96 protein-coding genes, 6 pseudogenes and 2 riboswitches (2 of these 104 only partly in view) are annotated in these 115,343 nt (G+C 52.9%); of the genes and pseudogenes, 28 read left to right on the top strand and 74 right to left on the bottom strand.

The features are described 5' to 3' along the window. The 19 genes and pseudogenes from JI735_RS14140 to JI735_RS14050 all read right to left on the bottom strand — a co-directional run. Positions 1-1,189, bottom strand: the 5' portion of a protein-coding gene (locus JI735_RS14140) for a sugar phosphate nucleotidyltransferase (protein WP_039838888.1). The gene continues 185 nt to the left of window position 1, outside the view; the window shows 1,189 of its 1,374 coding nt (coding positions 1-1,189); the start codon lies at positions 1,187-1,189; the stop codon falls past the left edge of the window. A 415-nt stretch (positions 1,190-1,604) separates the two neighbouring features. Beyond that, positions 1,605-2,945 carry a UDP-glucose dehydrogenase family protein gene (locus tag JI735_RS14135; RefSeq protein WP_202677494.1) on the bottom strand — a complete coding sequence of 447 codons (1,341 nt, stop codon included), beginning with the start codon at positions 2,943-2,945 and terminating at the stop codon, positions 1,605-1,607. Between the two features lie 4 nt (positions 2,946-2,949). Further along, positions 2,950-4,050, bottom strand: a complete 1,101-nt coding sequence (locus JI735_RS14130; RefSeq protein WP_039838883.1) for a glycosyltransferase — start codon at positions 4,048-4,050, stop codon at positions 2,950-2,952. A 100-nt stretch (positions 4,051-4,150) separates the two neighbouring features. Further along, positions 4,151-5,293 carry a glycosyltransferase family 4 protein gene (locus tag JI735_RS14125; RefSeq protein ID WP_039838882.1) on the bottom strand — a complete coding sequence of 381 codons (1,143 nt, stop codon included), beginning with the start codon at positions 5,291-5,293 and terminating at the stop codon, positions 4,151-4,153. After that, the gene (locus JI735_RS35760) at positions 5,287-7,128 is read right to left on the bottom strand and encodes a glycosyltransferase (RefSeq protein WP_233476400.1); all 1,842 of its coding nucleotides are present in this window, start codon (positions 7,126-7,128) and stop codon (positions 5,287-5,289) included. The genes JI735_RS14125 and JI735_RS35760 overlap by 7 nt, the downstream gene beginning before the upstream one ends. Then, positions 7,047-7,319 (bottom strand): hypothetical protein, encoded by a 273-nt coding sequence (locus JI735_RS35755; protein ID WP_233476399.1) that lies wholly within the window; start codon positions 7,317-7,319, stop codon positions 7,047-7,049. The genes JI735_RS35760 and JI735_RS35755 overlap by 82 nt, the downstream gene beginning before the upstream one ends. Positions 7,320-7,555: 236 nt before the next feature. After that, positions 7,556-8,935, bottom strand: coding sequence for an oligosaccharide flippase family protein (locus JI735_RS14110; RefSeq protein WP_039838879.1), 1,380 nt, complete (start codon positions 8,933-8,935; stop codon positions 7,556-7,558). Continuing rightward, entirely contained in the window at positions 8,901-9,632 is a 732-nt protein-coding gene (locus JI735_RS35750) for an O-antigen ligase family protein (protein WP_233476398.1), read from the bottom strand. Before JI735_RS35750 ends, JI735_RS14110 begins: the two co-directional genes overlap by 35 nt. Next, positions 9,629-10,366 (bottom strand): hypothetical protein, encoded by a 738-nt coding sequence (locus JI735_RS35745; protein ID WP_233476397.1) that lies wholly within the window; start codon positions 10,364-10,366, stop codon positions 9,629-9,631. The genes JI735_RS35750 and JI735_RS35745 overlap by 4 nt, the downstream gene beginning before the upstream one ends. Beyond that, positions 10,363-11,136 (bottom strand): WecB/TagA/CpsF family glycosyltransferase, encoded by a 774-nt coding sequence (locus JI735_RS14100; protein ID WP_020426696.1) that lies wholly within the window; start codon positions 11,134-11,136, stop codon positions 10,363-10,365. The genes JI735_RS35745 and JI735_RS14100 overlap by 4 nt, the downstream gene beginning before the upstream one ends. Next, on the bottom strand, positions 11,133-12,476 hold the full coding sequence (locus JI735_RS14095) for an O-antigen ligase family protein (RefSeq protein ID WP_233181818.1): 1,344 nt from the start codon (positions 12,474-12,476) through the stop codon (positions 11,133-11,135). Before JI735_RS14095 ends, JI735_RS14100 begins: the two co-directional genes overlap by 4 nt. 11 nt (positions 12,477-12,487) lie before the next feature. After that, positions 12,488-13,429 carry a glycosyltransferase gene (locus JI735_RS14090; RefSeq protein WP_233476396.1) on the bottom strand — a complete coding sequence of 314 codons (942 nt, stop codon included), beginning with the start codon at positions 13,427-13,429 and terminating at the stop codon, positions 12,488-12,490. A 19-nt stretch (positions 13,430-13,448) separates the two neighbouring features. Then, positions 13,449-14,140, bottom strand: a pseudogene (locus JI735_RS35740) (sugar transferase). 91 nt (positions 14,141-14,231) lie between these two features. After that, complete coding sequence (galU, locus tag JI735_RS14075) at positions 14,232-15,119, bottom strand: UTP--glucose-1-phosphate uridylyltransferase GalU (protein ID WP_020426700.1); 888 nt, start codon at positions 15,117-15,119, stop codon at positions 14,232-14,234. Between the two features lie 75 nt (positions 15,120-15,194). After that, the gene (locus tag JI735_RS14070; RefSeq protein ID WP_039838876.1) at positions 15,195-15,836 is read right to left on the bottom strand and encodes a CpsD/CapB family tyrosine-protein kinase; all 642 of its coding nucleotides are present in this window, start codon (positions 15,834-15,836) and stop codon (positions 15,195-15,197) included. Further along, complete coding sequence (locus JI735_RS14065; protein ID WP_039838875.1) at positions 15,820-16,560, bottom strand: YveK family protein; 741 nt, start codon at positions 16,558-16,560, stop codon at positions 15,820-15,822. The genes JI735_RS14070 and JI735_RS14065 overlap by 17 nt, the downstream gene beginning before the upstream one ends. Before the next feature lie 384 nt (positions 16,561-16,944). Then, on the bottom strand, positions 16,945-17,580 hold the full coding sequence (locus JI735_RS14060; RefSeq protein WP_039838874.1) for a response regulator: 636 nt from the start codon (positions 17,578-17,580) through the stop codon (positions 16,945-16,947). Positions 17,581-17,603: 23 nt separating this feature from the next. Next, positions 17,604-19,073 (bottom strand): sensor histidine kinase, encoded by a 1,470-nt coding sequence (locus JI735_RS14055; RefSeq protein WP_233476395.1) that lies wholly within the window; start codon positions 19,071-19,073, stop codon positions 17,604-17,606. Between the two features lie 807 nt (positions 19,074-19,880). Beyond that, positions 19,881-20,735, bottom strand: coding sequence for a helix-turn-helix domain-containing protein (locus JI735_RS14050; protein ID WP_039838872.1), 855 nt, complete (start codon positions 20,733-20,735; stop codon positions 19,881-19,883). Between the two features lie 84 nt (positions 20,736-20,819). On the opposite strand from JI735_RS14050, the gene JI735_RS14045 reads away from it, so the two are divergent. Then, a complete protein-coding gene (locus tag JI735_RS14045) occupies positions 20,820-22,751 on the top strand; it encodes a beta-N-acetylhexosaminidase (protein WP_202677492.1) in 1,932 nt (643 codons plus the stop codon). On the opposite strand, the gene JI735_RS35735 is transcribed toward JI735_RS14045, so the two are convergent. The 4 genes from JI735_RS35735 to JI735_RS14030 all read right to left on the bottom strand — a co-directional run bounded on the left by JI735_RS35735 (position 22,746) and on the right by JI735_RS14030 (position 25,521). Beyond that, positions 22,746-22,910 carry a hypothetical protein gene (locus tag JI735_RS35735; RefSeq protein WP_233476394.1) on the bottom strand — a complete coding sequence of 55 codons (165 nt, stop codon included), beginning with the start codon at positions 22,908-22,910 and terminating at the stop codon, positions 22,746-22,748. The two genes, JI735_RS14045 and JI735_RS35735, sit on opposite strands and share 6 nt — an antisense overlap. A gap of 21 nt (positions 22,911-22,931) precedes the next feature. Next, positions 22,932-23,114: a hypothetical protein gene (locus tag JI735_RS35730; protein ID WP_233476393.1), complete on the bottom strand. Its 183-nt coding sequence runs from the start codon at positions 23,112-23,114 to the stop codon at positions 22,932-22,934. A gap of 947 nt (positions 23,115-24,061) precedes the next feature. After that, a complete protein-coding gene (locus JI735_RS14035) occupies positions 24,062-25,138 on the bottom strand; it encodes a Gfo/Idh/MocA family protein (protein WP_202677490.1) in 1,077 nt (358 codons plus the stop codon). A gap of 68 nt (positions 25,139-25,206) precedes the next feature. Next, on the bottom strand, positions 25,207-25,521 hold the full coding sequence (locus JI735_RS14030) for a hypothetical protein (protein ID WP_039838868.1): 315 nt from the start codon (positions 25,519-25,521) through the stop codon (positions 25,207-25,209). Positions 25,522-25,652: 131 nt separating this feature from the next. Here JI735_RS14030 and JI735_RS14025 point away from each other — a divergent pair, with 131 nt between their 5' ends. Both JI735_RS14025 and JI735_RS14020 read left to right on the top strand, forming a co-directional pair. Further along, positions 25,653-26,585 (top strand): hypothetical protein, encoded by a 933-nt coding sequence (locus JI735_RS14025; RefSeq protein WP_039838867.1) that lies wholly within the window; start codon positions 25,653-25,655, stop codon positions 26,583-26,585. 74 nt (positions 26,586-26,659) lie between these two features. Further along, positions 26,660-26,908: an NHLP leader peptide family RiPP precursor gene (locus JI735_RS14020; protein WP_407944482.1), complete on the top strand. Its 249-nt coding sequence runs from the start codon at positions 26,660-26,662 to the stop codon at positions 26,906-26,908. A gap of 95 nt (positions 26,909-27,003) precedes the next feature. On the opposite strand, the gene JI735_RS14015 is transcribed toward JI735_RS14020, so the two are convergent. Next, on the bottom strand, positions 27,004-28,737 hold the full coding sequence (locus JI735_RS14015; RefSeq protein ID WP_202677489.1) for a sensor histidine kinase: 1,734 nt from the start codon (positions 28,735-28,737) through the stop codon (positions 27,004-27,006). A gap of 214 nt (positions 28,738-28,951) precedes the next feature. After that, a complete protein-coding gene (locus tag JI735_RS14010; RefSeq protein WP_083886937.1) occupies positions 28,952-30,850 on the bottom strand; it encodes a sensor histidine kinase in 1,899 nt (632 codons plus the stop codon). A 263-nt stretch (positions 30,851-31,113) separates the two neighbouring features. Between JI735_RS14010 and JI735_RS14005 the strand changes: the two genes are divergently transcribed. The 3 genes and pseudogenes from JI735_RS14005 to JI735_RS13995 all read left to right on the top strand — a co-directional run bounded on the left by JI735_RS14005 (position 31,114) and on the right by JI735_RS13995 (position 33,241). Then, entirely contained in the window at positions 31,114-31,419 is a 306-nt protein-coding gene (locus tag JI735_RS14005; RefSeq protein WP_202677488.1) for a hypothetical protein, read from the top strand. A 28-nt stretch (positions 31,420-31,447) separates the two neighbouring features. Then, positions 31,448-31,717 carry a hypothetical protein gene (locus JI735_RS14000; protein WP_202677487.1) on the top strand — a complete coding sequence of 90 codons (270 nt, stop codon included), beginning with the start codon at positions 31,448-31,450 and terminating at the stop codon, positions 31,715-31,717. A gap of 54 nt (positions 31,718-31,771) precedes the next feature. Next, positions 31,772-31,834, top strand: a riboswitch (Fluoride riboswitch). A 110-nt stretch (positions 31,835-31,944) separates the two neighbouring features. Next, positions 31,945-33,241 (top strand): annotated as a pseudogene (locus JI735_RS13995) (voltage-gated chloride channel family protein). 30 nt (positions 33,242-33,271) lie between these two features. Here JI735_RS13995 and JI735_RS13990 read toward each other — a convergent pair. Further along, entirely contained in the window at positions 33,272-34,510 is a 1,239-nt protein-coding gene (locus JI735_RS13990; protein ID WP_202677486.1) for an MFS transporter, read from the bottom strand. Positions 34,511-34,722: 212 nt separating this feature from the next. Here JI735_RS13990 and JI735_RS13985 point away from each other — a divergent pair, with 212 nt between their 5' ends. Continuing rightward, complete coding sequence (locus tag JI735_RS13985) at positions 34,723-35,337, top strand: peptidylprolyl isomerase (protein WP_051052262.1); 615 nt, start codon at positions 34,723-34,725, stop codon at positions 35,335-35,337. 112 nt (positions 35,338-35,449) lie between these two features. Here JI735_RS13985 and JI735_RS13980 read toward each other — a convergent pair whose 3' ends face one another. From JI735_RS13980 to JI735_RS13955, 6 genes are all read right to left on the bottom strand, one after another. Then, entirely contained in the window at positions 35,450-36,544 is a 1,095-nt protein-coding gene (locus JI735_RS13980; protein ID WP_020429715.1) for a Leu/Phe/Val dehydrogenase, read from the bottom strand. 428 nt (positions 36,545-36,972) lie between these two features. Further along, positions 36,973-37,620, bottom strand: coding sequence for a nitroreductase family protein (locus JI735_RS13975; RefSeq protein ID WP_039838857.1), 648 nt, complete (start codon positions 37,618-37,620; stop codon positions 36,973-36,975). 90 nt (positions 37,621-37,710) lie between these two features. Next, positions 37,711-38,151, bottom strand: coding sequence for an RrF2 family transcriptional regulator (locus tag JI735_RS13970; RefSeq protein ID WP_039838856.1), 441 nt, complete (start codon positions 38,149-38,151; stop codon positions 37,711-37,713). Between the two features lie 90 nt (positions 38,152-38,241). Further along, positions 38,242-38,814 (bottom strand): hypothetical protein, encoded by a 573-nt coding sequence (locus JI735_RS13965; protein WP_039838855.1) that lies wholly within the window; start codon positions 38,812-38,814, stop codon positions 38,242-38,244. 186 nt (positions 38,815-39,000) lie between these two features. Then, entirely contained in the window at positions 39,001-39,933 is a 933-nt protein-coding gene (locus JI735_RS13960) for a manganese-dependent inorganic pyrophosphatase (RefSeq protein WP_020429722.1), read from the bottom strand. Between the two features lie 375 nt (positions 39,934-40,308). Next, positions 40,309-41,127 (bottom strand): AAC(3) family N-acetyltransferase, encoded by an 819-nt coding sequence (locus JI735_RS13955; RefSeq protein WP_039838854.1) that lies wholly within the window; start codon positions 41,125-41,127, stop codon positions 40,309-40,311. Positions 41,128-41,297: 170 nt separating this feature from the next. Between JI735_RS13955 and JI735_RS13950 the strand changes: the two genes are divergently transcribed. Beyond that, positions 41,298-42,281, top strand: a complete 984-nt coding sequence (locus JI735_RS13950) for a ring-cleaving dioxygenase (RefSeq protein ID WP_039838853.1) — start codon at positions 41,298-41,300, stop codon at positions 42,279-42,281. Between the two features lie 179 nt (positions 42,282-42,460). Here the strand turns inward: JI735_RS13950 and JI735_RS13945 are convergent, their stop codons facing one another. Both JI735_RS13945 and JI735_RS13940 read right to left on the bottom strand, forming a co-directional pair. Next, on the bottom strand, positions 42,461-43,129 hold the full coding sequence (locus JI735_RS13945; RefSeq protein ID WP_051052261.1) for a stalk domain-containing protein: 669 nt from the start codon (positions 43,127-43,129) through the stop codon (positions 42,461-42,463). 105 nt (positions 43,130-43,234) lie between these two features. Next, the gene (locus JI735_RS13940; RefSeq protein WP_039838852.1) at positions 43,235-43,918 is read right to left on the bottom strand and encodes a YjjG family noncanonical pyrimidine nucleotidase; all 684 of its coding nucleotides are present in this window, start codon (positions 43,916-43,918) and stop codon (positions 43,235-43,237) included. Between the two features lie 86 nt (positions 43,919-44,004). Between JI735_RS13940 and JI735_RS13935 the strand changes: the two genes are divergently transcribed. Continuing rightward, positions 44,005-44,979: an MraY family glycosyltransferase gene (locus JI735_RS13935; protein ID WP_202677485.1), complete on the top strand. Its 975-nt coding sequence runs from the start codon at positions 44,005-44,007 to the stop codon at positions 44,977-44,979. Positions 44,980-45,909: 930 nt separating this feature from the next. Here JI735_RS13935 and JI735_RS13930 read toward each other — a convergent pair. The 6 genes and pseudogenes from JI735_RS13930 to JI735_RS13910 all read right to left on the bottom strand — a co-directional run bounded on the left by JI735_RS13930 (position 45,910) and on the right by JI735_RS13910 (position 52,244). Further along, the gene (locus JI735_RS13930; RefSeq protein WP_202677484.1) at positions 45,910-46,428 is read right to left on the bottom strand and encodes a mismatch-specific DNA-glycosylase; all 519 of its coding nucleotides are present in this window, start codon (positions 46,426-46,428) and stop codon (positions 45,910-45,912) included. Between the two features lie 87 nt (positions 46,429-46,515). Continuing rightward, positions 46,516-47,073, bottom strand: a complete 558-nt coding sequence (locus tag JI735_RS13925; RefSeq protein ID WP_085979319.1) for an RNA 2'-phosphotransferase — start codon at positions 47,071-47,073, stop codon at positions 46,516-46,518. 262 nt (positions 47,074-47,335) lie between these two features. Next, positions 47,336-49,950: pseudogene (locus JI735_RS13920) on the bottom strand (polynucleotide kinase-phosphatase). Further along, entirely contained in the window at positions 49,947-50,411 is a 465-nt protein-coding gene (locus JI735_RS35720; protein ID WP_233476392.1) for a hypothetical protein, read from the bottom strand. Before JI735_RS35720 ends, JI735_RS13920 begins: the two are co-directional and overlap by 4 nt. Continuing rightward, positions 50,321-51,403 carry a hypothetical protein gene (locus JI735_RS13915; protein WP_233476391.1) on the bottom strand — a complete coding sequence of 361 codons (1,083 nt, stop codon included), beginning with the start codon at positions 51,401-51,403 and terminating at the stop codon, positions 50,321-50,323. Before JI735_RS13915 ends, JI735_RS35720 begins: the two co-directional genes overlap by 91 nt. Positions 51,404-51,449: 46 nt before the next feature. Next, positions 51,450-52,244, bottom strand: coding sequence for a nucleotidyltransferase domain-containing protein (locus tag JI735_RS13910; RefSeq protein WP_202677483.1), 795 nt, complete (start codon positions 52,242-52,244; stop codon positions 51,450-51,452). Between the two features lie 19 nt (positions 52,245-52,263). Here JI735_RS13910 and JI735_RS13905 point away from each other — a divergent pair, with 19 nt between their 5' ends. After that, on the top strand, positions 52,264-52,428 hold the full coding sequence (locus tag JI735_RS13905; RefSeq protein ID WP_202677482.1) for a hypothetical protein: 165 nt from the start codon (positions 52,264-52,266) through the stop codon (positions 52,426-52,428). Between the two features lie 278 nt (positions 52,429-52,706). On the opposite strand, the gene JI735_RS13900 is transcribed toward JI735_RS13905, so the two are convergent. The 4 genes from JI735_RS13900 to JI735_RS13885 all read right to left on the bottom strand — a co-directional run bounded on the left by JI735_RS13900 (position 52,707) and on the right by JI735_RS13885 (position 57,853). Further along, positions 52,707-54,752 (bottom strand): DUF6449 domain-containing protein, encoded by a 2,046-nt coding sequence (locus JI735_RS13900; protein ID WP_202677481.1) that lies wholly within the window; start codon positions 54,750-54,752, stop codon positions 52,707-52,709. Further along, on the bottom strand, positions 54,727-55,629 hold the full coding sequence (locus tag JI735_RS13895; RefSeq protein WP_039838842.1) for an ABC transporter ATP-binding protein: 903 nt from the start codon (positions 55,627-55,629) through the stop codon (positions 54,727-54,729). The genes JI735_RS13900 and JI735_RS13895 overlap by 26 nt, the downstream gene beginning before the upstream one ends. Before the next feature lie 2 nt (positions 55,630-55,631). After that, entirely contained in the window at positions 55,632-56,012 is a 381-nt protein-coding gene (locus JI735_RS13890) for a GntR family transcriptional regulator (protein ID WP_039838841.1), read from the bottom strand. 143 nt (positions 56,013-56,155) lie between these two features. After that, complete coding sequence (locus JI735_RS13885; RefSeq protein ID WP_202677480.1) at positions 56,156-57,853, bottom strand: MFS transporter; 1,698 nt, start codon at positions 57,851-57,853, stop codon at positions 56,156-56,158. A 170-nt stretch (positions 57,854-58,023) separates the two neighbouring features. Here JI735_RS13885 and JI735_RS13880 point away from each other — a divergent pair, with 170 nt between their 5' ends. After that, complete coding sequence (locus tag JI735_RS13880; protein ID WP_039838838.1) at positions 58,024-58,641, top strand: TetR/AcrR family transcriptional regulator; 618 nt, start codon at positions 58,024-58,026, stop codon at positions 58,639-58,641. A 294-nt stretch (positions 58,642-58,935) separates the two neighbouring features. Here JI735_RS13880 and JI735_RS13875 read toward each other — a convergent pair whose 3' ends face one another. After that, on the bottom strand, positions 58,936-60,072 hold the full coding sequence (locus tag JI735_RS13875; protein WP_051052260.1) for a polysaccharide deacetylase family protein: 1,137 nt from the start codon (positions 60,070-60,072) through the stop codon (positions 58,936-58,938). A 500-nt stretch (positions 60,073-60,572) separates the two neighbouring features. Between JI735_RS13875 and qoxA the strand changes: the two genes are divergently transcribed. Genes qoxA through qoxD form a run of 4 tightly spaced genes read left to right on the top strand, consistent with a single transcriptional unit; the run spans position 60,573 to position 64,466 of the window. Next, the gene (qoxA, locus tag JI735_RS13870; RefSeq protein ID WP_039838836.1) at positions 60,573-61,592 is read left to right on the top strand and encodes a cytochrome aa3 quinol oxidase subunit II; all 1,020 of its coding nucleotides are present in this window, start codon (positions 60,573-60,575) and stop codon (positions 61,590-61,592) included. A gap of 39 nt (positions 61,593-61,631) precedes the next feature. After that, positions 61,632-63,578: a cytochrome aa3 quinol oxidase subunit I gene (qoxB, locus tag JI735_RS13865; RefSeq protein WP_039838835.1), complete on the top strand. Its 1,947-nt coding sequence runs from the start codon at positions 61,632-61,634 to the stop codon at positions 63,576-63,578. After that, positions 63,575-64,171, top strand: coding sequence for a cytochrome aa3 quinol oxidase subunit III (qoxC, locus tag JI735_RS13860; protein ID WP_039838834.1), 597 nt, complete (start codon positions 63,575-63,577; stop codon positions 64,169-64,171). The genes qoxB and qoxC overlap by 4 nt, the downstream gene beginning before the upstream one ends. Position 64,172: 1 nt before the next feature. After that, positions 64,173-64,466 (top strand): cytochrome aa3 quinol oxidase subunit IV, encoded by a 294-nt coding sequence (gene qoxD / locus JI735_RS13855; RefSeq protein ID WP_025707339.1) that lies wholly within the window; start codon positions 64,173-64,175, stop codon positions 64,464-64,466. Positions 64,467-64,570: 104 nt separating this feature from the next. Here the strand turns inward: qoxD and JI735_RS13850 are convergent, their stop codons facing one another. The 16 genes and pseudogenes from JI735_RS13850 to JI735_RS13780 all read right to left on the bottom strand — a co-directional run bounded on the left by JI735_RS13850 (position 64,571) and on the right by JI735_RS13780 (position 92,304). After that, positions 64,571-66,082, bottom strand: coding sequence for a methyl-accepting chemotaxis protein (locus JI735_RS13850; RefSeq protein WP_039838833.1), 1,512 nt, complete (start codon positions 66,080-66,082; stop codon positions 64,571-64,573). A 172-nt stretch (positions 66,083-66,254) separates the two neighbouring features. After that, a pseudogene (locus JI735_RS13845) lies at positions 66,255-66,940 on the bottom strand (ECF transporter S component). Beyond that, positions 66,913-68,598, bottom strand: a complete 1,686-nt coding sequence (locus JI735_RS13840; protein WP_202677479.1) for an ABC transporter ATP-binding protein — start codon at positions 68,596-68,598, stop codon at positions 66,913-66,915. Before JI735_RS13840 ends, JI735_RS13845 begins: the two are co-directional and overlap by 28 nt. Next, entirely contained in the window at positions 68,514-69,272 is a 759-nt protein-coding gene (locus JI735_RS13835; RefSeq protein WP_202677478.1) for an energy-coupling factor transporter transmembrane component T, read from the bottom strand. Before JI735_RS13835 ends, JI735_RS13840 begins: the two co-directional genes overlap by 85 nt. Beyond that, on the bottom strand, positions 69,272-69,457 hold the full coding sequence (locus tag JI735_RS13830) for a hypothetical protein (protein WP_202677477.1): 186 nt from the start codon (positions 69,455-69,457) through the stop codon (positions 69,272-69,274). The genes JI735_RS13835 and JI735_RS13830 overlap by 1 nt, the downstream gene beginning before the upstream one ends. Further along, positions 69,454-70,392, bottom strand: coding sequence for a DUF4430 domain-containing protein (locus tag JI735_RS37315; RefSeq protein WP_202677476.1), 939 nt, complete (start codon positions 70,390-70,392; stop codon positions 69,454-69,456). The genes JI735_RS13830 and JI735_RS37315 overlap by 4 nt, the downstream gene beginning before the upstream one ends. A 773-nt stretch (positions 70,393-71,165) precedes the next feature. Continuing rightward, entirely contained in the window at positions 71,166-75,782 is a 4,617-nt protein-coding gene (locus JI735_RS13820) for an S-layer homology domain-containing protein (protein ID WP_202677475.1), read from the bottom strand. A gap of 18 nt (positions 75,783-75,800) precedes the next feature. Next, on the bottom strand, positions 75,801-75,935 hold the full coding sequence (locus JI735_RS36915; protein ID WP_267919233.1) for a hypothetical protein: 135 nt from the start codon (positions 75,933-75,935) through the stop codon (positions 75,801-75,803). 30 nt (positions 75,936-75,965) lie between these two features. Next, a riboswitch (cobalamin riboswitch) is annotated at positions 75,966-76,170 on the bottom strand. Between the two features lie 471 nt (positions 76,171-76,641). Continuing rightward, a complete protein-coding gene (locus JI735_RS13815; protein WP_157771321.1) occupies positions 76,642-76,920 on the bottom strand; it encodes a hypothetical protein in 279 nt (92 codons plus the stop codon). Between the two features lie 263 nt (positions 76,921-77,183). After that, on the bottom strand, positions 77,184-80,297 hold the full coding sequence (locus JI735_RS36910; RefSeq protein ID WP_202677474.1) for a GAP1-N2 domain-containing protein: 3,114 nt from the start codon (positions 80,295-80,297) through the stop codon (positions 77,184-77,186). Then, positions 80,294-81,436 carry a hypothetical protein gene (locus tag JI735_RS13805; RefSeq protein WP_233476389.1) on the bottom strand — a complete coding sequence of 381 codons (1,143 nt, stop codon included), beginning with the start codon at positions 81,434-81,436 and terminating at the stop codon, positions 80,294-80,296. Before JI735_RS13805 ends, JI735_RS36910 begins: the two co-directional genes overlap by 4 nt. A gap of 792 nt (positions 81,437-82,228) precedes the next feature. Further along, on the bottom strand, positions 82,229-82,864 hold the full coding sequence (locus tag JI735_RS13800) for a hypothetical protein (RefSeq protein WP_039834044.1): 636 nt from the start codon (positions 82,862-82,864) through the stop codon (positions 82,229-82,231). 143 nt (positions 82,865-83,007) lie between these two features. Next, positions 83,008-84,285 (bottom strand): vWA domain-containing protein, encoded by a 1,278-nt coding sequence (locus JI735_RS13795; RefSeq protein WP_039834045.1) that lies wholly within the window; start codon positions 84,283-84,285, stop codon positions 83,008-83,010. A gap of 355 nt (positions 84,286-84,640) precedes the next feature. Then, a complete protein-coding gene (locus JI735_RS13790; RefSeq protein ID WP_202677473.1) occupies positions 84,641-87,076 on the bottom strand; it encodes a transcription initiation factor TFIID in 2,436 nt (811 codons plus the stop codon). A 4-nt stretch (positions 87,077-87,080) separates the two neighbouring features. Beyond that, positions 87,081-90,468: pseudogene (locus tag JI735_RS13785) on the bottom strand (tubulin-like doman-containing protein). 12 nt (positions 90,469-90,480) lie between these two features. Beyond that, entirely contained in the window at positions 90,481-92,304 is a 1,824-nt protein-coding gene (locus JI735_RS13780; protein ID WP_083886523.1) for a vWA domain-containing protein, read from the bottom strand. Positions 92,305-92,600: 296 nt separating this feature from the next. Between JI735_RS13780 and JI735_RS13775 the strand changes: the two genes are divergently transcribed. The 4 genes from JI735_RS13775 to JI735_RS13760 are packed head-to-tail and all read left to right on the top strand — an operon-like array spanning position 92,601 to position 95,515. Beyond that, positions 92,601-92,753 (top strand): hypothetical protein, encoded by a 153-nt coding sequence (locus tag JI735_RS13775; RefSeq protein ID WP_020427107.1) that lies wholly within the window; start codon positions 92,601-92,603, stop codon positions 92,751-92,753. Then, positions 92,740-93,669: a hypothetical protein gene (locus JI735_RS13770; protein ID WP_039834048.1), complete on the top strand. Its 930-nt coding sequence runs from the start codon at positions 92,740-92,742 to the stop codon at positions 93,667-93,669. Before JI735_RS13775 ends, JI735_RS13770 begins: the two co-directional genes overlap by 14 nt. A gap of 56 nt (positions 93,670-93,725) precedes the next feature. Continuing rightward, positions 93,726-95,288 carry a hypothetical protein gene (locus tag JI735_RS13765; protein ID WP_202677472.1) on the top strand — a complete coding sequence of 521 codons (1,563 nt, stop codon included), beginning with the start codon at positions 93,726-93,728 and terminating at the stop codon, positions 95,286-95,288. A gap of 41 nt (positions 95,289-95,329) precedes the next feature. Continuing rightward, positions 95,330-95,515, top strand: coding sequence for a hypothetical protein (locus JI735_RS13760; protein ID WP_202677471.1), 186 nt, complete (start codon positions 95,330-95,332; stop codon positions 95,513-95,515). Positions 95,516-95,931: 416 nt separating this feature from the next. Here the strand turns inward: JI735_RS13760 and JI735_RS13755 are convergent, their stop codons facing one another. After that, positions 95,932-96,804 (bottom strand): carbohydrate ABC transporter permease, encoded by an 873-nt coding sequence (locus JI735_RS13755; protein ID WP_039834052.1) that lies wholly within the window; start codon positions 96,802-96,804, stop codon positions 95,932-95,934. A gap of 15 nt (positions 96,805-96,819) precedes the next feature. Next, positions 96,820-97,770, bottom strand: a complete 951-nt coding sequence (locus JI735_RS13750) for an ABC transporter permease (protein WP_020426977.1) — start codon at positions 97,768-97,770, stop codon at positions 96,820-96,822. Between the two features lie 144 nt (positions 97,771-97,914). Here JI735_RS13750 and JI735_RS35700 point away from each other — a divergent pair, with 144 nt between their 5' ends. The 6 genes from JI735_RS35700 to JI735_RS13735 all read left to right on the top strand — a co-directional run bounded on the left by JI735_RS35700 (position 97,915) and on the right by JI735_RS13735 (position 103,124). After that, positions 97,915-98,616 carry a hypothetical protein gene (locus JI735_RS35700; protein ID WP_233476388.1) on the top strand — a complete coding sequence of 234 codons (702 nt, stop codon included), beginning with the start codon at positions 97,915-97,917 and terminating at the stop codon, positions 98,614-98,616. Then, entirely contained in the window at positions 98,613-99,500 is an 888-nt protein-coding gene (locus JI735_RS35695) for a sensor histidine kinase (protein ID WP_233476387.1), read from the top strand. The genes JI735_RS35700 and JI735_RS35695 overlap by 4 nt, the downstream gene beginning before the upstream one ends. After that, positions 99,395-99,748 (top strand): sensor histidine kinase, encoded by a 354-nt coding sequence (locus tag JI735_RS35690; protein ID WP_325175623.1) that lies wholly within the window; start codon positions 99,395-99,397, stop codon positions 99,746-99,748. The genes JI735_RS35695 and JI735_RS35690 overlap by 106 nt, the downstream gene beginning before the upstream one ends. Beyond that, positions 99,729-100,439: a response regulator gene (locus JI735_RS35685; protein WP_233476385.1), complete on the top strand. Its 711-nt coding sequence runs from the start codon at positions 99,729-99,731 to the stop codon at positions 100,437-100,439. Before JI735_RS35690 ends, JI735_RS35685 begins: the two co-directional genes overlap by 20 nt. Further along, positions 100,379-101,338 (top strand): helix-turn-helix transcriptional regulator, encoded by a 960-nt coding sequence (locus tag JI735_RS35680; protein WP_233476384.1) that lies wholly within the window; start codon positions 100,379-100,381, stop codon positions 101,336-101,338. Before JI735_RS35685 ends, JI735_RS35680 begins: the two co-directional genes overlap by 61 nt. Positions 101,339-101,441: 103 nt before the next feature. Then, positions 101,442-103,124: a type 2 periplasmic-binding domain-containing protein gene (locus JI735_RS13735; protein WP_039834055.1), complete on the top strand. Its 1,683-nt coding sequence runs from the start codon at positions 101,442-101,444 to the stop codon at positions 103,122-103,124. A gap of 596 nt (positions 103,125-103,720) precedes the next feature. Here the strand turns inward: JI735_RS13735 and aroB are convergent. Continuing rightward, positions 103,721-104,863, bottom strand: a complete 1,143-nt coding sequence (aroB, locus tag JI735_RS13730; protein ID WP_039834056.1) for a 3-dehydroquinate synthase — start codon at positions 104,861-104,863, stop codon at positions 103,721-103,723. 286 nt (positions 104,864-105,149) lie between these two features. Here aroB and JI735_RS13725 point away from each other — a divergent pair, with 286 nt between their 5' ends. Beyond that, positions 105,150-106,046: a putative RNA methyltransferase gene (locus JI735_RS13725; RefSeq protein WP_039834057.1), complete on the top strand. Its 897-nt coding sequence runs from the start codon at positions 105,150-105,152 to the stop codon at positions 106,044-106,046. Positions 106,047-106,101: 55 nt separating this feature from the next. Here the strand turns inward: JI735_RS13725 and JI735_RS13720 are convergent, their stop codons facing one another. After that, on the bottom strand, positions 106,102-106,692 hold the full coding sequence (locus JI735_RS13720) for a TetR/AcrR family transcriptional regulator (RefSeq protein ID WP_039834058.1): 591 nt from the start codon (positions 106,690-106,692) through the stop codon (positions 106,102-106,104). Positions 106,693-106,894: 202 nt separating this feature from the next. Between JI735_RS13720 and JI735_RS13715 the strand changes: the two genes are divergently transcribed. Then, positions 106,895-108,073 (top strand): MFS transporter, encoded by a 1,179-nt coding sequence (locus JI735_RS13715; protein WP_039834059.1) that lies wholly within the window; start codon positions 106,895-106,897, stop codon positions 108,071-108,073. A gap of 87 nt (positions 108,074-108,160) precedes the next feature. Here the strand turns inward: JI735_RS13715 and JI735_RS13710 are convergent, their stop codons facing one another. Genes JI735_RS13710 through JI735_RS13695 form a run of 4 tightly spaced genes read right to left on the bottom strand, consistent with a single transcriptional unit; the run spans position 108,161 to position 110,388 of the window. Then, on the bottom strand, positions 108,161-108,655 hold the full coding sequence (locus JI735_RS13710; protein WP_039834060.1) for a GNAT family N-acetyltransferase: 495 nt from the start codon (positions 108,653-108,655) through the stop codon (positions 108,161-108,163). 34 nt (positions 108,656-108,689) lie between these two features. Then, positions 108,690-109,550 carry a GNAT family N-acetyltransferase gene (locus JI735_RS13705; protein ID WP_039834072.1) on the bottom strand — a complete coding sequence of 287 codons (861 nt, stop codon included), beginning with the start codon at positions 109,548-109,550 and terminating at the stop codon, positions 108,690-108,692. A 22-nt stretch (positions 109,551-109,572) separates the two neighbouring features. Next, entirely contained in the window at positions 109,573-109,848 is a 276-nt protein-coding gene (locus JI735_RS13700) for a WecB/TagA/CpsF family glycosyltransferase (RefSeq protein WP_039834061.1), read from the bottom strand. 36 nt (positions 109,849-109,884) lie between these two features. Beyond that, complete coding sequence (locus JI735_RS13695; RefSeq protein ID WP_202677470.1) at positions 109,885-110,388, bottom strand: NUDIX domain-containing protein; 504 nt, start codon at positions 110,386-110,388, stop codon at positions 109,885-109,887. 166 nt (positions 110,389-110,554) lie between these two features. Here JI735_RS13695 and thyX point away from each other — a divergent pair, with 166 nt between their 5' ends. Then, positions 110,555-111,271: an FAD-dependent thymidylate synthase gene (thyX, locus tag JI735_RS13690; RefSeq protein ID WP_039834063.1), complete on the top strand. Its 717-nt coding sequence runs from the start codon at positions 110,555-110,557 to the stop codon at positions 111,269-111,271. Positions 111,272-111,426: 155 nt separating this feature from the next. On the opposite strand, the gene JI735_RS13685 is transcribed toward thyX, so the two are convergent. The 5 genes and pseudogenes from JI735_RS13685 to JI735_RS13665 all read right to left on the bottom strand — a co-directional run. After that, positions 111,427-112,761, bottom strand: coding sequence for a GntP family permease (locus JI735_RS13685; protein WP_039834064.1), 1,335 nt, complete (start codon positions 112,759-112,761; stop codon positions 111,427-111,429). Between the two features lie 53 nt (positions 112,762-112,814). Then, on the bottom strand, positions 112,815-113,591 hold the full coding sequence (locus JI735_RS13680) for a 3-hydroxybutyrate dehydrogenase (RefSeq protein WP_039834065.1): 777 nt from the start codon (positions 113,589-113,591) through the stop codon (positions 112,815-112,817). A gap of 37 nt (positions 113,592-113,628) precedes the next feature. After that, positions 113,629-114,306 (bottom strand): annotated as a pseudogene (locus tag JI735_RS13675) (3-oxoacid CoA-transferase subunit B); the annotation flags it as partial. Further along, a complete protein-coding gene (locus JI735_RS13670; RefSeq protein ID WP_039834067.1) occupies positions 114,287-114,940 on the bottom strand; it encodes a CoA transferase subunit A in 654 nt (217 codons plus the stop codon). The gene JI735_RS13670 and the pseudogene JI735_RS13675, both read right to left, overlap by 20 nt. Positions 114,941-114,944: 4 nt before the next feature. Beyond that, a protein-coding gene (locus JI735_RS13665; protein WP_039834068.1) for an acetyl-CoA C-acetyltransferase crosses the window boundary here: on the bottom strand, positions 114,945-115,343 show its 3' end. It continues 786 nt past the right edge of the window; only the last 399 of its 1,185 coding nucleotides appear in the window; its start codon lies off the right edge, out of view; it ends in the stop codon at positions 114,945-114,947.

The raw sequence follows: 115,343 nt of genomic DNA, 5'->3' as shown, positions 1-115,343 counted from the left end.
CATTCAGCACAATGCTTGCCTCGCCGCTGACAATTGTCCAGATTTCACTGCGTTTGTGATGCAGCTGGTAGCTGATATTTTTGCCTTCGGAGATAAAAATCCGCTTGGTCAGCACTTCATTGCCCTCATCGTACTTCACATAATCAATGACCTTATAGTGGCCCCAGCGGCGCTCCTCGTACATCGGTCTTTGTTCAAAAGACTTCAGCACTTCCTTGATGCGTGGGCTTTCCGTTTTGTGGGTCACGAGAATGCCGTCCGGGCTGGCTGCGATAATCAGGTCCTTTGCTCCGATTACTGTGACCGGAATGTCCAGTTCATTGATCAGGCAGGTCCCTTCGGAATCGGCGGTCACGAAGCCTTTGCCCACGTGGTTGCTGCTCATTTCCTCGGTGAGGGTATTCCATGTGCCAAGATCCTTCCAGAACCCGGCGTAAGGCTGAACGACGATATTCTCCTCTTTTTCCACCACTTCGTAGTCAAAGCTGATGGACGACAGCAGTTTATACTGCTTCTGCAGTTCCTCATAGTTCAAAGGCAGACCTTTGCGCTGCAGAATATCCAGCAGATAGCCCAGGCGGAAAGCGAATACTCCGCAGTTCCACAGTGCCCCCCGGCTGATCAGCTCTTCGGCCTGTGCGCGGTCCGGCTTCTCCTGGAAATGGCTCACCTGCATATAGCCGCTTGCCGCTGCTTCATCGCTGGTAGGAATAATATAGCCGTATTTCTCGGAGGCAAGCTCAGGGACTACGCCCATCAGCGCCAGATTTGCGCCGCTTTCCTGCATCGTGGCCTCAAGCTGGACGACGGTTTCAAAAAATGATGCCTCCACATACGGATCGACGGGCAGAATAGCCACAGTCTCCCTTGGAGACACCCCTGCGATTGAATACAGGTAAGCTGCAGTCAGAGCAATGGCCGGGAAGGTATCGCGGCGTTCCGGCTCCACAATGATTGGCACCTCTGCGCCGAGCTGGCTCTGAATCATTTCGACCTGGCTGCGGCCGGTAGCCAAATACGAGGAATCCGCCATGCCTGTCTCCTGAAGTTGTCTCCATACCCGCTGCACCATGGATTCCGGTTCGCCCGCCGGGCTTTGCAGCACCTTCAGAAATTGCTTGGAACGGGAATCGTTGGACAAAGGCCAGAGCCGTTTACCAGAACCGCCAGATAGAAGTACCAGTTTCATAAGTGAACCCTCCTATTTATGTGTTGTCGCGTAAATATCGGATTGTTATTGTGAGCTGCTGCCGGGTGGCTTACGCATGAAAGGCAGGAATGTCACTGACGCATTATGTTGCGTGACAATACTTCAGGTCGGCTGTTACGGGAGTCTCTCCAAGGAATGTTTGGACTTCCGGCCGCTGTTGTCTGCAGATTTCTTGATATAAACCGCTGTTCGAGGTGGAAATCCGCAGACAAAGGCGGACGCATTCGCTCCTACAGTTCCAAAATTCCTCTCCGTTCCTCCCTTAACAGCTTCCCCGGCAGCATTTCCACTGGAAAACGAGCCAGTGGAATTAGTTCGCCCAAGCTGCTTCACCCGCAGGCGAAGCCCCCTGCTAAAGATCCGGCATGGCCGCTTGTTTGGCGGCAGATACAGCCTAGACCGCGCCGGCTACGCTGGGGGAGTAGCCGCTGAGGCCCCCCATTTGCGGGCGTCCGACCGAATGGTATTCAAAGCCGGTTCCCTCGATCTGCTCTTTGGAGAAGACGTTGCGTCCGTCGATCAGCACCTGGCGGCGCATCCCTTCCGCAAGCTTGTGCAGATCGATGTCCTTGAACACGCTCCAGTCGGTCAGCAGGCAGACCGCATCGCTGCCTTCCGCCGCTTCTTCCGGCAGGCCGCACCAGCGCAGCTGCGGATGATCGTATTGCTGTCTGAAGTTCTCCGCAGCAATCGGATCATACAGCTTCACTGTAGCGCCTTCGGCCACCAGGCTCTCCACAATTTCGCGGGCCGGGGCTTCGCGGACATCGTCGGTGTTCGGCTTAAAGGCCAATCCCCAGATGCCGATGACTGCACCGCGCAGGTTGCCAAGGGACTCATGCAGCTTCGAGATGATCATGAAGCGCTGGTCTTTGTTCACCTCAACCACCGATTTCAGCAGCTTGAACTCGTAGTCCACATTGCCTGCAATTTGAATCAGCGCATTGGTGTCTTTCGGGAAACAGGAGCCGCCATAACCGATACCGGCCTGCAGGAAGGTTGAGCCGATCCGCCGGTCCATACCCATACCTTCTGCCACCTCGGTTACATCAGCTCCCACTTTTTCACAAATGTTGGCAATCTCGTTAATGAAGGAGATCTTCGTCGCCAGAAAAGCATTCGATGCATATTTAATCATTTCCGCACTGCGGATATCGGTTACGAACACATTTTCCGTGAAGCCCTGGTGAAGCTGGCGCATCGCAGGCTCAAGCTCCGGGTTATCCAGTCCGATAACAATCCGGTCCGGATGGAGTGTATCCTGGATCGCCGAGCCTTCACGCAGGAATTCAGGAGCGGAGACGATATCGAAGGGATGAGTGGTGTGGGAGGCGATAATTTTGCGGATTTTTTCATTTGTGCCCACAGGAACGGTTGACTTGGTCATAATGATTTTGTAGCCTTCCATCGCCTGGGCGATTTCCGTAGCCGCCCCTTCAATATATCTCAGGTCTGCTTCACCGCCCGGAAGAGAAGGCGTCCCTACCGCGAGAATGACGATATCAGACCGGCGTACCGATTCATGAAGATCCGAGGAGAAGGATAACCTGCCCTCACGCAAATTCATTTCAATGAGTGCCTCAATACCCGGCTCATAGATGGGGGATTCCATCTGTCTGAGCTTTTTGATCTTTTCCTCATCCTTATCCACGCAAATTACATGATTTCCATTCAGTGTAAAACATACGCCAGAGACAAGACCGACATAGCCGGTACCGATTACTGCCAGTTTCATACAATCATCCTCCTTTTAGAAAATTGACGTAGGCCTGTTCCACATATTGCTTGAACTGAACCATAAACGCCTGTTCATCGAATTTACGCGCATGGTCCATGATCTGCCCAATGTCCCACGCATAGGACTCCACTTCATAAATGGCCTTAAGTAAATCATCAACTTCCTGACGCTGGAAGAACACGCCGTTGACATAAGGAACGATGGTATCCAGCGCCCCTCCGGCCTGATAGGCAATAACCGGTCTTCCTGCAGCATTGGCCTCAAGCGGGGTGATGCCGAAATCCTCTTCACCGGGAAAAATAAACGCCCGGCACTTCGACATCAGCCCCGTCACCTCGGCATCCTCCAGCCGGCCCAGAAACGATACATTATCTTTGGCCATGCCCTCCAGGCGCTTGCGGTCCGGGCCGTCGCCGACGATAAACAGCTTCAGCCCGTTGCGGTTGAAGGCTTCCACCGCCAGATCAATCCTTTTGTAAGAGACCAGCCGGGACACGATCAGATAGTAATCGCCTATGGAAGACGAACTGCTGAAGCGTGCGGTGTTGATCGGCGGAAAAATCACATCGGCATCCCGGTGATAGTAATTCTGAATCCGGGTCTTGACCACCGACGAGTTGGCAACGAATTGGTTAACATTTTTGGAAGTGCGCTGGTCCCAGTGCTTGAGCCGCTGCATGTAGACCTTAAGCAGTCTTTTGAACAATCCGGAATTCGATTGCCGCTCCATGTAGGTGTCATAATCCCAGGCGAACCGCATCGGAGTATGACAGTAGCACAGATGAAATGTAGACTCGGGCACCTGTATGCTTTTCATGAAAGCACTGCTGGAACTCAGGACGATATCATACCCGCGAAAGTCCAAATCACGGATGGCCATGGGATAAAGCGGCAGCACCCCTTTAAAGTTGGTCTTCACTCCCGGGATTTTTTGCAGCCAGGAGGCCCGGATATCCGCATCTTTGAGGTTGTCGGTCAACCGGCTTCCGTTAAATACCGTCGTGAAGATCGGAGCATCCGGATACATGTGGTGGAATACCTCCACTACTCTTTCCGCCCCGCCCATTTGGATTAAGTAATCGTGCGCTATCGCAATTTTCATGTGAATCATCCTCAAAGTTTGATGGAGCAGCAACATCAAGTAGTGAACGTATGGATATATTGGTTCGTGGCTGGGCTTGAAGCTCTTGACTTACCTGCGGTCAGGTCGCCGCGAGCAGCCCTTTATAGTAATCAACGATATCCTTGACCGTATTTTCGATAACAAAATGCTCTTTCACCCGTTTCATTCCACTGTCCGCCATCCGTTTCCGCTCTTCAGGATGGTTCAGCATCCAGGTGATAGAGTCTGCAAGTACAACTGGGTCTCCCGGCTGGATCAGCAGCCCCGTTACCCCGGGAACCACAATCTCTACCGGTCCGCCTTCATTGGAGGCAATCACCGGCAGTCCAGCCGCCATGCCTTCGACAATCACCTGGCCGAACGGTTCAGGCGTTATCGAGGTATGAATCAGCAAATCAGCTTTGCTCATCAGGCCTTGTATATCATCCACATGACCCAGCAGGCTGACATTGGTCAGCTCATCCTGCTGAATCTTCTGAATTAATTCGTTTTTGTACGCCTCTTCTCCGAACAGTGCATCCCCGGCCAGCCAGAACTTCACACGGCTGTCGTTCTTAAAAGCCTTGGCAGCCTCCAGCACAATATGCTGGCCTTTCCACTGCGCCAGCCGGCCTACCAGCAGGACGTTGAAGTCTTTTTGCTGCTCCCGTTTGCCGATTCCTTCACCAATCGCTTTGGCAAAAGCGGAGTATACGACCAGCGTTTTCTTGGTGCGGGGCAGCTCCAGCGCATTCAGCGTGGAATGTGAATTCGCAATGACGCCATTCGGCAGCAGGCGTGACAGCAGCCGGATCGCCTTGGCGACAACCGGCTTAAGGTAAGGGGCGCCGATATGATCCCGGATATGCCAGATGAGCGGCACTCCTGCTTTTTTGGCGGCAACGGCTCCATAGAATGCAGATTTCAGGGAATTGGTATGCACACAATCCACTTTCTCCTGCTTGAGAATAGGAGCCAGCTTGCGGCCGTAAGCCAGCAGTCCCAGCGCAGCGGCTGGAGCACCCAGGTTGACGGTATTCCGTCCGCGGTTGCGGATGCTCTCATCCAACGGGATGACACGGACATCGATGCCCTTCTCCCGGAGCCGTTCGGCCAATGCGCCTTCCTCAGCGAGGATCACAAGCGGCTCGATCTGATTGCTGATGTTGGTAAGAATGTTGAACAAGGCTACCTCTCCGCCGCTCCATTTGGCGGTGTGATCGATATAAGCAACTTTTAGCATCCTGCCGCCACACCCTTTCCCAAAGTTTCAAGGAATACGGATTCCACTTGGTCGCCTACATGCTGCCAGGTGTATTTCTCAAGCACATGATTTCTGCATTCATCACGGCCCGGCAGCAGCTTGCGGTTGCCCAGCATGTGGATCATGCCTTCCGCCATGTCGTCGCTGGTTGAGCCTTTGAACAGCAGCTCCGGCCGGAAGCCCTGCAGAATTTCCTTGTTGCCGCCCACTGGCGTTGCCATCACCGGAAGTCCGGAGGAGAGCGCCTCAACCGTAATCAATCCGAAGCCCTCCAGCGCCTGGGAGGGGACCACGAACATGTCCGCTGCCTGATAGTAGGACGCCAGCTCATGATCGGGAATGTAGCCCAGCAGCCTTACTTTGTTGGCGAGTCCATAATCGGAGATTTTTCCTTCCAGCTCGCCGCGCAGCGGCCCTTTGCCCCCGATCAGCAGAATCGCATTCGGGAACCGCTCGGACACCTGCTTCCAGGCTTCCAGCAGCTGCAGCAGCCCCATCCGGTTCATCAGACGCCGCACAGTCAGCACCGTAGTGGCTCCCTCGGGAAGATTCAGCGTCCGCCGGGTCGCCAGCCGGTTGGCAGCGGGTACGAACCGTTCCACATTCGCCGCCCCCGGAATGACTATGATCTTGTGCAGCGGCACCCCGTGCAGGCTGTGCAGCATGTCGCGGAAATATTCGCTGAGCACGATGAATTTATCCGCAAGCTTGTAAGCTTTATGTTCAATGGATTTGGCAATGGTTGTTTTGACCCGGTGCTTGATGCCCTGGCCTTCGATCTTCATCTCTTCATTCCATGGGCCATGGAAGGTCATCACCACCGGAATTCCGCGTTTCTTGGCTTCAATCGCCGGGCCGATTCCGTATGGCGCAAAGTGGGAATAGAGAATATCGATCCGGCCGCTGCCATTCCCCATGAGGTCTGCCGCCTTGCGCTGGAATGCATCCTTACGCTTCCAGATCGACTGCTTCGGATCACCGGCGTTATGGATAATCAGCTCTTTGGGTGTGGATGGCGTTTCCTGACTGCAGATCAGCGCATGCACTTTGTTGCGCGAAGAGAGCTGCTCACACACGGATTTGAAATACGTATTGAGTCCGCCTGGCTGTAAAGAGGGCCAGCTAAGGCCGGTCGTCATAATGTTCAACCCGTCACTGTACGGCATAGCTTCTCTCCCCTTTTTCTCTTTTTCCGCCTGGCCCATTGCATTGTGCCGGGCCAGCCTGCCGGAGCTGTTCAGTTCGTAATGCTTGAAGCCGACCATGAATTCATACATCACCCAGAAAACGGATACCGCAAAACCTGAGATGCCTTTCTTGAATAAGCCATGCAGGAAATACTTCTGTAAGAAACGGGCCGGCGGGCGAAGCAGCAAATGGCTGATCTTAAAAGGCTTGCCGCTGGCATAGGCAGTCTGCGCTTCCAGATCGGTATATTTATTGAAGCGGGCGACATGGTCATTGATGCTGCGGAATCCCTGATGCCAGAGTATCCCGTTCAATTTGACCGTTTTTTCCTCCGATACCTCAGGCATTTCGTGCACCAGACTGTTGCGGATGCCGTATTCCTTGCGGTTATAGAGGCGAACCAGGTATTCCCCTTTATCCAGCCATCTGCCCAGGAAATCACCGATCCGGTACAGTGAAAAAGCTACCGCCCTGTCTGTAAGACCGGGCTTGCGGTCCAGAATGTCCTGCGCCAGCTCCTCACTGACCACTTCGTCGGTATCAATCAGGAAGACCCAATCATGGACGGCGCGTTCCACTCCGAATTCCCTTTGCTTCGCATATCCCGGCCAGGGGTTGACGAACACCCGGCAGTCCAAACTTTCGGCAAGTTGCACCGTCCCGTCTTTGCTCCCCCGTCGATTACAACCACCTCATCGGCGAACAACCGGCAGGACTGAATTGCTTTGGATATTCGAACTTCGTCATCCTGAGCAATGATGACGGCCGATATCGGGTAACTTCCCGGGCCGCCAAGCACGCTTTTCATTGAATCCATGAAGGTATCCTCCTTTTTCAGTCCAGTGCTTGTCGTCAATTCGGGAAATGTTTGGGCTTCCGATCGCTGTTGTCTTCTGATTTCTTTATTTCAGGCCGCACTCGCGGTTGAAATCAGAAGACAAAGGCAAACGCTAACGCTTCTACCGCTCCAAACTTTCCCTGCTTTCCTCTCACACTGTCCTTTTTTCTTTTAAGCAAAACGTAGCTCACAGGTTACACTGTTCGCTTCCAAGCTTAGGTATCCATAGGTTTTTTGCGGATATAAGAATTCATCGTTGTCTTCAACCACTGAATGTCCTCCCCGTTAATCAGCAGGCGGGGCAGTTTGACCTTCAGGTTGTATCTGATATTAAGAATAATGAACAGGAAGCGAAGCACCGCCGAAGACAGCATTGCCACCCCTGCCCCGAACAATCCGAACTTCGGCACCAGCAGGAACAGCAGCGGGATCACCAGGATCAGTCCGACACCCTGCAGGATCGATACGAACTTCGGTTTGCCAAGCGCCATGAACACTTGAGCCAGAATCAATGTACCGCCGCTGATGGTTACTTCGAGCAGCAGCAGGCGGAACACTGTCAACGCAGTGTTGAAGTCCTTGCCGTAGAGCAGCGGAATCACGAAGGGAGCCACCAGCATCAGGAACAGCGAGCCCAGCAGGGTGCAGGTTGTGCTGATCCGGAAGGCTTTGAAGGTAAGGGCAATCGCCTGATCCTTCGACAGCTCAGAGGCTTTCGGAAACAGCACCACGGTGATCGAGTTCGAGAAGAAGTTGACCATCCGCGAGAGACTGACCGCTACCGCATACAGACCCAGATCGGCTGGCCGCAGCAGGCCGGCGATAATGATCTGGTCGATATAGTAAGAGAACTGCCCGAGCAAGTCATTTCCGTACGAGCCGAGCCCGTAGGTGAACAGTCTTTTGAAATTCAGGTAAGCGTCTTTCATCTTCACCCTGTAGGTGCGGAGCAGTGTAATCGTCATCCAGATGAAGATCGGAACGGACGGCACCAGATATGCCAAGGCGGTTGTGAACGGATTGATCGAGCGGGTCAGAATCAAAATTCCGATGGCCGCCAGCGTCAGCAGCGGAAGCAGATACCGCAGCCAGTTGAACGTCTTGTAGTCGCCTCTGAACTGAAAAGCCGCATTGTTGATCTGTGATACCACAATCAGCGGACACAGGATCATCGAGCATTGCGCGAACAGTACGACATTCGGGCTGAATGAATTCAGCCAGTAGGGAAGGACCACAATCCCGACAATCATAGCCAAGGTTCCGAAGGCCAGAGCGATTAACAGGGCCATCCGGTAGAGCACGCCCGCCTCATCGGGATTCTTTTTGGCATTGTAGATCAGTGCCGAAGGAATACCGAAGCTCATGCTGAACGCCAGGAATTGTGACCAGTTCACCATCGCTGTCTGCTCCCCGCGTCCTGTAGGACCCAGATAACGTGCGGTCAGCACACCCGTCAGCATATTAACCAATAGGATCAGCACGCTGACGAACATCGTCTTCACTGCGGCAGAACTGTTGTCCTTACTCTTGGTAAACCGCCGGAGCGAAGACCAGACTGTATTAGTGGGAAGTGATTTCGCGTTCGATGGCTGCATGTGGTGTTCCCTTCTTTCTGCTCTCAATAATCTCTTTGGCACCGAGGCCCAGGCCAATCAGCATCCAGACCAGGTAGCCTTTGAGTCCGGGAAACCCGTTGTCCGATACCAGGCTGATCACTGCCCCCATCCATGCTGCCAGCGACAGCCGGGCATAGGGCTGAAGGCTGTCTTTGCTGGTGACTCTGACTACAATCTGCTTAATTACAGCGCCAAGGGCGCCGAAGAAGAATAAAGCGCCAAGGACTCCGAAGGTAAGCAGCAGGGCGATAACCCCGTTATCCATGTTTCCGTATTCGCCAAGCTCGCCGCCGTTGCCGATCTTCGTCCCCTGGCCGACACTGCCTATCCCTTGCCCGACCGGATTTGCAGCTACCATCGGCAGCATGTTCTGCCACAGGCTCAGGCGTTCATTGTAAGAATGGTCTTCCTGAACGGAGGTCAGTGTCTCCATACGGGCGACCAATCCTTCTGCACCCGGCAGCTTAGGGACGATCCAGAACAGAGCGGCAGCGACAAATACCAGTTGGAGCAGTGCCTTCCATTTCCCCTTGGACGGGGAGGAAGCGATGTATACGAGCAGCATCACCAGCATCACCAGCCAGGCAGAACGGACCAGTGTGGTCAATAGGCAGACGACAACGAGCATGACACCGATCCAGCGCAGCGTTCCCTGCCATCTTTTCTCCAGAATCATCGGTACCAGAGCGAATACCAGGAAGGTCGCCGCAGGCCCGGGGAATTCAGAGTAGAGAACACCCGGATTTCCAAAGGATACGGTGTGCCAATGGACATCATGTCGGCATTCTTCATCCAGAAGGCATCCCACGGAGGGACGGTTAAATACTGGACAATCCCATAAATGGCTACCAGAACTGCAATATTGGCAAAAGCGTACAGCAACCGGTCAATATCCTTCGGTCTAAAGCGCGTTACCGCGAAGAACGGAATCAGCAGCAGGGGTACGATGTAATTCGCCAGGTCGTACACGGAGCCAATGCCGTTCTTCGCGAGCCCGATCAGTGCCCCGTAAGCCAGTGCCACCGAGAAGAGCAGGATAATCCGGGTGGAGGATTTGCGGATGCGGTGAATCTCCTTCAGCACCGGAATTGCCAGGGTAGCCCCCGTCAACAGCGGCGCCAGGCTAAGCAGGGATACGGAATGGTAGACCCCTTCCGACCAATCGGCGATGCGCCGCAGCTCCGGAGCGACCGCCCAGACCAGCAGGGTGTAGGCAATCAGCGCCTTCGGCTTCAGCAGAGCCAGCAGGAAGGCCGGAAACAGAATGCCCGCCAGAACAGCGCCCTGAAGACTATTGGATGAGCTGAGCTTCGCGCTGGCAAAACCGATCATCAGCGGAAGGCCCAGACAGATGCCGCAGATCAGCAGCAGCATTCCTGCTGACTTCATGGATGGAAGACTCACGTTCATTCCGGCCTGCCTCCCTTTACTTTATCCCGTTTGCGGAGCTCCTTGAGCAGCAGGACCAGGAATTGGGCGTCATCGACCAAATATCTTTTCCAGAGGCGGCCCGGTTCCTGGCTAAGCCGCCAGAACCATTCCAGGCCTGTTTTCTGCATGAAATTCGGCGCCCTTTTCACTGAGCCTGACAAAAAGTCAAAGGTGGCTCCCACACCAATCGAGATTGGCGCCCGGTACGAGTTGTAATGCCGGTAAATCCACTTCTCCTGCTTCGGCGCTCCCACGCCTACGAACACAATATCCGGCTGACTTTCCGTCAGCATTTCGATAATACGCTGGTTCTCTTCATCGTTGTGCTCAAAGCCGTAGGAAGGAGAATAGCAGCCGACAATATTCATTCCGGGATAAGCCGCTTTAAGATTCTTGGTAGCCTGTTCCGGCACGCCTTGCGCAGAGCCCAGAAAGAACAGCCGGTACTTTCTTTGCTCAAAGGCATTGCCGAGACGGCTGAAAAGATCTGCTCCCGACACCTTTTGCTTCAGCGGCTTACCCAGCATTTTCGAAGCCCAGATCAGCGGCATTCCGTCTGCCACTACAGCACCTGCCTGGGAATACACGGTCTGGAACTCTTTGTCCTTGCGGAGCTTGATGACATGATCGACGTTGCAGGTCAGGATGTACGATTGCGACCGTTCCTGAATCGTTTTATCAATATAATCAAGCAGGTCCATGAAATCATAGTTATCGAAATTGACATCGAACATGTTCACTTGGTTCATCGTATCACTTCTTTTTGTGGGGAATCGGTTGGCTGTGAAGATCGATACAGGCAGTTCAGGTACCAACAGAACGGAATGATCGATTGGACCGTCGACAGCGTGTTGTCGGAAAACGAATAAATCATAAATCCTGCTATAAAGAGCAGATAATACGGTTTGACCGGCGGTGCCAAAGCTCTGTACACCAGAATAAACACAGCCAATAATGAAATCAGCAGCAGTATGGCTCCGATATACCCTCCATCAAAGTAAAAGCGGATATACTCGTTGTGGGGAACCACGAACCCTTTATACAGTGTCCCGTCGTTCGCCACTGTCACTGCTCCAAGTCCTCTGCCCGACCACGGAGAATCCGCCGCCTTGTTCAGGAAGTACTCCCAGGCTTCTGCCCGGCCTGACAAGTCTACTGCCGTATCCGTTGTGCGTTCGAAGGAACGCTTCTTAATATTGTCGAGCTGCAGATATACCGCCGAGAAGATCAGAATAACCGAGCACAGGAGCGGAATCAGATATTGTGTTCTGCCCTTCAAGTATTGCCGCGAAATATCGTAAAAGTAGTACAGGACCATTAACAGCAGTGCCAATATCGGCCCCCGTGTCCCTGTTCCAATGAGAATCAGGAAGTTCAGCGCCAGCATGGTGTAGAAAAAACGGATATGCTGCGTACTGCGCTTGATCTCAATGAATGCAATTCCCACGCCCATGAAGGCCAGCATCGCCAGATGCGCCGGGATATTCGCTCCTTGAACCCGTACAGCGCCGGTGAATTCCACATCGAGAAAAGAGTGGAGATGCACCACCTGCAGCACGATTCCGGCCAGCACGCTTACCAGTGGAAGCATAGTGATAATGCGGATCTGCCGTTCGGCCACTTCCTTTTTCCAGTTGATCAAGAGAAAAACAAAAGGGAGGGACAAGCCGATAAATGCTTTGACCGCGATGGAACCGCTCATTTCGGGCAGCCAGATCGAGGAGCCGAAGGTGATGAACAATAATCCCACCATGGCCCAAAGCGGCGGGCTAAGGCGGAATTTCAATCCATTCACCAGAATGCAGGGCACCAGCAGCATCAGGATCACCAGCTTGTAGAGCGATAGGATCTCAACGCCAAACATGCTGCCGGGATACAGAAAGTTAATAGAGATCGCCGTCGTCAGCAGAACGAAATAGCTGATGAGTTCAGGACGCGAGATAGAGACAACCAGCAGCAAAATCAGAAGCACGATGGCTACCGCTATTACCGGCTGGTAGATGACCGCCGCTCCAAGGAACAGCGCGGACATGAGGTAGAGCATTCCGTATGGCAAAACATTCATTTTGGAGCCCCACTCAAAATTCATCATTGTCCCCCTCACCCCGCTGCGGATTCTCTCTTCCGGTTCCAGATCATATGAAGAGTTCCGCGAATACTCTCCAGCCGGCATTTGTTCAGAAGTTTTCTCCCCTGGCTCCGGGAGAGGATCGAGTCACCCGCAATATACATGATCTTGGCGGCCGTCTTTCCCAGCAGGAGCAGATTCCCCTTCACACCTTCGCTTTTCATCGCGTTGGATATGCCTTGGCTGTAATATCTTTTCATAATCCAATCCTCCGTCAGCCGGTTGGCCGGCACGAAATGATCGACGGCCATCTGCGGATGATAGAGAATGGAGTGTCCTTGACTTTCAATCTGATTAAACAGCCAGGTTTCTTCACCGGAGAGAAGCGAATCTCCTTTTCTTCCAAGCTCCAGCGGAAACAGGCTGATATCGAAGGCCACCTTGCGCATTGCCATGTTGGCGCCGCAGGGATGAAGCCGTTTCGGATATTCTTTGATGCGGTTGCCCAGATCCACGATGGTATAAGGCAGCTCGAACGGCTTGATCAGCCAATCCGGACGCCTGCTTTCGAAGATCGGAGCGATTTTGCCGCCCATGGCCATAACCTCGGGCTTTTGTTCAAAGGTACTTACAATTGTTGTAATCCAATTCCGGCAAGGAATCGCATCATCATCCAGAAAAGCGATGAGCTGCGATTTGGAAGCCAGAATCCCTGTATTCCGGGCCGCCGACAACCCTTGCACCGGCTCCAGAATGTAACGGATATCCATATTTGCACCTTCAGCCTCTATAAACCGCTTGACCACTGCCGCCGTATCATCCTTGGAGCTGTTATCCACCACAATGACCTCGGCCTGATCCAGATTCTCCAGCGGCAAAAGCGACTGAAGCGTCTTAAGCAGCAGAGCTGACCTGTTGTAGGTACAGATGATTATGGAAATCTTAGGAACGTCTCCGTATACAAGCATCGGCATTCACCCAATTTCCATTTTTTTAATACGCATCTTTGGAGCCAAGCAGCATAAGGCCGGTTTTAGCGATGATTTTGAGATCCAGCATAGTGCTGCGGATAGAAATGTAGGTCAGATCCAGCTGAACCATTTCGTCAAATCCGACGCTGTTTCTTGCATTCACCTGCCAATAGCCGGTGCAGCCTGGTGTAACCATAAGCCGTTGTTTGTCATAATCCGTGTACTGCGCAACCTCTTCCACGAGCGGGGGCGCGGGCCGACCAGACTCATATGCCCTAGCAGCACATTCCAGAGCTGAGGCAATTCGTCAATGCTGGTCTTGCGCAGGAATCTGCCGATACGTGTGATGCGGGGATCATTCTTAATCTTGAACATCGCGCCGCTGACCTCATTGTAGGCCATCAGGTTCGCCTTCAGCTCCTCGGCATTGGAGACCATGGATCTGAATTTGTACATCGGAAACAGCTTCTCGTCCTTGCCAACCCGGTTCTGACGAAAGAACACCTTTCCTTTCGGATCTTCCAGCTTGATCAGGATCGCCACCACGATGAACAGCGGCAGCAGTACGAGAAGGCCAAGAGCGGAGAAAAAAATGTCGATAATCCGCTTCATCACCAGATAGGAATCCATTTCTTTGCTTCCTTCTTTGGCATGTAGCATGTAAAGTTTCGGCAGGACGGCCTCATAGTCTTCCGGCAGTTTTTGCATGCTCATCTCTCCTCATTCCTCCTAAATATTGTGTAAGCCTGGGTGCCTACTGACTCTCCACAGTCCAAAACCCGTCTCGAAAGTCTAAACTTGGTTTTCAACTATTCAGAGTTTGTCCCGCTTTGCTCAGATATTCCGCCATTGCATCCATTACCGGATACCGCAAATCTTCGCTTTCCAGTGCGAATTCAAGTGTAGTCAAAATATATCCCAGCCGTTCGCCGACATCGTATCTGGTACCGTCAAAGTTATAAGCGTACACGCGCTCGCTCTGGTTCAGCTTCTGAATGGCATCGGTGAGCTGAATTTCGCCGCCTGCGCCTTTTTCCTGAAGGTCCAGGTACTTAAAGATCTTTGGAGTAAACACATAACGTCCCATGATCGCCAGATTGGAGGGCGCTGTGCCAATCGCCGGTTTTTCGACAAAATTATTAACCCGGTACAGCCGTCCGTCCTGCAGGTCGGGTTCAATAATTCCGTAGCGGTTGGTGAATTCATCGGGAATTTCCTGTACGCCGATTACTGAATTCTGCGTTTCCTCGTATTGGTCAATCAGCTGCTTCAGGCAGGGCACCTTGCCGGTTACGATGTCATCCCCGAGCATTACGCCAAAGGGCTCGTCTCCGATAAAACGTCTGGCGCACCATACCGCATGGCCGAGGCCTTTGGGTTCTTTTTGCCGGATGTAATGAATTTCAACCTTCGAGGACCGCTGAACCTCTTTCAGCAGCTCCAGCTTACCGTCTTCCAGCAATCTGGACTCCAGTTCAAAAGCGTTGTCGAAGTGATCCTCAATCGCCCGTTTGCCTTTACCTGTAACAATAATGATATCCTCGATGCCGGAAGCAATCGCTTCTTCCACGATATACTGAATAGTGGGTTTGTTGATGATCGGTAGCATTTCCTTAGGCATTGCTTTCGTGGCAGGAAGGAAGCGTGTTCCTAGTCCTGCTGCAGGGATGATTACCTTCTTTACTTTTTTCATCACACTTACCTCCTGAAAGTTTTGTAAGTATTGGCTCCACTCATTTTCTCTTTAGAACAAAACCCGCTGGAAGTACTATCTGGTCTGATTCATAGCAATTCCGAGAATCTTCACACCTGTCTGCTCCATTAGGCCTTTCAGCTTTTTGAGCGACTCGCGTTTCGTTTTGCCGTGTCTGGCAACGATGATTAAGCCGTCTGACAACGGAGCCAGGATGCGTGCATCGCTGTATTCCACCGCCTGCGGCGCATCCAGCAGGATCAGATCGAAGCTTGACTTCAGCTCCTCCAGCAGAGCGGCCATCTTGTCGCTTCCGAGCAGATCCGGCGGACTGACGCTGGTAATCCCGGCCGGAATGACGGCCAGATTGGCCAGATTGCCGTAAACCGCGATATCCTTGACCTCTTCCCTGCCTCCCAGGTATGCGGCGAGGCCGTGGCTGCCCTCGACCTCAAACACGCTGTGCAGACCGGGGTGTCTAAGGTTGCAGTCTACAACGACAACCTTCTTGCCATCCTGCACAAAGGATACTGCAAGGTTCGACAAAATCGTCGTTTTGCCTTCCCCGCCTTCTGCGGAGGTGAACAGGAGCACCTGCCCTCCACTGCCCTTCAGCAGCCCCAGCTGCCTGATGTAGGTGCGCAGCGAGCGGAAGGATTCCGAGATATGCGAGGAAGGATTCAGGTCCGTGATCAGACTTTTATTCAGCCGTAACATAAGCGCCCTCCCCTACTCTTGCATTGGCATTTGCCGACTTGCCCAGGTCCCGTTTGCGGATCGTAGGAATGCTGGCGATTACCGGCAGCCCAAGATCGAACTCCGCTTCCTTCTCTGTCCGGAGTGTACCGTTCAAGGTTTCCAGCAGCAGAATGATTCCGATCGCAGCCATCAGGGAAACTACAAAGCTGATGATAATGTTCATTGTCGAACCGCTGTTGACAGGACCAGGAGCATCTGCCGGATCAGCCGGCGTCAGGAACGTTACATTGTCCAGATTCATCAGCGCCGGCAGGCTGCGGATGAACGTCTGCGATACCGCGTTTACTATCGTAGCCGCTTTGGTGTAGCTCTCGTCCTGCACGCTCAGGTTAATGACCTGGCTTTTCTCCGAAGATTTAATCTGCAGCTTGCCGGCCAGCGCCTGTTCTGTCAGATTGAATTCCGGGTGCTCTGCTACTACACTCTTCATAATCGTTGGCGACTTCAAAATTTCCTTATAGCTCTCGATGAGGTTGAGACTGAAGTTCAGATTATTAAGGTTGTTGCTCTCGGGGACATTCGCGGCGTTGTTGACGAGCAGCTGTCCGGAGGCTGAGTAGACAGGCACGACGAAGTTCTTGCTGACATAGAAGGTGGTGGCGCAGGAGATTAATACAAATACAATGATTAACCATAACCTCTTCTTAATCAGGTTAATGTAATCCAAAATCGTCTTTTCCACAGTAACCCTCCTTCCGCATTCATTACATTCTGAAAGCAATCATGAAAGTTTCAGATATCTTGCTTTTATTCTATCAATCTCAGCGGATCACCACATGGGTCATACCTTCACTTTAATCTTCACTTTCGAGTGAGGCAGACTACCTCTAAAGTGTAGGGGTATGGTATACTTTAGTACCAGATGACCGGAAAATCCTGACAGACTGTGGCAATATTCGCTACATTCTCAGGAATTCCGGCAGTCCAGGCTGTTCAGATTTTGTTCAGATCTGTCTGCTATCTTGGGTCGTAATCCATAGTGCCGGGCATGTTACCCCCAAAGAGCAACAAAAAAAACACGGACATCAATGTCCGTGTTTATCACATAATTTGAAATTAATGGAAACTAATCGTATGACATTTCGTATTTCGTGAGCCCTACGGCGTTGGCGTAGAGTGCGGCCTGTGTACGGTCAGCCACCTGAAGCTTCGCCAGAATCTGGCTGACATGCTTCTTCACCGTGAATTCACTGATGAACAGCCGTGAGGCGATTTCGCGGTTGCTGGCTCCCTGCCCAAGCTCGATCAGCACTTCCTTTTCTTTCGGAGTCAATTCGTCGGTTGGACTGTTGCCGCTCATCCGCATCTTGTCTTCCATCAAGCCGGGGTCATAATACTTGCGGCCTTTATGAACGAGTTGAATGGCAAACAGCAGTTCTTCCGGCAGCGCCTCTTTCAGCACATAACCATCAACCAGTACTTCTTCTGCCTTCAAAAAATCCTCCCGGCTCGCCGAAGAGGTCAGCAGGATAAACTTGCTGTTGAGTCCGCGCGAACGCGCTGCTTTGATCACATCCAGACCTGATTCATCGGCCAGCTTAAGATCAATAAGCACAAGATCAGGCTGCGTCTCTTCAATGATCATAAGCGCTTCTTGGCCATTCGTTGCTTCGCCGGCAAAATGCAGATTGGACTGCATAGAAATGACCGCCGCGAGTCCTCTTCTAACCAATGGGTGATCATCAACGATGACGATTTTCACTAGAATGACCTCCTGCCTAAAGTTTATGCATTTTTTAGTTCAGCCACGCCGACAGGTATCGAAATCAAAATTCTGGTGCCTGCATTCTCACTGCTGGACAACTGGAAGTCACCGCCTAAAGACTGTGCCAAATATTGCATATTCTTCATGCCTAGTCCGCCGGTGTTATCCTCGGATTCGGTCCAGAGCAGATCAGTATCGAAACCGACACCATCATCGACTATCGAAAGTCTGATCCATTTCGGCTTAAGTGACAGTTCGACATCCACCCGGCTGGCAGCACCATGTCGAATGGCATTGCCTGTCGCTTCGGATATAATCCGGAAGAGCGCCTTGTGGTAAGGATAAGGGAGACTGAAATCATCCCCCGTTATTTTTAACTCAATTTCTACATCGTTCAGTCTGGACAAGCTTTTCAGATGTGATCTGACCATACCCAGCCATGTCGGGCCGCCGCTCTTTTTGGAGCTGAGGCTGTAGATGGTAATGCGCAATTCCTTAGCCACCTTGGTGGCTGAATCATGAATCAGCTCAATTTGCTCCTCCAGCTCGGATTCGGACATCTTCCGCCATGTCTGCTTAAGCGAATGAGTCGCATAGACAATCCCGAACAGGCTTTGCGATACGCTGTCGTGCATCTCGTCGGCAATCCGGTTCTGTTCGTTCGTGATAATCAGCCGGTTCTCAATGACACCAAGTTCATGCCGTTCAAGGATAATCGCGCTCAGCTCCGAGAGAAACATCAGCTGCTGGATATACCACCTGCGTCCTTCCAGGCCTTCCGATGCTTCCAGCTTTACGCCGATCATACCGACGAACCGCGTACTCATTCTTACAGGCATAAGCAGAAAGTCTCCGAGTCCGGGTAAGCTCTTGAACACCGGTTCACGCTGCAACCGCCATTCATGCTCATGCTTCTCAAGCTCTGCAAAAAGAAACCGTTCCTCCTCCTGATGCCAGCCGGTCTGCCGGCTCTGCGGCGCGGGCTCGCCGCTCTTTTGGGCGAACCAGAACAACGCTTTGTCCAGCTTGGTAAGCTTCACCACATAATCCGTAATAACCTGGCCGATGTTCATGAAATCATGCTGGCTTGAGGTTTCCACAATGTGATAGAGCGACTTAATATGCTCCATGGTTTCATTCGTCCGTGCATTGGCCGCTTCCCGCTGCCGCTTGATCCGATTAACCATCTGCATAACTATAACCGTAAGTACCATGACTAGAAACAGGTTGCCATTGTCAAGCACGGCTTCGGCGAAAGTTTTTCTGGAAGAGTTCAAGAAAAAATAACAAAATACGGAAATAACACCAAAATAGCTGAATAACAAGCTCCAGCTGAAATAAATAGACAAGGAACCTGCCGCGATGAGGACAGGATTCAGGACATACAATTTGAACGAGCTGTCATACCCGCCAGTAAACAATGTGAGTACTATAAGCCCCGCCATCTCAATGCTTACGGCAAGCATAAGAACACGCGGCCATTTACGCAACCTCCGGTAATAAATCGTGAACACTTGTGCAAATAAGAATAACACCATGATTAATAGGGATTTATAAAAGACGGAAGGCCCCGTATGGTCCAAGAGGTACATCAGCGATGTGAGGGACAAAGATATGTTTCTGTAAATGGTTATTACTTTGTCATCCGCGGTTGCTTTGATATTCATCCCACCACCCTATTCTCCAGTTTGTGGAAAATGCGAGCTTATTCTAAGCTTTGTTTAAAAGCATCATACATGAGAAAAATCACAATAACAAGTTCCCCTTTTCATTGATAACGTTTACAAATGATGAATGTTGCATAATTTCCAGCTTTTTTTTCAAAACTTTATTGGAAAAAGCCCATATTTTCAAATGATAGCGAATTCACAAAAAGTCCACATTTTTAGACGCACAAGAAGCAGCCTGCCAGTGATTACGGACAGGCTGCTTCGGCAGCAATAATCTATGGTTGTCATAAGTCATACCGGTCATCCGCAGGTCTAATCGGCCACCGTCGGCAGAGTTTTAGGCAACTTGGATGAATTACAAATACAAATCTGATAGCGCTGTTCGCCGACGATATGATACCCGGTGGACAAAATACGTACAGAATGGTTATGTGTATCCACCTTATGGAGACTGCGGCAACTGATGCAGTAATATTCTCTCATGGCTTCATCTCCGGCATAGTCTATAAGAACTATCGTGAATCTGCTAATATTACCTAAATAATAACATTTCATTTTTGGCCATGTCAATAAAAAACCACAAATTCCGACATGATTTCGTCGGTTTAGGTAGAATTATGTCGCTAATTATAAGCTGTTGCGGCAAATTAATGGAGATACCCCCATATATTTCTTAAACAATCTTGAAAAATAAAAACTATCCGCATAATGCAGCATTCCGGCTATCGCCTTAACCTGCAGCGAAGTATTGAGCAGCAGATGCTTCGCTTCCGCCATTTTGAGCCGGTGGATATATTCATGCAGAGGGTAACCGCTGCTGCGCCGTACAAGACGGCGCAGCGTGGACATCGAAATATGGTGTTTGGCTGCAATCCCCGGTAGATCAGGTATTCCGTAGATGCAGGCATTCAACTCTTCACGGATTAGCGGGAAGATATCAGGCTGCCGGGTGCGGTAGTGACCCTCAGTAATCAGGGAACACTCCAGCAGAAGCCCCTCCAGCATCGCTGCCGCCCGGTCGGCATCCGCCGGGACACCGCCTTCCATCAGCGCCAGCACCTGCTCGAATACAGGTGCCAGCTGCTGAGAAGCATGGGCATCAAATACGGTTCCCCCCTCCAGGAGTCCCGACTCCACCCATTCAGCCACACGGGTTCCATTAAAGTTGATATAATATTCATCCCAGTTGCACCCCGGAGCAGGTCCAAAGCTGTAGCTGCAGCCCGGCCGGAAAAAGAACAGGCTCCCGGCGCGCACCTGCTGAACCCTGCCGCCGTTCTCCATGTATGTGCCGGTCCCGGATATGATATAGACAAGGGCCCAATGTTCGAATACAACGTTGGAACGAAACCAGATTCTTCCCGGCAGATGACCCGCCTGCCCCACCCGGATCGCCTTCAGCCTAAGCCTGGAGGACTCCACCTTGGGATCAATAATCCGTACGGGGTACGGACTGATCATATAATCCATGACCTCGGACATGATGTGCATTCCTCCCTTTGTTCAGGAGTGATATGGTTAATCTGAAGATGATCATATTCTACATGAACAAGAGGTGTCCACGCTATGTCTGAAAACCATCATTTGCAGCTGTTTCCGGTGCCAAAGGTCTTGGAATGTTCTGACGGCCGGTTCCATCTTCCCGCACAAGGTAGCATCGTTCTTGCAGGAGAAGCGGACCGCGCCGCTCTTCCTGCTGCACGCAGGCTCCAGCTCACCCTGTCTCAGGTCCTTCAACTGAACCTATCCCTGTCTGTAGGCACACGCCCGTCCGTCCGTTCCGTCTACCACTTTAGTTATAGTCCATTGCTGCCTGCCCAGGGCTATGAAATCCATGTGGATGAGAACGGAATCGCAGTAAATTACGGTTCACCCGAAGGGGCTTACTATGCGGCTGCCACACTGAAACAAATTCTGCAGCAATGCGGCAGGAACCTTCCGTTTGTGCATATCAGCGACCAGCCGGACTTTGCGGCCAGAGGACTGATGATCGACATCAGCCGCAATAAAATCCCCAAGCTCGAAACCCTGTTCCGGATCGTTGATTTCATGGCTGATCTTAAGCTGAACCAGCTGCAATTATATATAGAAGGTTCTCCCTTTGCCTATGAATCCTTTCCTCAGGTCTGGGAGCTTGAAACCCCGATAACCGGGGAGGAAATCCTGCAGCTGGATGCCTACTGCCAGGAACGTTATATCGAGCTTGTTCCGAACCAAAACAGCTTCGGGCATATGGAAGGATGGCTGACCCGTCCGGAGTTCAATGCCCTCGCGGAGATTCCGGAAGGCTTCATGCTTCCTGAGGATATGTACGACAGCGATATGTATCCGGAAGGATTGTTCATGCACCCGGGAACCTTCCATACCGAAAACCCTGAAGTGCTGCAGCTGCTCGCTACTATGTACGATGACCTTCTTCCCTACTTCACGTCAAAATACTTTAATGTAGGCTGTGACGAAACCTATGAGCTGGGACTCGGCAAAAGCAAAGCTTCGGCTGACGCCGATGGCAAAGGCCAGCTGTATTTGTCTTTTCTGCAGAAAATTCATGGACTGGTCCTGGAGCGCGGTAAAACCATGCAGTTCTGGGGCGATATCATCATCCAGCATCCTGAGCTCATTCCCCGGCTCCCCAAAGATATCGTTGCCATGGAATGGGGCTACAGCGCAGCCCATCCGTTCGAAGCGGATACACTGAAATTCCGCGAAGCGGGGATTCCTTTCTACGTCTGTCCGGGAACCAGCTCCTGGAACTCCCTGACAGGCCGCAGCGACAACATGATGGCCAATCTGCGCAGTGCGGCAATCCACGGCAAAAACAACGGTGCCATCGGCTATCTGATTACCGACTGGGGCGATTTCGGCCACTGGCAGCACCTGCCCATCAGCTATGCCGGATTCGCCTACGGTGCAGCGGTCGCATGGAATGTGGAGAATAATCTGGAGGCAGATGTCGCCGCGTACCTGAACACATCCGTCTTCCATGACCGTGCGGGCAGAATCGGACAGCTGCTGCTGGATCTTGGCAACTACTACAAGCTGGAGTCCGGCGTTGTCCGTCCGAATGATACGGAAATGTCCATGCTGCTGCGTACTCCGCTGCAGCAGGTGCAGCTTGTCGGCAAGCTTACGGCTGAGCATTTCGAGCAACTGGAGCAGTATTTGGCTGAGATCGAAGCCCGGCTTGAACAGCCGGAGCTGGAATGCGCCGATGCCGGACTTGTTGTAGCAGAGCTCCGGAACGGCATTCATTTTGTGAAGCATGCTGTGCAGCTGGCCCGGATCAAAAAGCAGCTGGCTGACGGACCCGGCACACTTCAGTCTGAGCTGATCCACCGCCAGATCAAGGACCTGGACATTCTGCTCCATCACTACCGCCAGCTATGGCTTCAGCGCAACCGGCCGGGCGGCCTGGAACAGAGCGTCTCGAAGCTGGTCCGGCTGCGCGCCGAGTACACTCGGCTGGCAGCCGAGCTGACTGGTTCAGCGGTGTTATAGCAGCAGGGGCATTAAGGCAGCCGTTCCGCAGGTATTCTGCGGAGCGGCTGCCTTTTTCCCTATGCCTCCGGCGGCGCCCCAACAACGGTATTTCTGCCGTTGTTTCATCCCGTTGCCTCCGCCGGCGCCCCAACAACGGCATTTCTGCCGTTGTTTCATCTCTTTGCCTCCGGCGGCGCTCTAACAACGGCATTTCTGCCGTTGTTTCATCCCGTTGCCTCCGCCGGCACCATAACAACGGCATTTTTGCCGTTGTTTCATCCCGTTGCCTCCGGCGGCACCATAACAACGGCATTTTTGCCGTTGTTTCATCCCGTTGCCTCCGGCGGCACCATAACAACGGCATTTTTGCCGTTGTTTCATCTCGTTGCCTCCTCCGGCCCTCTTCGATTAGGCCCCCCTTATTCTGAAGCCTGAACTGTCAAAAATCCAGTTTCTTGTAGAACTCCGCTTACTATCACAGTGTGCCTTCAACTGGCCAATTGCCCAAATGTGAGGTGTAAGTACCTCTCATTTCGCCGCAAACTGGCCAATCGCACAAATGTGAGGTATAAGTACCTCTCATTTCTCACCACACTGGCCTATCGCGCAAATGTGAGGTATAAGTACCTCTCATTTCTCACCACACTGGCCTATCGCGCAAATGTGAGGTATAAATACCTCTTATTTCTCCCCAAACTGGCCTATCGCGCAAATGTGAGGTATAAGTACCTCTCATTTCTCACCACACTGGCCAATTGCGCAAATCTGAGGTATAAGTACCTCTCATTTCTCACCACACTGGCCAATTGCGCAAATCTGAGGTATATGTACCTTTCATTTCTCCCCACACTGGCCAATCGCGCAAATCTGAGGTATATGTACCTTTCATTTCTCCCCACACTGGCAAATCGCGCAAATCTGAGGTATAAGTACCTCTCATTTCTCACCAAACTGACCAATTGCTCAAATGTGAGGTATATATACCTCTTATTTCTCACCACACTGACCAATCGGGCAAATCTGAGGTATAAGTACCTCTCATTTCGTCTCAAATGGATTTCCGGCTGAAATGAGGGGCATATAGTAAGTAAGATCAGCCAAAACCCCGAGGTCGCCACCGGCGCCCCAACTACGGCATTTCTGCCTTTATTTCATCCCGCTGCCTCCACCAGCACCCCTGCAACGGCATTCCTGCCGTTGTTTCTCCCTGCCCCCGACACCAGCGCCCCTGCAACGGCATTCCTGCCTTTGTTTCTCCCTGCCCCCGCCGCCAGTACCCCAGCAACGGCATTCCTGCCGTTGTTTCACCCCGCACGGCGCCCGCAGGCTTACTCCGCCGCCCAGGGCTGGCGCTGCGAAACTACGGTTTCGCCGCTCTCTGCGGCCTGCTCCAGCAGCAGCGCCAAATACTGGTCCTGGCTGCCTTCGGCCAGGCTATAAAAAGATGGCCCGCCCCCGACATGACGCTGCATCCGGACCAGGCTCTCCGCGACCGCGATTTCATCCTCCGAGAGCCGGGCTGGTGCGAAGGGATTCCGGTATAACCACTCTCCGTCCATCATGATCCCCTTGAGGTAAAAGCCCTCCAGATTGCCGCCATGACCGGTGTCGATCCGGCGCAGCTTGCCATATAGCGGTGTATCATAGGCCTGCAGCCAGGAGACATCATCGTTCATCAGCTCTCCCCGGTCCCCGCGAACGAGTATCCGGCTGCCGCGAATCCACGAAAAATACTGGTCGCCGGTGAAATCGAATACGCCCAGCTTGTCGCCAAAGTCCAGCACGGCCAATGTCTGGACACTCTGCACCCTTGCTTCAGCTGAAGGGGGGCCGCTGCGCTGCGGTCCTTCAATAATTGCTGAACGGAACTGCTGCGCACGGATGCTGACATTGCCGAAGCCGGTGCCAAGCAGCCGGCGGATCAGACTGATGCCGTGGTAGCCGTGCGCAGCCGATACCTGGGCCTGGCTGACAGTTCCAAGCCTGCCTGAGTCAGCAAGCGCAATCCTTGCCGCATGCATCGGCTGAAACATGTACTGCTCGGCAATCTGGATCGTCGCCGAACCGCCCATACGGTTCCACAACTCCTTCAGCCGGACCAGATCCGGGGCGGGAGGTGTTTCGGCCAGCACCGGAATTCCGGCTTCGGCCAGTCTGATTACATATGCTGTGCTGATATCCTTTTTCAAGCTTACTACTGCAAAAGAATAGGATGCTGCCGATATAAAATCCCCGATCGAGGTGTACACCCGCACTCCCCAGGTTCTGCTCAGCGCTTCAGCCTTTTCCTTATTGCGGACGAACATGGCGCCAACGGCAAATTGCTCCGGAAGCTCTCTCGCAATCCGCAGATAAAACTCCGCCCGCCAGCCTCCGCCCACCAGTCCAAATACAACCTTCTCCATACCGATAACCCCTCCTCTATATGTTTGCCCTTCCGGCACCCTATCCCGCGCTCGTCCCAGGTGTAGAATCAGTCTTCCCACCGGGCTCTCCGAATCTCCAGCTCATTCCAGCGCTGCTCTTCATATTGATTCGCCAGCATTTCACGTTCCTTTTGCTCATGAATATCCCGGCCACGGCTTTCTTTCAGGCTCGCTTCATCCTCGAATATCCGCCATATATCGGAGAAGAGATAATCTTTAATTTGCACAAATTCACCGTCCAGCCTGCCCCCTTGCCAGAGTAATCCGGCAGAGGTGCGCAGCACTGTGCGCCCGTCAGGTGTGGCAGCTTTTTGGCCTAGACGGATATGCATCAGCATTTGTCCGAAGGTATACCATTCCATACCGAATCTCCCCCGAATTAAGATTGAAATCAACGGCCAGGAAGCTTATAATCATCACGAATAACCATTTTTTACCTAATCATTATACATATCTCTCTTGATCAAAAAAATTGAAGACAGGAGGCAAAATGATGGATTGGCTGCATGATTACGACAAAGAGCTCCGTTTGGTATTTCAGGACTGCAGCAGTGTGATTTCCGAATTCCCTGATTCTCTCCGCATTCAAGGATTGTCCTATCTCGAACAGTTTAACGTTTTCAGCACAGGAAGCCACAAAAATTATATCAGTTATCTGCTCCCCTTCTGGCTCAGGGACGGTTACGGCCTGACAGAGGCTGAAGCCCGCGGGCTGTCGGCCGGCAATATTTTTTGCATGCTGTATTTCTTCATTCAGGATGATCTGATGGACAGTGATAACAGCGCATCCCGGATGCTGCCGCTGGCCAATCTGCTGTATGTTGAGTTCTTGAACAAGTACAGGCCGCTGTTTCCGCCGGAGTCCCTTTTCTGGCTCTGCTTTAACCGCTATATTCTGGAGTGGGCGGAGAGTGTGGCCGGTGAGGCGCACGGAGATTATTTTAGGAATGACCGGCTGAAAATCTCCCACAAAGCCAGTCCGCTGAAGCTTACCAGCACAGCTATTCTGCTGCATACCGGCAATGCTTCTCTGATTCCGGAAGCGGAGGATATTCTCCATACCGTACTGCTCACCCTGCAAATGCTGGACGACTACGAGGATTGGGAGCAAGACCTTGCTGAAGGAAGCTATAATTGCCTGCTGTCCCTGGCCGGACATCACACAGGCATAGATCAGGTTGCGCTTACCAAAGCGCAGGTCAAGGATTATATCTTTACAAAAGGGGGGCTTGCTGCGTATGCCGGTACGGCGTTGGATAATCACAAAAAGCTTGAAAACTGCCGCCTGAACGCTCCTCATCTCATCGCTTTCCATCAGTTTATGGCCGAGAATCTGCAGCAGATGGCAGCAGCAATCGAAGCGGAAAAACAGCTTTTGCAAGGCGGGGGTCTGGGTTACTGGTTGTCCAAACATATGAATCCGTAAATAGGAAATAGGATATAGATTAATAGAGTGGGCTATGCTATACTAATCAGGAAAATATAACCATTTTGGGAAGGGTGATTATTTTGTCAGAAGCAATTCTCCGAAATCAAGTAATTCAAAAGGCGTGGGAAGATCCGGGTTTCAAGCAAAGATTACTCACAGATCCGAAGGCAGCCCTCCAAGAAGCGCTAGGCATTGAACTTCCCGACAATATTACCCTCAGAACCGTTGAAGAAGCGTCCAATGAGTTCTATCTGGTTATCCCGCCCAGTCCGGCATCAGGCGTAATGAAAACAGACTTAACCACTCTCAGCACCTGGTAAGATCTATAAGGCTTTGTCCCGTTAGGAGCCAGAACCCTCCGGAGCTTCTGCCAAAGGCAGAATGGTAATGGACTCGGTTCCGGCTCCTTTGCTGCTTATGAAGCGGACCTCTCCCCCATCGCCTCTATGATCCTGAACGTAACCATTAGCCCAAGGCCTGTTCCTTTTGTTTTGTTGGAAGAGAAATAAGGCTCACCTAGCCTGCTCAGAACTGCCGGGTCCATGCCCGCCCCGTTATCCTTGATATGAATGAACACCTTATCTCCTTTGGCATATGCCTTAATATGAATGCTGCCATCCTCCCCGAGCGACTCAATACTGTTCTTGATCATATTGATAAAAGCCTGCTTGAATTTGGAGGAATTGCCCTTTACCCATAAATCCCCGGTGACCTCGAGCACCATTTTGCCGCCGTTCAAGTGGCACAACGGCAGCATGATGCTCTCGATATGCTTGCATTCCTCCAGGACGCTCAGCTGAGAGATCTTCTCGAACTCAGGTTTGGCGAACGTTAGAAAATCCGTAATGATATTGGATGCGCGGTCCAGCTCGCTTAAGGCCATGGACAAATATTTACGCTCATCGCCGCCCGACTTCTCGCTCAACAGCTGCAGAAACCCTCTTGTCACCTGAAGCGGATTGCGCACCTCATGCGCAACAGATGCGGCCAGCTCGCTGATGATTTCCATTTTTTCGGAACGCTGCAGTTCGTTATTGAAGAGCTCCAGTTCCCGTGAATACTTGACAACCTGCTGATGGTTCAGGGCAAGACGGCGTCCCAGTATGATGATCAAGGATAGAATGAACACCACCAGCGCCCACTTCCAGTAGATGAGATCATAATTGCCCTGGCGGTAATAATACCAGGCCAGCTCAACCGCTCCGGTCAAAGCTGCTGTTCCGAAACCGATGGCAAAGGTGATTGCATCCTTGTTCCCACGCAGCGAGAAGAGGATAACACAGGCAATCAGCAGGATGAATTGCAGAATCATAATGACTCCGACAATGGTGGCGGACACGACATAATAAAATTCCACCAGCCGGTTGCCCGAGAGGGTGTTCACGATCAGACAGGCTATGCAGAACAGTGAATAGGCTGCCTGGAATTTACGGAAACGCCGGATGATGGCGAACTTGCCGCTGCCGAATATTTTCTCAAACAAAAAGGTTAATGCGGGGAGCAGCGACAGCAGCGCCAGATCGAAAAAAACGACGCTAAGCGGACCCAAATAACTGAAGAAGGTGTACGTAAAAGGAGAATAGGTAATGGACAGGACTCCCGTGGAGGCTATCACCAGGGACAGTGCGGTCGCAATGGAGAAATACTCCTTGCTCAGGTAAAAGGTGCATACAAACAAAACGAGAGCCACGAACAGAAAAGCTCCGCCCAAAATGATATCGGCAAGTCCATTTTTCGAATAATCCTTAAGCAGATCGCTGTGTTCGCCCAAGGCTACTCTGTCTTTAATTCCGATACGGTCCTGCAGGGTTGCCGTCCATATATATAGGGTTGTGCCCTGATCTTCGGTACTCAGCGGAATGAGCAATGAATAATTGTCATGGATATAACTGCGGCTGCCTTCAAAGATAAGACGTTCACCCGCATACACCTTAACATGCAAGGCATATAACGTCTTAATATAAACCGCAGGCGAAGTATATTGACTCTCCGGCAGCGTTATCCGCGTCCATGCAGAGGATATCCCCTTGGGAAGCTCCGGTGTCCCCTGACGGGCATCAACCTTTATCCAGCCCCGAGTCTCTCCAAGCGGTACCTCTTGCCCCGCATCTCCGTCCGGACTTCCCCATTTCATCTGCCAGCTTGTCAATTCCCGGGGGCGTGCCGGCCTGCTGCCGAGGCCTCGAACGCGCCACAGGCCGTACAAAGTACGAATAGAACTATGGTTAAATGTAGAATTTTAGCGAACAAGCGCATGCAAGCACCTCAGCAGAAAATTTCAGAAGCTTAGTTCTGTTGTTAGTAGTACTTCGCTCCAGTCACAGCGCATCCCTTCAAAAAAACGGTATTAAACAAAATAATTCCTATTTTTTTGCGGCTGATGGTAATTTCACAATAACCTCAGTGCCTTCTCCCTTTCTGCTCTGAAACTGAATGGAACCGTTCATTGCTTCAATAATCCGGAACGTAACCATAAGTCCAAGGCCTGTTCCCTTCTTTTTATTCGAATAGTAAGGCTCGCCCAGATGCGCCAGCTCGCTCATCTTCATCCCTTCCCCGTTATCCCGGACACTGATGATGATGTGCTCTCCCGATCTCCAGGCGGCAACCGTTATTTGTCCATCTTCTTCCAGGGATTCAATAGCATTTTTGATCAGATTGATAAAAGCCTGTTTGAACTTGGAGGTGCTGCCGAGCACCTGAAGCCCGCTCTCCAGGTTAAGCTCAATGGTCCCCCCTTGCAGATGGGCCAGCGGCACCAGAACGCCGGAGACATGCCGCAGCTCCTCCGCCACCTCAAATCTGTCCAGCGTATCCATCCCCGGCTTGGCAAAGGTCAAAAAATCCGTAATGATGAGCGAGGCCCTGTCGAGCTCCTCCATAGCCATCTGCAGGTATTCCTTCTCCTTCTTATCAGAGCGTTCCCCCAGTATCTGTAAGAATCCGCGGGTCACCTGCAGGGGATTGCGCACCTCATGGGCCACCGAAGCAGCGAGCTCGCTGATGATCTCCATTTTCTCAGACCGCTGCAGGTCGTCATTGAATTTCTCCAGATCACGGGAATATTCGAGCACCTGCTCATGATTGCCTGCAAATCTCCTGCCCAAAATGAGAATAAGCGAAGCCACGAACGCAATCACTCCCCACTTCCACCATTGCAAGTGGTAGCTGTTGTTGGCGTAGTAGAGAATCAGCTCAGTTAATGACAATAAGGCAAAAACAGAGAATCCGGCCGAAAAGATGACGGCATCCCGATTGCCTTTGAACGCAGCTCCGAGCGTCACGAACAGTAAATAGATGAACTGCGCTATCATCAGGAGGCCCAGAAAATCAACGGTAGCGATTCTATACAGCCCGTCCAGGCGGTAAGACAGCATAGCATTGACAATGAGAAATACCAGACAGAACAACGAATAACCCAGTTGGAATTTGCGCAGCTTTGTGATTACCCTGTGCTTGCCTGCGCCAAAAATCTGCTCAAAGTAGATCGTAAACGACGGCAGCAATGTAAATAATGCCAGATCAAAGCAGGTCTGGGTCCAGTGGTCCGGGATATGTAGAATAACCGGCAGAAACGGTGAATAGGTGATGAACAGAACCCCGAAGGATACGATAACCAGGACAAGAAAAAAACCGCCTTTGAAAAAGTCCAGCTTGAGAAACAGCAAGCAGCCCATAAGTGCCGCACCTACAAATAGAAATGCCGCACCAATCACCATATCCGGCAAATTTTGCTTTACATAATACTCCAGCAGCTTCCCGTAGTTCCCTGCCGTGATTTCCCCTTCAATTCCAAAGCCCTGTCCGTCTCCGCTGCTCCATAGATATAACCAGGAATGCCCCTCCGTCCCGGACAAGGGGATCAGCACTTTTCTTTCATCATAATTCATCAAATCCTGCGACTCATAGATAAGCTTATGATCCGCATAGGCCCTGAGGTTATGTCCGGTGACTTTATTAATCAACAGGGCCGGGTTGCGCTCTTCCGTTAACGGGAGGGGAAAACGGAACCAGACTGCGGAAGCATCTGCCGGAGCCGCAGGCCGCACTGAATCCATGTCTGCTTGCACCCATTCGCTGTCAGGGGCTTCAGCTGCTGCCGCAGGATCGCATACGTCTGAAGTCTCCCATTTCAGTTCCCAGTCCGGTATAGAAAATCCTGCCCCGCCGCCCCATTGCACTGCGATCCCGATAGGCACTATGGAAATCAGCAGAAACAGCATGAATATCGCTGCGGCTGCCTTCATTGATGGCAACTTCATTATCGCACCTCAGTAAGTCTATAGTTGGATTTATGTAGTACATCTAACCTCTAAAATTTTCGACAACGTTCGCATTTTACCTGCCCATATTTGCAAACCATCTCGAAAAAAGACGTTATACCGCAGTTTATGGTTAATCCTCCTGCAGAATGATTATATTAAGAATAGGCCGCCTAAAGGTTACAGATTCGCCATCTGGGATTAGGGTATAGAATTACTATAAGCAATTAAGAAGCAATTAAGCCAAAAGGAGTTGAGCGGCTATGGGTAATGAATTCAACAAAACTGAAGCCGATTTTGTATATGAACGGTACAACAAGCTGGGGGATGTTTCCCCGGAGCAGGATATTCCGCTGGAGGAGCTGCGGCCGCTGGGGACGATCACGCGGCACAACCCCGGCGATGAAACTGCCGGAGCGGACTTAAGGCCTATGGAATCCGCACTGGCCAGCCATGATCCCGCCCGCGAAAGGCCTGTCGATTGGGATGGCGTTGCAGATGACGGCTCCGATCCGGCTTTGACAGGCGATCCTGATTCTCGCTGCCGATATCGGCCTGAATGCTCCTGAACCGGCGCTTGGACGCAGGGCCGACAGAGTGCGGAGCATGACTTCCCCGCCGCCATCCAAACGGGATGAAGTGCTGGAGTCTGATGCGATATTCGCTGCCGGTGCGGCCGGACTGGCCGGCGGTGCCATTGACTACGCCGGGGATGAAGAGCTTGTGGATCAAGAAGAGCTTCCGCTGGAGGATGTGCCCGATGCCGACGAACTCCAGCCCGGAACTGCCATCGATCCGGCCTCGCCGCCTATTGATGCCATGCCGGGTACGGATGTGCTGAATGGCTCCACCGGTGAGGAAGAATAACATTGTTAATTTCCGCATTGACTTTTTAGCATGATATCCTTAGTATTGGTTGTAATTCAATACGGCGATGGAGTTCGCCATTAACCGTCCCTAGAGACTAATGACTCCTACCAGCGGTCACTTCGCTGGTAGGAGTCTGTTTGATTTTAGGGAATCAATGAAGCAGCAGCATTATTCTATTGGAGGCTGGCAGGATGAGAGCAATACATACATATTGGCTGAAGCTTATGGAAAGGAGCCATTTTCTGGCGCTGTGGGGCACCTTCATCAAATGGATTGTGCTGGGGGGAGCGTCGGTATTCTGTCCGGCTCGGCCTCGGCCATTTTTCTGAAAACCCTGGATGCTGTGACAGAGGTACGGCTGAATCATGCCTGGCTGCTGTACTTGCTGCCGCTGGGCGGAGCGCTGGTGAGCTTCCTGTACATGCGTTACGGCAAGAACAGTGCCAAAGGGAATAATCTGATCCTGGAACAGATTCAGCAGGGGAATGAGACCATTCCGCTGCGGATGGCTCCCCTGGTGCTGTTCGGAACACTCGTTACCCATCTATTCGGAGGCTCCGCAGGACGGGAAGGAACGGCTGTGCAGATGGGAGGCAGCCTCGCCGAAGGATTCGGCAGGCTGATCCGCATCCATTCGCTCGACCGGCAAATATTGCTTATGTGCGGGATCAGCGGCGGCTTTGGCTCGATTTTTGGAACACCATTGGCCGGAACCCTGTTCGGCCTGGAGGTTGTGGCTATCGGCCTGATCAGCCATAAGGCCCTGCTTCCCTGCTTCACAGCCAGCTTCATCGGGGATATTGTGGCTACCCGTTTGTGGAAGGTCCAGCACATCCATTATCATGTGGATCTTTTTCCTCCGCTAACCGTCATCATACTGCTGAAGGTGATCCTGGCCTCCGTGCTGTTCGGGCTTGCCAGTATCCTCTTCAGTGAGCTTACCCATTATCTGAAAAAAACCTTTACCCGGCTAGTGAAGAATCCGATGCTCAAAAGTGCGCTGGGCGGCTTCATTATAATTGCGCTGGTCTATATTGCCGGCACCCGGGACTATCTCGGTCTGGGCATCCCTCTGATTCAGGATTCTTTTCAGACCGATGTGGCGCCCTTCGCATTCTTATGGAAGCTGATTTTCACCTCATTCACCCTGGGCACCGGATTTCAGGGGGAGAAGTGACTCCGCTCTTTGCCATCGGAGCAACCCTGGGCAACAGCCTGGCCGGTTTTCTTCATCTTTATGCGCCGTTCCTGGCTTCGCTGGGCTTCATCGCCGTCTTCTGTGGTGCTACCAATACGCCGATTGCCTGCTTCCTTATGGGCATTGAACTGTTCGGGTCGGGCGGAGCCGTCTATATGTTCATCGCTTGCCTGGTAAGCTACCTGTTCTCCGGTCATTCGGGCATCTACACCTCTCAGCAGATCGGAATCTCCAAGAGTGAGTGGGTCCGGATTCCCGAAGGCACCACGCTGGGAACCGCCAAGCAGCTGCGCACAACAAAAAAACCGTCCGCTGAAGAGTAGCCTTCAAGCGGACAGCCTTTCATGTTTCTTTTACGGGTTTTCCAGGGTTACCGTCTGCCCCGGGGCATGGGCAGCTTCCACAGCTTCCACTTTTGCCTCCAGCTTGCGGGTTTTTACCAGCACGGCCGCCACAAGGAGGATCCCTCCGTTAATGACAAATACCCAGCGGATCGGAATGAAGGCTCCGAGCAGTCCGCCGATAATCGGTCCGGCCATGGTTGCCAGCTGGGTCGCCGCCTGATTCAGGCCGAAAGCCCGCCCGCGGAAGCCGGGGTCAATGACCTGCACAATCATGGCATTTACCGACGGAAGCACACCGGCATAGAACAAGCCGTAAGCAAAACGCAGGATGGCGAATTCTACATAACCCGATACAAAATACTGCAGAATATTTCCGATCCCCCCGCCGACCAGGCCGATGAACAAAATAAAACCAAAGCCCTTGCGGCTGCCGAGCCTCCCCCACTGTGGAGCCATAATTACCGTGGCGATACCCACAGCGGAGAAAACGATGCCCGAGCTTAGGGAAGCGCTGTTCCGCGATATCCCCATGTCGAGCAGATAAATCGGTAGCAGCGGCTCCAATATCATGACAGAAAAGGTGGCCAGCCCCGCCAGCATCAGCAGCGTCATAAACGCCGGATTTGCTGCCGCCTCCCGGATATCATCCCGCACATGCGATCTCGGCGCCGAACGGTCATAATTCTCCTCCTTGGCAAAAAAGGTAGCGATCAGCGCGGATACCAGCACAATTACCGCCGAGAACAGAAACGCGCTGCGGTTGCTGGAATAAAAGCTGACCACACCGCCGATCAGCGGGCCGATAATGCTCCCGGTGGCCCCGGCCGTAGACATGATGCTGAGCGCATAACCGGTCTTCTCCTCCGGTGTGTTGGTGGCGACCATAGCAATGGCTGCCGGCACAAAACCCGCCAGAAGCCCCTGAAAGATACGCACAATAATAAAAACATATGGATCATGTACGAAAAAATTGACCAAATAGAGCGCCGCGAGGCTGAAGCCCGACCGGATCAGCATGGGCTTGCGCCCGTATTTGTCGGCGAGCGACCCCCAGTAAGGCGATATCAGCGCACTGGCCAGGAAGGTGATGCCAAAGCTGACCCCCGACCAGATTTCCAAATGATTCTTAACACCAAGCTGGTCACTCAAAAAAATCGAGAGGAACGGAATCGAGATCGAATATGCCGTACTGCAAAAGAACACCCCTACCCAAAGCACGATCAGGTTCCGCTTCCATGAAAAACGCATGCTGCACACGCCCCTTCTGTGTATTCTTGGAAGCATCATCTTTTCATTCTAACCTTCTTTCGGGGATGTGCCAATGCCGGGCGGTGCTGCGGGCTTTGCAACGGGCGGTACAAACAGGGTATGATTGAGGGTGTGAGCATTTGATATTCAAGATCAAAGGAGCGATTGAGAACGTGAAGCGTACAAGAAAAAAACCTGTCATCCTGCTGCTGATGACTCTCCTGCTGGTCATTGCCGCAGGCTGCGGCAACAAACCCGCGAACAACAATAATGCCGCAGCTACGGAAGGGGTGCCTTCGGCAACCGCCAGCCATCCGGTGGTTACTATAGAGATGGACAACGGCGGGATCATCAAGGCCGAGCTGTACCCTGAGGTCGCTCCGAATACCGTCAATAATTTTATCTCTCTCATTCAAAAAGGCTTCTATGACGGAACGATCTTCCACCGTGTCATTCCCGGCTTCATGATTCAAGGCGGCGATCCCGATGGCACAGGCATGGGCGGACCGGGCTACAGCATCGCCGGTGAGTTCACCGCGAACGGCTTCACCAACAACCTGCAGCACACACAAGGAGTTCTGTCCATGGCCAGAAGCCAGGATATGAACTCCGGCGGCTCGCAGTTCTTCATTATGGCTGCGGCGTATCCGAGCCTCGACGGCCAATATGCCGCTTTCGGCAAGGTTACCGAAGGCCAGGATGTGGTAGATGCCATCGTCAACCTGCCGCGCGACAGCTCAGACCGTCCGGATCAGCCTCCGGTTATGAAGAAGGTTACCGTTGATACGCTGGGCGTAACTTACCCGGAACCGGAGAAGGTACAGTAGCCGGTTAGGTTGCTTACTTGCCGGCACTCTTAAACGCAACAACGAAAAGGGCCCCTTTTCCCTAGTGGAGAAGAGGCCCTTTGGTGTATCCGGCAATACGCAAACCTAAGCTTCATCTTCTGCTGAGAACATGATGTCCATCGCGCAGGAAGGTGCTGCGGCTGTTCTTCAGCAGGGAAATACGCTCCTGGGCAAGATGATCCGCAGCAGCATAGGCGGGAATTCCGCTAGTAGCGGAAATTTCCAGGATGCGGGTGATGCTGTCATAGATTTTGGCAATCTGCTTGTAGGCCCGATCCTTATTGTAGCCGTTCAATTCGTCAGCCACATTGATTACTCCGCCCGAATTAATAACATAATCCGGTGCATATACGATCCCCATCTTATGCAGAGCATCGCCATGGCGCGGTTCTTTCAGCTGGTTGTTGGCTGCGCCGGCGATAACTTTTGCCTGAAGGAGCGGCAGCGAATCATCGTTGATTGTGGCGCCGAGCGCGCAGGGCGCATAAATATCGCTTTTAACAGAGATAATGTCGGCAGGATCAACCGCTGTGGCTCCATAGGCTTCCACCGCCCGCTTCACAGCATCCTTATTGATGTCGGTTACGATCAGCTGCGCACCTTCCTCGTGCAGATACTTGCACAGGGTAAAGGATACATTGCCGACACCTTGTACTGCCACTCTTCTGCCTTCCAGTGAATCGCTGCCAAACGCTGCCTTCGCCGCCGCTTTCATGCCTTGGTATACGCCAAAGGCTGTGGCCGGAGACGGATTGCCCGAAGAACCGTAAGTCGCCGAGATCCCGGTTACATAATCCGTTTCCTGATGAATGATATCCATGTCCGCTTCTGTGGTGCCCACATCCTCGGCTGTAATGTAGCGGCCGTTCAAGCCTTGTATGTATCTGCCGAAGGCCCGGAACATCGCCTCGTTTTTGTCTTTTTTGGGATCGCCGATAATCACGGTTTTGCCGCCGCCCAGATTGAGCCCGGCTACAGCATTTTTGTAGGTCATACCTTTAGACAGCCGGAGAGCATCTACAATTGCGTCCTCCTCCGAAGCATAGGTCCACATTCTTGTTCCACCCAGTGCGGGACCTAATGTTGTGTCATGAATGGCGATGATGGCCTTTAGCCCTGATGCCTTGTCCTGACAAAACAAAAGTTCCTCATAATCGTCCCGCTCCATTGCTGCAAACAATTCCATTGGTCTCATTTCTCCTGTCTGTACTTTTTTGCATGTTACGTTTCATAACAAAGCTAGTCCTTTTAGAGAATGTTGTCAATATATTTTATCCATTTCAGTTAAGAAAGCCTTTCCATCATTCGCATATCCGACATTCCTTTCACTTTGAATGTCAGAGTGAGGGAATGTCCGCCAGAAGTCGTTTCTACCACGCTGCCAAGGTTGTCTTGACGCCGGAGGTTCATCCGGCTAACCCTAGTGTAGCAGAAAGCGCCTAAAACCAGAAATAAGCGATGCCGGGCTGATCTTGCGGCCAACAAGAAACAGGTACCTTCCATAACTTAAGGAAGGTACCTGTTATCAATGAACAGCCGGCATCGCCGTCCTCTTCAGGACAGGGACACCGGCAGGTTAAAGTCTTGTATAGTATAAGTGCACGGATGTCCGGCTTACGCCTGGAATCCGTTCCAGTGCACAACGGCCTCCAGCGGCAAGCGGTTTGTCGGCCGTCCTTCGACCGCAGCTTTGCCAAGCGCGATCAGCATTACCGGGATGTAACGGTCTGAGATCCGGAACAGCTCCTTCAGCGCGGCAGCATCATAACCGCCCATAGGTACGGTGTCATAGCCTCTCGCTTTGGCTGCCAGCATCAGCTGCATGGACACCAGTCCGCCGTCAACCAGGGCAATGTCTTCCAGCTTCTCCTTCGGCAGACTGGAGTAGCCTTCGCGGCTGCGTTTGGCCATGGCTGCAGCAACATCCTCGGGCATAAGTCCCGTAGCGCTGGCATGACCATAGATCGTATCTGCATTGCTGTAAGCTTCGGTATCTCCAAGTACAGCAATCATTGCCGAGGACTCGGTAGTCTGTGCCTGGTTGTGCGCGATAGGAAGCAGCTTGGCCTTGATTTCCTGATCTGTGATGACGATGAACCGCCAGGGCTGAAGATTGGAGGAAGAAGGTGCGAGGATAGCCTCTGCAAGAATCTCCTTGATCTCCTCATCGGAAATTTTCCAGGAAGAATCATATTTCCGCACCGAACGCCGTTCACGGATCACCTTGCTGAATTCCTGTTCTACTTTTAATTCTGACGCCATAACTTAATCCTCCTCTTCCCTATCCAAATTGGGTATCTGGGTTTAACTGTGTCTTAATAGGCACAGTATAATTCATAAAAAAGCCCCCTGTCAACATCCCGCCCGGCGCACCAGATCCGCCAGCGTATACTTTTGCAGAATACCCAATGCACTTTGGTTCATTTCTTCGAGAATGCCTCCGCATGCAGACTTCATCTGCGCCCCAAAAGTATTCCCGTACATAGTCTCAATCACCGCATTGCTCTGCAGCCCGTCGACCTCCATCGCAAGGTATATTTCAGCCAGCGTCAGCTCTTCCGGGGACCGGTTCAGCATATAGCCGCCATCCCGCCCTTCACGGGTCACCAGGATTTGCTCCTTGGTCAGCCTGGCCAGCGCTTTTCTCAGAACTGTCGGTTCTGACGACAAATGTCCGGCGATTTCACAACTGGAACAGGTATTGCCTTCTTTGCGGGCCATAATGATAAGCGCCTGCAGCACCAGTACAAACGATTTATATGGAGGCGCTCCGCTGTTTCGTGTTCTGGTCATGTTTCCCCGCTCCTTTTGCACCATGTATGTAAGGTTAAGTATAGGGCGTCCGCCCGTTTTTGGCAAAAGGATTCAACACATCGCTACCGGTTAAATCGTGGAAATCTGCATTTCGGAAACGATGAACCAGCTTTTGGATGAGCTGTCCTTTATGTAGACCTGAATCATATAATTCCCTTTCTCATTAAACGTGTAGCTGTAATTCGCCGACTTGAACCAGAAGCTGTCCTTCTTCTCTTTAATTTGCTGATTATCCACGACATCTGTTTTGTTCAGAGGATCAGTGATCGTAATCTTCAGATCGGAAATATCAGTTTTGAGATGATCCACCTGTACGAGAACGGAAAAAGTATTGCTCGCCGCGCTTCTCACCTTGCCAAAGATTTTCCCCTGGTCGTCCAGCAGCACCATGTTCACATTGGGCTTGTAAATCCGCACCTCTTGGGCAGTCTCATCCCAGGATAATACTGCATGCAGGCCTTCGGGCAGCTGCTCGACGGACACGTAAGGTACCCCTTCCGATAGCAGGCCGGTATTCTTCAACAGCACATTATTCAGATAGACCGCAATGTCTGATTTGCCCGTCGCGGCATACAGCAGGCTCCCGCCCGAGATGATCATCAGGCACATTGTGGCAAAGATCAGCTTTTTTATTGTTCTCATTCGTTCTCCCCTCTGAATCGTCCATGCTTATTTATACCGCCCGAATGGAAATAAGTTGCACTTATGTAAGCTGAAAACGGGGATGCTAAAAAACCGGCTGCGCCTCCCGAAAGACGGCGCACAGCCGGTTGGAACCTGTCTTATTTAATTAATAACAAAATGACTGCCGCGTGCTGAAGCTGCTTGTTACAGCTTGGCAATGGTTTCGGTCAGCACCGGCACAATTTGCGATTTGCGGGAAACGACGCCTTTCAGGAGTGCTTTGTTGTCGTCCAGCTTCACATTGTAGGCCTGCTCGACAGCCCCTGCCACACGGCCCAGAGCCAACCCTACGGAGTCATTGTTCAAGATATCCGTAACGACGAACAGGAAGAGATCCAGACCTTTGTCATCGATGATGGCTGTCAGGGCCGTTTCCAGTTCGGCTTGTTTGGAGAGCACATCATTAACATCCACCGCATTTACCTGGGCAATCTCCACTTTGTATTCACCCATTTTGAATTCCTTGGCATCCAGGGAAATCAGCTGGGCGATCGTTTTGTCGCTAAGATCGGCACCGGCCTTCAGCATGGCAAGCCCGTAGCTGTCTGCATCTACACCGGCGATTCCAGCCAGTTCGCGCGCAGCCGCCACATCCTGCTCGGTGCAGGTCGGCGATTTGAACAGCAGGGAGTCAGAAATAATTGCGGACAGCATCAGACCGGCAATGTCCTTCGGAATCGCCACTCCGTTCTCTTTGTACAGCTTATTCAGGATTGTCGCTGTACAGCCTACCGGTTCTGCACGGTAGTAGAGCGGATGGGCCGTTTCAAAATTAGCAATCCGGTGGTGGTCGATAACCTCCACGACGCGGACCTGATCGATATCATTGGCACTCTGCTGGCGTTCATTATGGTCAACCAGAATGACTTGTTTGGCTTCGCTTGCAACGTTCTCTACCAGGCGCGGAGCCTTTACGCCGAAGTGGTCAAGCGCATATTGGGTTTCTCCGCTGATTTCCCCCAGACGAACCGGCTCAGCATCCCAGCCCAACTCCTTCTTAAGCGCTGCATAGGCGATGGCCGAGCAGATTGTATCCGTATCCGGATTTTTGTGTCCAAAGATCAAAGTTTTTTCCATTTCCAATCTCCTTACTTTGTTTTTTGTGAGAATAATATACCATACATTGATAGGAGCCCGCCAGATTGCGGACAAGCACCCGGGATTCATTAACCCGTATATCCGGTAAAAGAACAGCCTGTCTGAGGAAATTTCCACTATATAACTTGAACTTGAGATCTTTCGATTTTGGGATTGGTCGCGACTCCAGAGAATGTTTGGACTTCCAGCCGCTGTTGTCTGCAGATTTCTTGAATGTATACCGCTGTTCGCGGTGGAAATCCGCAGACAAAGGCGGACGCTACCGCTCTTCCAGTTCCAAACTTCTCCTCCGCCACTTTTTCCCTTATTCTTAATTTTTCAAGTTCAATCTATGTAGCAGGCTGTAGAAACTTATTAATTCTTCTCCGGTATTCCCCGCTTCGTCTTGGGCAGCGGCTCAGGCACCGTTCCGCCGTCCAGCGGCTCGTTGTCCGAGAACAGCTCCGGTTCGGCCAGCAGCATCCGGCTCAGGATATCCGTCGTCTGCACGGTCCCGCAGATCATCACAGGCGCATCTCCAAAGCTGGCTCTGCGCAGTGCTCCGCCCGTCTCCAGCACCTGCTCCACCTTCCAGAAATGCTGGGACCAGGAGAGCCCGCAGTGCCTGCGCGAAGGCACTGAAATTACTTCTCCGCCGGGAGTTTCCGTATACAGCTGCTCATGGCTATCGGTCATTCTGCCGGGAATATCCAGCCACTCTTCAATCCCGTGGATGAAGGTATTCCGCCGTAAATCTACGCCGAGCAGAAGTATGTCGGCCTTGCGGTCCAGCAGCTTGCCGTAAACGGATCCCCGGGCACAGGGCGTGTCCCACCGCTCGTCGCCGGAAGTGAACTCCGCTGCATCCCTGCCCAGCGCAGCTACGGAATGGGTGGGATGCCACGAGCGGATAACCCCCGGCCGCTTACGGAACAGCTCCGGCAGTATTCCGACACAGGAGGGAGACTGCCGGACGGAGAACTGCGGATTATCCGCATCGATATAAGACCAGGTATGTGTCGGCAGGACCAGCAGCCCTGGTCTCATATATTCAGACAGAGCATCCAACACCGTGGCTGCACCTCCCTGGACTTCGCCGATGCTTTTCAGCGAAGAATGGACCAGCAGTGTTCCTTGAGGGTCAATCCCCATCCCCTTAAGCTGCTCCATTAAGCTTGCTTGTGTATGTATCATATCAAGCTCCTTTGCGGATAATGAAATTCATGCTTGCCAATTTTATATATTACTATTAAAATGTAAGTAACTTAATATTATTTATTTACTTGATATCATGTTAAATATAATTTACGGTCTTCTGCGGTCTTACTGAAGCAATGTACAGCAAACTTCAAGGAGGAACTATTATGAGTTTAACATTAAAAGGACTACACCATGTATCGGCCCTTACAGCCAGAGCCCCGGAGAACTTCAAGTTCTACACCGAGGTGCTCGGACTGCGCCTGATCAAAAAAACAGTGAACCAGGATGATGTCTCCGTCTACCATCTGTTCTATGGGGACGAGGCAGGCAATCCCGGGACTGAGGTCACCTTCTTCGAGATTCCGAACGCAGGCCGCAACCGTGACGGCAATAACAGTATTTCCGCTCTGTCGCTCCGTGTGCCTGACGACAAGGCGCTGGAGTACTGGACGCAGCGGCTGGCGGAATTCCAGGTGGAGCATGATGAGATTCAGGACCGCGGCGGCCGCAGGACGCTGGCCTTCCGGGATCACGAGGGACAGCGCCTGATCCTTGTGTCGGATGAGCACAACCAGGGTGTCGCAGGCGGCAAGCCCTGGGACAAAAGCCCGGTTCCGGCGGCATACGGCATCCTCGGACTGGGTCCGGTCCATTTGACCGTTCCGGCTGCCGAGTCTTCTGCCAAGGTGCTTACGGATCTGCTTGGCTTCCGCCGCAAAAGCACCTATCCTTCCCTTGTAGCAGGCCAGCCGGATGTCATCGTGTTCGAAACCGGCGAAGGCGGCTCCGGCGCGGAGATCCATCTGGAAGAACGCAAAGATCTGCCGCAGGAACGGCTTGGACGCGGCGGTGTGCATCATGTCGCCTTCCGCGTAGACAACGAAGAAGAGCTGAAGCAGTGGATCGGGCGAATCGGCAGCTATTCACTGCCGAACTCGGGATTTGTGGACCGTTTCTATTTCCGCTCTCTATACTTCCGCGAGCCTAGCGGAATCCTGTTCGAGCTGGCTACGGACGGTCCGGGCTTCGCCACCGATGAGGAAATTGAGCATCTGGGTGAATCCCTGGCCCTGCCGCCCTTCCTCGAAGATAAACGTCCGCAGATCGAGGCACACCTGAAGCCGTTGGATACCCGGCAGCAGGGATAACAGCTTCTGTGGTCTATGCCTTTGCCGGGGGTTAGCAAAGACCCTGGTGGAAGCGAAATCGGCTTCGCCGTCCTCAGCAAGAGGCAGTTGCTGTTACTGCGCTCAGTAAATACAGTGAAAATTCAAGACAGCTGCAGCCTTCAGAAGGCGCAGCTGTTTTTTTGCCAAAAATAGATGAATCAGCTCTCCGAAAACGTGATGGTGAAGATATTGAAGCCCGGACGGGCGGTTGAGGCCTTGCCGGTGATGGACAGCGGGCTTGTCCCGCCCAGCCGGCCGGAGATTTTGACCGTGCTGGCACTCACTGTCTGAGAAGCATTGTCCAGCCTCTTAATCCGCACATATTCACTATACACAAACCCCATGGTTTCCAGAGCTTCCTGTGTGGAGTAGGTAAAGGCCGCCTTCTTCACTCCATCTGCATCCGTGTCCAGTGTAGTTGCTATAACGGCATCCGCCGGAATTGGAAAATCCTTCGGCAGATTAACCGGCCGTTCGGTGCTCTCCACCGGAGGGGCAGCAGTCCCGGCACCCGTTCCCGGGGTTCCTCCGGCTTCGGCACCTTTGCCGATTCTCACTTTATAGTTCGCGGCATCGTAAGTAATCGGCACCTTCAGAGCACCGGCGACCGAACGGACCGGCAGATAGGTGATGCCTTCGTAGGTGATAGGCGTTAATGTTTTACCGTTGCCATCCTTCAGCCAATAAGGGGTGCCGTCCACGACCACACCGATGCTGTGGTTCAGATAGGCTTTGATCTGCTCCAGCTTCGCTCCCGCATATACACCTGCCGAGCCGGTTATCGTCATGCCCGCGGCAACGGCGGCAATCAGCCATTTTTTCTTCAATAGAATCCTCTCCCTGTCTATATTTGATGATGGAGAATGAGAAGTCATCTTAATATATTTAACACGAGAGAAAGTTTTCAACCCGCCGGGGGTTAAGTCAGTGCATCAGCGGGTAATTTCCAGAAGCTCGGACAGCTCCCTTATCTCATAGGTCGGATGAATGCCCGGAGCGCCTTCCTTGCCCAGCGGGTTGAACCAGCAGGTATCAATTCCGTAATTGATTCCCCCCTGGATATCAGAGGTCAGCGAATCGCCGACGATCAGCACTTTGCTCCGGTCAGAGATTCCCAGCTTGGCAAAAGCATAATCGAAAATCCCCCGCTCCGGCTTCTGACACCCGGCCTCCTCGGAAATAATGATCTGCTCAAAGGTGCTGCTCAGCGGAGAGCCCTGGATTCTGGACAGCTGCACATCCTTGATTCCATTGGTAATAACCGCAAGCCTGCACCCGGCCAGCTCCCGGCACAGCTCTACCGCTCCCTGAATAAGAAACGTCCCTTCTCCCAGAAACTTCAGATACGCTTCACTGAATGCTTCAGGGCTCAGGTCCAGCTTGTGCGCGGCAAACAGCCGGTTGAACCGCTCGACCCGCAGCACGGCAGAGGTGGTCCGCCCCTGTTCCAGATCCTTCCACAGTGCCGCGTTGATTTCTTTATAGCTCGCAGCATAATCCTCAGCACCCGTCGGCAGGCCAAAATGGGCAAAAGCATTGTACAGCGCCCTGCTCTCAGCCATCCCGTAGTCAAACAAGGTATCATCGGCATCAAATAAAATGACCTCATATTTCATCTTTCTATTTCCCTCCAATTTCGCGTTTCGTCGACAAGCAGCATCCATTTGCGATATAATTCAGACAGGCCTTTTCAAAAAAAGTAATGGCGGTGATTGTCATTTTTTATGTTCTGGCGTTTCTGGTGTCCTTTTGCATCGTCTATTTGCTGATTCCCCCGCTTGGCAGGCTCGCATTCCGGCTTGATTTTGTGGACAAGCCCCGGCAGGATGTGGAGCGCAAAATACATAGGGAGCCCATTCCGCTGACAGCCAGCTATGCTATATTCATCGGATTTTTTATTACATATCTGCTGTTCACCCGCGATTTCTCGCTGGATACTCTCGCCTTGTTCATTGGCGGTGTGCTCCTGCTGACCATAGGCACGATCGATGACTGGTACAAAACCAAAGGCAAGGACTTCCCGGCGCTGCCAAAATTTATCGTTCAGATCGCGGCGGCGATTCTGGTCTTTCTGTCGGGGAATGCCTTCACCGGATTCTTCAACCCCTTCTCCGGCGATTATATCTCGCTGCCGGTGATCCTGCAATTTGTGCTGACTATTCTCTGGATCTTCGGTGTGACTACCGTAATTAATTTCTCCGATGGCATGGATGGTCTGGCTGGCGGCCTGACGGCTATCTCCGCAGTAACGCTGTTCGTGGTTGCTTTGGCGAAGGGTCAATCTGCCTCGGCCATGATGGCGATCACCCTGGTGGGCGTCACTATTGCCTACCTGCGCTACAACAAAGCTCCGGCCAAAATCTTCATGGGTGACGCAGGCGCCACCTTTCTAGGCTACATTCTGGCCGTCATCGCGCTGGACGGGGCGTTCAAGCAGGCGACGGTGCTGTCCCTGTTCATCCCGATTCTCGCGCTCGGTGTCCCGATCTTCGACAATTTGTTTGTCGTCATCAAACGGTTTGTGCAAGGCAAGTCCATTTATCAGGCTGATGCGACCCAGGTCCATTACCGCCTGCTCAAGGCCGGCCTGAACCAAAAGCAGGTCGTTGCCGTGCTGTACCTGGCCAGCGTCTGCCTGTCGCTGTCTTCCATTATCCTGCTGCTGATTCAGATCTGATCCCGGCTGGGACGGAAGCACTGGGATTGACACAGGTTGGAGCGGGCAACCTGCCGGGCTGGCACCGGCTGGGGCTGAGACCGGCCGGGGCTGGCGCGAGGTCGGCAGTTCCGGGGAGGCAGGTGGCTGACAGGTCCGGGGCGGGCGCACTGAGGCGGCAAGACCCTGGCGGGCGCGGGCTAGTAATGCCGTGGTCGCAGTGGCTGGCAAGTCCGTGACGGGCGCGGGCTGAGGTCGGCAGGTCCGTTGCGAGCGCGGGACGGCAAGTCCGCAGCAGGCGCGGGACGGCAAGTCCGCAGCAGGCGCGGGACGGCAGGTCTGTAGCGGGCGCGAGCTAAGGCTAATAACGGTACCCGTTTCAGCGAGAAATAGAAGGATAATTTACAGCGTGAAGCATATAAATTCTTATATTTGAACAAAATCACCCTGGCGGGTGAATAACAGCATGGGGCTTACGGCCACAGGGGTTCCCCACCTGCAAAATCAACGGGGGCATGCTGAAGACGGATCGCCCCATTCCTTCACGATCTCTCCGCAGCCGTTACGGACAGGAGAGCCGTTATTGAAGGAAGATTCGTCTTTTTCGCAGGCTAACGGACTGAGATGCCCTTATTTGTCCCTTTCCCCTTTATTCCAGGCTCCATCGAACGATATAACGGCTCCTGAGTCCGTAACCGCTGAAAAAGTAAGGTTTTTGGCAAAATAAGGGCTCCTCGGTCCGCTTCAGTCCGCGGATGGAGTCCCACCCTTCTGCATCGCTTATATCCCGTTGAGGCTTCCAGGATATCCACACTTTTTTACACTGTATTACAAGTCGCTTCCCCCAAAACATAATTCATATCTTTCGAGACCAAAAACACCCTTCAAACCAAGGGTGTTTTTTCATCAGAGGTATTTTTACCTTTGATTCACCCGTTTCCCTCATTAGATTCAGGGACCCTCCTGAATATACTCATACAATCTCCGGTAAATGGCTACGATCTCCGGCAGGGGCATACGGACCAGGCCGCTGGACGAGGGGGCGACGAACTCCCGCACACCGTCCACAACCGGCGGCTGGCCATCCTGAAAGCCCCAGTCCGCCTTCGGGCGGCGGCTGAATTCCGTATAGACGCCTTTGCCGACAAAGCAGGCGATCTCCGGCCGGTAGCGGGCAAGCTTCTCCCGGAGAATCTGCCGGCCCTCGGCATACTCCTCCCGGGTAATATCCTCCGCACCCCGCGTCGGGCGGGCGACGATGTTGGTGAAGCCCAAGCCCAGCCGGAGCAATTCCCCGTCCTCAGAGGCATCATAGAGACGGGGCGTCAGGCCGGAGCGCTCCAGAATGCGCCAGAAATTATTGCGCGGATTAGCGTAATGATGCCCCGATTCCCCCGAACGGAGGCTGGGATTGAACCCGATAAAAACAATCTGCAAGCCGTGGTCCAAGTGATCCGGCACTTCATCCATGGTACATCCCTCCCTTAAGTAGAAGCTGGCCGTGCAATGCTGTCGAGCAAAACCGTTTCCCTGTTCGGGCTTGGCAGCATGAACAACCTACAACTCTTCCCGCAAAGCTATACAAGCAGGTGGAATCGGCTTTGACAACCACACTTCATTGCCTGCATAATAGAAGGTTACTCCCAAATGTACTGCCTTAACCGTATCCACGGCCAGCAGAATCAGCTTGCCCCTGCGGCTCCCGGCCAGGCTGGCAAAATGAAGCCCTTCGGACAAATGTATATACTGCCGCCCCATCGGCAGCAGCCCCTCCTTCAGAATCGCAGGCAGCGCGGCCTGATGCGTTCCATGATACAGAACCTCCGGCGGGATTCCCGGCTCATATGTAAGCCTGGCATGACTATGGCCATACCGCGCTTTAATACGGTCTTCCTCTATGGCAAAACGCTGCTTCTCACTGTTCCGGACGACCTGGCGGATATCCTCTTCGGAGATCCCTGCCCATTTCGGGGCAGCATGGATGACACGCTGCAGATCCTCCAGCAGACAGGAGCCGTCCTCAGGATCAAGGAGCAATCCATACTCTGCCGGTGTATGCCGGAGCAGCTTGGTCATAAATTTGCTGAGCGAAACCTCAGCGGCATGATTTAACACTGTTGCACCTCGTTCCTTGCTCTCTCTCATAAGAGACTGAACCTAAGTGGAAAAAGTAAACCTAATCAGCAGAAATCCTGGCTACCGAAGGTATTAGTGGGATTTTGTACACCTAATTCACACATATTCATCCCATATGGCCGCTTTCAGCCGGATTAGTGGTACTTTTTCCCACATAGGATGCTCCATAAGCCGAATAAGTTGGATTAGTGAACCTTTTTCCCACTAACGGACTGTTCTCTTCACTGATTTTTCTCCCCGCCTACAACCGCGGATCGACCGGATCGGATTCGAGCGACAGGGCGGCAAGCACGCATTCATGCATCCGTTCCAGCGGCTCTTTGCGGATAAAACGTTCCACCGACTCTACGCTTAGGGCGCATTCCATCAGAGCATGGCGCTCTTTTTTGCCGGTTTTGCGCAGCTTGAGCCGGGCCAGATTGTCCGGCTGCAGATAGTCAATCCCATAAATTATGTGCAGGTACTTGCGGCCCCTGACCTTGATGGCAGGCTGGATTAAGCTTTTGCCGCTGCGGACAATGAAGGTTTCCGGCTTGATCACAATGCCTTCATGTCCGTCCTCTGTCAGCTCCTCCCACCAGCGGATCACATCGGCTTCATCAGCTTCACTGGTGATCGTCCGGTATTCCGTCTCCATAAAGAGCGGCGACACCCCGGCCAGCTCGCGGCCATGCTCCATATGCCAAAGATGGCTCCGGTCAAAAAAGGTCTGCCCGCTGTGCGCCAGCGTATGAAACGGAGCGATCCGGATGCCGTCAAGGCCGCTTGTATCCCAGCAGTACTGCTGAAAAGCTTCACGGAATACACGGGCGTTCTTCAGCTTGCCCTCCATCTCCTGTACCCAGCCTGACACATCGCGTCCGGCATTTTCCGCTTCGCGCAGCTTCCCCAGGAGCTGCTCGCGGTCCATTGCCGCAGCTTCGGCGACATGTGCGTACTGGGTTGCGATCAGCTCGCGCGCCTTCAGGTTCCACGGGATAATTTCGGCGTCAAGCAGCAGCAAATCCGTATCATGGCGGGCCCAATAACCGGCTTTGTGCAAATCCGAATTCAGCCGGGACAGCACGTCAGGCCCGGCCTCCTTGTTAAAAAAAGCCCGGCCGGTACGCGTGTAAATCGTGCCGAGCGTGGGTCGGCCCACATAAGGCACAGCGGCAGCTTCATCGCGGAACAGCAGCAGAACGGCGCGGCTGCCCATGTGTTTTTCTCCGCCACCATAGTCTTAACGCCCTGGGAACGATAGTAAGCAATCGCTTCACGGGGATGTTCCAAGCAGGTTTCATCGGGGGATACCCTAGGTGCCGGACTCATCGTAGGCGGAATGTAGACGAGTTCCTCCATAGGGATGGTGAAATGGGATACCGCGTCTATCGCCGCTTTTACAAATTCGCCGCGCACAGAGATTTCGCCGTAGGTGTCTGTCATGACGGAGTACCCTTCCACAAGCTTGCGCAGGTTAGGCGGAGAGAACCTCCCCCGTTCCCAGCGGATCAGCGGGCTGTCCGGGTCACGGGCATAATCCTGATAAGCCTTGACGCTGACAAACTTCTGTTCAGGATAGCGGTAAGCGGTCAAAGAACCGCCAAAAACCGCCCCCTGGTCAATATTAACCGTATTCTTCACCACTGTCGGGAAAGGCCTTGGATCATGTCCCCAGACGATAAGCTCCCCGGATTCATGTTCTACATACCACTCCTTGCGCACAGGTGCACCTGTGGCATCCATGCCATCCGTATCCCCATAGCGGCAGAAGTCCTGTATCCGCTTGGATTGCCTGCCGATATATTCATCCCGGATTCCGGCATGGGCAACCACTACACGCCGGACCCCCTCACGGCACAGCACCAGATGGCTGGGGGCGGAGAGCAGAAACTGCTTCAATTCCTCTCTTAGCGCATCCGCTTCCTCCTCGCCTGCTTCAAGGGCAAGCTGCGCAAGCTCCGCAGCGATATGCTCATCGCCGTGGCTCAGGGTTACCTGACGGCCGCTGAGGTAGCGGGCAATCTTCCAGCCATGATTACTGTCGATCATGCGGGCGGTCCCGGCATCGCAGTGCTTTTTCCAGAATTTCATGGTATCCAGCGATTTCGGTCCACGGCTCATCACATCTCCAACGGAAACCAGCGTTCTGCCGTCGGGATGCCGGTAAAGTCCGGCATCATCCGGTGCGTACCCCAGCTGTCCCAGGAGCTCCAGCATTTCGTCATAACAGCCGTGAATATCGCCGATCACATCCACCCCTGCGCCAATTTCAGCGAGCAGCGGGTTCTTTTTGCGGATAAATTGGACGGATTCGGTTTCCTTGAGCATATAAGTGAAGTCGAAGCCTTCATCCCGCAGTCCGCGCAGCGAACGTTTGAACTGGACAAACTGCTGTTTCACACGCTGTCTTCCGCGCGGCTGGTCCCGGCTTGTATCCCGCTCTAACAGGGTCTGCTCCGGCAGATCCAGAACCCAGGCGGCACAGGGGAGATCATGTCCGGCTGCCAAATCGATATACTTCCTGCGGTATTCCGGCTGCAGATGTGTGGCATCCACCACCGTCAGCTTGCCCAGCCGGCAGCGCATCGACACTACGGTATTCATCGCCTCAAAAGCCAGATTCGACAGCAGTTGGTAATCGCTGTACAGAATGTCCGCTTCCTCCCGGGGGCGGCCTTTCCAGTCGATGTATTCAACATCCCCCACCAGTGTCCGGTAATCATCTGAAGAGACAATCTCCGTCTGCAGCAATACACCTTCTTGCACCAGTCTGCGGAGCAGGGTGGTTTTGCCGCTGTTCGAAGGCCCGACGAGCACAACAATGCCTCCGTGCGGAAAAGGAATCACCCGCTGCCCTTCATGTCTGTCAGTCATAACAACGTATCCTCCTTCGTAAATATGGCCATCTGCGTCGGGTATCCATAATCCTGCGCGAATTCGCCGATCCCGCTCAGCCGGACGGAATAGTTATAAGCCTCAGTCCAGCGGGAACACCATGCGGCAAAAGCTTCCCGGCTCCACTCAAAACGGTGGTCTCCATGGCGCATTTCCTCCTGATCCATCTCATATACTTCGTTGTATTCCTTGTTAGGTGTAGTAATAATCAGCGTCCCGGGTGTATATTCGTGAAAAATCGTATCCATCACCCGGCCAAGCCGGTATTCATCTATATGCTCGATAACCTCGCAGAGAATCATCACATCCTTGTTCCGCAGCGATTCATCGTAATAGAACAGCGATCCCGTCACCGGCTCCGGTACAGGAACACCAGCCTTTCCCTCCAGCTTGGCGAAACGGTCCATCGCCCGCAGCTGTGCCGCGGCGGAAGGCTCCACCGCCTTGATCTCACGCACCCCGGCACACTGCTGAGCCGCGCGGAGAGTTTTCCTTCCCCGGAGCCGAAGTCCACGATGCTGCGCCTCAGCGAGAGATTCTCTACCACGTCCGCGATTGCGGCATAACGCAGATCATTCAGCCTGGCCTTCGGCGCTGCGTCTGCATCAGCCTCGGCCGCAGCTGCTGCCCCCGGCGGGGACAGAGCTCCCTCCCGAGCCATCTCTCCCGCTTCTTCATCCGGCGCCTGAGTCCCTGCCAGATGCCCGCCACTGGACATCAGACTCTCATATTGCCGGATTGCCCCGGCGAAACGCAGAGTGCGTTTCAGAATCAGTCCGCGTTGGGGATGATCCTCCAGCCAGCCTTCCCCGTAGCGCCTGATTTTGTCCACCTCATCATCGCTGATGTAGTAATGCTTGTAGTCATCCAGTGCAGGAATCAGCACGAACAGCTGACGGAGCGCCGTCTGCAGCGTCTGCATCCCCTTAAGCCTGATGTACCGGACAGAGCTGCGGCTCTTCAGATTAAAGGTATATCCGGCATGCCCCCGCTCCAGCAATACCTCATAGCCAAGAGCTGTGAACAGCCCTTCCAATGCCACATCCGGCAAATTGGATGCAACAGGCCCAAAGGTAAGCTCCAGGGCCAGCTTCCGCCCGGCCCATGGCCGGTAAGCTTCCTTCGTTTTGCCGTTCAGCGCCGTGCCGAGTGCGGAACGGATGTAGGTGCAGAACAGGCTGCTCACCACAAATTCACGGTCATTGATATACTGCGTAATATCATTGTGCGCCGAAGAAGCGCCTTTTACCAGCTCAACCGGGTCTGGCGTAACAAAAATAACCGCTTCCGTTTCGTCCTCCGAAGAGGCGGTAAAGACGATGCGCACCCGGGCATCCTTTTCCATCCGGTCGTACAGGTTATTGGGATTTTTGGCCAGCAGGTGGGACAGCATGCCCGCACCCGCGCCAACCGCTCTAATGATTAAATGCATAGAGTCCATCTCTCCTTAACGTCACTTGATTTTCTCTCTACGGGGTTCAGCGGCTCTCACCGCCCCATACCTCAAGCAGTGCGGAACGGAACAGTTCATCCAGCACGTTGTCTTCTACCCCGTTCCCTGATCCAAACCGGGCCGCACTCTCTTCAAAATGGCTGATCTGCTGCTCCAGGTACTTGTTAATACCCTCAATCCGCGGCTCCAGATTCAATTCATCACCGGACTTCTTGCGGACCACCAGCCTTTCGACCGTTTCTCTCAGTTCGCTGCCTTCAGGAATCAGGTCCTTTACCAGTGTGGTGAAGTCGAGGGGCGGCACCTCCTGATATTTCTCAATCCAGGCGCAGGCCAGAAGCGGACGGAGAACATAGAAGTATTTCTTGATTTTGACCTCGCTGCCCTGAAGGTAAGTCCGGTAATTCCCCCGGGCCATGTGAAGATAATGATACACACAGGATTTGGGCGAAAATCCAAGCGGCGACAAGCTGCGGATGCTCTCCGCCACGGTATAGTTTTCTTCATAACGGACCGGAGACTGCAGCCACTCCAGCAGCGGCGGGTTGGATTTGCGGAAAAGGGTAAGTCCCTTTTTCAGGTCCCATCCGTTGATGTCCAGCAAATCGCTGATCGGGCGCTCAATGACATCCCTCTGCTCAAAGATTGACAGATAGGCCTCAGGCCGGCGCAAATAGAGAAACCGCACATCGTAGTCACTGTCTTTGGAAGGGAACCCCCAGGCCCTGCTGCCGGATTCACAAGCATACAGGATACGGACATTCTCCTCCGCTTCGATGGCGCGAAGCTCGCGGATAATGGATGTATGAATATCTGACATTGTGCATCTCTCCTTTTTCTTGACCACAAGAAAATACAAAAAAGCCATGGACTCCATCGTCCATGGCCGGGCTGCCGCTATGCAAATTCAGGCATATAATTACCGGAAAACAACTGTATATGCTGCTGCCGGAAATACAGATACCGCTGCAAGGGCTGACCTTCTGAACGAGGCGGACCGATGAACAGGAAACATATTGGGATTATGAGGGTTCGAATGTTTTCCTTGTTCATTCATCTGGTCCTGGCCTCCTTAAAGTGTGATGAGCATTTGCTTCATGAAGTGACATCAAGCTGCCTGTGTAATATTCCAAAAGCATAATTCAAGGTTCCAGGTTTTGTCAACCTGAATCGATGTCAGACAACCCTCCCCCGGAGCAAAAAAAATGCCCCCGCCGGAACAATCACCGGACAAGGGGGACAGTATAGTAGTGAGTCAAAGATACACCTTCTTTCGGGGGAGCTACGGGAGCAACTGCTTCAGGGCAGGTTCCAGCCCCTCCCCGCCAAGGGATACATATTGGGTGTCTCCGTCTGTATATTCCAGCTTAGCTGCATACATCCCGTTTTTGCCCGAATACTCGCGCTGATTTTCCAGGATGCCGGCAATCAGCTTCTTATCCCGGGTAACAACTGAAAGCTTCTGCTGGCGGGCCAGAGACATGTGCAGCTCAAGATTGTAGATTTTCTCCGGGGAAAGCTTGCCCTTATAATCATCTTTAATAATTTCAGCCGATTTTACGTCTTGCGCGGTGGTGCGGATTTTGTCCGCAAACCCCTTCTGCTCCATCCAGTTGCCCAATTCCTTGTAGGAGGGCAGCCATTCGTAATTGCGAGTAACAGTTACTGTTGCCCTTCCGCTGCCTTCTTCTGCAGGCTTGTTGATAGGCTGGATATACGCAATCGGCAATTGCCCCTCATTCTGATCCTCGTAGGACATATTCAGCTTTTCTCTGATCAGAATATCCTTGAACTCCTGAACGTCCTCCGGCTCGGTAATTCTAACCACCAGATTCCGGTTGGATAGCCTGAAGCTTTCAATTTCCGTAGTAAGCGCCTGAATATCATATTCCGCACGCTTGAAATCTTCATTTCCCATGACCGCTTTCATTTCCGGTTCAAAGCCCTGGGCCGGAATCAGGTACTCACGCACCACCGTACGTCCGTTATCCAATTGATAAGCCAAGGTGAACATCCTGCTGCCACGGGTGTATCCCTCAAGCGGGAAGGCGTTCTTGTCGGGACGCATCGTAACGAGCGTCTGGTGAAGGTTGCGGACAGCTTCAATATATTGCTGACCGCCGGAAAAAGGCACCCTGCTGCCGGATGAAACCTTTGCAATCTCACCGGAGGCATATCTGTTATATGAATCATCGCTGTACATCCTGTAATTACTTCCCGCATACACTCCCTTTATATGTTCCGCAGCCGGCACCCGGTCCTCATATCCGGTTAATCCGGACACCGGAATGTAGATCAGCAAACCCAGCAATACCCCATAGACCGCGAATTCCAGCGGCACTCTGCGGGACAGGATGTGCCAGGTTTTGCGGATAATCATTTCTGCCGCGATATAACCAAGCAGCGCCCCGGCAAAATGGCTGCACAGAACCCAGCCCGCCTGATGCGGCTTAACGGCAGCAAAATACGTTCCCGCCAGAAGCATCGCACACAGCATAACCCCGGCTTTGAACAGCGGATTGAAATAGGTGAAGGCAATTGCCTGCCCGGACTTTTCCGCGCTGCGCTTGCGGTACAAGATATAAGAAAAGACGATGAACACAAGCGACAAACCGCTGTAGGCCCATAATTCCCCCGTACTGTAGGGCTCTTCCGCCAGAACAATAAGATGCAATAATGGCGACCAGACCAATCTGTCATTACTGAGGCCAAACCATTCCGGGTAACCGTAGAGATACCTGTTGAGATGGAGATTGACCAGCTCCATCAGCACCGCCGGAAGGAGCAGCAGAATATAAATAATGATTCCCTGGAGTACGGTTTGTCCCGTGCATATGCCGACAAAGATGCTGAACACAAAGAGAAACAGCGTAAGAATGCTGACCGTCAGGCACCAGCTCCAGATATCCGTTCCCTGATAAATGTACATATTTCCGTTCATAGGGGTAACCATTGCCGTGACCGCAGCGGTTAGCCATACCGGCAGCAGCAGCAGCCCTAGTCCGCCAGCCAGATGCGCCGTAAGCAAATGCTCCCGCCGCAGCGGAAGGCTGTGCCACAGATCGGAAGCCCTTCTGGACTGCAAATAGCGGAACAGGAACAGCCCGGCAGCGGCCGGCAGCGAGATGATGAACAGCATTTGTATATTCCCGCCCACACGGAACAGGGTATCTATCTTCTGCGGGTCGGCACCCGGATAACTGCTCATAAAGAGCTGCAGCGGAAGCGAGAACAGCAAGCCCAAGGTATAGATGATTCCAATCCAGCCGTGCTGGCGCAAACTCTGGCGGATAACACTGCTATTAAAGAAGTATCGGCTGCGCGTCATACCCGGCATCCCCCATTTCATAAATAAAGATTTCCTCCAGCGTCAAGGGAAGCAGATCGAACACATACGGCTCATAGACATGGATCACTTTCGAAATCCGCTCCCGGTCGCCTTTTACGATATACAGATCCACACTGCCCCGCCGCTCCTGATGGAGAATTTGCAGCTTGGCCGCCAGTGCATCCGCATGGCGCTCATCGCGAAAAGCTACCTGAACCTTATGCGTATCCGCCTTAAGATCATCCAGATCCTTCTCAACCAGCATCCGGCCGTGATGCATAATGCCGACATGGTCACACAGATCCTCGATCTCCCGAAGATTATGCGAAGAGATCAGCACGGTCAGCTCCCGCTCGGCAACCTCCTGGAACAAAAGGTTTTTAATCTGGCGGCGCATTACCGGGTCCAGGCCGTCAATCGGCTCATCCATAATCAGCACATCCGGTCTGCAGCTGAGCGCGAGCCAAAAGGCCGCCTGGCGCTGCATGCCTTTGGAGAAGCGGCTTAGCTTGCGTCCCATATCGAGCCGGAACACTGTGCCCAGTTCCTCAAAACGTTTGTCGCTGAAGCCCGGATAAACCGAACGGTAGAAGGCCGCCATCGTCTTGAGCGAGGCCTGCGGAAAGAAGTAAGGGCTGTCCGGCATAAAAATGAGGCCCTGCTTCACCTGCGGACTCTCAAACACCGGCTGGCCGCCGATCTTGACGGTGCCTTCCTCAGGCCGGTAGATGCCGGCGAGTGTTTTCAGCAGTGTGGTTTTCCCTGCCCCGTTTGAACCGAGCAGGCCATAAATGGCACCTTTATGTACCGTCAGCGACAGGCTGTCAACAGCCTTTTCGCCCTGAAAGCTTTTACTGACTCCGCGTATTTCAATCATGGCTATTCTCCCTTCTCTCTCTGCTCCAGCACCTGACGGTACAATGCCCCAATTTCATTTTCGGTAAATCCGAGGTAGACCGCTTCTGCCATCAGGCGCAGCAGCTCCTCCCGGAGTTCTGCTTTTTTGCTCTCGTTCTGCCCCTGCTGCAGCGGAGCCACAAAGCTCCCTTTGCCCTGCAATGAATAGATATAGCCTTCCCGCTCCAGTTCGCGGTAGGCTTTCTGAATGGTATTGGGATTCACTGTAAGCTGCGAGGACAAGGTTCTTACCGATGGAAGCTGCTCATCCGCTCGTAAAATCCCGTGCATGATCAGCTCCTTGACTTTATCATTCAACTGCTCGTAGATCGGCTTCCGGCTGCGGATGTCCAATTCGAACATAACAGTCCTCCTTTCGTGTGCTGTATCCGGCAAACACTCTAGTGTATTAACTGTACTACTATTATTAATACAGTATAATGCTGCTGTCAACATAAAAAGAAGCGGCTCTGCAAAAGAGCCGCTTGATCTTTTCTGAGTTGGAACTACCGCTCCAACACCGCCGGTTCGGCAACTGCCGCCGGCTCCTCGGGCTTGCGCCGCTTGTCGCTCAGGAGAGCGAACAGTATCCCCGGAATCATCAGCAGGCCGGCAAAAACAAAGGTCCGGCGGAATCCCTCGACAGCCGCCTGCTGCATCCCGTTCCCCGCTTGAGACAAGAGCAGCTTGGCTTCCCGCAATTGATTGGCGCTGTCCGCTGCAAAAGCCTTTTGTTCCGCAGGCGGAAGCTTTGCCGCAGCAAGCTCAACCGCATGTGCCACGGCTGCTGCAGGGTCAGCTTTGCCGCTGTTTCCTCCCATCGGCGCAGACCCCTCCTTACTGATGGAAGCTGCTGTTTCCGCTAGAACAGTTTTGACAATAGGCTGCAGCTTAACATCTGCCTGGATGGCTTCAGACAGGTGATTCCCCGCTTTTCCCAGTTCGCTGTCCATGTTGTGCTGCAGTACAGTCACTATAATAGCTACCCCAATGACGCTGCCCAGCGACTTCGCCATATTGGTGACTCCCGAAGAAATGCCCACCTTGTCCTCCGGAACGTTGCGGACGGCGGAAGACATCACCGGCGCCATTGTAAGGCCTATGCCGACACCTGCCACCAGCAGGCGCACCACTACCTCCGCCACCGCCGAGTCCGCGTGAAGCCCGCTCATGGAATACATCGCACCGCCCGTGACTACAATACCGGCTGCAGCGAACAGATGGCTGCCGTATTTCGAGGACAGCGGCCCGGAAACCGCCGAACTGACGATGGAGCCCACAGCGACCATGGACAGCACAAGCCCGGCCTTCAGCTCGGTCATCCCCATCATCCGCGTCAGGAAGAAGGAGGTCAGCAGGGAAAGATTCATCAGTGCCGCACCGACAATCAGCAGGGTCAGGGAAGCACTGTTGAAGGTACGTATCCGCATCAGTGACAATGGCAGCATTGGCTCCTTCCCTTTCCACTGCGTAAGGATGAACAGCAGCAGGAACACTAATCCCGCACCCAGCAGCGCAAGGGTCTTTCCTGAACTCCAGCCATAATCCTGCACCTTGATCAGTGCGTACGTAATGAAGAACATGGCTCCGGTAATTCCAAGAGTTCCGCCATAATCAATCGAACGGCCTGCCGTATCATCCCGCGATTCCTGAATGAAGACAGCCGTCAGCACAATACTCAGCACACCCAGCGGCACGTTAACAAAAAAGATCCACTCCCAGCTCAGGTTCTGCGTCAGAATCCCGCCAAGCGCCGGACCGCTCGCTGCAGCCACCCCCGAAACGGCTCCCCATATGCCAATGATCAGGCCATGCATCTCTTTGGGAAAAGTGGTCGTGGTCAGAGGAATGGTGACCGGAACAATAATAGCCCCGGCCAGACCCTGGATCACCCGCAGCAGAATCAGCATCCCCAGGGATGTTGCGAACCCGGCAAGCAGAGAGGTCAGAGTAAATAGAGCAACTCCAAAAATAAACACTTTCTTGCGGCCAAATTGATCAGCCAGCCGGGAAGCAGTCAGGATGAACACGGCAAAAGCCAGGTTATACCCGTTCATCACCCAGGAAATCCGCGACACACTCCCGCCGAAATGCCGCGTCATCTCCGGCAGGGCGATATTAATAATCGTCGTATCCAGCAGCGCCATAAAAAAACCAAGTACGATTGCTGTAAAAGATAAAGCTCTGCGCATTCTTACACTCATTTTCATCAGCCTCCAAAGACCCTCTAAAATATGAACTTAAGTTCATGTTTTTGATTATATGAACTAAAGTTCATATTTGTCAACCATTAAATATGAACTTTAGTTCAACATTTATTGACAGCCTGAATTCCCTCCTCTACAATCAGTACTACAAGGGGGAGCAATCTGACATGAGTGATATGGAAGACAAGATCAGAACACCACGGCAGGAACGCAGCATCCGGACCAAGGAGGCTATTGTCCAAGCCGCCATGAAGCAGTTTTCGGACAAGGGTTTCCATCAGACCAATACCAAGCAAATCGCAGCGGCGGCCGGAGTATCGACTGGCAGCTTCTATTCCTATTTTGTGGATAAAAGAGCGGTTTTCATCGCTGTGCTCAAGAACTATGGTGCAGATCTTCTGGCCCGGATCGATGCTTCGATGTCAGAGATCAACTTCTTAACCATCGACCGCTCCGAGCTGATCATGCACCTGGTCGACACCCTTCTGATCTCCCATGAGGCATTTATAGGCTACCATCGAGAGCTGACCATCATGTACCATAGCGATGAGGAGATTAAGCAGTTAATGGATGCACAGTATGAAGCAGGCCGCATCAGAACACTGAAGTATCTGCAGATGGGACAGGATGAGTTAAGAACAGAAGACATGGAGGCTGCTTCCGTGATCGTGTTCGAAACGGTAAGCGCCATCGTTGACGTTATCTCTTTCTCCCAGCAGCGTATTGCAACTGAACGGCTGAAATCCGAGCTGGTACATATGATCGTTAGTTATTTGTACAAGTGACGCGGCTCAGGCGTACATTCTGTTGCACTTCTGCAGCAGAAGTTCTCCTATATCGGCCGAAAAGCTCAATCTATTGCACTTTGTACACTTGAATTCCTTGGAGAAGCTGTTTTTGGCTCCAGAACCGGCAATCAGTTGCACGAAATACAGCAGAATGCGATTCAACGCGTAAAAATAAACATTCTATTGCACGAAGTGCAATCACCTCATAAATCAACTAATTTTAAACAGCAAAAAAGAGCAAGCAGCGAGGGTTTCACCTCGCAGCTTGCTCTTTTGGTATCCTGACAACCGTTAACGTTTGTCCTTCCAGAAATTCACCGGCTCCATATCCTTCGTGATAATCCCGAAGGTATAGCCTTCCTTCTTCAGCGATCCCAGCAGGCGCGGCAGTACCTTAAGTGTTGCTTTCTGGTCATGCATCAGAATAACGGGATTGGTTTTGGACTTCTGCAGCTTATGCACCTGGCCCATTACGGTGTTGTAGATGGTAACACTGTCCTCTTTATATTTCCAGTCATCGGAATCCACGTTCCAGTCCCACAGGTGATAGCCTTGACCCAGCACTTTGTCCCTGAAGGCCTTGGTGAAATATGGCTTACTGCCATATGGGGGACGGATCAGGGTCGTGCCGGTGCCGGTGATCTTCCGCAGCACATCGTTGTCCCCGTTCATTTCAGCAAGCGCGGCAGAAGCAGAAGCATAGAATTTCTCTTTGCGGTGCGTCATGCCGTGCAGTCCCAGCCCATTCCCCTCTTCCGCGATCCGCTTAACCTGGGAAGGATAGCGGTTCATGTTCGGTCCAAGCATGAAGAATGTAGCTTTGACTCCATACTTATTCAGAATGTCCAGCAGCTCAGGCGTTGTAGCAGACGGGCCGTCATCAAAAGTCAGATACAGGGTTTTTCCCGGCTTGGCCGCCGGCGGATTCTGTGCAGGCTCCGCAGGCGCAGGCGGCTCCAGTTCGTTTTTGTACTTGCTTACGAACGCGGTGTCATCAAGTGCCGCCGAACCATCCTGGACCCGGAGTAAATATTTATCCGGTTCAAAGGATATTCTATATCCTAGGTAGGCGCTGACCTTCAGCGGGACCATCAATGATCCATCCTGGAGAAACGTGTCTGCCTGGGCAACCGTTCCATCCTGAAGCCGGGCTCCCCCGTTATTCCCCAGCAGACGGAGTGTACGCCCCCCGCCGTCCACCTGAATGCCATCCGGCACACCGGTGAGGGTCCACTTCAGCTCTGCCGCCAAAGCGCGGAGAGGGACATAATAGGTGTTTTTTTCCGGAACGGCTGTGATTTTGGTTAATGAATCGTTCACTCCAAGCTTCAAAGATTTGTTTGCTCCCGCTGCATCTGCTGTAGTTTGCAGGATTCCGAAGCAAAGAAAAAAAGACATGAATAAGAGCACTACTTTTTTGATAGGCACGTGAAACAATCTCCAATCTATGTATATTTACCTACTACTTTAGCATAAATAGATATACCGTAATTTGAGAGATTGTAACCAGGAGCACAAAAAATTGTAACTGTTTCGCTATGAGAAATGACATATCGTCATTTTTTTCAGAAAATAACCAAACCTTGTCGAGCACTGTCACAGCAAGCAAAAACCGCGAAATCAGGACGTTTTCCGCTTAAATAATTGTGACGAAAATAGTAACATTTGTGAAATCGTGAACAAAATTTGAACTTTCTTAAAATAACCTAAAGGCGCACTGTTACTGTGATCTTTATCATACATTAAGACTTTTGTAACAATTTGATCACATATATTTAACCGAATGTACATTTTTAAGGACTATTGTGTATTTTATTACAAAATATGTATTTTGCATTATGGGTAAGTAGTTCTTACTATAGATACAGGTTAATGTTTGCCCGCAACGATCGGCGCATGAAAAGAACTATTGAAGGAAGGAGTTCTATATGAAAAAAAAGGGACCGTTATACGCTTTGTTTCTCAGCCTCATCCTCCTCCTGCCGGGATGCAGTTCACTCACCGTTCTGAACCCGAAGGGGCCGTCTGCCCGAACTTTATCTGACACAATCATCCTTTCGATTCTGGTAATGCTTGGTGTTCTGGCAGTTGTCTACATCTTATATATCTTTGTGCTGGTGAAGTACCGGGCCAAGAAAAGCAATGAAGGCTACATTCCGGAGCATGAGGAGGGCAATAAGGTCCTCGAAACGATCTGGATCGTCATCCCGATCATTATCGTGGCCTTCCTGTCCGTCGTGACAGTCAAAACGACCAACGCCGTCGAGAATCAGGCCAAAGAGTATAAAGACCAGACTCCGCTGGTGATCTACGCCTCCTCCTCCAACTGGAAATGGCATTTCAGCTATCCGGAGGAAGGCATTGAAACCGTTAACTATGTGAATATGCCGGTTCACCGGGCGGTAGAGTTCAGAATGTACTCTTTTGGTTCCATTACCAGTCTGTGGATTCCGCAGCTTGCCGGACAAAAGTACGCCATGAGCGACATGCTCACAACGCTTCACCTTTCCGCAGATACAGAAGGCTCTTATATGGGCAGAAATGCCAACTTCAGCGGTAAGGGCTTCGCCCACATGGAATTTGAAGCGCTCGTTATGAGCAGCAAGGATTATGACGACTGGGTGAAAGAGGTCAAGGAAACCGCTCCGAAGCTTACGGAAGAGGAATTCAAAGGCCTGCTCGCCACCGATTATCTTGGACGCAAAACCTATTCGTCCACTCATCTTGAGTTCAGCCCTCCTCCAGGAGACCATGGCGAGCATATGAGCGGTGAAGGCAAAGAGATGGATATGGATAACGGAAATATGGATCATCAGGACAATAAGGAAATCCATCCTTCACCGGAGCCTTCCAGCGAGACAGAGTTCGACAGTAAACCGAATCCGGAAGTCGAACAGCCGCTGCCAAGCTCACCGGTGGATGAACATACGCACGACAGCAATTCTTAATAGAATGCTCGATGAAACAACCTGAAAGGAGCCACCCTAATGGATTTAGAAAAGTTTAAGGTTCACGGCGAACCCTTAATATATGGAGCTATGATCAGTATCGCACTCGCTACCATCGGGATTCTCGTCGGGCTTACCTATTTTAAAAAATGGGGCTACCTGTGGCGCGAATGGCTGACTACGGTCGACCATAAGAAGATCGGCGTCATGTATATTCTGGCCGCACTGCTCATGCTGTTCCGCGGCGGCGTGGACGCCATAATGATGCGTCTGCAAACGGCAGCGCCGGAAATGAAATTCCTCGATGCGCAGCATTACAATGAAGTCTTTACCACCCACGGTCTGATCATGATCCTCTTCATGGCCATGCCGTTTATCATCGGTCTGATGAATGTTATCGTACCGCTGCAAATCGGCGCCCGCGACGTGGCCTTCCCGCGCCTCAACGCCGTCAGCTTCTGGCTCTTCTTCTTCGGGGCCATGCTGCTCAACATTTCCTTCGTCATCGGCGGCTCGCCGGATGCCGGATGGTCAGCCTACTTCCCGCTGGCGAGTCTGGAGTTCAGCCCGACGGTCGGGAACAACTACTACTCCCTGGCGCTGCAGATTTCCGGTATCGGGACTCTGATTACAGGCGTTAACTTTATCGTCACCATTCTCAAAATGCGCGCTCCAGGCATGAAGCTGATGAAAATGCCGATGTTCACCTGGTCCGTGCTCATCACGAACGTCATTATCGTCTTCGCCTTCCCGGTACTGACCGTGGCGCTCGCACTGATGATGTTCGACCGCCTCTTCGGCTCCCAGTTCTTCACGATGGCCAACGGCGGGATGGATATGCTCTGGGCCAACCTGTTCTGGGTATGGGGCCATCCGGAGGTATATATCGTTATTCTTCCGGCATTCGGTATTTACAGTGAAATTATTGCCACCTTCTCTAAAAAGAACCTGTACGGCTACACCTCCATGGTGTTCAGTATGCTGATTATCTCGCTCCTGTCCTTCCTGGTCTGGGCCCACCATTTCTACACCATGGGTCAAGGCGCGATGGTCAACAGCTTCTTCTCGATAACGACCATGGCGATTGCAGTGCCGACAGGGGTTAAAATATTCAACTGGCTGTTTACGCTCCGAAAAGGGCGAATCACCTTCACTACACCGATGCTGTATACACTGGCATTTATTCCAATCTTCACGATCGGCGGGGTGACCGGTGTCATGCTGGCGATGGCCAGTGCCGACTACCAGTACCACAACACCATGTTCCTGGTCGCGCATTTCCACTACGTGCTGATTCCGGGGGCCGTGTTCGCTGTTATTGCCGGGTTCCATTACTGGTTCCCAAAAGTGTTCGGCTTCCGTCTTAATGAACGCCTGGGCAAGCATTCCTTCTGGTGGATCGTGATTTCCTTCAATGTCACGTTCTTCCCGCTGTTCTTCCTGGGACTGATGGGGATGACGCGGCGGATGTACACCTATTCCGAGGAATCGGGCTTCGGTCCGCTCAATATGCTGTCCTTCGTGGGCGCGGTGGGGCTGGCAATCGGCTTCGTGCTTCTGGTTTACAACATCTACTGGAGTACACGCTACATGCCGAGAGACACCACAAGCGATCCTTGGGATGGACGCACCCTGGAATGGGCTACACATAGCCCAATGCCGGTCTACAACTTTGCGATTGTACCAAAAGTGCAGACCCGTGACGCCTTCTGGTCCGCCAAGCAGGATAACATGCCGCTGTTCGAGGACAAAATCACCAAGATTCACATGCCGAGCAATACCGGCAAGCCGTTTATCCTGGGTGTGATCTTCTTCTTCCTCGGATTCTTCCTGGTCTTCAGCATGTGGATTCCTGCGATTGTTGCCGGAGTGGGTGTGCTGATAATGCTGGCAGCCATGTCCTTTGACCGGGATCACGGCTACTACATCTCAGTGGATGAAGTGATGGCTACAGAAAAGAAATTGATGCGGGGTGAGACTGTATGAAAATAGATGCGTCCAAGCCGCTGGAATACTCTACAGAAGAGAACAGCAATAAAATCTTCGGCTTTTGGGTTTTTCTCGGAGCTGAAATTCCGTTGTTCGCTACCTTGTTCACGGTATACTTTGTCATGGTGGACCGTTTTGCCAGCGGACCGAGCGGAAGTGAATTGTTCGAAATCGGCCCGGTGCTGATTGAAACCTTCCTGCTCCTGACCAGTTCGTTCACAATCGGTCTGGCAGTTCACGCCATGCGTCTCGGCTATAAGAAAGCGATGATGGTCTTCATGGCCCTCACGCTGCTGATGGGTCTCGGCTTTATCGGCATTGAAATTGACGAGTTCTTCACCTACGTGCATGAAGGCGCCACGCTGCAGACCAGCGGCTTCCTTTCCAGTCTGTTCGTCCTGCTGGGAACGCACGGTGCGCACGTCAGCTTCGGCTTCCTGTGGGGAACGGCAATTATGATTCAGGTGTGGCGTCAGGGCATCAACCCGGCTACAGCCAACAAAGCATTTATCTTCTCACTGTTCTGGCACTTCCTGGACGTTGTCTGGATCTTTATCTTCAGCTTCGTCTACCTGAAAGGACTGATGTGACATGATGAAGCAACTGTTTCCAATTCGCCATGTGATGGGTTATCTGGCCTCTCTGGTCCTTTCTGCCGCAGCGTTGATCGTGATTTACGGTGATCTGTCCAAGGGGGCCAATATGGCCGTACTGCTGGTCACAGCTATTATTCAAGCTTCCCTGCAGCTGTTCGTGTTCATGCACATCGGGGAATCGGCAGATACTAAGAAAGAGCTGTACATCAATATCGCCTATGCGCTGTTTGTGGGTCTGGTTACGATTTACGGTACCTTGTACATCTTCGTATGGGGCTGGTACGCTTAAGGCCAGAATCAATTGAATGCTTCAGACAAGTAGAAACGGCCCGCCCGGTATATGCATCCGGGCGGGCCGTTTTGACGTGTTCAGCTATTATCTGGATCTCTATGCTAGAGTTTGAAGCGACCCAAATTCATGTGCAAATTCTCGGCCAGTGCCGCCAGGTATCTGGACGACATCAGCATTTCGCCCATTGCGGTCACTTGCTCTTCGCCGGCTCTACTTAAGTTCTGCACATCTTCCGCACTTTTACGGGACGCTTCACTTGCCTGCTCCATTGCCTGCGACACTGTAAGTGCTTCGCGGGACACATGCCCGATAGCCTCGCGGAGCTCCGCCGTCTGCCGTGCAGCGGTTCGAATGGATTCCTGAATCTCCGCGAACACCTGCGGTACGGCCCCGCTCTGTGACAGGCCCCGCGAAACCAGCTGTGAATCCCGCACTATGGATTGCACGGCTTCTTCGGTCTGGCTCTGGATCTGCGTTAGAAGGTCTGTGATCAGCAGCGAGCTTTTCCCCGTTGCTTCTGCAATCTCCTTCATCTGTGCAAGGATAACCTCCACTGCAGCAGCTCCATGATCAGCCGAAGCAGCAGCCTCCTCCATCAGTCCGGACATTTCATGAGTGCTCTGCCGGGCGGCGTCGATCTCCTCCGCCATCGCCTGCACGGAATGTGCCGCCCGGTCAACCGTCTCCGCCTGCACCCCGGTACCGGCGGCAATTTCACCGGAGGATTCGGCAATGAATTGCGAAGCTTGCGCGGCCTGCTCCGCACTGGCGCACATCTCCTGCGAAGAGGCAGACAGCAATCCCGTGCTCTCCGACACTCCTTGCATAGTAGTCCTCAGGCTCTTCAGCATTGCATTGAACGAGCGGTGGAGCTGTCCGGTCTCGTCCCTCGACGGATAGGCAGCGGAAGCGGTGAGATCCCCTGCCTCTGCATCCTTCATCAGCACCTGCAGCTCCTTAAGCGGTTTGGTAATCATCCTCGAAATGAGGATGCTGATACCTACACTGAGCACCAAAGCGGCAAGAATCAGCAAAATGATCAAGGTCAACGATCTTTGGGCATCTTGCTGGTTGGATTCGTTATGATTGCGGGCATCTTGAACCAGCAGCTTGGCTGTATCCTCAAGCAGACTCACCATGATCTCCCGCGATTTACTGAACACGCTCCCCGAGAAGATCTGATAACCTTCATTTTTGAGCTTTTTGCCGGCCAGTTGGACAATGCTGTCACGCTGTGCCCGGTAATCCGGAAGCAGGGACAGATACTCATTTATTTTTTTCGATACGTCTTTGTTGCTGAAGGATATGGCCTTTAGCTGAGTGACCAGCTCATTGTTGATGTTGATATACTCTCCGATAGCTGCCGTATGCTCTTGGCTTTTGCCATCGTTTTTGGTAATCAGACTTTCCAGGAGCAAGGACTCAATTGCCCGGTTGTTTCCGCGTATTTCTGTTATCAGAAACATCGGCTGCAAATTTTGGCTGAAGGACTTACCGGACCCTGTTGCCATATGCTTGGCGGTGATGATGCCGACAACTCCGGTCCCAATAAGCATAATTATAAAGACTGTTGCCAGCAATAGCATTTTATGTCTTACCTTAAGATGTCTCATCTGTTCTGTTCCCGTCCTCTTCATCTCCTGCTGTATCTAATTTATCGGAGAAAAAGGTCGAAAGTATGATGTTTTCGCTGAAAAATATGTCGAAAAAGCGAAGAAAATATTGTGTTTTTGTGACTATATGACTAATAAATTAGTTACATGCCCCTAAGAACTCTCCCCTGCTTCACTCCTGCAGCAGGCCGTATTTTTTGCGGAACCGCTTCAGCACTTTGGTCCAGCCTCCGGCCAGAACAGCCATGAAAAAGACATTGGACAAGGCATGGGCGAGGTCGAGATAAAAGCTTGACGCATATGCGGCAGCCACAAGCCCCCAGCTGAACGCATCCGGCAGGCTGATCAGATACCAGATATTCATAATCCAGCCGAACAAAAACCCCCAGACAAAGCCGAATGCAAGCATTCCGCCCTTTTTTTCATCCACCAGGTATTCCGCAGCCAGCCAGCGGTCAGACCGACCATGCCCCAGGCGAACATTTGCCAAGGCGTCCAGGGCCCCTGGCCAAAGTAAATATTGGACACCAGCGCGGCCACCGCGCCGATGATGAACCCGGCTTCCGCCCCAAAAACATAAGCCGAAAGAATAACAATGGCCGATACCGGCTTCACACTGGGCAAGGCGGCAAAAGGAATCCGGCTGACCGCAGCGACAGCGGACAGCACCGCCAGCAGCACCAGCTCTCTGGATTCAAGCGGACGCCGCTCCAGACGGATGAACAGCGGCAGCAGGGCTACCGCCAGCAGCACAAGGCTGAGCAGCATATAATGGCGGTCCTTCAGCGCTGAGGTCAGCGCAAGGCCGGCCACAAACAGCCCGAGGGCAATCAGGAGCGGGAAGCGAAAGCGGACCACGCGTTCATCACATCCTCTATCGTTAAGGCTTGCGGCAGCAGCTCTCTGGCCATGCGGTTGACTGCCGTTGTATAGAAATAGTTGCTGCTGAAAAATTCCGCCGGCGTCCCTTCCGACGTGATGCCGCCGTCAAACAGCATCGCGCAGCGCGAGGCATATCTCGCGGCAAACTCGACATCATGCGTCACAAGCAGGATACTGACTCCCTGCCTGCGCAAATCTCCGAGCAAAGCTGCGAGCCGTTCTTTAGCCCCCGGATCGAGTCCCTTGGTCGGCTCGTCCAGCAGCAAAATACCGGGACCCAGCAGCATCACCATGGCAAGCGCCAGCTTCTGCTGCTGCCCGCCGCTGATATCATGCGGATGGCTAAGCAGAAGGTCTTCGAGCTGGAAGATTGCCAGGAGCCGGGCAATTTCCCGGGCCGCCTCTTCCTGGGGCAATCCGGCATACTCCGCCATATGCTGCAGCTCCTCCTGAACCGTGTCATAGCTGAAGTAGAGCAGCGGATTCTGGGCCAGAAAGCCGCTTGTCTCCCCCTTAGCAAGGGTTACCTTGCCGCGCTGGGGCTTAAGCAGGCCGTTCAGGATATGCAGCAGCGTTGATTTTCCGGCTCCATTCCCGCCCATCACGGCCAGCAGCTCTCCCCGGTACAGGGACAGCGACAGCTTCTTAAGCACCTCTGCCCCGTCCTTGCTGTAGCGGAAGGTCACTTCCCGGCAGCTGAGCAGCAGGTCGGATGAAGTGACAGGAGCGGAGAGGCGGGAAGCGCCTGTGTCAACAGCTGCCGTCTCCCCCATGCCTGGCCCTCCCTCAGCCAAGGAATGCAGCCAGCGCTTGCCTTCCCGCACGGTCAGCGGAATGGCCTCGCGGGGCGCTTGGACCGCATCCGGCTCAAGGGCAAGGAACAACCGCGCAGCAGTGGGCAAATACGCCATATGCGGAGCGTGAAGCGCAATCCCCGCCCCGCGTACAAAGTCACGGGGCGTCCCCTGGAACCGCAGCTCTCCCTCTTCCAGCAGCAGCACCCGGTCAGCCAGCGGCAGCACCTCCTCCAGGCGGTGCTCGCTGATGATGACCGTCACCGACATCTCTTCATTCAGCCGGTGCAGCGTCTGGAGGAACTCCCGCGCGGCGACCGGATCAAGCTGCGAAGTCGGCTCGTCCAGCAGCAGCAGCTTAGGCTGCAGCATCAGCACCGAGGCCAGGTTCAGCAGCTGCTTTTGCCCGCCGGAGAGCTCGTGCACCGACTTATACAGCAGCGGCTCCAGTCCGAACAAGCCGGCGATCTCCGCCAGCCTGCTGCGCATAACCGCTGGCGGATAGCCCATATTTTCCATGGAAAAGGCCAGCTCATGCCACACGGTATCCATCACAATCTGTGCATCGGGGTTCTGGAACACCATCCCGATTTCTGCGGCAGCAAGCTCGGCAGGCAGACCGGATAGCGGCTGTCCCTTGTAAGCAATCTTCCCGCCGGCCTTGCCCACAGGCGCAAGCTCGCGCTTCAGATGGCGCAGGAGGGTGGTTTTGCCGCCGCCTGAAGGGCCGAGAAGCACGACAAACTCACCTTCCTCTACCGTAAATGAGAGCTCATGAAGCGAGTCCCTGTCTTCCTCGGGATAGCTGAAGGATAGACGCTCCGCCGCGAGGATCTCCATAACCATTTCTCCTTTCCTTCGAGGGCCGGCGGGATCAGCACGAACAAGCAGAAGCTTACATACATCGCGGCCTCAACCCAGCCGAAGTGCATCGGCTTCATCCGCGGATAAATCTCCAGCACCCCGTATCCTTTCATCCAAAAAAACAGCGGGATCAGCCCGCTTGCCGCGAGCAGCAGCAAAATGGCCTTATCCTGCAGGTCCAGCCTGTAAATCCCGTATACACTCCGCTTGCGGATGCCGTAGCCCCGTGCTTTCATCGAGTCCGCCGTCTGCAGCGCTTCCTCCAGCGACCAGGTCAGCAGCACCTTCAGCAGCGTCATGCCGTCCCTCATTCTGGAGCGCACGCTGCCCTTGCCTGCATCCACTCCCCGAATCCGCTGGATCATGGTGATCTGGCGCAGACGCCGCTGGAACAAAGGCACAAAGCGCAGCGCCATCAGCGTCAGCAGGGTGGCCCGGGGCGCAGCCGCAGCGAACAGATACATGAATTTATCCGTGGTAACCGTGTAGCTGTAAGAAATGAACAGAATACAAACAGTCAACAGGACCGCCATCATCATCAGCCCGTACAAAACGGCTTCCAGTGTAACCGGCTGGTCCAAAAAATAAAACAGAATATGCGCACCCCTGTGTGAAAACAAGGGATTCAGCACGGCTACCGAAACGGCCATCAGCAGAAAAAAGGGAGTCCGCGCAGCAGCTGCCGCCCCTGTCCCTGCAGCACCAGCAGAAGGATCAGTCCGGCAAGCTCTGTAGCCAGGAACAGGGGATGAAACAGCAGGGTGGCGAACAACAACAGCCCGGCATAGTAGAGCAGCGCCACCGAGGGATGCATTGCACGGAAGCCGCTGCTCATTGCACTTCCGCCCCTACATCCTTGCCCATATCCAGCGTATACAGCCACTCCACGGTATCGCCCGGCTGCAGTGTGTAGCTGCCTGCCCCTTTGCCGGGAACTTCACCGTTAACCTTGTAGATCCAGCCGCTCTCCGGGCCTTGGTCAAATTCATACAGATTATCGATTCCTTCTACATAAGCGAAGCTTTTGGCTCCCTGGTATTCCATTTGAATTTTATTGCTGCGGGTAATGCGCTTCAGCAGCTCCAGCGCACTCTCGCCGCTCTTGATGTCAACGGCCGCCGCCGCAAAAATCGTCCCGTGCTCCTTGTCTCCGACAATGGAGAGCGTGACGGTATTTACGGCCCCGGCAGGCTTCGCCGGGGCGGCTGAAGCGGCTGCCGGGGCTTGCGCCGTGGCGGCAGGCTTCGCTGTCGCCGCCGGTTTGGTGCCGGCTGCCGGCTGCGCACCGGCTGTCGGCTTCGTGCTTGCGGTCGGCTTCGCGCCGGCTGCAGGCTTCGTGCTGGCTGACGGCTTCGCGCCGACAGCAGGCTTGGCTGGCCCGGCCGAGGCTTTCGCCGTGGCCGGGGCTGCGCTGGCCGTAACGGAGGCTGGCTTCGTTACGGCAGCGGCGGACGGCGCAGGCTTTGCAGCCGCGCCGGATGAGGCGGGCGGCGCAGACACAGCCGCCCCCTTTTGCGTCCCGGCAGCGGGTTCCGCGCCGGACGGCGGGGCCGTGCCGTCCGCAGCGGCGGAAGGCACGGGGGCTGCGGCGTCCCCGGGGAGAGGGGACGCCGGGGTCTTGGGCTGAGGGCTCTGCACCGCAGCCGTGCCCGCGGCGGGGCTCTGCGCCCCGCCGGCCGTGTCTCCGCCGGCTGCGCAGCCGGCGAGCAGCACCGCTGCGGACAGAAGCAGCAGCGGAGTGAACAGCCATTGCTGGATGGACTTGGACATAAACATGGACACCTCCGATAAATAACCCCACAAAGTGAGGCTTCTGCATGGAAGCTGATACTGGTACTTTGCGGGGACCCCAATATATACTTTCTGATCTGACAAAAAAGGGAAAGGAACGGGGCTGCGCCTGCTCCCCCGTTCCGTTCTTTTGGCAATATGATTAGTGGTGAAACGGCACAGTCTCCCCCGCCTAACCTGTGGACAGAGAAGCCGCAACTGAAATGGACGGTTGCTGCAAACCCACACGCCCCCAGCCCATACTCAGGCATGACGAAGGCAGAGTTGTCAGCCACAGGATAATCCAAACGTACTCCCGCTGCTGCCAGCACTTGTAACCCCGATGAAAAGGGCAGTCATCGTTAGTGGAAAAAGGATCACTAATCGGACTCATTCGGCTCATGGAGCAGCCTATGTTGGAAAAAGTACCATTAATCCGGCTGAAAGCGGCCATACGGGATGAATAGGGATGAATTAGGTGTACAAAATCCCACTAAAACCTTCTGTAGCCCGGATTTCAGCAATTTAGTTTTACTTTTTCCACTTCGCTTTAGTTCCTTATGAGCTTCATTGCTTCCCAGATTTGGAGTCAAAAACGCCTTTTTCGCCTGAATCTGCTGTACAGAGTGCAACAGATTCCATTTTTTCGCTGATTTAGTGATCATCTACTGTATAAAGTGCAATTGATTGCCTGCTAACCTAATCTGAGCTTCAGGTACTTAGTCCCTTTGAAGGCCCACCCTTGGATCAAACAGCGGCTCAAAACCGCATGATTATGGCAGTCGCACCGCCACCACAGCGGCCATTTCTCTGGTCACAGCGGACGACGGGTCAAAGGTTCCGCCGAATCCGGTCATGTAACCAAGCTCCGTAACTGTACGGACAGCGGATACGGCATAGCTGCTGATCCGGCGTTCGTCCGTAAACTTCGCAGCTTGCGGGGCTGCCGCAGAAGCTGTATTTTCCAGCTTGAGTGCTCTTGTAATCATAACAGCCATATCCTGGCGGGAAATGACTCCGTTCGGATTAAAGGTTGTGTCCGTAATTCCATCGGCAATGCCGAGCTCTTTCGCTTTCCGCACTACTCCATAATACCATGCGCCGGTCTTGACGTCGCTGAATACCGGAGCACTGTTAGCCGCAGACGGCTCGTTATGGGTCAGCCTCAGCAGCAGGGCGGCAAATTCTGCCCGGGTAATCTTCTGCTTCGGCGCAAAAATCAGACTGTTCCCGCTGATGCCCTCCATCAGCTTCTTGCCGTATGCCTGATGCACGGATTCCAGCGCCCAGGCCGAAATCAGGTTCTCATCGGTGAACACTGCCCCACCGGTCACCCCGGTAGGCGAAATGCTGAACAGGTTCGCTTCGCCCGTCAAGTAACGGTTATAAGCGGTCAGGGCCAGCAGCGCCTGCTCGGTGGCTACGCTGTTAGCTGGCTGTCCCTGTGTATGGGCATATCCGCCGTCCGCTTGACGGAAGGAAGCCAGATGGCTGAGCAACCCGCCTTTGGTTTTGACAAACCGCGAGTCATTCGGACCGATTCCCGCTGCAGCCAGGGCAATGATGACCTGCGCTGTGCTCTCACTGTTTTCTACATTCGCCTGCTTGAAGCCGCCGTCTTCCTGCTGCTGCTGCGACAGCCAGGCGATGGCTTTGTCTACAGCTGCTGCAACCGTTGTCTGACCGGCGTGAGCTGAAAGCGCGGTAACCGCCATGGCCGTGATATCGGGATCGGCTGCTCCGCCAGCGGTCAGCGGGAAGCCGCCGTCCTTGCTTTGAACCTCCAGCAGAGCCTGAACCAGACGTTCTTTGGTCCACTTGGCACCCGAAGGCACCGTGTAGGAGCCGCTGTCCAAGGCGATCAGGGCAAAAATCAGACCGTTGCTGCCCTGGCTGGTCATGTTGTCATTGTTATAGATTTTTTCAATCAGGTTATAGCCGCCGAAGTTCTGCGGATCTGCACCTGCAGCGGCCACGCCCAGCACCAGACGTTCATAGTCCGTAACCTTGCGGAGCTGGCCCTGGCTGGCTGCTAGCTGCTCCTTCACCCCATCCAGGTAAGCAGCCGGCACTGCATGACCCGAACGGGCCAGCCCGACAGCCTGCCAATCACTTAGCTCTTCTGCCGCCGTTATCCCTTTCGCGGTAGCAGTAATATCGCTCTTCAATTTCTCCGGCTGCGGCTCCCATTTGCTGCGGTCGACTACTGCGTAATCAGTAAAATGGCTGATTTTACCGGTGATGATACCCGTTTTGACATCCAGGACGGAAGGAACCGGAATCCAGCGGCCTGTGGCCGGATCGAGCCAAGCCAAGGCCAGGTTGGCCGGATTGCCGGATTTTACCGGAACTGTGATGGAAAGATCAACCGGCTTCACAAATTTCGTCCCGTCCGGCCCAAACGTATATAGTCCCGACACCAGTTCGCCGCGGCTGGAGCTGTTCTCCTTCATGCTGATCTTCACTGTTCCGGAGACTGCCCCGGCCGGAATCAGCAGCTGCACCTCGCCGCCGCTGTCCTTCAAAGCCGCTCCCGCACCGGGAGTAACCTCCTGCTCGAAGACTGCCGTGTTGGCCGTTAATTTTTGACTCAAAGCTGCCGCCTCAGACGCTGCCATGGGCGCACCTGAATTCGTAACAGCTGTCGTCTGTCCCACCTGGTTCAGCGGGAGGGTGTTGTCCGCTGCGATACCGACGCTTCCCGCGCCTCCCGTGCTTCCTGTGTTTCCAGACAGACCGCCTGTGCCTGCCGAAGGGATATCATAATCTGTCGTATAGTACCAGACAAGCACATCCCCATTGTTCAATTTGTAATCCCCGGCACTGAATCCAGGATCGCTGCCATTGACGGAATACTTCCAGCCGCTTTTTGGCCCCCGGTCAAACTCTTTCAGGCCATCGATAGCAACGACATACATGCTTCCACCGGAGGTTGTCGCAGTCACCCGGCTTCCCAGCTGGCGGATCAGCAGACTGTACGCTGTTTCTCCGGCATTTAGAGCTACTGTGGTGCTGGACAGAATAGTCCCCTTAGCACTGTCGCCGATAACCGAAATCGTTGCCGATGCCGGCTGAGGCACCACTACCGGATCAGAAATAGTCAGCGGCTGCGTGTAGCGGACGATCTTCGGCGTGCTGTCCGCAACATATCCCGTCACGGCAAGTGTATACGCCCCCGCAGGCAAGCCGTTATCGATGGTAGCCGCGCCCTTTTCATCCGTTGTTACGGTTGTGCTGCCAATGGTCACTTGTACGCCTGCTGCTGGTGTAACCACCGGATCAGAGGTATATGTCTTATCATTCCATACCCACTGCTTCTGGGCAACGTTTACTGTGAACGCTTCGCCCGGTTTAGGCTGGGCAGCGGAGAGCGTTACGGAGTTGACAATCTGGGTAGCTCCCCCGCCGTAATAGACCAGCACATGATCGGCAGGCTGAAGGACGAAGGCTCCCATCCCTACAGACGGATAAATCCACTCCCCGCCGCGGGAAACCACAAAGCTCCAATACCCGTCATACGTTCCGCTCTGGATTCCATTGATGCCCGAGACATAGCTGCCAAAAGAAGACTCTGTGATGTCCAGCGGAATATTGCCGGATGCCGCCAGCTTCTTGAGGGCGTCCAGCGCATCAGACGCTTCCAGTGTGCCTTCGGCGATGGGGCCTTGCGGACCTTCGACCGATACTGTGGCTTTTACATTGAGAGGGGCTACCTTAAGCGTCTGTGTATATTTTGCAATCTTGGGCGCCTTCCCTGCAACGTATCCTGTAACAGCAAGTGTGTAGTCTCCTGCAGCGAAGCCCTCTGGAAACTCGGCTTTGCCGTCTTGATTTGTTGTTGCCGTCTTGTCACCAATCGTCACCTGCACACCGGCGGCGCTTGAAGTTACCGGGTTGGAAGCGGAGCCATCCCATACCCATGTTTTTTGAGTGACTGTGACGGTAAAAGCTTCACCTTCTCTTGGCTGTGCGTTGGAAAGGGCCACTTTATCGACAAGCTGCGTAGCGCTGCCCGCATAATAAACCAGTACCCGGTCAGACTCCTTCAGCTTGAAGTCTTTCATGCCTACATCAACGCTGGCCCATTCCCCGCCGCGAGACACGGCGTACATCCAGCCGTCAAAGCCGCCGGTAGCTCCGGCATAGATGCTGCCAATGCCAGTAACATAACTGCCGGACGGATTCGTAATCGGCAGACCGTTCGCCGCCGCTACTTTTTCCAGCGCTTCGAGTACATTTCCCGCGTAGGCGCTGCCTTGGCCCAGTGTCTTCTCAGGCCCTTCAATCGTGAGCGGCACATAGACAAGAGGATTCTGCGCTACCGGCTTGGAGAAGTCATACAGCTTGCCGTTCGTACCACCGCTTAACAGATTGTAGGCCATCAGGGCCTGCAAACCCTGTTCGGTAGCCAGCGCATTAGCGCTGCCGCCCTGGTTATGAGCAAAAGCTCCACTAGCCAGCCGGAAGCTCAGCAGCCGTTTTAGCAAATCGGTGTCATTCTTGGTGAACTCGCTGCCCGCAGGGTCCACGCCAAAGGAGGACAGGCCGATTATGGCCTGGGCCGCACTTTCACTGCTGTCCCCGTAGCCGCCGCTGCTGTCCTGCTTGGCTGCCAGCCAGGCTACCGCTTTTTGTCCCGCTGTCGCCACAACAGGGTCATTCTTGTGGGCAGCGAGCGCGGTCAGGACTATGGCCGTCATATCCGGATCGCTCGCCCCCGGGAACAAGGCAAACCCGCCGTCGCTATTTTGCTTGGACAGAATTTCGCTCAGCAGGGATGCCTGATTCCATTTAGCGTCACCGGGAAGCGTATAGCTGCCGGAGTCCAGCGCGAGCAGCGCGTAGACCGGCGCATTCAGCGGCTGGCCGCTGATTTTGTCGCTGTTATAGATGCGCTCCAGCAGGTTGAAGCCCGCTTCAGAACCGCTGCCGGCAAAATTCGCCGGATCGCCGCCGACCGCCCGCACAGCCAGCACAATCCGCGCATAATCCGTCACATTCGGGAAGCTGCCTCCCGCTGTCTGTACTTTTTTCGCTAATGACTGGACGTAGCTATCCGGCACCCGGTAGCCCGCCTGGGCCAGCCCGATCGCCTGCCACTCCGACGTTACGCCGCCGCTGAGTATATATTCTGCAGCCGAATACGTTGCCTGCGAGACAGTCACCTGTCCCCCGTTATCCGCTGCCGCCAAGGAAGCGCCAGCTTTTCCTTCCGCAAAAGTATCCGCAGCATATACTGCGGCCGTGACACTGTCCGTGCCTGTATTAACGGTGGCTTCCGCTGCGGCAAAAGCCTGCCCCGCCGGAACCACCGCGGTACCTGTAACCGAAATTACCAGCAACAAGACCAGACCAAGCACAAAAGACTTGGCAGAATAAAATGTCTTCATCGTCAACCTCTTTCCTTGTCATAAAATAAATGCTTGTACTGCCTTGCAGTGGACAGCCGGGACAACATAAAGACCGCCCTTGTCCAGGGCGGCCGGGAAGAATACAAATTTGAAGGTGCGGTGCTCGAAGCTCCAGACTTCATCCATTTGCATATGTTCCGCATTCTTACCCCACGAAGAATAGAAACGTTCACGAAAAAGGCAGGTCTCCTGGCTTATGCCTCATCGCTGCTCTTGGCCTTCCCATCCTTCCAGCCGGACAGTGGCCGCTCTAAGAGCCGCTCCGCATTTACAGTGGCGGGACCGCGCCGGATTTGCACCGTGCTTCCCTTTTAAGCCGATTTCTGATTCTACGCATCGAACCGGCACCCTTCTCTTAACTATTAAATTTTAATATCCATAATCATATCTAGTATTCCCTTGTATGTCTATAGAGAAGCTGTTTCTTAGCGGGTGCAAAATGCACGCCACCCTCTGCAGCTATTATTCTATCCTGAAATAACGATGTCCGATTCTTACGACATTGTTAAGGAAGTCTCGAATTTGGCGAAGCCAAATTGAAGGCCTTCTCTGAGATTGCATCGTCTGAGGTGCCGCCAATGGGCGGCATGAATGTCTATTCCACAGTAATAGTGAAAAAATCCAACGCCCCCCAGTCATAACCGTCAATACAGGGCAGCACCTTATGAGGAGCAGCTCTGCAATCGTTGGATCGTTGTAAGGGCGGTTGGGAATATACAGAAATCGTTGGCTGGTATGCTGGTAGTTGGGACTTATACAACAAGTGTTAAGCGGCTATCCAGATAATGTGTCTATGCGGCAACCGTTGGGGGCGTGCAGTAATTAGGTAACTCTCAACTTAGAAATTCCTGATTAGCAGCAAGCTTATAGCAGTGGCATTAACAACGGCATTTCTACCGTTGTTTCCACCAGTTTCAGACTCGGCGTGCACAACAACGGCATTTTTGCCGTTGTTTCCACCAGTTTCAGACTCGGTGCGCCTAACAACGGCATTTCTACCGTTGTATCCACCAGTTTCAGACTCGGTGCGCCTAACAACGGCATTTCTGCCGTTGTTTCCACCAGTTTCAGACTCAGCGCGCCTAACAACAGCATTCCTGCCGTTGTTTCTAGACATTTTTGTCCTTCAAACGAATAGCACTAAGCTACTTCCTGACTCTGTATGATGAAGCACAATAAAGGACTTCCCCAATCCAGAACAAACTCGAGCGAGGCTATAGCACTCTGCGGAGAAATCAAAGGTACTTTTACCTCTCATTTCGCGCTGGAGTCCGCTTTCGGAGAAATCAATAAAAACCTGAAGAGCATGATAAGCCTCACTCTTTCGGCATATCATGCTCTTCAGGTTAATGTGTCAAAACTGCTTCGAGAAGCGCTGTCTCATTCGGTTGTTGTATCCCCCGTTGCTGTGGGGGATGGCTCCGGCCTTGGAGAGGCATCCGCTCCGGCGCCCGGAGGGTTGCTTGCTGCCGCGCCTGAGGCCGGCTGCAGGATCAGTTTGTACTCCCCGGCGATGACCATGTCGCCTGCGGCCAGCTTCGCGCCGGCCTCCAGCTGCACGGTCACCTCGTATGCGGGTGCCTCCGGCACCGCTCCCGAGGCTCCAGGGGCTTCCGGCGCGGTGCCGCCCGCCGCCGGTGAAGGCGTGGCCGCACCGGCGTTCCCGCCTGCGGCCCCCTGGGTGACGGCGCCTGCGTCTGCGCCGTCCTCACTTCCGTCGCCCGCCCCTGCGGCGGCGCCGTCAGTCCCTGCGGGCGCGCTTGCCTTCGCGCCCTTTGCCCCAGCGGCGGCATCCGCGCCGCTGTCAGACCCGGCCGGCGCACTCGCGTCCGCGCCGGTGCCCGGGCCAGCGGCTGCCGTACCCGCAGCCGCATTACCCGATGCGACCAGGCAATTGCCGGTCGTCGCCGTGACCTTGTAGTCCTCCGTGACATTACCGGAGGACACTACGCTGATCTCCGCCGGCTTGAAGGCGGAGCAATCCGCCGCAGCGGCAAAGGTGAACACCAGGCCGCTGCCCGTGTCCCCGCCGCCCAGCCGGACGGCGGCGGGAGCCAGCGCACCGGCCCCGCCTGTGGCGCTGGGCAGTGCACTGCCCGTAGGCTCGGCCGTGTCCGCTGGGTCCGGCCGGAGCAGGCTGATGGCGATAATTGCGCCGATCAGCACAATGCCCAGGATGCAGCCGGAGATCAGGATTTGAAATCGGCTGCGGCTGATCCACCGCGCCAGCGGCGAAGCCAGCTGGGAGCGTGCTTCGTTGTAGACATTTTGCAGTGCCGGACCTGCGGCGGCGGCATAGCTTTTGCGGAAATCGCGGCTCTTGAACGCCTCGCGGTCACTGCTCTGGAAGTACTTCAGAATGGCCCGGCGGTAACCCGGCCACAGCTTTTTATTTGAAATGGAAAATAGCGGATTTCCCTGTGACCAAGCCAGAAACCGGTAGACCGTCTCCTTGTTATCCCCTGCCTTGCGCTTCACCAGCTCCATAAGCGTCTCATAATCCAGAGGCCCGTCCTGGCGCTCACTGCTGTGATAAAAGGCCAGCGGCAGCCGTTCGAACGGTTCAATACTGCGGGATTCCTTCAGCCAGCGCCGTCCGAGCAGCTGCACATCATCGAGCTCTCTCGGCGAGAGCCCGGCAAAAATCTCCTCCGTCGGCTTCTCCTCCCCGAACCACCGGTAAGCAGCCCGGAGGGCGTTCGCCTTCCGCCGGGTAATGGAATCCAGCGGCGGCTGCCAGTCGGCAGCATCGCGGTAGCGCAAAAAAGAAATATCCAGCAGCTGCTCCTGCGTCAGCTCCTCCAGCGACACCCGGTTCAGCAGGAACCGGTCCGAAGCCGTCATCAGCTCCTCCAGCAGCAACAGGACTTCGGGAGACATGCCGCTGCCTCTGCGGCGTTCTTTTTCCGCTTTATCCATCGAATCATGGATCGCCGCTACCTCTCCCACCGGATTGGAACTTTGCTGGAGCTTCTCCAGCAGATACTCCTTCACTGTGTCCCGGACAAAAGACTGCTGCAGCGCTTCCGGCAGGAACCGGCCCCAATGGGTCACAAAACGCAAAATATCCGCCGGGCTTGCCGCCGCAGACAGCCGGGATTCCATGTAAGGCTCCAGCAGTGCCCGGCGGAATACAGGCTGGGCCAGCACTCTTTTGAAAAAAGACGCACTAAGCTCCTCATTGCTCTCAATAATACCGTAAGCCGCCGCCAGCGCATCTTCACGGCCCGCAGACTGGGCATTCAGCATGCCGTTAATGAAATAATCCACGATTTTGACCCGGTAGTTATGGCCCTTCAGCGCAAAATACTCCACTAACCGCTCCATAATCTCCGGCACAGGCACGCCTTTTTGGCGGATCAGGTCATATTCGCGGTCAAACCGCTCCAGGAACATATCGTTCAGCCGCACCCGTGCTTCAAGGGCACCCTCCGGCTTCAGGTAGGCCAGCAATCCGCCCAGCACAGCCTGCTTGTTCCCGGTGTACAGACTCTCATTGCCCTGCTCAATTTCATAAAATACCGCCAGCTCATTGTACAGTGCGAGCGACAGCTTGCGCTCCACACTCTCCCCGGGCAGCAGCGAGTCGGCAAAACGCGCAAAGTCCTCCAGCCCGCGTTCCGGCTCTTGCAGTGTTTTCCAGGCCAGCTCTGCGAACGGCTGCTGCGAATCGCCAAAATCTGCACCCAGCACCCGGCCCGCTGCCAGATCGAATACAAAATCCTTCTCAATGTTGCGGTCGCCCGGACGGAGCGAGCCTTTTTCCACGAAGGTCAGATGAATATATTTGCGGCTTTTCGGCTCATTGGCATAGGTGATCACACCCAGCCTGCGGCGGAAATCATAAGGCAGCGCCCTGAAAAGAACCTCCGTCAGCTCTGCCGCGCGCCGGGACAGCTCTCCGATCGGAACGTCCAGGGCTATGTACAGCTTTTTTTTGCCGGCTACGGAGATCATCACCGCCTGCAGCAGCGTCTTGAACAATTCCTCCGTGATGCCGAGCCCGCGCAGGATACTTAACGGATGAGGCTTCTGCTCATGCTGTGACACAGGGATAGCCGTAAGCTCCGGCAGCGTTCCGCCCAGCTCTCCCGCATAGCTCCCGGCAAAATCTGCATGGAGCCAGTCTCCGTAGCCTTCCAGAATTTCCTCCGAGCGGATGGGCGGCACCACGAAATTATGGGCAAAAAAAGCGCTCCGCTGACCCGTGAAATCCGCCGCCAAATACCGGCTCTGCCCGATCACTGTATCATTTGTTTCCGTATGGAACAGATGCAGCGCAACAGGGTACAGCTCCTCATTCTTCTCGCCGCGTGCTGTCAGCTCTGCCGGAGCATCGTAAAGACAGAAGGGATGCAGAATTTTTTTGACAAAATTATTGTCCAGGCTCTCCGACTTCGCTACCGTATCGAATCCTTCTGTCGCCCGGTACACACCACGCCGTTCCCGGGTATACATCTGCTGGGCGATCATGGACCCTGAAAATCTGTTCACGGCCCGTCGCTCCCCTCAATGTAATTCAGCTTGTGCAGCAGCCAGATAAAAGGCTCGTCCACCCGGATTGGACTGACCACACCCTCCACCTTCTGATTCACCGGATTGCTGCCCAGTGCCGATACGGCAAAATACCCGGTGTTCGCAAAATACACATCCATCGTATCCTTGAACGGGCGGTCCACCTTCTCTATGAAGCGGCGGATTTCGCCGTCGATGTTGTGGAACTCGTCCAGATTCAGTGTTTTGCGGTGCACATAGTTGTTGAACACATTGCTGTTGGACTTGATGTAATCGCCGTCCTCATCCTTGAGCGAATGCAGCATGTCGCTTTTGGCGAGCACAACCGCTGTCGGGATATCGGTTTTGCTCTTTTCCTGGTAGGCGATGAAATCACCGAACATGGTCAGCACCACATCCCGCGGCTCATCATACTGGGAGACCCATTCGCCGGGGCGGTCCCCGAAATTGATCCGGATTTTCTCGCGGATGGAGCGGATCTGCAACGGGTCAACCATGAACAGAATCCCGGCGGAGTTCTTGATATGCTGGCCATGCAGCCCGAGATAATCCTGATCGACCATCCCTTCACCGGCAACATCGAAGAATACGAGCGTCAGCGGGGGCTTGGACTCATCCTTGAACACAAATTGGAAAATAAACGGCTCCTGCATCTTTTCCTTCTGGGTCGAAGCCAGCAAATCCCCCCGCTCGAACAGCGGTTCTTCGTACAGCGTGCGGAACTTGCGGCTGATCTCCGCATTCAGCGGCATACAGGCCGCGTCAAAATGTCCCGCCGTCGTATGCTGCAGCGTATGGATCAACGAGGTCATATACACCGACTTCCCGACCTGGGACGCGCCGATGATGGAGATAATATTGCTTGGCACCTTGCCCGCAGTCACGGGCAGCTCATTATGGCAGGACGGACAGAGCCGTCTGCGGGTAAGCACGCCATAGCGGTCTGTAAGACCGGTCAGCACATTGTCGGTATAGTGGTGGTACTCTTCCGGAATATCCGCCGGATTCAGTATAGCCTCCATATCATCAACCGTATCGAGGCCGAAGCGCTCGCGGTATTTGTTCAATGCATCGTCTTCGCCCAGCGCATAATTCTCATCATCCTCGCGGCTGTGCATGGCCCGGAATACCACATCCTCCGGTTCGAACCGCGTGAAGCAATACGGACAGACAATATCATAAAAAAGCGGCCGCGCCTGCGGCTGATTCTTTTCTTAAACCGGTTAAAAAAAGACATCTCTTGTCCTCCTAAAAGTTTTGCGGAACCTCCGCTTCTCCGACAACCTTTGCAGCAAAACTCGCTTCGGAAGCATACGCTAAGTTTTGTGAGCCTTGCTCCCTGGAATTGCTACGAACAAAACTCGCCTCGGAAGCATGTGCTTAAGTTTTGCGGAACCTCCGCTTCTTTTGAGAATCTTTGCAGTTAAAACTGCTTTCGAAACATTGTCTCGCACGGATATAGAGTGAACTTAAGAATCTAGCTATATGCCTGATGGAAACCCTGTGTTTTCTGAAAATCCACTGTACAGCCTGCTGCAATTCTCAAATTCAGCTTATATAGCGTGAGCACAACTGCCCCGGTTCCCTTTAACTCCTATTGGTGCTGAACACATAACGGACGGTTAAACCTTCAGTTCCTGCATCCAGCCTGCTGCTTAGCTATAACTGCACTTTGTACAGCTATATTAATCCCCCTGCCTGTCCACGCTAGTTTAACTGTATTTCATGCAGGTAAAGAGAGGCAAAAAGGCCATATTGAGATAATTTCCAAAATATAGATGTACAAAGTACAATTAAGCGTTTGATTCTGCTGAAAAGGCAGCTTAAACATGTACGAAATGCAGTTACAGCTCCGTTGACCCCTGCTTGAAAGACAAGCATCAGTCACCCGTTGCTTCCGCGTTCTCCGTTCACTCCGGCACCAGTTCGTAAAATAAGCCATATTTGCGGCCATCTGTAAAAAAGATGCGCACAGCGTCCTCCTTGCCGATTTCTATCGGCGGCAGAATGTTGCGCCCGGCGGCAAAGTCCTGGACGAACGAGAACAGTACGCCGTCTTCTTTGGAAGCAGGGAAGCCGCCCCGTTTCTTGACATAGCACAGCACCTCTTTCGACACCGGCACTTCAGCCGTAATCGTCATATGTACTGTTTTTTGCTTGCCGAACAGGCTTTTTTTCTGCTGGATGGAATAGTAAATCCGCGCTTTGCCCGCGCTGACCAGCGTCCGGTTCGCCCCGTCCCGCTGGTGCACCAGCAGAGTGTCTGTACCGTCCGCAAGCCGGGCATAAACGGTATATGCCACCAGACCGATGTCATCCAACCGGTCACGGTATCCGTTATTTGCCTTATACTCCTCACGGGTGTAGAGCTTCATACCGGAGGGCGGCAGTTCTCCGCTGTCCGCAGCCTCCGCAGGTGCCTTATGAATGCAAACCGCCTGCACGCCGTCCGGCCAGCGCCACCGCAGCGTACAGAACCTGTCCTCCACCCGGGAGGACACTTCCGTAATGACCGGTGTGGAGGAATCAACCTCGGCGTACCTCATGACTGTAGGCTCCTTTCAAAATATCCTTCCAATCAAATATCTCTTGCGGTATCTCATTCAATAAGCCGCTGTACGCATATCGCGCAGCATGGAGGGCTGTCTGGAGCCCGGTGCCGCATTTTCTCTTTTTGGACCATCCGATATCAGAATCCTTTGCTGCCCCGGTTTCTGCGCGGAGACGGGAAGCCTGCCGACGATGGAGCAGCCGTATCGGCGTTTCGTCCTCTTTTGCGGGAAAGCCGTCCTTCTCCAAAAGGGATCACAAAGGTGAACAATGCAATGATCGCTGCCAGAACAAGCAGAGCCAGCAAACGGGTCATAGCATCGCCGAAGGCATGGCCGTCCAGGCCAAACTCCAGAATCAGTCCGGCGAACAAACCGGAAACCGCACCGCCGACGCCAAAGCTCCGCGCCAAATGGCGGTTGTCAAACACAATGCCAAGTCCGACCCCGAGAGCCGTACCCACAAGCAGCAGCGCCAAAATCCGTACCCCGGCATAATACGGGCTGTCCGCCGTGTAATCACTGCGCACAGTCAGCAGCGTCCGGTCGCCCAGCCGGTCATAGATTTGCTGGAACACATCCCCGAGAAGATCTGCATTGGTCACATCATAATACTGCCCGCCGGTTGTGGTGGCAATATCCTGCAGCAACGCTGATCCCGACGGATCATCCAGCGCCAGGCCAATCGTATTTACAGCAATCCCCCGGTTTACGTACTCCGTAAGTTCCTTTGAGGTGTCAAACTGGCTGAAGCCGTCGGACAGCAGGATTACCATAGCTCCCCGCCCTGACTGATTGTCACTGTTAATTACGCCCATGGCTTCTGTGAGCGCGCCGCTGATATTTGTACCGCCATCCGTGGTCTGCAGACTGTTAATAACCGACGTCACTTGCTCACGGTTGGCTGAGCTGGACAGCGGGATTAGCGGTTGAACCACCGTGGCGTCCTGACTGAACGTAACTACAGCCACCCTGTTATCTTCATCCATGCGCTGCACCAGTGATTCGGCTGCCTTATAGCGGCTGTTGCCCGGATCGCTCTGCATCATGCTGCCGGAGTCATCAATGACCATGACCACATCTTTGACCGGCTTCACGCCGCCGAAGTTCAGCTCATACACAAACTCCATTACGGAGCCAACCGCGAACAGCAGCACCAGCGTCAAAGGCAGCATCTTCCACGAGAAACCCAGATACCGCTGCTTCCACGACAAGCCGTTCAGTTTTGGCGAGATCATCTCCGCAAGGAGGCAGCCCAGGCCGACCCCAAGTGCCACTATGGCAAAATAGATGCCGGCCAGCACAATCGACGGCAAATCGTACGGCCTTTGGTCCAGCAGCAGCTCGCCTAGCACAAAGGCCGCTCCGCCGCCGAGCAGGCTGAAGAGAAGCAAAAGCAGATTGATTTTACGCTGCATCGCTATCCACCCTTTCCAGGTAAAACTAAATTTAAGCACATATGATTTCTGATGGCGCAGGACCGCTTGAACTCCCTTGCCTCCGTTACAAAGCGTTCTGCTTAATGCCAAATGTCTTTCGGTTCCCGGCAGCTGCACTGCTGGCAATGAAGAAGTCCGAGATGAGGCAATCTGCAGAGTTTAGAGAAAAGCAGCTGCCATTCTAGTGTATGTAAGCAGCAGAATGGCTTCAAAAGAGGCTATACTCCCATTCTATTGCATTTCCTGCAATAGAATATGCAAGAAAAGCCACATTCAAGCGAATCCTTCGAATTCTGCTGCACTTTCTGCAACAGAATGCCTTATACCGCTGCCTCTACCGCAGCTCCGGCAGCTCTTCCTCGGCGATGCCGTGCAGCCGGTAGCCGCTGGTGGCGTAGGTCTCATAGTAGACCTTGCCGTTGCGGTAGTAGAGCAGATCCTCCAGATGGAAGCCGCCCATCAGATTCAGCTTCTCAATGCCGCTTCTGCGCTGCTCATGTACGAAGCCGAGGCGGTAGATGCGTGTCGTCTCATCGGCACCAAAAGCATAACGCAGGAATTCGGAGCTGCTGTCGCCGAAGAAATATTTCTCCTCATGGCGGTGCTCCTGCGTATATTCGAAGAGGCGGACGTTGATGCAGGCTTCGTCCTCCAGGCTGCGGTAGAGCCGCTTGAACAGCTCCTCCCGCGAGACAATTTCGCGGTTGTCGTAAGCGGCCGTAACATTGGCGCGCCGCAGCAGCTCTTCCTCGAAAGGCAGCGCGAACGCCTCCGCCGCCAGCAGCTCCCGGCGGCACAGCTCAATCAGCCGTTCAGCTACCACAGCGCCTCCCTGGCGGAGCAGCTCTGAGACGCTCCCCAGGAAGCGGTCGCTGAAGAAGATGCCCGGGCCGCGCCGCGCTTCAATATCTCGCATAACCTCTTCCGTGACGTTCCGGTAATACTCCATAATGTTCTGGTCCACCGTCTCGCCGGTACGTCCGATGCTGGCAAGCGCCAGACTGTGCAGCTCCTCCTCCAGCGCTTCCATGGTCTGCACCTTGGCTTTGCTCTCCGCGTGCAGCTGCTCCAGCGCCGCGTCGTAGCGCAGACACAGCGCAAGCTCGCTCTCCATGCGCAGCAGCTCATATTTTCTGCTGTACACCTGCGCAAATAAATAATGAATGAAATTGCGCACGGTCCGTTTGTCCAGCAGCGGCACGCGCTGGAACGGCAGGCGCTCCACGCTCTCCGCGTAGAGCTGCTCCAGCTCCTCCTGCGCGGAGGCAATCGCCGCGCGCAGCCCGGCCATATGCTGGCGCAGCGCATGCAGCACACTGCCGCCGCCGGGCTGCTCGGCGGTCCATTCCGCCAGCTGGTAGAACGTCAGCGGCGGAACCGCCTTCTCCTGGGCCGACAGCACAGCGGCCCACTCGCGGGCAGGGTCGATGTCCGCCACCCTTCTGGCGGACACCTCCGCAAAATTGCTGCGGAAATAGGCCTGCCCGCCGTCTCCGAACAGCAGCGTTTCGGCTTCGCGCAGCGACAGCGGCTTCAGCTCGCTGTAGGAGGGCCGGCCGTGGCTCATCAGCCCGGTCATCTCTTCAAGCCCCGCTTCATCCGGCAGCAGCGCCGCGGCCCGTTCACGCAGGGAATCGGCGCTCAGGCCAAGCAGCGCCTGCCGCTCGCGCAGGCTGAGCGACCCGCCCTCCTGCAGCTTCGCAGCCAGATAATGAAAGGAATGATACAGCACCGCAAGGGCGATTTGCCGGTTCGGCCGGCGCACCGCCGAGAAGCCGGCGGAAGCATAGCCCTGCCTTCCTGAACTGCCCCGGATGCCGCTTTTGAAGGTCATATTATTGTAGCCGCCGTGTCCGGTAGCCGTATCTGTTGCCGGGCGGACGCGGTTCTTGAGCAGGCTGATGTGGGCAATAATCTCATAGTTGTCGTCCATGCCATGAGGTGACATCATGCCCCGTTCGTTTTTGTCCGAGAGCAGATAGACAAGATCAAACAGTGCAGAAGGCCCGTGGGCCACCGGGATGGACAGCCCGTCTTCCGTGACCAGCAGCGGAGCGCTGAGGGTGTAATCCGATTGCTGCATCCCGTCCAGTTCACGCAGAAAAGCCAGCCCTACCGAGCTGGAGTAACCGAAGTTGTCCCCCTGCTCCCGCTCATTGATCAGCGCATACAGGTCGGTCTGCACCGACTTGAACGACTGGCTGAGCACGGCCCGGGCCAGCAGGGCAACCTCCGGCAGCAGCACATTAAGCGGGTCATCGACCCGCGTAATGATGGAGAGATGGATAACGTCAAAAGAGGAGTACAGCCGTCCATAATCCGCTATGCTGTTGCTTAAACGCCGCAGGCTGCGGTTCATCCCGGCCAGAAACCGGCTGTCTTCGTGGAACTCGCGGTAGAGGTCCTGACGGACTGTACGGGGATCGCGGCCCGCCGTTTCCGGCAAGGCCATCCCCAGGACCCGCTCTCTTCTGCTGCCCTCGGCCTGCGCCCGCTTCCTGCTGCCGGCGTACTCAGGCTGTGACTGGCTTCCATCGCCAGCCTGCTCTGCGCCGGCGGACGCGGCATGAAGCGCCATAATCCCGCCCGCATTGTCCCATTTCCGCTCGCAGCCGTCCAGCACCGGACCGATGGCCGAAGCCACCTTGTCGCCCAGGAACAGGAACAGTGCGGGATAATGGATGCTGCTGCGCCCGTCCCCTTTGCTCCGCTGCGCTTCTTCCTGCGCCGCATATTGTTCTGCATAGGTTAATGCCTGTGCTTTGATCATAGGCTTACTTCAGCTTTCTGCGGATGCTGCCAAGCTTGCCGGTCAGGCTCTGGTAGAAGCTGTACATTTCATCGCCGTCCGCATGTTCTACCCGCTCGTATTCCAGACTGTCGCGCGCTTCCAGGAAGGAGACATACAATCCTTCCAGCTTATACAGCAGGGGGTGACATCCTCGGCAGCTGTCATTTCCCCGGCACGGCGCGCTGCTTTGCGCAGCAGAACACTGCGGCTTTTCTCATCCAGCCCGCGGAAATGCCGGTAGACGGCGTACTCCACATAGCTCCGTTCCTTCATTAAGTTGGCGAACGGTTCCCAAGCGTCTTCGTCCTCGTCGCGGTCATAGACATACAGCGCACCTTTTTTGGTGATGGTATCGGTGTACAGCGCCTCAATAAACTGGTCGATCCACTTGTCTTCGTCAAGATATTGATGAAGCAGCCCTTCCAGTTCAGCCGCTTTGGCTGCCAGGGCGTCATATTTGGCCAATTCCTCGCGGACCCGCGCGATCAGCTGCGGCGAACGGATCAGATTTTCCTGCCCCATCTCCTTGTTAATGCTGCCAAAAATGTCCTTAGTCCCTTCGCGTTCCAGTCCGCTTGCGCGCAGCGACTTCAGCTCATCAGCCGCTTTTTTCACTTCACCCAGATTTGGGCGCGAATTCCCAAGCTGCAGGTCATAGCCGCTGAGCATTTTATCCACATCAAACGGCTTTGTGAGGATGACCGAGAAACGGCTGCTCGTATTTTCGTCGAGGCCTTTCTCGACAATAACCCCATTCTCCAGCGCTCTGGCAAAATCAGCCCGCACTCTCGCATTGTACTCACGGACACGGTTGTTGACGTAGGTATCGCCCCAGGATTTTTCCGGAATCGGCGAAGGCAGGTACGTCCAGTTATTCTTGTCGGTCATCACCAGATGGCGTCCGATTCCTTCTTTGTCAAGGATGGTCCGCTCATAGTTCTCTTCGTACACCCGCAGCGGCGTATATACGAACAGCGGCACCCCATTGCGCGTATTCAGCCAGAAAATCCGGTTTTTGACCTGGCTCTCCTTGATGGTAAACTGCGATTTGCCCAGCGCGTTGTTCTGGTAATTGCGGATTCCCTTCAGGATGCCCGGCGCCTTGACCGGCACAGAGACAAATCCCCAGGACGGGAAGTGCAGGCTGCCGGAGCTGTTGCTCAGGTGGAAAATCGGCACGGCATCCTCATCCAGGCGTCCGGCGATAATCCGTTCCACAAATTTATCCAGCGGCTCCTCGCGGCCGTACTTCATTACCAGGAATTCCTCCATGGAACGGGTAATCAGGTCACCGAACTTATCGCTCAGGAACTCAGAGATGGAGCGCACAATGTCGATTTCCTGCTCCTTGACCCAGCGCCCGGAATGTTTCAGCATCTCCCGCGTGAAGTCGCGGATCAGATCGTCGCCATCCTTCTGGTCCATCACCTTGGAGATGGTTGAGGCAATGTCCGGCACATTGACGATATTCCAATAGTAGGTTTTGTTGCCTTTGTGGTCGGCCTGCTCCTCACCGTTGATCAGGATATCGCCGTTCTTCTCAAAGATCGTGCTGAGCGCGCTGAGAATCTCGGTAAACACCCCATAAATCCGGTTGTTCTCTTCATTCAGCAGCTCAAACAGATCTTCATAGAATTCAATCATCTGCTCGGTGCGCTCCACATCGGCGTGCAGCCAGTATTCATTGATTTTGGCTTCAATATAGGCGTTTTTCTTCTTTTCCTTGGAGACAAAAGCGCTCCGCGCATCGCCCAGCTTCTCCTGCGCACTGTCCTGCGCCGTCTCGATATCACGCGGCAGCCGCAGCAGGCTCTCGCGCAGCGCTTCAATATAGGATTGGATCAGCTTCAGGATACAGAAGCCTTTTTCGGTATAGAGCAGCCGCGATACATAGAACGGACCCTGCTCGGGATGCAGGAAGATACGTTCCAGTTCTTCTCCGAAACGTCCGGTGATTTCTCCGGGGAGCTGCTTCTTGGACTTGATGTATTCCTCGCGGGCACGGGCCAGAAAGTTCTGCTCCAGCTCCGTATCCATATCCACCACCTGGTGTTTGATGACATTGCTGTGGTTCAGGCGCTCGCTGTTCTCATAGCCGGGCAGCGGCTCCGGTACACGGGACTCGAAAGTTTTGATCATGCTGTCGAGATCAATGCCGAGCTTGCGCGCGAGCTTTTCCACATCCTCCTGCCCTGGTGCCTGCTGGAACATTTTGTCCATCTTGTCGAACAGGCGGAATGCCAGATAAGTCGTCATTTCCTCAATCGGCAGCACCGCAGAAGAAGCCCCGATGATGTTGTATTCATAATTGGCAGGATACGTCTTGTTCATCTGCGCAATGTTCGTGCGGATGTTGCTGATATAGTCGTGGATCGCGAATTCCTCTCCCGACTGCTTTTCCTCGCTGGCCATGAAGTTCGTAATATTCTCCGCCGTTACATTCATGCAGTAGTCATAGGCGTTCTCCAGCAGCTTGCCTTCGGTATTGGTCGCAGAGATCAGATGGCACAGGTTGAACGGAGGCAGCGGTGAATTCACCGTCAAAATATTGCCGTACTGCTGGCGGAACCGCTCCCCCGGCTGTCGACGTTCATCCAGTAATCCAGTTCCTTGAGCGCGGCATAGCCGTTCTTGCGGATATATTCACGGGTATGCTCGCTGAGGCTTTTGTTCGACAGGTTCACATCCGGCGTGAACAAATAGCCGAGTGTATTCACACGGTCGATGCCTGCAGAGCCGTAGTCGCGTTCAATAATTCCGCGTACGATATAAGCGATATCCAGAAACGAGCCGCTGCCCGTTCCCCCGGACAAGCCGGTAAGCAGGAATACCATCAGCTTTTTGCTGGTGCCTACAGAAAGGGTCTTAATCTTCTTGTCGATCGCCGACACAACCTGATTGATCTTCGTGAACAGCAGCAGCCGCCCGGCCTGGCGCACCCCGGCGGCCCCGTTCATGCCATCGGTTATGCTCAGCTCCGGCGACAGCCAGTCTGTAATGTACGGTTCAAGAATACTGCGGTTCTGCAGAAGTCCGCCGATCTCGGCATTGGCCAGCAGCACGAATTCATTCTGCGGGTCGAGGCCGATGCCCTTGTATTTTTTGCCGCGGTCCTGCTCATTGGTCTCAAACGCCAGGAACTCCACGTTGTCCGGCTTATCCCGCTTCTTCTTGGACAACGGATCTTCAGGCAGCTTAAAGCGGCGGTTAATCTGGTATTTCAGCCGCAGCAGGGCGTCGATGCCCGTGCCGCCCAGGCCGATAATGAGGATCGGGTTGTCAATGGTGTCTACTCTGATTTTGTCGCTGACGATTCCTCCGCCCAGTGATACGTCGAGCTGTTGAATATGTTCTCTTACTACCGGTTTCATGAGTGCTCCCCCTTATATCAAATACTCAAGTAAAATGGTCTTGTCTACTGTCTGCAGCGCCACGGATATGCGGTCGCCGCTCTTCAGCTCCAGACCGCGCGCCGTATCGACCACACGTCCGGACCGTTCAACAGATATTTCTTCGCTGCCGCGCAGCATCAGGCGGTCATTTTTGCCCGGAGTGAATACAAGCTTCTCGCTCTCTTTCAGCTCCGGTGCCAGCTGCAGCAGCTGGTGGAGTGTGAATTTGCCGCGGAAGGCCGCCAGCTTCTTGTACTGCGGATAGGTCTTCTCGCCAGTGTTGCCGTCCAGCACTTCCACTACCATCTGCCCGACAAAGCCGCGGTTTGATTTTTGGCGCAGCAGCCACAACACCACAGCCGCCGCCAATACCAGCACAATGCCGCCAATTATATAATAGAGAGTTTTGGATGAAGACTTATCCTGTGCCGGCTCAGCGCCCCCTGCTCCAGCTGGCTTGCTGGTGCTTGTGGCCACCGCTCCCGTCTTGGCATTGATCGTAAGCACATCGCTTTCGCGGTAGAAGCTGCTCTCCTCCGCCCGCACCTTCAGCTTATAATTATGGCTCTCCGCAATCTCAAAAGAGCCCTTGAACACCGCACCGGAGTTATCCATCGGAAGCTCCTGAACCTTCCCTGTATCGGTATCTGTCGCGAGCAGCACCGCCTTCATATCCTGATATAAGTTGCTGAGCGTTACCTGGGCCCCATTGCTGTACAGGTGGGAGGAAATTTCTACGGTATCCCCCTTTTTGTAAGTCTTGGACTGGAGCGCGTCCAGCTTCAGCTCCAGATCATAGTTGAACACGAGATTGATATCGATTTTGTCCTTCGGCACGCCCTTCACCTGAAGCTTCCAGTCCCCCTGCTCCGGCGACAGCAGCTTGATCAGGCTGTAGGTGCTGGATTTGGAGAGCAGCACATCGTTCGAGGGGATAGCCGCTTCCTTCCCGGACGGGTCTGTCAGCTTGGCGGTAACAGGCTTCGCCGACATAATGGATATATTGGCCTCCAGCACACTGCTGTTGGGTACATTGACGGTGACCTCCTGGTAGCTGCCATTCGCCGTAATGGACTGCACCGGAACAACCTTCAGCTTCAAATGGTCGGCAAAAATTTCACTGAGAATCTGCGGCAGATCATCCGCCGAATCGGTGGTGAACGCCTTGCCGGACGTTTTATTGGACAGATCGGCCAGAATTTCCTTGTTCAGCTTGCCGTCGGCGTTCAGCCCGATCGTGTAGACCGGATACCCCTTCTGCTTGGCCGTTTCCACCGCAGCATCCAGTTCCTGGTCCGACTGGCTCTGTGTACGGCCGGTTGCTTCATTAAGGTCATTGTTGCCGTCCGCCAGCATCACGATCATCGGCTCATGCCCCGGATCGCTGCCGTTCTCCAGCACCTTCACGGCCTCTTCCATCCCGACGGCAATATCCGTGTAGGCTCCCCGGTCCAGGCCGTCAATGAAGTCCTTCAAATCCTGCTTGTCGGCGGCAGAGCCAATCTGCAGCAGCGCCTTCTCCCGCTGGACCTTGTCGGTGTAGGCCACAATTCCGACCTTATCCCCTTGCGCCGACAGCATATCTATGAACATTTTCATCGCTTCACCCGCGATATTGTTCTTGTCACTCTTATTCATGGAGTTGCTGACATCAATCAGCAGCACAGCGTCAATATGAGAGGGCGCGGGCGATGCTGCGCTTGCTGTTCCGCCCGCAAACGGCGCCGCCGAAATGCACAATACCAGCAGCAGCAGAACTATAGGCCGCATTATCTTCTGGGCTGTCTTAAAATGATTAAATAGTGTACGAAGCATAGATAGGGCTCCTCTTGTGTTAAATTAGGGCAGATACGGCAGAGTCTCAGTATAGCTAAATTCTGTCAATAGCATGCCATTATGATATAATTAAACCTTGTAAACTTCAACTTTAGGACCGCACGACCGGGACTGCTCCAAGCGCCGTTATTCTGGAATGCATTCAACAGCTTAAGTATAGACTACGTTCCTGAAAATTTGATAAAAACGTTGTTTGCATTGCTGCCGCCCTGCCATCCCAGGGCTAATCACCGTACCCCGGGCCGCCATGCTGCCAAGAAGAAAGGAAGAGTTCCATGATTTCATACGCCATTCTCGGGATTTCGTTTCTTTATGCTGTCATTCAGATTCTCATTTATGCTTCACGCCAGCGCAAGCCGCTGACCCGTGATGACATTGATGAGCGCCTGCTGGCTGCGCTGAACGGAGGCGACCATGCCCGTCAATAACAAGAAACCCGTGACGTTCCGGCCGTTCAAGACTCCGCGGTATGCCTATGACAAGCTGCGCATCTGCCGCCGCTGCGGCCGTTATACCGCACTCAGTGAAGACAGGTGCGGCCAATGCGGACGTGCAGCCCTGACAGCAGTAGAGCAGCACGCCGCTGCCCTTGCCGGACGCAAAATGCATACCCGGCTCCTGTTCATCCTCCTGCTGACTTTGGCGGCGGTCTATTTCGGCCAAAGCCTGCAGCAGATGGCGCTGTGCGGGGCCGGCGGAATCGTGCTGGCCGGACTGCTCTTCCTTACGCAGCGTAAAGTGCGCCAGAACGAAAATCTGTATGCGCTGAATGCGCTGCTTGGCCGCAGCATCGACAGCATCCGGGACGGCCTGGAGATCAACCGCCAGGAGGCGGTATCCGTTCTGCGCGAGAACGACGTGCTGGCCTACGAGAAGCTGCGCGAAATCTCCATTCTGCTGCGCGGCGACCGGGTCTCCCGCCAGCGCATTGCGCTGCTCCACGGCTTCCAGCTGCGCAAGGACATGCAGCTGGAGCTGGAGCAGCTGCTGCTCAAGGATTTCGAACCGCTGCTGGCCGAATATATCGGCGAGATTGCCAAAGTGCGGCCCGAGCTTATCAAGGACCGCACATTACGCTATGTCAAAACCTATGAAGTACAGATTCTTCAAATGGACAAAGGGGCAGCGATTCTGACTGCGGTGGCCGGAGCAGCTGTGCGGTTAAAACGTTACGCGCTGCTCTACTCCGGCATGATCGGAAGATACGTAGCCGACCTGCCCAAGGACCGTTTTCTGCGGTTGTCCAGAATGATAGACGCCAGTCCGTACGAGGCCTGGAATGGCCTGAATCTCAAAGTGGCGGAAGTCCGCGAAGCCAAATACCGCTGGGACCCCGATTTTTAAATAGAGTACTGCAAGCCGGACACATGTACTGTAATTTACAAAGGGGCTACTATAATATGACGATCAAACAAGCCTTATCCCTGCGGAATATTATGATCATTTTGTGTATATTGATGCTGGTCCTGCTGGGGCAGAAGGGCATCAGGCTCCACAGCAAGATCGGGGCAGTGCACGAAGCCGGACGGCTCTACGCCGCAGGTGATCTGATCGCCGCCGAAAATCAGTACCGGCTGGCGCAAACGAACGCTTCCTTTCATTACAAGGAAGCGGAGATCGCCGCAAGGCTGCAGGAGCTGGCACCGATCACAGCCATCCGCAGCGGGCTGGGACTGCTTAAGCTGAAAATTAAAGACCAGCTGATCACCAAAGATTTTGGCGGCTTCATGGAGAGCTATGCCTCCCTGTTGAGCCTGAAAAGCCAATATATGAAATCCGGCGGTCCCTATGAATCCTATTATCGCCAGCTGTCGGCGGATTCAGGCATTTCCGGCCAGCTCGGGACGGGCTTCCAGCAATTCAAGGCGCAGTTTCTGGCCGAGCTGGCGGCGGGGCGGAGCGGCAGCAGCAACGCCGTTAATGACGGAGACAGCTTCAAATGGAACCTGCTGCGCATTCCCGATGTCTATTTAGGGGGGGCGGATGCTAAGAAAGAGCTGCTGGCTTCGGAGTTCAAGGCCTATGACACCGCGCGGCTTAAGGCGCTTGCAGCAGCGGGCAGCTTCTCCCCCATGCTGGATTACGCCTTGTCCCTTGCCGATGCCTACAGCAGCCACAGCTATACGGCTCCCTGGATAGCCAGCCAGATCGAGAAGAGCGCCAAGCTTATCCTCAGCAAAGATATAGACGGCGATCAGATTGCCGCCTTCTCCGCTCATGCTGCGGCGTACCGCAAATATGCCGCTTCGGCTGGCCTGGCTTCTTCCAAGGTGCTGTCCCTGATCGACAGCACCTCCGCGAAGCTGCTCCGCAGCGCCGCAAGGCTGGTACGCAGCGGCGGGTACGCCGAGGCTATCCAGCGCTATAGCGACCTGGCCCCGCTTCAGGACACAACGGCAGAAATTGCCGCCGCACAGCTCGCCTGGAATGTCGCCGAGCCTGTGCGGCTTCTTCCCGGCGGGGAAACGCCGGGCAAATATGTCTTGACCACTTCTGTCAGAGGGAAATACGGGGCCAGACTCGCTGTTGCCGGAACGGACAGCAGCGGACAGCTGTACTATGCGGACATGGGTGAAAACGGGGCCGTGACTACAAGGTCCGGAGAGATTATTCCGGGCTTTGAGAAGCTGATCCGCCTCGCTTTTGACGACCAGCTCTCCGCCCTTGCCGGAGTCCCGGTTGTGGTCGCTGAAGGCAGCCGCGAAGATCAGCGGACTTCGTTCGCGGCCTATACCATCAAGCCTGAAGGAATCTCCCTGCTCTTCTCGTTTGCCGGCAGCAGCTACAAGCTGCAGCCGGATGATGCTTCCATCCGTGTCGCCAATGCGGATCTGGGAGATGGTTCAGAGGGCCAGACTGCCATATACCGCCAGACGAATGGGGTCTACCAATTTGCTGAAATCTATCAGGAGTATCCGCTAATCGACGCCTCTGAGCTGGAGCTTCACCCCTGGAGACCGTAAACCTGCAGGTTGATATTTATATTGATTCCACCGGCAGACCTGTGGCCGCCGCGGGCGGGCGCTATCTGGCGCTGCAGGGAAATGTGGGTACCGTTACCGGGCCCGCCTTAGCTACCGGCCAGTTCCAGTACGGCTATGATTATGCGGGGACCGATGCCGGGGAGGAGTACGTGCCTGTATTTATAGTAGAATCATTGGGGAGTATGAATCCAATCCCTAACCCATAAAAGGGGATATGGTATTTCTCAACACTATGAAAAAGTAGACTTAAGTCTTCCCTCCTACTTTTGTACTCCGAGCCTAAGTGGAAAAAGGGTAACTAATTTGCCCGGGTACCCTGTTCTCCGCAGGTTAAGTGGAAAAAGGATAACTAATTCAGTTCATTTCACTCCTGACGAGGAAAAAGTGCCCAATTAAGCTCCCTTTTTCCACTTAAATCTCACAATTGTTGATTTTTCGGGGAAATAAGTTCCCTTTTTCCAACTAGCACTACTCACCTGCAAACGCTGGTTAGAAAAACAGGAAATCATAATTTCCTGAACAATAACAAAAAAGCCGATGCTCCTTGTGAAGGAAGTATCGGCTTCTTTGTATGTGCCTTTTTGTATGTGCCTTATAGAGGCAGACCCTTTTGCAGGTCCGGCTATTCTTTTACAGCACCGACCACAATCCCGGTTACGAAATACCGCTGTAAAAAAGGATAGACCAGCAGGATCGGCAAAGCGCTGATAAAGATCTGCGACGCCCGGATGGTACGCTGCGACAGATTGGCTACGGCAGCCGGATCAAGCTTTGTCATGTCGGCCTGCACGATAATGGTCTGCATAAAGGTCGCCAGCGGGAGCTTGGAGGCATCCTTGATATAGATAATCCCGTCAAAATATGCATTCCAATGTCCAACCATAATGAATAAGGAGACCGTAGCCAGCACGGGCATGGAGACCGGCAGGTAGACGCTGTAAAAGGTCCGGAAATGGCCTGCCCCGTCAATAAAGGCGGCTTCTTCGAGATCCTTGGGCACCGTCCGGAAGAAATTCAGCAGCAGGATGATATTGAAGACCGCTACCAGTCCCGGAAGGATCAGCGCCATCAGGGAATCCATCAGCCCAAGCTTCAGAATCAGGATGTAGCCGGGAATCAGGCCCCCGCTGAACAGCATCGTGATGACAAAATACCAAAGGTAAATATTGCGTGCCCGGAAAACATGCGTTTCCTTGGAGAGTGCATAGGCAGCAATGGTGTTCACCACCAAAGCCATTGCCGTTCCCAGCACGGTCCGTTCTACCGACACCCACAGGGAGGAGAGAAAGTTGGCGTTGTCAAACGTTTTTGCATAGGCTTCAAGGGTGAAGCCGATCGGCCAAAAGGTCACCAGCCCGGCATTGGCCGGAGCCGTTGAGCTGAGGGACACCATCAGCAGATGAAAGAGCGGAAGCAGGCACAGCACGGAAATAAGCGTCAGGAAGACATTATTGAATACGCTGAATACGCGGTAGGACACTGTTTTGTGATACATGGGATGTCCTCCTTTCTAGAAGATTCTGTAGCCGGCAAAACGGTACGCCAGCCGGTAGGAGATCACGATCAGAATTAAGCTTATCGCCGATTTGAACAAATTCACGGCTGTAGCAAAGCTGAACTGTCCGCTGAGAAGACCTTCTCTGTAGACAAACGTGTCAATAATATCGCCTTGCTGATAGATCAAAGGGCTGTACAGGTTGAACACCTGGTCAAAGTTCGCGTTCAGCACGTTGCCCAGTGCCAGGGTGGCTACCACAATGGCAATCGGGATCAACGCCGGAATGGTAATATAGATCGTCTGCTTCCAGCGCCCCGCCCCGTCCACTTCCGCAGCTTCGTACAGGGAGGGACTGATCCCGGACAGTGCGGCCAGGAAGATAATCATGTTGAATCCGAATTCCTTCCAGACATCACTGAAAATGATTGTGAACCGGAACCAGCTGCCGTCGCCCAGGAAGAAAATCGGCTTTATGCCGAAAACACTGGAAATGAACTGGTTGATGAGCCCCGTCTGGGCAAGCATATCAATCAGAATCCCCGAAAGGGTAACCCAGGACAGAAAGTGCGGCAGATAGACCAGTGTCTGGATGGTTCTTTTGAGCGCCATTTTTCTGACCTCATTGAGCAGCAGCGCGAAGAAGAACGGGATAATCAGGTTCATGATTATTTTAGTGCCGGCGAAGAACAGTGTATTCCAGGTTATCTGCAGGAAATAATCGTTCTGCCACATGTATTCGAAATGTTTCAGTCCTACCCAAGGAGAGCCAAATAATCCGGGCTTCGGCTTATAATCCTGAAAGGCCATAAGAATTCCACCCATGGGAATATAAGAAAATATAAACACCATAACCGCCGCCGGCAGCACCATAAGGTGGAGCATCCACGGCTGCTTAACCTTCTTTTTCCTCGATTGGCGCAGCGGTTTTCCAGGATTCACCTGCTGTATAGTGTTAGCTTCCATCGCTCTCTCCCGCTTTCAAAAAATTATTTTGTGTGTTGTATGAATCTCTGATATAAATAGTAGCAAGCATTTCTGAGCTTTGACTATATTACTTTGTTAGGCTCACATAGGGATTTATTAGGGGCATTGTCTGGGGGGACAAAAATGGGTTTCAGCCAAGCTTTTATGTTCGTGAAAGAAAGATCCTGGAGCAGATTCAGTTTATTCGCCAAAATGAACAGTTTGATTATCGTGCTGTTTGTGCCGATCATTATTGTGTATACGTATTCAAACAACGTCACCTTCGATGTGGTCAGCAAAGAGCTGCAGGAGTCCAACACCAAACAGCTCACTTTTTTGTCCAGCCAGATTGATTCGCGGATCAACCAGATGATGGATTTCAGCGTGGTGTTCTCCAGGGATCCGAATGTGCGGAAATTCAACGGCCTGGGCATCTGGGAGGACCGCTATGACCGTATGCAGACCCGTTTTGTCATTCAGGAGAAGATGATGCTCCAGTCAGGCTTAACCGACGTCTGGCCGTCCAGGTACGCTGTATATTCCCAGCAGAACAAGGATGTCATTTCCAATTACGACAAACCCACCGGGTATGATGAAAATTACCTGATTCAAAATATGAGCGGCAAATGGACTTACAGTGACGACGGAACGGGGGCCTCCAGCAGCTCCAAGGCCTTTTACTGGTTCCACAGCGATTCTATCGCCCCGCAGGGAACGCTTACCGGAAGCGATCTGGTGGTCGAAGCCAGCTTCAGTTCGGAGAATATCCAGAACATGCTGGATACGTATAAAACGGGGGGCAGGGTGATCCGTTTTTCTATCACAAAGGCGAAACGCCGATTTTGAACCGTACTGCGGACCAGAAGTTAACCGCTGAATTGATCGGTTATCTGGACAAGCATTCGCCGGACAGCAGCACACAGCATGTAATCAGTCTGGGACATAAAAATTATCTGGTCAGCTCCGTCAAATCCTCATATCTGGAATGGTATCTGGTTGACGTTGTGCCGCTCGACCGCATCCTTGGGCCTATATCCGTCAGCCGCAATTTATTCTATGTATCCATGCTGCTGCTGTTTGTTGTGGGGATTTCGGCCTCTATTCTGCTCTACCAGAATGTGCAGCGGCCCATCAAAAAGCTGATCAAAGGACTCCGGCGGGTGCAGCGGGGCGACTACTCCGTACGCCTTCACTCGGAGGATCATAACGAATTTTCGTTCCTCTTTTACCGGTTCAATGATATGTCCCATCAGATTCAGGATCTCATCGAAAATGTCTTCAACGAAAAAATCCGGGCCCGGGAAGCCACCCTTAAGCAGCTTCAAGCTCAGATCAATCCGCATTTTCTCTACAATTGCCTGGGTTTTATTATTAACATGGCCCAGATGAAGGATGAAGAAGCTGTCGTATCGATGGCCTATAATCTTAGCGCCTACTATCGCTATACTACCCGGATGGAGCGGGACACCGCCACGTTGGATGATGAAGTCCGGCTGCTCGTCAACTATCTGGATATCCAGAAGCTGCGCAATGGCCGGATCGAATATCACATTGATATCCCGCAGGAGATGCTGAGTTATTCTATCCCCGCCTCCTCCTGCAGCCGATTGTGGAGAACTCGGTCATCCACGGGGTCGGCAAATCGTACAGCTCCGGTGAAATCAGGATCAGCGGCGAGTGCTCCGGCTGCTGCTGCCGGGTGTATATCGACGACGACGGGCCGGGTCTAAGCCCGGAGCAGCAGGAAGCGCTCAACCGCAAGATGCGGGAGCCGCTGCAGGAGGAGATGGGCTGCGGTCTTTGGAATACGAATCAGCGGCTCATTCACCAGTTCGGCAATCACTCCGCCCTGCATTTCACAGAATCGCCGCTGGGCGGCTTCCGGACAGAAATTGTCTGGGAAATTCCGGCCCAGGAAGAGCAGCCTCTGCCCACTAACTTACAAGGAGACACCGCAAATGCAAATGATCATTGTTGACGATGAAGCCCACTGGGTAGACAACCTGTCCATGACCAAACCCTGGCACACGCTGGGCATCGAACAAGTACACAAGGCTTATTCCGCTTCCGAGGCGCTTCAGATCATTGAGACACACCCTATAGACATTGTGATCTCTGATATTCAAATGCCTGAAATGACGGGACTTGAGCTGATGGAGCGGATACGGAGACGGGATAAGAAAATCAAATGCATTATCTTATCCGGACACTCGGAATTTGAATTCGCCAAAAGCGCCATTCAGCACAACGCAGTCGATTATCTGCTCAAGCCCCCGACAGACAGCGAGCTGTTAGGCGCCGTCCAAACCGCGATTGCACAATTGAACGCGGAATGGGAGCTGATCAGCTCCCTGGAACGGACCCAATATACCCTAAGGGAGAATCTGCCGCTGCTGCGCGGCCAGCTCCTGCTGAGTGCCCTGCAGGGCCAACGGATGCCGGCCGACGAATGGGAACGCAAGCTGGAAAATTACGGTCTTCCCTTCCGCAATGGGGATTGTGCACTGATGCTTGTCCGGCTGGAAGAAGAATTCGGACAATATAAAAACAACGGCCAGCCGCTCATTGAATATGCGGTTATCAATATGGCCGAAGAGATCATTGGCGAATGTATGGAGGTGTGGGGGTCAAGGAAGAGCACGGATATCTTGTATTTCTGCTGCAGCTGAAGGAAAAAGCCGCAGACCTGGGGACAGAGGGCCTTTTGGAGCAGCTGTCCGTGCAGCTGCAGTACAAGGTAAAGCAATTCCTGAAAGGTTCCCTGTCGATTGTGATCACGGAATGGTTCAGGTTCCCTGACCAGCTGCCCGAACAATTCCGCCAGGCTTCATCCTATTTCCGCCAGATTGTCGGAGACGAGCGGGAATTCGTCATGAGGGTAAGCGACTTGCACGAACCGTCCGAACAAGGGCCGCTGGACGCGCTGTACACCCCGCCTTCCTTGATTAACCTGCTGGAATCCGGCCACTGGGAAGCAGCCGGGGCCAAGCTGATGGATGTCTGTGCCGAGCTGGATGAGAAATGGCCCGAATCCTGGGAGCACTGCATGGAGGCCGGATTTTTGATCACGGCCGCTTTCTCCAATCTGGCGCACCGGAATGGACATACCCTGGCGAAGCTGCTGGGGACAGATATTGAAGAGCTGCAGAGCGGGGAAGCTTTTACCTCTATCAACAAGCTCAGAGTGTGGTCACTCAGCGTGCTCGGCAAGCTGAAAGAGGGAACCTCCAGCGAGATCAAAGACATCCGTTCCCTCTACGTGAAGAAGATTCAGGAGTTTACGGATAAGAATCTGCATCTTGATGTCTCCTTGCGGGTTCTGGCCGACCATGTCAATCTGCACCCGACCCACTTGTCCAAAATCTACAAGATTGAAACGGGCGAAGGCATCAGCGAATATATCTCCCGCCTGCGCATGGACCGTGCCTGCCATATGCTGAAGACCACCGGCAAAAAGGTGTATGAAATCAGCAATGACATCGGATATATGGACCCTGCCTATTTCATCAAAGTATTCAAACGCCAGTTTGGGGTCACGCCGCAGGAATACCGGGACGGGAAAAAATAGCATAATAGAGTCCTATCGAAACTAAGAAACTCATATAGATACGCTCCCCTCGCAGTTGGTACAGTACACATGTAAGGATTATACACAGTAGGGGGAAATGATGATGGTTAAGCTCAACAAATTAGGCTCGTTCCTCATGATTACGGCTCTCGTCACACTTACAGCCTGCAGCGGAACATCGAATGGGAATGCACCAAAAGGCAATGCCGCTTCCAATAGCAGTGCCAGCACGTCTGAAGCCGATGCGGCCTTCGCCAAAGGCAAATACGATCCGCCGATTGAGATCAGCTCCGTATTAATGCCGAAGAAATACGTGCACGGCGACACGAAGGAAAACAATGTACATGACCGCTGGATGCTGGAGACGCTGGGGATCAAACATAAAGATACCTGGTACCCCGCCAATGACGACCAATATAGACAAAAGCTTCAGCTTGCCATCTCCTCCGGCGAGAAGCTGCCTGATTTCGTATCGGTACCGACCAATGCGGTATTAACCAACCAATTGATTGATTCCGGCCAGTTCATTGCGATTGATGAGCTGTTTGACAAGTACGCCAACAAAATCCTGAAGGACCATGCGGCGGCACATCCCGAGCTCTGGTACCCGTTCATGAGAGACGGCAAAAAATATAATATGCCGATCCTGGAATACACCGACAATGACGATACGCTGCTGTGGCTCCGCGAGGATTGGATGGAGAAGCTGAAGCTTGAAGCGCCCAAGACCATCGCCGACCTGGAAAATATTATGGACAAATTCAAGAATCAGAATCCTGATGGTCTGGCTCCCAAAGATGTGTATCCGCTCGCGATTTCACTAAAAAACAAAACTAATACTTGGATGGGCTCGCTGGACTGGCTGTTTGGCGCTTACGGCACCATCGAGGAGCAATGGAACAAGGATGCGAACGGCAATCTGGAGTATGGTTCCGTGAATCCGGGTGCGAAGCAAGCCCTGGCGAAGCTGAAGGAATGGATGGATAAAGGTTATATTCATGCTGACTCCGCACTCTGGGATGAAGGGAAATCAGCCGAAAGCTGGACCAAAGGCACCGCAGGCATTCTGCCAGGGGCCAACTGGGTACCGGACTGGCCTGCTCCCGATCTGCTCAAGAATGTAAAAGGCTCCAAGTACAAGGCCTACCCTATTCCTGCAGGACCGGACGGCCTGATCGGCACCAAATGGCAAAATTCCGGTGTGAATGCCAGCATTATGATCAATAAGGATGCCAAGCATCCGGAAGCTATCTTCCTGTACTACAATTATTTGCTCGACAACATGGCTAATCCGACCGCAGGCAGCCCGTATGAATATGGCTTTGCCAAAGGCTACGATTGGGATATCATTGACGGCCAGCCAACCAGCGACAAAGAAAAGATCAAGGACTTCTCCAATGAATTCCCGTTCCTGACCGGCCCGGCCCGTATTCCTGATCTGTATATGAAGACCCTCGTCAAGCTTGCAAACGGTGAAAAACCGGTAACGCCTTATGAAAAACAAATGGCTGAGTTCCGCAAGCCGGAGAACTGGGCGGCCGCCAAGATCGTAATGTCGCAGCAAAATATCCGCAAGCAGAACTATTTCACCGGTGCAGCCACACCAACGATGGTCTCCAAGTGGAACCTGCTGCGCCAGTCCGAGATGGAAACCTTCAACAAAATCATCTACGGCAAATTGCCGGTCGATGCCTTTGACGAATTCGTCACCAACTGGAAAGCTAACGGCGGCGACCAAATCACGAAGGAAGTCAACGACTGGTACAAGTCCGTATCAGCCAAGTAAGCAGAATTCCCGCAATAAGTATAAAAAGAGGCTGACCCAAAAGCCATAAAGTGGCTGCTTGGGTCAGCCCTTGTTGTTTTGAGCAGAATCCACGTTAACCTCTGGGAGGGCCCTCCGCAAACGGCTGTTGTTTCGGCGGAAGTCCGCATTTGTTGTATAACATGCAGGATTTTCGTCCATTGGGTGAAGCCTGGCTCACATTGTTGTACGATTCGCAAGATTTTCGTCCATTGCGCATGCTTAGGGCACAGATTGTTGTATAACGTACAGGATGTTCATCCATTCGGTCTGCTTAAGACACATTTTGTTGTATTCCGTGCAGGATGTTCGAGGGTTAACACGTTAGGGGTACCCTTTATATGCCCTTCTTCAGCAATTCCAAGTGGAAAAAGGGCAACTAATTTAGCTCATTTCACCTCTAGTTAGGTAATATAGTCCAATTTAGTTTACTTTCTCCACCTAAATCTCATAATTATTGATTTCTGAGAGAAATAAGTTCCCTTTATCCACCTAATACTGTCAACCCGCTTCTTCGCCAGCGTTAATTGGAAAAGGTGATCGAATTCGGCTGATTTCTACTAATGCCACAAGAAATCCTACACGCGCGGCATCTCTTCCAGCGCAGCCAGGATGTCGGCTTCTTCGACCGGGATGGAATAGGAGCCATCCGCAAAACGCTTCATCGCGCCGATCCCGTCCTGGAACACAAAACGGATGCGGCCGCTGCGTACTTTTTTATCGGTATACATCTTATCCACCAGCTGTCTGTTCGGGATGGAAGCCGGCATTTCCGTCGGCAATCCCGCCTTCTTCAGCAGCGCAATTAACCGCTCCGCCTGATCTTCAGTCATGTATCCGCGCTTCACTCCCAGCTTAGCCTGAACAACCAGCCCGATCGCAACCGCTTCTCCATGCAGCAGGGTATAGCCGCTTAGCGCCTCAATCGCCCGTCCGGCGGTGTGGCCCAGATTCAGAATCTGCCGCAAATTGCTCTCACGCTCATCCTGCTCTACGACTTCGTATTTGATCCGGCAGTTGGCCAGCGCAATATGCTCACAGACCCCGGCATCAAGCACGAGCTGCCCGCGATCTGAAATGACCTTGCCCATATTCTCTTCCAGATAGCTGAAAAAATCCGCATCCCCCAGGCACGCATGCCTGATGGTTTCGGCCAGCCCGCTTCTGAACTCACGTGCGGGAAGGGTGCGCCAAGCGGCCAAATCTATGTACACCTTACGCGGCTGGTGGAAGAGGCCGATCAGATTTGTGGCCACCGGCGTATTTACACCGGTTTTGCCGCCGACCGATGCGTCCGCTGCGGCCAGCAGCGTTGTCGCATAATTCAGGCTTGGCACTCCGCGGCCAAAGGTTCCGGCCAGAAATCCGGCCAGATCAGTCACCGCCCCGCCGCCTACAGCGATAATGCAGGAGTCCCGCCCGTAAGCGCGGCTTAGCAGTTGATCCTCCAGCAGCGCCTTCGTTTCCCGGGTTTTGGACGCTTCCCCTGCCGGAAAAGAAAACAATTCAGCCGCAAAGCCATTTTGCCGCAGCCGTTCAAGCAAAGGCCGGCCATAGAGCGGCTCTACCGTAGAATCTGTAATAATGGCGTATTTGCTCACATTCGGCACCAATCCTTGCTGCAAATCCGCAATCAGCGAATCGAACAGCAGCTCCCCAATCTCAATCGCGTAGGAGTCATCGACTACCTTTTTCAGCATCACCTGAAAGGTTCGGGACATGACAAAACCTCTTTTCCTCAAACTTGAACATCATCTAAATAGGATTCGCCACAAGGGAATATTCTCCTGCCTCTTTGACCCGGCGGCCAATAATGCTATATTGGAAAAGGGATCTCCCCATACTTTTCGAATTGGAGCAGGCGGCCATGATCATAAAATTCATTCGTTTACGTTAATGAGAGGCACATTACATTGAACCCGGTCTTTTTTTGAAAAGACAAGGACCCGGGTTTATTTGTTTGTGCCTTTTTCATTCAACCATAACGAATGAATGGGGTGTTTTCACATGTCCGCAACAACGAAAAAAATGATTCTGGCCGGGCTTATGGCTGCTAATCCGGGACTGTTCTGCTGTCCGCTGTGCGCAAGTCCCATGAGCCTGACCGAGTGTAAAAGCCTGATCTGCAGCAATCATCACTGCTTTGACCTGGCCAGGGACGGATATATCAATCTGCTCTCCCGCCCGGCGGGAGGAAAATACGGCAAAGAGCTGTTTGCCTCCAGAAAAGCAATCGTAAACAGCGGGTTTTTTGAACCCGTTGACACCTATATTTCCGGGCTGATTGCGGGCCGGAAGCTTGCCGGTAACGGTCCACACCGGATTCTCGACGCCGGCTGCGGGGAAGGCTCGCATCTCGCTGCCATTCAGGAACTCGCGGCGGCCGGCCCGCACCAGTCACTGCTTGGAGTGGGACTCGATATCTCAAAGGAAGGCATCGCGCTCGCTGCCAAGAACAATAACACAAGCACCATCTGGTGTGTAGGCGACCTTGCTCATTCACCCTTTGGCAGCGGGCAGTTTCATACGATTCTCAGCATCCTGGCCCCTTCCAATTATGCGGAATTTCAGCGGCTGCTTACTGCTGACGGGAGAGTCATCAAAGTCATTCCCGGACAAAACTATCTTCAGGAGCTACGCGGACTGCTCTATGGACGCTCAAGCAGACAACCGAACGCGGACAGTGAAATCCGTGAACGCTTTAGTGAGACTTTTGAAATCACCGAGGCCCGGCACTTTCAGTACAAGGTCAGCCTACAGCCACCTCTCCTTCAGCAGCTGGTACGTATGACTCCCTTGTCCTGGGCTGCGGACCAAAACAAGCTTCAGACCGTGCTCCAACTGAATGAACTGGAGATTTCGGTGGATCTGAGTGTATTGGAGGGCAGGAAGTTGCCTTCATAACCTAACACCAAGAGGGTGTCCCGGTCTGTAGGGACACCCTCTTGCTTTTACACACTTAATATAAGCCGTTACTGCTAAGCATCGAATGTACAGCCTGATCCATAAAATTCCGCTCGGGACGGCATTTCATCATTACAGTAAGCCCAATCAGTGCAATGACCAGCGACTGGGCCAGCCCTTTGGCATCCATACCGGAATCAAGCTCCCCTGACTGCATCCCCCGTTCAAGCGTTTCCTGAAAAATCACGGCAAGATACATCTGGTGTTCTCTGGTCAGTATCTCAAACTTCGCATCATGCGGTGATAGCTCCACCATGGTGTTGATGCAGAAGCAGCCTTTATTCGAACCTTCTTCCCTGTACTCTTCCTCCACCAAATGTTCAAAAAAAGCGCGGAAGGCTGCCTTCACAGAAGCTTTCTTGTGAAGGCTGGCCCGCACACTGGCCGCATGGGATTTGGTATACATCCGCAAGGCAGCTTCAAATAAACCCTTCTTGTCCCCGAAAGCTGAATAGATGCTTGGCCGCTGAATGCCCATTGTCGCAGTAAGGTCGCTTAGCGATGTTGCTTCATAGCCTTTTTCCCAAAAGATCTGCATGGCAGCATGCAGCGCCTTCTCTTCGTCGAACTCACGTGGCCGTACCATAACTTCACCCCTTTACATATCGATTGGTATGTTATTATTCTAATTATTTAAGTGTGGGCTGTCAATCGTTATACCTATTCCCCTTATATTTATGGATGGATATTGACATTTTTTATTTCTCAAGGTTATATTAATCGGGAATCTTTATATACCGAACAGTATGTTATGATTTCACAATACTTTTTAGGAGTTGAACCAGCAATTGATCCCTTCAATCTCGCAAAAGACTGCCCTCTTGTTTGCAGCCGCCAGCGGGCTTTCCGTCGCCAGCATCTATTTCGCGCAGCCTTTACTGGATGCCATCGCCGCGGAGTTCGGTATCCGGCATTCTGCAGTCGGCATTATCATCACGCTTACTCAAGTCTGTTATGCGGCAGGACTGCTGCTGCTGGTTCCGCTTGGCGATTTGCTGAATCGGCGCCGCTTAATCACCGGACAGATGCTGTTATCCGTCTTGGCTCTTTTAATAGTTGGAACTTCCTCAAGCGGAATTATGCTGTCCATAGGCATAGCTGGGGTAGGATTACTCGCTGTTGCTGCACAGACACTCGTAGCGTTCGCGGCGAGTCTCGCCTCTCCTGCCGAGCGGGGGCGGGTAGTTGGTCTGGTGACCAGCGGAATCGTGATAGGGATTCTGCTTGCGCGGACTTTTGCGGGTTTATTGACGGATGTGGCGGGTTGGCGGTCAGTGTACCTGGCATCTGCGGGAATGACACTGCTTATGGCCGCTGCCTTGTACAAAGTACTTCCTTCTGTAGAGACCGCCAAGAAATCCTTGTCTTACCTGAATCTGATTCATTCCGTGTTCCTGTTGTTCGCCCATGAACGAATATTGCGGGTGCGCGCCGTACTCGCTTTCTTAATTTTTACCGCTTTCAGCATATTATGGACCCCGCTGGTGCTGCCCCTCAGTGCACCGCCTTATTCACTTTCGCATACCGCTATCGGAGCGTTCGGCCTGGCCGGGGCCGCAGGAGCCTTAGGTGCAGCCAAGGCAGGGAGGCTTGCAGACCGGGGCTTCGGCCAGCACACCACCGTCATCGCCCTAAGTCTCCTGCTGTTGTCCTGGCTGCCGATCAGCCGCGCAGAGCATTCGCTTTTTGTTTTAGCCATAGGTATTATCGTTCTGGATCTGGCGGTACAAGCCGTACATGTCACCAACCAGAGCCTGATCTTCAAGGTGCGGCCCGAAGCACGCAGCAGACTTACTGCCGGTTATATGATTTTCTATTCTCTGGGCAGCGCCGCCGGCTCCATCGCCTCCACCCGGATCTACGGTTACGCAGGATGGAATGGGGTATGCTTGCTGGGCACGCTCGTCAGTGCCCTGGCGCTTGTTTTTGCACTATGTTCTTCCAGAATCCGCAAGGATTCCAGATAATTTCTACACTCACGGCAAGAGGGCATCCCATTTGGGACACCCTCTCTTTTGTACATCCAATCTAAGGTTCAGTTACACTTGCTCATATCATCTACCCGGCCCGCCCAGGTTACTAAGAACTACCGATGTTTCGATCTGCCGCTCCGGGATGTTCCAGTATTTGCTGAGCAGGTTTCGTTTCTCGCCGGCGGGTACCAGCTTGAAGCCATTTTTGATGTAAAACGAAATTGCCCAATCTGCCGCTTCCCATGTGCCGATCAGGATCGGCTTGCTTGTACGTTCTATGAGGTGCTTTAGCAGCTTGCTTCCAATCCCGCCTTGGCGCTGAGCCGTCCGGACATAGGCATGTCTGATTAGAGACACCTCGCCTTTATCCTGAATCCCCATCACACCACACAGCTCCCCATTGTCTTCGAATCCCCAAAAGACGACCCCATTCTGAATTTCGTGAACAAGTTCATCTCTGCTCATGTACGGCTCATGATACCGGTCCGCCGGAATGACGCCCTGGTATGCCTTGGCAGCATCGTTGATAATCCGGTACATGTTTTCCTCGTCCTTCTTCTCACACAATCGAATCATAGGCGTCTCTCCTTCGCTGTCTTGATGAATTGGTTCAAAACGCTTTATCAGTCCGACGGGGGTAGGTATGCTCAGCAAAAAAACCGCACTCAACGAAATGATTTCTTTCGTAGAACCGTTTGGCCCCTGTGTTGCTTGCAGCCACCCGAAGATAGATATACCCCTTGGGATACAAGCCGCTCATGCGTTTAACACAACTCTGCAAAATGGTTCGCCCATACCCGCAATTTTGGTATTGTGGGGCTACAACGACATCGCGGATAAATTGTCCTTCTGAAATACATGCACCCACTAATTGATTCTGCAACCAAAATGATTGCACCCCTGCAGCTGACTCATATCCGGTAAGTGCCCTCAAAAAGGTATCCGGATTGTTCCGGTATTGATCTACTTCCCAGCCATTGTCTTGATTTAATGAATAATAAGCTCCCTCAAATAAATCAATGAACGACTCCAGCATATCCGGCTTGAACTCCCGTTCCCATAATTCAGACTGTTCGTCCAAGGAAATCTGCGAGCCACAGTCATACCTGAGCTGATACCCTTCCATATCTGAGGCAAAACCAAGCGATCTTATAAATTCAATAATCCCTCTATTTCTACCGTATACATTACAGCACAATTCTCTGCACTCATCCGCTTTCAGGTAGGGCTTAATACTATTTTCTATCACTTTTAACAATAATTCGATCCGGTGCGTTTGAGTAAAAACAGCGTAAGTGATGGCGCAATCGTCATCCTCTGCCAAACAGAACACGCCCTGATTATCCCCGGATTCTTCATAGTACACAACCGTTACCCTCTGTTCGTCAAAAGCATTTCTGACAAAATCAACTGCTCCAGTTGAAATTAGCGAAATGAGCCCCAATATTTTATTATTTTTCTCTTTCTCCATCTTGCCCTCCTTCATCTCTGGATCATCTCCGGATCATCGTCCGGTATACAAATTTCGGCAGTGCGGATTGTCTGCGCCAGCGCGACTTCTGTCCCTTGGCAACGGGTGAAAACAGCAAACGGTGCGCCCACTCCAGGTTAAGCTTTTTCCACACAGGCGGCGTGGGTTTCACTTTTCCCGAAATCACATCTAAACTGCCCCCTACACCAAAAACCAGCTTAACTCCGGCAAGCTCACCTTTATGCTTGTGAAGCCATTTATCCGAGTTGGGGGCACCCATGGCAAGAATGAAGATCATATCCCGTAACCCTTTCGGGATGGGAGACCGTTCCGTTCATAGACTCACCCTGCTTTCCCAATCCTCCAGCACCGCCCAGTTCATGGCGGCTTGTCCCTGCAAACCGTGCATGGTGCCAATATAAGTTTTGTGATTATGTATTCCCGTCTTAAGAAAGTGCCGAATGACCTCTTCAGTTGAGGCTGAGACATGCCGGCTGGATACGGTGCTGCAGTCTACCCAGAGCAGCCGTCCTTCTTCACTCTCCACCAGTTCGCTGCCTGCCGCTGCCTCTCCTGTGAAAATGTATTGAATGCGGATCTCGCGCTCATCCTTCATCCGGTGCACGATGTACCGGAGTTTCAAAGCTGCAAGCTCGTGTTCCCCCAATCCCGTCTCCTCTTGAATCTCTCTAAGGCAGGCCCGCATCGGATCGCTGAACTCACCGCTTTCCATATGCCCTCCGATGGGAACAAGCATTCCTGGAAGAAAGGCGCTGGTTGGCTTTTTTTGCAGAAATAACACTTCCCTGTGTTCATTGAATATGAATGCTACGGCCATTTGCCTAAGCTGCATCTGTTGTCGCCTCTTTCGATCCAATAGAAATGAGATCATCTGAGGTAAATTATACCATGCTATTATAGAAGAGATAAATGAAGGACTAGATGCAGGAGAAAGTCCCCTACTCCAGAATTAGAATTAGAGAGTCCAACTCAATTAGGAGGTTATGATTTTGCATATTAACGTACTGGACAAAGGGTATGTCCGCTTGGTTAACCATATGGGCAGCGATCTGACCGTTGTGAATGCGGCGCGCGTATCCTACGCCAAACAATCTGAAGCACTGACGGAAAAAGATATCCGGCTGATTCGGTTTCTCGCACGGGAAGGACACACTTCTCCCTTCAGACACGCCGTACTCCAACTGGAAATCTATGCTCCGCTCATGGTCGCCAGGCAGTGGTGGAAATACATAGTAGGTTCAGCCCATTATGAGGGCACTGGAGACAGTCTGGAGGCATGGAATGAATCCAGCCGCAGGTATATTACGGAGGAACCCGCTTTTTACATCCCTTCTGCCGGACAGTGGAGAGGAGCACCCGAGAATTCAAAACAAGGCAGCGGCGGTCTGGTGGCCTGGGAGCTTGGCGAAAAATATACGCGGGAACTTATGGAGTACACCCAGTTGGGCATTCAGAAATACGAAGCCGCTTTGGCCGATGGCATCTGCGCCGAACAGGCCAGACTGTTCCTTGCGGCTTACGGCCTCTATGTGCGTTGGTATTGGACGGCCTCTCTGCAGTCCGTTGCCCATTTCCTGAACCAGCGGCTGGAGCATGATGCCCAGCAAGAGATCCAGGACTATGCGAAAGCCATTCTGAATATCGTGAAAACCTTGTTCCCGGTAGCCACAGAAGAGCTGCTGACCAGACAACAGGCCTAGCTTTCCAACGAATAACCCCCATCGCTCGCACAAGCCCCCGCCTGTTTGAGTGGGCCCATCGCGGGCCGGACACAAGCCGTTAACACTGCAAAAGCCAAAAACCTCCGCCTGGCCGGGGGAGGTTTTTGGAATACCGGTACCTTATTCGAAAACCCTTACAACATAAATTTCCCTAGTACTATTACAATGACAACCGCAATCGCACACCCGACGGTCACCGTGATGAACGCTTCCTTAAATCCGTTTTTATGGTTTAATTTTGTCAAAGCTAAGAATGTTAAGAGAACGCCGCTTTGTGGAACAAGTGTTGTAATATTCGAAGCGATCGCTGCTACACGGTGAATTAATTCCGGATGGATGCCGGCATTGAGATAAAAGTCGGTAAAGTTGGGCATCACGATCCCCAAGGTTCCGGAAGAAGATCCTGTAATTGCCGATATACATGCCGTTAGTACAGTCAAGCTTATTAAGGGGTCACCTGGTATAGAAGTAATTAAATTCGAGAAAAATTCAAATCCTGGTGCAGCCATCAGCACGGAACCAAAAGCTACTGCTGAAGCCGTAGCAAAAATAGGGGCAATGGAGCCGCTCGCCCCAATACTTAATGTACGGATCTTATCAGGAATATGTTTATTAAACAGCGCTACTGCTAGTAAAATAGCCACCATTAATGCCACATAAATAACATTCTTGCGAACAAATTCATTACCAAAAGTACTGCCTAAAACAGCAATAATAATTAATGTAACAAGCGGTAAAATACTTGCAAAAAAACCGGGTAATTCTCTTTCAGCCTTGCTTTCCTCTACATCGTCAGCATAGGTTGCATAAGTTTCTCCAGCTTTTAGGCTCTTGTTCAGACAGTACTTCATATAGAAGAGACCAAATGCGGTACACCCGAGAGCCCCCGCTATACTTGGTATGGCCGCTGCCACTAGAGAAGTTCCTAAAAACTGAATGGGAATGACATTCTGGATAGCCGGAGTTCCCGGCAATATAGTCATGGTAACCGTTCCGATCCCAAGCCATACTGGAATTTGGATTAAATTCCAAGCGATGTCCAGCTTTTTAAACAACGTGCGTGCCAGTGGAATGACTGCAAACATAACTACAAAAAGGCTAATTCCTCCGTAAGTTAATATAACGGCAACAATAAAAATGGCTACAAGTACCCGATACGGGTTCTGGGTGCCGAATTTCTTCAATATAAAATCGGCAATCGAGATTGTCGCTCCGCTTTCCTCCATAAACTTAGCTAATATGGCTCCGAGCAGGAAAATCGCAAAAAATTTCACAATGTAGTTCCCGAGAGCCCCCATAAAATTGCCGCTCTCCGAACCCAGCATAAAGGTGACAATATCCATTTGATTTAAAAGAACTACAATTAATGTCGCTAACGGGGCAGCCACTGTAATATGAATTTCTTTTAGGGCAAAAAGGATGATGGCTATAACCCCTAATATAATTCCTATTGATCCTATAATTTCCATTTGTACTCCTCCAGATTAGATAAAAGAAGGGGTGAGTAGAGTTAGTCTGTATTTTACTGCGCTGTATAGCCACCATCGATTAGACAGGCTTGACCTGTAATTCCTTTTGCCTGCTCGCTGGCCAGGAACACTGCATAATCGGCAATTTCCTGAACATCGATTAGACGCTTTTGCGGAACTAACGGATAAAGAACCTCCTCTAATACATTCTCTAACGGGATATTACGGGTTTTAGATAAATCCTCGAATTGGCCTCTAACAAGTGGTGTATCCACATATCCTGGACAAATGGCATTTACTGTTATACCAGAGTTTGCTGCTTCTAAGGCTGTTACTTTCGTCAGACCAATAACCCCATGCTTCGCAGAGTTGTATGCTGATTTTCCGGCAAAGCCAATGACTCCGTTAATCGATGCCATATTAATAATGCGTCCAAATCCTTGTTTTTTCATAATTGGGAATGCTCTTTTGGTTGCAATAAATGGAGCCACTAACATGACTTTCAACATAAATTCAAATTTATGGGTCGGAAAATCCTCAATTAAGGATACGTGCTGTAATCCGGCATTGTTGATCAAAACATCCAAACGGCCATATTTTTCTACGGTTTCATCAATCGCTGAATTGATTTCATCCTCTTTGGTTACATCGCATTTAATGCCGTGGCAATCGAATCCTTCATTTTTCAACACATTAACCATCTCTTGTAAAATTTCATCATTAATATCTGAAAAAACAACCTTTGAGCCCTGCTTCAAAAAAGTTTCTCCAATTTGTTTTCCAATTCCGCTTGCGGCACCTGTTACAAAAACAACTTTAGTTTTTTCCATGTTAATTCCCCCCACAAGATTTTGAATTGATCAGGCCTTAAGCAGTTTCTTTTAATTTCTCACTAATCATCAGCTTTGCTTCTGTTGCCGCTAACACCTCTTCCAGGGTATAAGCAGAATTTATCTCTTGTAACAGCAATCCTTCCGGAGTAACTTCGATAACAGCCATTTCAGTGATAATTAGATCCACCGCATTTTTGGCCGTCAGCGGCAATGTGCATTCCTTCAAAATTTTAGCTTTTCCTTGTGAGGTATGCTCCATGGCTACAATTACTTTTTTCGCTCCTGTCAACAAGTCCATTGCGCCCCCCATTCCCGGCACCATCTTTCCAGGAATCATATAGTTGGCGATATTCCCCTTTTCATCAACTTGAAGGGCTCCCAAAACCGTTAAATCCACATGCCCGCCGCGGATAATTCCAAAGGAAGTAGCACTGTCGAAAAAGCAGCCGTTCGGATTAATAGTTACATATTGCCCGCCGGCATTAACAATCGTTGGATCGGTTATTTCTTCTCCTTGGGCCGGTCCTAATCCGACAAATCCATTTTCCGAGTGAAAAGTAACGTGAACCTCTTCTGAAACAAAGTTTGCGACTTTGGTTGGTAAGCCGATTCCCAGGTTCACCAGCTCTCCGTCCTTGAGTTCCTGGGCTACACGTTTGGCGATCATGTTTTGCAGCTCTGCCTTATCCATTTCACTTACCTCCTTCAACAATATAGTTCACGAAGATATTTGGCGTAACGACTTCATTGGGATCAATCTCCCCTATTTCTACTAATTCTCCCACTTCAACAATGGTTGTCTTTGCGGCACCTGCCATAATATTGTTAAAATTGTTTGCCGAGCCTTTGTACACAATATTCCCGGCTTTATCCGCCTTAGCGGCGTAAAGAAGTGCCACATCGGCAGTTATTGGTTTCTCTAGTAAATACTCTTTTCCATCGACTACAATTTTTTCTTTGCCTTCTTCAACCAGCGTGCCTATTCCGGTAGCTGTCAATACGCCGCCTAGACCATAGCCGCCCGCACGGATTTGCTCCACCAAAGTCCCTTGAGGAATAAGCACCACTTCTGTCTCTCCCTCAGTCATCTGTCTGCCGGTTTCTTTATTTGTTCCAATATGAGAGGCCATAATTTTTTTGCATTGCTTATTGGATACCAGCTTACCTGAGCCTCTATTGATAAATCCTGTATCATTGCAAATCAAAGTAATATCTTTGATGTTTGCTTCAACAAGGGCATCCACTAGTTTTTCAGGAGTCCCGTTAGCCATGAACCCGCCGATCATCACAACATCCCCGTCTTTGATATGAGCGATCGCCTCATCTAAAGCCACTACTTTATTCATCCTCTTACCCCTCTCTCTCTACAATCATGGCAATGCCTTGCCCACCGCCGATACATAGAGTTGCCAAACCAGTTTGAACCTTTCTTCTTTCCATTTCATGAATCAGTGTTACCAATATGCGTGCGCCGCTGGCGCCAATGGGATGCCCCAAAGCAATGGCTCCGCCGTTTACATTGACCATATCCATGTTTATTCCTAATTCATTTACGACACATAATGCTTGTGACGCAAAAGCTTCATTCGCTTCAACTAAATCTAGATCTTGCACCGTTACACCGGCTGCCGCCAAGGCTTTTTTTGTTGCCGGAATGGGTCCTGTACCCATAATTTCCGGGGCAACCCCTGCACATTCAACAGCTTTAATCGTTACAAGCGGCTTTAAGCCTAAACGTTCAGCTTTGTT

Origin of the sequence: Paenibacillus sonchi, from assembly GCF_016772475.1 — a bacterium.
Lineage (GTDB): Bacteria > Bacillota > Bacilli > Paenibacillales > Paenibacillaceae > Paenibacillus_AQ > Paenibacillus_AQ sonchi.
The sequence above is the reverse complement of the archived record's forward strand: the minus strand, read 5'-3'. Positions and strand labels throughout refer to the sequence as shown.

Bases quoted from the DNA above. Each gene is read 5' to 3' on its own strand.
- JI735_RS13850 (WP_039838833.1), bottom strand. From the start codon at position 66,082: ATGAGACATCTTAAGGTAAGACATAAAATGCTATTGCTGGCAACAGTC.
- JI735_RS37315 (WP_202677476.1), bottom strand. From the start codon at position 70,392: ATGTCCAAGTCCATCCAGCAATGGCTGTTCACTCCGCTGCTGCTTCTG.
- JI735_RS13880 (WP_039838838.1), top strand. From the start codon at position 58,024: ATGAGTGATATGGAAGACAAGATCAGAACACCACGGCAGGAACGCAGC.
- JI735_RS14130 (WP_039838883.1), bottom strand. From the start codon at position 4,050: ATGAAAATTGCGATAGCGCACGATTACTTAATCCAAATGGGCGGGGCG.
- JI735_RS13800 (WP_039834044.1), bottom strand. From the start codon at position 82,864: ATGAGGTACGCCGAGGTTGATTCCTCCACACCGGTCATTACGGAAGTG.
- JI735_RS13955 (WP_039838854.1), bottom strand. From the start codon at position 41,127: ATGATACATACACAAGCAAGCTTAATGGAGCAGCTTAAGGGGATGGGG.
- JI735_RS13915 (WP_233476391.1), bottom strand. From the start codon at position 51,403: ATGCATTTAATCATTAGAGCGGTTGGCGCGGGTGCGGGCATGCTGTCC.
- JI735_RS35735 (WP_233476394.1), bottom strand. From the start codon at position 22,910: ATGAAACAACGGCAGAAATGCCGTTGTTGGGGCGCCGGCGGAGGCAAC.
- JI735_RS14045 (WP_202677492.1), top strand. From the start codon at position 20,820: ATGTCTGAAAACCATCATTTGCAGCTGTTTCCGGTGCCAAAGGTCTTG.
- JI735_RS13770 (WP_039834048.1), top strand. From the start codon at position 92,740: ATGCCCGTCAATAACAAGAAACCCGTGACGTTCCGGCCGTTCAAGACT.
- JI735_RS13755 (WP_039834052.1), bottom strand. From the start codon at position 96,804: ATGTATCACAAAACAGTGTCCTACCGCGTATTCAGCGTATTCAATAAT.
- qoxC (WP_039838834.1), top strand. From the start codon at position 63,575: ATGAAAATAGATGCGTCCAAGCCGCTGGAATACTCTACAGAAGAGAAC.
- JI735_RS13940 (WP_039838852.1), bottom strand. From the start codon at position 43,918: ATGAAATATGAGGTCATTTTATTTGATGCCGATGATACCTTGTTTGAC.
- JI735_RS13735 (WP_039834055.1), top strand. From the start codon at position 101,442: ATGGTTAAGCTCAACAAATTAGGCTCGTTCCTCATGATTACGGCTCTC.
- JI735_RS14090 (WP_233476396.1), bottom strand. From the start codon at position 13,429: ATGCCGATGCTTGTATACGGAGACGTTCCTAAGATTTCCATAATCATC.
- JI735_RS13885 (WP_202677480.1), bottom strand. From the start codon at position 57,853: ATGAGTGTAAGAATGCGCAGAGCTTTATCTTTTACAGCAATCGTACTT.
- JI735_RS14110 (WP_039838879.1), bottom strand. From the start codon at position 8,935: ATGCAGCCATCGAACGCGAAATCACTTCCCACTAATACAGTCTGGTCT.
- JI735_RS13975 (WP_039838857.1), bottom strand. From the start codon at position 37,620: ATGGCGTCAGAATTAAAAGTAGAACAGGAATTCAGCAAGGTGATCCGT.
- JI735_RS13680 (WP_039834065.1), bottom strand. From the start codon at position 113,591: ATGGAAAAAACTAAAGTTGTTTTTGTAACAGGTGCCGCAAGCGGAATT.
- qoxD (WP_025707339.1), top strand. From the start codon at position 64,173: ATGATGAAGCAACTGTTTCCAATTCGCCATGTGATGGGTTATCTGGCC.
- JI735_RS35680 (WP_233476384.1), top strand. From the start codon at position 100,379: ATGTATGGAGGTGTGGGGGTCAAGGAAGAGCACGGATATCTTGTATTT.
- JI735_RS14010 (WP_083886937.1), bottom strand. From the start codon at position 30,850: ATGAAGTTGCCATCAATGAAGGCAGCCGCAGCGATATTCATGCTGTTT.
- JI735_RS13815 (WP_157771321.1), bottom strand. From the start codon at position 76,920: ATGTCTAGAAACAACGGCAGGAATGCTGTTGTTAGGCGCGCTGAGTCT.
- JI735_RS13750 (WP_020426977.1), bottom strand. From the start codon at position 97,770: ATGGAAGCTAACACTATACAGCAGGTGAATCCTGGAAAACCGCTGCGC.
- JI735_RS35750 (WP_233476398.1), bottom strand. From the start codon at position 9,632: ATGATTCTGGAGAAAAGATGGCAGGGAACGCTGCGCTGGATCGGTGTC.
- JI735_RS14070 (WP_039838876.1), bottom strand. From the start codon at position 15,836: ATGTTACGGCTGAATAAAAGTCTGATCACGGACCTGAATCCTTCCTCG.
- JI735_RS13985 (WP_051052262.1), top strand. From the start codon at position 34,723: ATGACTCTCCTGCTGGTCATTGCCGCAGGCTGCGGCAACAAACCCGCG.
- JI735_RS13935 (WP_202677485.1), top strand. From the start codon at position 44,005: ATGGCGGTGATTGTCATTTTTTATGTTCTGGCGTTTCTGGTGTCCTTT.
- JI735_RS14125 (WP_039838882.1), bottom strand. From the start codon at position 5,293: ATGCTAAAAGTTGCTTATATCGATCACACCGCCAAATGGAGCGGCGGA.
- JI735_RS14035 (WP_202677490.1), bottom strand. From the start codon at position 25,138: ATGGAGAAGGTTGTATTTGGACTGGTGGGCGGAGGCTGGCGGGCGGAG.
- JI735_RS13705 (WP_039834072.1), bottom strand. From the start codon at position 109,550: ATGGAGAAAGAGAAAAATAATAAAATATTGGGGCTCATTTCGCTAATT.
- JI735_RS13990 (WP_202677486.1), bottom strand. From the start codon at position 34,510: ATGCGTTTTTCATGGAAGCGGAACCTGATCGTGCTTTGGGTAGGGGTG.
- thyX (WP_039834063.1), top strand. From the start codon at position 110,555: ATGATTTTGCATATTAACGTACTGGACAAAGGGTATGTCCGCTTGGTT.
- JI735_RS13725 (WP_039834057.1), top strand. From the start codon at position 105,150: ATGTCCGCAACAACGAAAAAAATGATTCTGGCCGGGCTTATGGCTGCT.
- JI735_RS35685 (WP_233476385.1), top strand. From the start codon at position 99,729: ATGCAAATGATCATTGTTGACGATGAAGCCCACTGGGTAGACAACCTG.
- JI735_RS14095 (WP_233181818.1), bottom strand. From the start codon at position 12,476: ATGAATTTTGAGTGGGGCTCCAAAATGAATGTTTTGCCATACGGAATG.
- qoxB (WP_039838835.1), top strand. From the start codon at position 61,632: ATGGATTTAGAAAAGTTTAAGGTTCACGGCGAACCCTTAATATATGGA.
- JI735_RS14025 (WP_039838867.1), top strand. From the start codon at position 25,653: ATGGATTGGCTGCATGATTACGACAAAGAGCTCCGTTTGGTATTTCAG.
- JI735_RS13775 (WP_020427107.1), top strand. From the start codon at position 92,601: ATGATTTCATACGCCATTCTCGGGATTTCGTTTCTTTATGCTGTCATT.
- JI735_RS14050 (WP_039838872.1), bottom strand. From the start codon at position 20,735: ATGTCCGAGGTCATGGATTATATGATCAGTCCGTACCCCGTACGGATT.
- JI735_RS13710 (WP_039834060.1), bottom strand. From the start codon at position 108,655: ATGATTCGATTGTGTGAGAAGAAGGACGAGGAAAACATGTACCGGATT.
- JI735_RS13795 (WP_039834045.1), bottom strand. From the start codon at position 84,285: ATGCAGCGTAAAATCAATCTGCTTTTGCTTCTCTTCAGCCTGCTCGGC.
- JI735_RS13670 (WP_039834067.1), bottom strand. From the start codon at position 114,940: ATGAATAAAGTAGTGGCTTTAGATGAGGCGATCGCTCATATCAAAGAC.
- JI735_RS36915 (WP_267919233.1), bottom strand. From the start codon at position 75,935: ATGCAAATGGATGAAGTCTGGAGCTTCGAGCACCGCACCTTCAAATTT.
- JI735_RS13930 (WP_202677484.1), bottom strand. From the start codon at position 46,428: ATGGATGAAGTGCCGGATCACTTGGACCACGGCTTGCAGATTGTTTTT.
- JI735_RS14100 (WP_020426696.1), bottom strand. From the start codon at position 11,136: ATGAACCAAGTGAACATGTTCGATGTCAATTTCGATAACTATGATTTC.
- JI735_RS14030 (WP_039838868.1), bottom strand. From the start codon at position 25,521: ATGGAATGGTATACCTTCGGACAAATGCTGATGCATATCCGTCTAGGC.
- JI735_RS13830 (WP_202677477.1), bottom strand. From the start codon at position 69,457: ATGAGCAGCGGCTTCCGTGCAATGCATCCCTCGGTGGCGCTGCTCTAC.
- JI735_RS13685 (WP_039834064.1), bottom strand. From the start codon at position 112,761: ATGGAAATTATAGGATCAATAGGAATTATATTAGGGGTTATAGCCATC.
- JI735_RS35745 (WP_233476397.1), bottom strand. From the start codon at position 10,366: ATGAACGTGAGTCTTCCATCCATGAAGTCAGCAGGAATGCTGCTGCTG.
- JI735_RS13970 (WP_039838856.1), bottom strand. From the start codon at position 38,151: ATGACCAGAACACGAAACAGCGGAGCGCCTCCATATAAATCGTTTGTA.
- JI735_RS35755 (WP_233476399.1), bottom strand. From the start codon at position 7,319: ATGGATTCAATGAAAAGCGTGCTTGGCGGCCCGGGAAGTTACCCGATA.
- JI735_RS13950 (WP_039838853.1), top strand. From the start codon at position 41,298: ATGAGTTTAACATTAAAAGGACTACACCATGTATCGGCCCTTACAGCC.
- JI735_RS35730 (WP_233476393.1), bottom strand. From the start codon at position 23,114: ATGAAACAACGGCAAAAATGCCGTTGTTATGGTGCCGCCGGAGGCAAC.
- JI735_RS13780 (WP_083886523.1), bottom strand. From the start codon at position 92,304: ATGCTTCGTACACTATTTAATCATTTTAAGACAGCCCAGAAGATAATG.
- JI735_RS13835 (WP_202677478.1), bottom strand. From the start codon at position 69,272: ATGGCCGTTTCGGTAGCCGTGCTGAATCCCTTGTTTTCACACAGGGGT.
- JI735_RS13895 (WP_039838842.1), bottom strand. From the start codon at position 55,629: ATGATTGAAATACGCGGAGTCAGTAAAAGCTTTCAGGGCGAAAAGGCT.
- aroB (WP_039834056.1), bottom strand. From the start codon at position 104,863: ATGTCCCGAACCTTTCAGGTGATGCTGAAAAAGGTAGTCGATGACTCC.
- JI735_RS13980 (WP_020429715.1), bottom strand. From the start codon at position 36,544: ATGGAATTGTTTGCAGCAATGGAGCGGGACGATTATGAGGAACTTTTG.
- JI735_RS13820 (WP_202677475.1), bottom strand. From the start codon at position 75,782: ATGAAGACATTTTATTCTGCCAAGTCTTTTGTGCTTGGTCTGGTCTTG.
- JI735_RS14135 (WP_202677494.1), bottom strand. From the start codon at position 2,945: ATGAAACTGGCAGTAATCGGTACCGGCTATGTCGGTCTTGTCTCTGGC.
- JI735_RS13790 (WP_202677473.1), bottom strand. From the start codon at position 87,076: ATGATCAAAGCACAGGCATTAACCTATGCAGAACAATATGCGGCGCAG.
- JI735_RS13700 (WP_039834061.1), bottom strand. From the start codon at position 109,848: ATGATCTTCATTCTTGCCATGGGTGCCCCCAACTCGGATAAATGGCTT.
- JI735_RS13965 (WP_039838855.1), bottom strand. From the start codon at position 38,814: ATGAGAACAATAAAAAAGCTGATCTTTGCCACAATGTGCCTGATGATC.
- JI735_RS13720 (WP_039834058.1), bottom strand. From the start codon at position 106,692: ATGGTACGGCCACGTGAGTTCGACGAAGAGAAGGCGCTGCATGCTGCC.
- JI735_RS13890 (WP_039838841.1), bottom strand. From the start codon at position 56,012: ATGTTCGAATTGGACATCCGCAGCCGGAAGCCGATCTACGAGCAGTTG.
- JI735_RS35700 (WP_233476388.1), top strand. From the start codon at position 97,915: ATGGGTTTCAGCCAAGCTTTTATGTTCGTGAAAGAAAGATCCTGGAGC.
- JI735_RS14005 (WP_202677488.1), top strand. From the start codon at position 31,114: ATGGGTAATGAATTCAACAAAACTGAAGCCGATTTTGTATATGAACGG.
- qoxA (WP_039838836.1), top strand. From the start codon at position 60,573: ATGAAAAAAAAGGGACCGTTATACGCTTTGTTTCTCAGCCTCATCCTC.
- JI735_RS13900 (WP_202677481.1), bottom strand. From the start codon at position 54,752: ATGACGCGCAGCCGATACTTCTTTAATAGCAGTGTTATCCGCCAGAGT.
- JI735_RS13695 (WP_202677470.1), bottom strand. From the start codon at position 110,388: ATGGCCGTAGCATTCATATTCAATGAACACAGGGAAGTGTTATTTCTG.
- JI735_RS13910 (WP_202677483.1), bottom strand. From the start codon at position 52,244: ATGTCAGATATTCATACATCCATTATCCGCGAGCTTCGCGCCATCGAA.
- galU (WP_020426700.1), bottom strand. From the start codon at position 15,119: ATGAAAAAAGTAAAGAAGGTAATCATCCCTGCAGCAGGACTAGGAACA.
- JI735_RS13840 (WP_202677479.1), bottom strand. From the start codon at position 68,598: ATGGAGATCCTCGCGGCGGAGCGTCTATCCTTCAGCTATCCCGAGGAA.
- JI735_RS13765 (WP_202677472.1), top strand. From the start codon at position 93,726: ATGACGATCAAACAAGCCTTATCCCTGCGGAATATTATGATCATTTTG.
- JI735_RS13805 (WP_233476389.1), bottom strand. From the start codon at position 81,436: ATGCACAGCCGCGAGGATGATGAGAATTATGCGCTGGGCGAAGACGAT.
- JI735_RS13960 (WP_020429722.1), bottom strand. From the start codon at position 39,933: ATGGAAAAAACTTTGATCTTTGGACACAAAAATCCGGATACGGATACA.